This is a genomic window from Corynebacterium suranareeae, assembly GCF_002355155.1.
In the GTDB taxonomy this organism is placed as follows: domain Bacteria; phylum Actinomycetota; class Actinomycetes; order Mycobacteriales; family Mycobacteriaceae; genus Corynebacterium; species Corynebacterium suranareeae.
The window spans coordinates 3,169,324-3,284,666 of the sequence record NZ_AP017369.1; the positions used below are offsets into that span (position 1 = coordinate 3,169,324).

Annotated in this window: 94 protein-coding genes and 1 tRNA gene (2 of these 95 only partly in view); 39 read left to right on the forward strand and 56 right to left on the reverse strand. The window is 52.3% G+C overall.

Annotated elements, in window-relative coordinates; genetic code table 11:
- A protein-coding gene (locus N24_RS14570; protein ID WP_096458679.1) for an LLM class flavin-dependent oxidoreductase crosses the window boundary here: on the forward strand, nucleotides 1-305 show its 3' portion. 739 nt of this gene lie to the left of the window's left edge; the window shows 305 of its 1,044 coding nt (coding positions 740-1,044); its start codon lies beyond the left edge, outside the window; the stop codon is at nucleotides 303-305.
- On the opposite strand, the gene N24_RS14575 is transcribed toward N24_RS14570, so the two are convergent.
- Together N24_RS14575 and N24_RS14580 are read right to left on the reverse strand one after the other, a co-directional pair.
- Nucleotides 302-781: a PLP-dependent transferase gene (locus N24_RS14575; RefSeq protein WP_231911033.1), complete on the reverse strand. Its 480-nt coding sequence runs from the start codon at nucleotides 779-781 to the stop codon at nucleotides 302-304. The two genes, N24_RS14570 and N24_RS14575, sit on opposite strands and share 4 nt — an antisense overlap.
- A 59-nt stretch (nucleotides 782-840) precedes the next feature.
- Complete coding sequence (locus N24_RS14580; RefSeq protein WP_096458682.1) at nucleotides 841-1,410, reverse strand: helix-turn-helix domain-containing protein; 570 nt, start codon at nucleotides 1,408-1,410, stop codon at nucleotides 841-843.
- Nucleotides 1,411-1,574: 164 nt separating this feature from the next.
- Between N24_RS14580 and N24_RS14585 the strand changes: the two genes are divergently transcribed.
- Both N24_RS14585 and N24_RS14590 read left to right on the forward strand, forming a co-directional pair.
- Entirely contained in the window at nucleotides 1,575-2,021 is a 447-nt protein-coding gene (locus tag N24_RS14585; RefSeq protein ID WP_096458685.1) for an NAD(+)--rifampin ADP-ribosyltransferase, read from the forward strand.
- A 230-nt stretch (nucleotides 2,022-2,251) separates the two neighbouring features.
- The gene (locus N24_RS14590; protein ID WP_096458688.1) at nucleotides 2,252-3,409 is read left to right on the forward strand and encodes a 2-polyprenylphenol hydroxylase; all 1,158 of its coding nucleotides are present in this window, start codon (nucleotides 2,252-2,254) and stop codon (nucleotides 3,407-3,409) included.
- A gap of 32 nt (nucleotides 3,410-3,441) precedes the next feature.
- Here the strand turns inward: N24_RS14590 and N24_RS14595 are convergent, their stop codons facing one another.
- Together N24_RS14595 and N24_RS14600 are read right to left on the reverse strand one after the other, a co-directional pair.
- A complete protein-coding gene (locus N24_RS14595) occupies nucleotides 3,442-3,723 on the reverse strand; it encodes a hypothetical protein (protein WP_096458691.1) in 282 nt (93 codons plus the stop codon).
- Nucleotides 3,724-3,834: 111 nt separating this feature from the next.
- Nucleotides 3,835-4,635 (reverse strand): carbon-nitrogen hydrolase family protein, encoded by an 801-nt coding sequence (locus tag N24_RS14600; RefSeq protein ID WP_096458694.1) that lies wholly within the window; start codon nucleotides 4,633-4,635, stop codon nucleotides 3,835-3,837.
- Between the two features lie 92 nt (nucleotides 4,636-4,727).
- On the opposite strand from N24_RS14600, the gene N24_RS14605 reads away from it, so the two are divergent.
- Both N24_RS14605 and N24_RS14610 read left to right on the forward strand, forming a co-directional pair.
- Nucleotides 4,728-4,973, forward strand: a complete 246-nt coding sequence (locus N24_RS14605) for a hypothetical protein (RefSeq protein WP_096458697.1) — start codon at nucleotides 4,728-4,730, stop codon at nucleotides 4,971-4,973.
- Nucleotides 4,973-6,109: an alpha/beta hydrolase gene (locus N24_RS14610; RefSeq protein ID WP_096458700.1), complete on the forward strand. Its 1,137-nt coding sequence runs from the start codon at nucleotides 4,973-4,975 to the stop codon at nucleotides 6,107-6,109. The genes N24_RS14605 and N24_RS14610 overlap by 1 nt, the downstream gene beginning before the upstream one ends.
- A 58-nt stretch (nucleotides 6,110-6,167) precedes the next feature.
- Here N24_RS14610 and exaC read toward each other — a convergent pair whose 3' ends face one another.
- The 5 genes from exaC to dnaK form a co-directional block, all read right to left on the reverse strand.
- On the reverse strand, nucleotides 6,168-7,688 hold the full coding sequence (exaC, locus tag N24_RS14615) for an acetaldehyde dehydrogenase ExaC (RefSeq protein WP_096458703.1): 1,521 nt from the start codon (nucleotides 7,686-7,688) through the stop codon (nucleotides 6,168-6,170).
- Between the two features lie 321 nt (nucleotides 7,689-8,009).
- Entirely contained in the window at nucleotides 8,010-8,450 is a 441-nt protein-coding gene (locus N24_RS14620) for a heat shock protein transcriptional repressor HspR (protein ID WP_096458706.1), read from the reverse strand.
- A 31-nt stretch (nucleotides 8,451-8,481) separates the two neighbouring features.
- Entirely contained in the window at nucleotides 8,482-9,675 is a 1,194-nt protein-coding gene (gene dnaJ, locus N24_RS14625; RefSeq protein ID WP_096458709.1) for a molecular chaperone DnaJ, read from the reverse strand.
- A gap of 241 nt (nucleotides 9,676-9,916) precedes the next feature.
- Entirely contained in the window at nucleotides 9,917-10,573 is a 657-nt protein-coding gene (gene grpE / locus N24_RS14630; protein ID WP_096458712.1) for a nucleotide exchange factor GrpE, read from the reverse strand.
- Nucleotides 10,574-12,430 carry a molecular chaperone DnaK gene (dnaK, locus tag N24_RS14635; protein ID WP_096460291.1) on the reverse strand — a complete coding sequence of 619 codons (1,857 nt, stop codon included), beginning with the start codon at nucleotides 12,428-12,430 and terminating at the stop codon, nucleotides 10,574-10,576.
- Nucleotides 12,431-12,770: 340 nt separating this feature from the next.
- Here dnaK and N24_RS14640 point away from each other — a divergent pair, with 340 nt between their 5' ends.
- The gene (locus tag N24_RS14640) at nucleotides 12,771-14,201 is read left to right on the forward strand and encodes an AI-2E family transporter (protein WP_096458715.1); all 1,431 of its coding nucleotides are present in this window, start codon (nucleotides 12,771-12,773) and stop codon (nucleotides 14,199-14,201) included.
- Between the two features lie 38 nt (nucleotides 14,202-14,239).
- Here N24_RS14640 and N24_RS14645 read toward each other — a convergent pair whose 3' ends face one another.
- From N24_RS14645 to N24_RS14690, 10 genes are all read right to left on the reverse strand, one after another.
- The gene (locus N24_RS14645) at nucleotides 14,240-14,800 is read right to left on the reverse strand and encodes a nucleosidase (protein WP_096458718.1); all 561 of its coding nucleotides are present in this window, start codon (nucleotides 14,798-14,800) and stop codon (nucleotides 14,240-14,242) included.
- A gap of 46 nt (nucleotides 14,801-14,846) precedes the next feature.
- Nucleotides 14,847-16,577, reverse strand: a complete 1,731-nt coding sequence (locus tag N24_RS14650) for an ATP-binding protein (protein WP_096458721.1) — start codon at nucleotides 16,575-16,577, stop codon at nucleotides 14,847-14,849.
- A 1,053-nt stretch (nucleotides 16,578-17,630) separates the two neighbouring features.
- The gene (locus tag N24_RS14655; protein ID WP_096458724.1) at nucleotides 17,631-18,740 is read right to left on the reverse strand and encodes a Wadjet anti-phage system protein JetD domain-containing protein; all 1,110 of its coding nucleotides are present in this window, start codon (nucleotides 18,738-18,740) and stop codon (nucleotides 17,631-17,633) included.
- 1 nt (nucleotide 18,741) lies between these two features.
- Complete coding sequence (locus N24_RS14660) at nucleotides 18,742-22,065, reverse strand: ATP-binding protein (protein ID WP_096458727.1); 3,324 nt, start codon at nucleotides 22,063-22,065, stop codon at nucleotides 18,742-18,744.
- Nucleotides 22,062-22,703: a DUF4194 domain-containing protein gene (locus N24_RS14665; protein ID WP_096458731.1), complete on the reverse strand. Its 642-nt coding sequence runs from the start codon at nucleotides 22,701-22,703 to the stop codon at nucleotides 22,062-22,064. The genes N24_RS14660 and N24_RS14665 overlap by 4 nt, the downstream gene beginning before the upstream one ends.
- Before the next feature lie 3 nt (nucleotides 22,704-22,706).
- A complete protein-coding gene (locus tag N24_RS14670) occupies nucleotides 22,707-24,200 on the reverse strand; it encodes a DUF3375 domain-containing protein (RefSeq protein WP_096460295.1) in 1,494 nt (497 codons plus the stop codon).
- Nucleotides 24,201-24,324: 124 nt separating this feature from the next.
- Nucleotides 24,325-25,509, reverse strand: a complete 1,185-nt coding sequence (locus N24_RS14675) for an alpha/beta hydrolase (RefSeq protein ID WP_096458734.1) — start codon at nucleotides 25,507-25,509, stop codon at nucleotides 24,325-24,327.
- Nucleotides 25,510-25,530: 21 nt separating this feature from the next.
- Nucleotides 25,531-26,565, reverse strand: coding sequence for a Fe2+-enterobactin ABC transporter substrate-binding protein (fepB, locus tag N24_RS14680; protein ID WP_096458738.1), 1,035 nt, complete (start codon nucleotides 26,563-26,565; stop codon nucleotides 25,531-25,533).
- 329 nt (nucleotides 26,566-26,894) lie between these two features.
- On the reverse strand, nucleotides 26,895-28,007 hold the full coding sequence (locus tag N24_RS14685; protein ID WP_096458741.1) for an SDR family oxidoreductase: 1,113 nt from the start codon (nucleotides 28,005-28,007) through the stop codon (nucleotides 26,895-26,897).
- A 25-nt stretch (nucleotides 28,008-28,032) separates the two neighbouring features.
- Complete coding sequence (locus N24_RS14690; RefSeq protein WP_096458744.1) at nucleotides 28,033-28,962, reverse strand: aldo/keto reductase; 930 nt, start codon at nucleotides 28,960-28,962, stop codon at nucleotides 28,033-28,035.
- Between the two features lie 113 nt (nucleotides 28,963-29,075).
- Between N24_RS14690 and N24_RS14695 the strand changes: the two genes are divergently transcribed.
- Nucleotides 29,076-29,555: a MarR family winged helix-turn-helix transcriptional regulator gene (locus N24_RS14695; RefSeq protein ID WP_096460298.1), complete on the forward strand. Its 480-nt coding sequence runs from the start codon at nucleotides 29,076-29,078 to the stop codon at nucleotides 29,553-29,555.
- A gap of 562 nt (nucleotides 29,556-30,117) precedes the next feature.
- On the opposite strand, the gene adhP is transcribed toward N24_RS14695, so the two are convergent.
- The 8 genes from adhP to N24_RS14745 all read right to left on the reverse strand — a co-directional run bounded on the left by adhP (nucleotide 30,118) and on the right by N24_RS14745 (nucleotide 41,703).
- Nucleotides 30,118-31,155: an alcohol dehydrogenase AdhP gene (gene adhP / locus N24_RS14705; RefSeq protein ID WP_096458750.1), complete on the reverse strand. Its 1,038-nt coding sequence runs from the start codon at nucleotides 31,153-31,155 to the stop codon at nucleotides 30,118-30,120.
- Between the two features lie 444 nt (nucleotides 31,156-31,599).
- Complete coding sequence (locus tag N24_RS14710; protein WP_096458753.1) at nucleotides 31,600-34,443, reverse strand: choice-of-anchor G family protein; 2,844 nt, start codon at nucleotides 34,441-34,443, stop codon at nucleotides 31,600-31,602.
- Between the two features lie 637 nt (nucleotides 34,444-35,080).
- Nucleotides 35,081-36,010: a sulfite exporter TauE/SafE family protein gene (locus N24_RS14715; protein ID WP_096458756.1), complete on the reverse strand. Its 930-nt coding sequence runs from the start codon at nucleotides 36,008-36,010 to the stop codon at nucleotides 35,081-35,083.
- A 20-nt stretch (nucleotides 36,011-36,030) separates the two neighbouring features.
- Nucleotides 36,031-36,756, reverse strand: coding sequence for a sirohydrochlorin chelatase (locus tag N24_RS14720; protein ID WP_096458759.1), 726 nt, complete (start codon nucleotides 36,754-36,756; stop codon nucleotides 36,031-36,033).
- Nucleotides 36,757-36,778: 22 nt separating this feature from the next.
- On the reverse strand, nucleotides 36,779-38,080 hold the full coding sequence (locus N24_RS14725; RefSeq protein ID WP_096458762.1) for a GTP-binding protein: 1,302 nt from the start codon (nucleotides 38,078-38,080) through the stop codon (nucleotides 36,779-36,781).
- Complete coding sequence (gene cysD, locus N24_RS14730) at nucleotides 38,080-38,994, reverse strand: sulfate adenylyltransferase subunit CysD (protein WP_096458765.1); 915 nt, start codon at nucleotides 38,992-38,994, stop codon at nucleotides 38,080-38,082. Before cysD ends, N24_RS14725 begins: the two co-directional genes overlap by 1 nt.
- Nucleotides 38,991-39,776 (reverse strand): phosphoadenylyl-sulfate reductase, encoded by a 786-nt coding sequence (locus N24_RS14735; RefSeq protein WP_167382138.1) that lies wholly within the window; start codon nucleotides 39,774-39,776, stop codon nucleotides 38,991-38,993. Before N24_RS14735 ends, cysD begins: the two co-directional genes overlap by 4 nt.
- Before the next feature lie 241 nt (nucleotides 39,777-40,017).
- Nucleotides 40,018-41,703, reverse strand: coding sequence for a nitrite/sulfite reductase (locus N24_RS14745; RefSeq protein ID WP_096458771.1), 1,686 nt, complete (start codon nucleotides 41,701-41,703; stop codon nucleotides 40,018-40,020).
- Nucleotides 41,704-42,085: 382 nt separating this feature from the next.
- On the opposite strand from N24_RS14745, the gene N24_RS14750 reads away from it, so the two are divergent.
- Nucleotides 42,086-43,459 carry an FAD-dependent oxidoreductase gene (locus N24_RS14750; RefSeq protein WP_096458774.1) on the forward strand — a complete coding sequence of 458 codons (1,374 nt, stop codon included), beginning with the start codon at nucleotides 42,086-42,088 and terminating at the stop codon, nucleotides 43,457-43,459.
- Between the two features lie 35 nt (nucleotides 43,460-43,494).
- On the opposite strand, the gene N24_RS14755 is transcribed toward N24_RS14750, so the two are convergent.
- The 7 genes from N24_RS14755 to N24_RS14785 form a co-directional block, all read right to left on the reverse strand.
- Nucleotides 43,495-43,716 (reverse strand): hypothetical protein, encoded by a 222-nt coding sequence (locus N24_RS14755; protein ID WP_096458777.1) that lies wholly within the window; start codon nucleotides 43,714-43,716, stop codon nucleotides 43,495-43,497.
- 120 nt (nucleotides 43,717-43,836) lie between these two features.
- The gene (locus N24_RS14760; RefSeq protein ID WP_096458780.1) at nucleotides 43,837-44,253 is read right to left on the reverse strand and encodes a VOC family protein; all 417 of its coding nucleotides are present in this window, start codon (nucleotides 44,251-44,253) and stop codon (nucleotides 43,837-43,839) included.
- Between the two features lie 498 nt (nucleotides 44,254-44,751).
- Nucleotides 44,752-46,284 carry a tripartite tricarboxylate transporter permease TctA gene (gene tctA, locus N24_RS14765; protein WP_096458782.1) on the reverse strand — a complete coding sequence of 511 codons (1,533 nt, stop codon included), beginning with the start codon at nucleotides 46,282-46,284 and terminating at the stop codon, nucleotides 44,752-44,754.
- Complete coding sequence (gene tctB, locus N24_RS14770; RefSeq protein ID WP_096458785.1) at nucleotides 46,284-46,850, reverse strand: tripartite tricarboxylate transporter TctB; 567 nt, start codon at nucleotides 46,848-46,850, stop codon at nucleotides 46,284-46,286. The genes tctA and tctB overlap by 1 nt, the downstream gene beginning before the upstream one ends.
- Nucleotides 46,850-47,854: a tripartite tricarboxylate transporter substrate binding protein TctC gene (tctC, locus tag N24_RS14775; RefSeq protein WP_096458788.1), complete on the reverse strand. Its 1,005-nt coding sequence runs from the start codon at nucleotides 47,852-47,854 to the stop codon at nucleotides 46,850-46,852. The genes tctB and tctC overlap by 1 nt, the downstream gene beginning before the upstream one ends.
- 304 nt (nucleotides 47,855-48,158) lie before the next feature.
- Nucleotides 48,159-48,881, reverse strand: a complete 723-nt coding sequence (locus tag N24_RS14780; protein ID WP_096458791.1) for an AAA family ATPase — start codon at nucleotides 48,879-48,881, stop codon at nucleotides 48,159-48,161.
- 3 nt (nucleotides 48,882-48,884) lie between these two features.
- Nucleotides 48,885-49,598 carry an AAA family ATPase gene (locus N24_RS14785; protein ID WP_096460304.1) on the reverse strand — a complete coding sequence of 238 codons (714 nt, stop codon included), beginning with the start codon at nucleotides 49,596-49,598 and terminating at the stop codon, nucleotides 48,885-48,887.
- Nucleotides 49,599-49,636: 38 nt separating this feature from the next.
- Here N24_RS14785 and N24_RS14790 point away from each other — a divergent pair, with 38 nt between their 5' ends.
- Nucleotides 49,637-50,869, forward strand: a complete 1,233-nt coding sequence (locus N24_RS14790) for an MFS transporter (RefSeq protein ID WP_096458794.1) — start codon at nucleotides 49,637-49,639, stop codon at nucleotides 50,867-50,869.
- A gap of 15 nt (nucleotides 50,870-50,884) precedes the next feature.
- Nucleotides 50,885-51,892: a serine hydrolase domain-containing protein gene (locus tag N24_RS14795; protein WP_096458797.1), complete on the forward strand. Its 1,008-nt coding sequence runs from the start codon at nucleotides 50,885-50,887 to the stop codon at nucleotides 51,890-51,892.
- A 10-nt stretch (nucleotides 51,893-51,902) separates the two neighbouring features.
- Here N24_RS14795 and N24_RS14800 read toward each other — a convergent pair whose 3' ends face one another.
- A complete protein-coding gene (locus tag N24_RS14800) occupies nucleotides 51,903-53,228 on the reverse strand; it encodes a M20/M25/M40 family metallo-hydrolase (RefSeq protein ID WP_096458800.1) in 1,326 nt (441 codons plus the stop codon).
- 335 nt (nucleotides 53,229-53,563) lie between these two features.
- On the opposite strand from N24_RS14800, the gene N24_RS14805 reads away from it, so the two are divergent.
- Nucleotides 53,564-55,357, forward strand: coding sequence for a cytochrome b/b6 domain-containing protein (locus N24_RS14805; protein WP_096458802.1), 1,794 nt, complete (start codon nucleotides 53,564-53,566; stop codon nucleotides 55,355-55,357).
- A gap of 380 nt (nucleotides 55,358-55,737) precedes the next feature.
- Here N24_RS14805 and N24_RS14810 read toward each other — a convergent pair whose 3' ends face one another.
- The 6 genes from N24_RS14810 to N24_RS16680 all read right to left on the reverse strand — a co-directional run bounded on the left by N24_RS14810 (nucleotide 55,738) and on the right by N24_RS16680 (nucleotide 61,970).
- Nucleotides 55,738-56,766 (reverse strand): ATP-binding cassette domain-containing protein, encoded by a 1,029-nt coding sequence (locus N24_RS14810; RefSeq protein WP_096458805.1) that lies wholly within the window; start codon nucleotides 56,764-56,766, stop codon nucleotides 55,738-55,740.
- Nucleotides 56,757-57,401, reverse strand: a complete 645-nt coding sequence (locus N24_RS14815) for an energy-coupling factor transporter transmembrane component T family protein (protein WP_096458808.1) — start codon at nucleotides 57,399-57,401, stop codon at nucleotides 56,757-56,759. Before N24_RS14815 ends, N24_RS14810 begins: the two co-directional genes overlap by 10 nt.
- Nucleotides 57,402-57,404: 3 nt before the next feature.
- The gene (locus tag N24_RS14820) at nucleotides 57,405-58,157 is read right to left on the reverse strand and encodes a glycosyl transferase family 9 (protein ID WP_096458812.1); all 753 of its coding nucleotides are present in this window, start codon (nucleotides 58,155-58,157) and stop codon (nucleotides 57,405-57,407) included.
- 153 nt (nucleotides 58,158-58,310) lie between these two features.
- A complete protein-coding gene (locus tag N24_RS14825; RefSeq protein WP_096458818.1) occupies nucleotides 58,311-59,129 on the reverse strand; it encodes an NADPH-dependent oxidoreductase in 819 nt (272 codons plus the stop codon).
- Between the two features lie 402 nt (nucleotides 59,130-59,531).
- Nucleotides 59,532-60,440 (reverse strand): nucleoside hydrolase, encoded by a 909-nt coding sequence (locus N24_RS14830; RefSeq protein WP_096458821.1) that lies wholly within the window; start codon nucleotides 60,438-60,440, stop codon nucleotides 59,532-59,534.
- 1,398 nt (nucleotides 60,441-61,838) lie between these two features.
- Nucleotides 61,839-61,970, reverse strand: coding sequence for a hypothetical protein (locus N24_RS16680; protein WP_269457470.1), 132 nt, complete (start codon nucleotides 61,968-61,970; stop codon nucleotides 61,839-61,841).
- A gap of 396 nt (nucleotides 61,971-62,366) precedes the next feature.
- On the opposite strand from N24_RS16680, the gene N24_RS14840 reads away from it, so the two are divergent.
- The 3 genes from N24_RS14840 to N24_RS14850 are packed head-to-tail and all read left to right on the forward strand — an operon-like array spanning nucleotide 62,367 to nucleotide 64,130.
- Nucleotides 62,367-63,344: an SPFH domain-containing protein gene (locus N24_RS14840; protein ID WP_096458827.1), complete on the forward strand. Its 978-nt coding sequence runs from the start codon at nucleotides 62,367-62,369 to the stop codon at nucleotides 63,342-63,344.
- A 4-nt stretch (nucleotides 63,345-63,348) separates the two neighbouring features.
- Nucleotides 63,349-63,543 (forward strand): hypothetical protein, encoded by a 195-nt coding sequence (locus N24_RS14845; RefSeq protein ID WP_003853492.1) that lies wholly within the window; start codon nucleotides 63,349-63,351, stop codon nucleotides 63,541-63,543.
- Nucleotides 63,540-64,130, forward strand: a complete 591-nt coding sequence (locus N24_RS14850) for a DNA-3-methyladenine glycosylase I (protein ID WP_096458830.1) — start codon at nucleotides 63,540-63,542, stop codon at nucleotides 64,128-64,130. The genes N24_RS14845 and N24_RS14850 overlap by 4 nt, the downstream gene beginning before the upstream one ends.
- Here N24_RS14850 and N24_RS14855 read toward each other — a convergent pair.
- Entirely contained in the window at nucleotides 64,127-65,287 is a 1,161-nt protein-coding gene (locus N24_RS14855) for a globin domain-containing protein (RefSeq protein WP_096458833.1), read from the reverse strand. The genes N24_RS14850 and N24_RS14855 overlap by 4 nt on opposite strands.
- Nucleotides 65,288-65,593: 306 nt before the next feature.
- Here N24_RS14855 and N24_RS14860 point away from each other — a divergent pair, with 306 nt between their 5' ends.
- Together N24_RS14860 and N24_RS14865 are read left to right on the forward strand one after the other, a co-directional pair.
- Nucleotides 65,594-66,199, forward strand: coding sequence for a DUF1707 SHOCT-like domain-containing protein (locus tag N24_RS14860; protein WP_096458836.1), 606 nt, complete (start codon nucleotides 65,594-65,596; stop codon nucleotides 66,197-66,199).
- Between the two features lie 174 nt (nucleotides 66,200-66,373).
- Nucleotides 66,374-67,045: an NADPH-dependent F420 reductase gene (locus N24_RS14865; RefSeq protein WP_408607597.1), complete on the forward strand. Its 672-nt coding sequence runs from the start codon at nucleotides 66,374-66,376 to the stop codon at nucleotides 67,043-67,045.
- Here N24_RS14865 and N24_RS14870 read toward each other — a convergent pair.
- The 3 genes from N24_RS14870 to N24_RS14880 form a co-directional block, all read right to left on the reverse strand.
- Complete coding sequence (locus N24_RS14870; protein WP_096458842.1) at nucleotides 67,032-67,901, reverse strand: CAT RNA binding domain-containing protein; 870 nt, start codon at nucleotides 67,899-67,901, stop codon at nucleotides 67,032-67,034. The two genes, N24_RS14865 and N24_RS14870, sit on opposite strands and share 14 nt — an antisense overlap.
- 24 nt (nucleotides 67,902-67,925) lie before the next feature.
- Complete coding sequence (locus tag N24_RS14875) at nucleotides 67,926-69,335, reverse strand: glycoside hydrolase family 1 protein (protein WP_096458845.1); 1,410 nt, start codon at nucleotides 69,333-69,335, stop codon at nucleotides 67,926-67,928.
- A gap of 63 nt (nucleotides 69,336-69,398) precedes the next feature.
- Nucleotides 69,399-71,255: a beta-glucoside-specific PTS transporter subunit IIABC gene (locus tag N24_RS14880; protein ID WP_096458848.1), complete on the reverse strand. Its 1,857-nt coding sequence runs from the start codon at nucleotides 71,253-71,255 to the stop codon at nucleotides 69,399-69,401.
- A gap of 307 nt (nucleotides 71,256-71,562) precedes the next feature.
- Here N24_RS14880 and fepB (N24_RS14885) point away from each other — a divergent pair, with 307 nt between their 5' ends.
- The 6 genes from fepB (N24_RS14885) (at nucleotide 71,563) to N24_RS14910 (ending at nucleotide 78,593) form a co-directional block, all read left to right on the forward strand.
- Nucleotides 71,563-72,588 carry a Fe2+-enterobactin ABC transporter substrate-binding protein gene (fepB, locus tag N24_RS14885; RefSeq protein WP_096458851.1) on the forward strand — a complete coding sequence of 342 codons (1,026 nt, stop codon included), beginning with the start codon at nucleotides 71,563-71,565 and terminating at the stop codon, nucleotides 72,586-72,588.
- Nucleotide 72,589: 1 nt separating this feature from the next.
- On the forward strand, nucleotides 72,590-73,636 hold the full coding sequence (locus N24_RS14890) for a FecCD family ABC transporter permease (protein ID WP_096458854.1): 1,047 nt from the start codon (nucleotides 72,590-72,592) through the stop codon (nucleotides 73,634-73,636).
- Nucleotides 73,633-74,655, forward strand: coding sequence for a FecCD family ABC transporter permease (locus N24_RS14895; protein WP_096458857.1), 1,023 nt, complete (start codon nucleotides 73,633-73,635; stop codon nucleotides 74,653-74,655). Before N24_RS14890 ends, N24_RS14895 begins: the two co-directional genes overlap by 4 nt.
- 2 nt (nucleotides 74,656-74,657) lie before the next feature.
- Nucleotides 74,658-75,443, forward strand: a complete 786-nt coding sequence (locus N24_RS14900; protein WP_096458860.1) for an ABC transporter ATP-binding protein — start codon at nucleotides 74,658-74,660, stop codon at nucleotides 75,441-75,443.
- Nucleotides 75,444-75,545: 102 nt separating this feature from the next.
- Nucleotides 75,546-76,859, forward strand: a complete 1,314-nt coding sequence (locus N24_RS14905) for a pyridoxal phosphate-dependent aminotransferase (RefSeq protein ID WP_096458863.1) — start codon at nucleotides 75,546-75,548, stop codon at nucleotides 76,857-76,859.
- 477 nt (nucleotides 76,860-77,336) lie between these two features.
- Nucleotides 77,337-78,593, forward strand: a complete 1,257-nt coding sequence (locus tag N24_RS14910; protein WP_096458866.1) for a YibE/F family protein — start codon at nucleotides 77,337-77,339, stop codon at nucleotides 78,591-78,593.
- On the opposite strand, the gene N24_RS14915 is transcribed toward N24_RS14910, so the two are convergent.
- Nucleotides 78,590-79,909, reverse strand: a complete 1,320-nt coding sequence (locus N24_RS14915) for a UDP-glucose dehydrogenase family protein (RefSeq protein ID WP_096458869.1) — start codon at nucleotides 79,907-79,909, stop codon at nucleotides 78,590-78,592. The genes N24_RS14910 and N24_RS14915 overlap by 4 nt on opposite strands.
- 81 nt (nucleotides 79,910-79,990) lie before the next feature.
- Complete coding sequence (dcd, locus tag N24_RS14920) at nucleotides 79,991-80,560, reverse strand: dCTP deaminase (RefSeq protein ID WP_096458872.1); 570 nt, start codon at nucleotides 80,558-80,560, stop codon at nucleotides 79,991-79,993.
- 151 nt (nucleotides 80,561-80,711) lie between these two features.
- Between dcd and N24_RS14925 the strand changes: the two genes are divergently transcribed.
- A tRNA-Gly gene (locus tag N24_RS14925) sits at nucleotides 80,712-80,785 on the forward strand.
- A gap of 452 nt (nucleotides 80,786-81,237) precedes the next feature.
- Nucleotides 81,238-81,996, forward strand: a complete 759-nt coding sequence (locus tag N24_RS14930) for an HtaA domain-containing protein (RefSeq protein ID WP_096458875.1) — start codon at nucleotides 81,238-81,240, stop codon at nucleotides 81,994-81,996.
- Between the two features lie 51 nt (nucleotides 81,997-82,047).
- Here the strand turns inward: N24_RS14930 and N24_RS14935 are convergent, their stop codons facing one another.
- Both N24_RS14935 and N24_RS14940 read right to left on the reverse strand, forming a co-directional pair.
- Nucleotides 82,048-83,739 carry a VanW family protein gene (locus tag N24_RS14935; RefSeq protein ID WP_096458878.1) on the reverse strand — a complete coding sequence of 564 codons (1,692 nt, stop codon included), beginning with the start codon at nucleotides 83,737-83,739 and terminating at the stop codon, nucleotides 82,048-82,050.
- A gap of 63 nt (nucleotides 83,740-83,802) precedes the next feature.
- Entirely contained in the window at nucleotides 83,803-84,969 is a 1,167-nt protein-coding gene (locus N24_RS14940; RefSeq protein WP_096458881.1) for a glycoside hydrolase family 3 N-terminal domain-containing protein, read from the reverse strand.
- 91 nt (nucleotides 84,970-85,060) lie between these two features.
- Between N24_RS14940 and N24_RS14945 the strand changes: the two genes are divergently transcribed.
- From N24_RS14945 to N24_RS14965, 5 genes are all read left to right on the forward strand, one after another.
- Nucleotides 85,061-85,534 (forward strand): universal stress protein, encoded by a 474-nt coding sequence (locus N24_RS14945; protein WP_096458884.1) that lies wholly within the window; start codon nucleotides 85,061-85,063, stop codon nucleotides 85,532-85,534.
- Nucleotides 85,535-85,557: 23 nt separating this feature from the next.
- Entirely contained in the window at nucleotides 85,558-85,761 is a 204-nt protein-coding gene (locus N24_RS14950) for a DUF2613 domain-containing protein (RefSeq protein WP_096458887.1), read from the forward strand.
- The gene (locus N24_RS14955; protein ID WP_096458891.1) at nucleotides 85,739-88,864 is read left to right on the forward strand and encodes a DUF3367 domain-containing protein; all 3,126 of its coding nucleotides are present in this window, start codon (nucleotides 85,739-85,741) and stop codon (nucleotides 88,862-88,864) included. The genes N24_RS14950 and N24_RS14955 overlap by 23 nt, the downstream gene beginning before the upstream one ends.
- A gap of 360 nt (nucleotides 88,865-89,224) precedes the next feature.
- A complete protein-coding gene (locus N24_RS14960; RefSeq protein ID WP_096458894.1) occupies nucleotides 89,225-90,364 on the forward strand; it encodes an ImmA/IrrE family metallo-endopeptidase in 1,140 nt (379 codons plus the stop codon).
- A complete protein-coding gene (locus N24_RS14965) occupies nucleotides 90,364-90,858 on the forward strand; it encodes a DUF4411 family protein (protein WP_096458897.1) in 495 nt (164 codons plus the stop codon). The genes N24_RS14960 and N24_RS14965 overlap by 1 nt, the downstream gene beginning before the upstream one ends.
- A 255-nt stretch (nucleotides 90,859-91,113) precedes the next feature.
- Here N24_RS14965 and N24_RS14970 read toward each other — a convergent pair whose 3' ends face one another.
- Nucleotides 91,114-92,172: an acyltransferase family protein gene (locus N24_RS14970; protein WP_096458900.1), complete on the reverse strand. Its 1,059-nt coding sequence runs from the start codon at nucleotides 92,170-92,172 to the stop codon at nucleotides 91,114-91,116.
- Nucleotides 92,173-92,214: 42 nt separating this feature from the next.
- On the opposite strand from N24_RS14970, the gene N24_RS14975 reads away from it, so the two are divergent.
- Both N24_RS14975 and N24_RS14980 read left to right on the forward strand, forming a co-directional pair.
- Nucleotides 92,215-93,033, forward strand: coding sequence for a porin PorA family protein (locus N24_RS14975; protein WP_096458903.1), 819 nt, complete (start codon nucleotides 92,215-92,217; stop codon nucleotides 93,031-93,033).
- A gap of 5 nt (nucleotides 93,034-93,038) precedes the next feature.
- Complete coding sequence (locus N24_RS14980) at nucleotides 93,039-94,463, forward strand: hypothetical protein (RefSeq protein WP_096458906.1); 1,425 nt, start codon at nucleotides 93,039-93,041, stop codon at nucleotides 94,461-94,463.
- Nucleotides 94,464-94,851: 388 nt separating this feature from the next.
- Here the strand turns inward: N24_RS14980 and N24_RS14985 are convergent, their stop codons facing one another.
- Nucleotides 94,852-95,955, reverse strand: coding sequence for a glycosyltransferase family 4 protein (locus N24_RS14985; RefSeq protein WP_096458909.1), 1,104 nt, complete (start codon nucleotides 95,953-95,955; stop codon nucleotides 94,852-94,854).
- Between the two features lie 46 nt (nucleotides 95,956-96,001).
- On the opposite strand from N24_RS14985, the gene N24_RS14990 reads away from it, so the two are divergent.
- Nucleotides 96,002-96,571, forward strand: coding sequence for a hypothetical protein (locus N24_RS14990; RefSeq protein WP_167382140.1), 570 nt, complete (start codon nucleotides 96,002-96,004; stop codon nucleotides 96,569-96,571).
- Nucleotides 96,572-97,381, forward strand: coding sequence for a class I SAM-dependent methyltransferase (locus N24_RS14995; RefSeq protein ID WP_096458915.1), 810 nt, complete (start codon nucleotides 96,572-96,574; stop codon nucleotides 97,379-97,381).
- Between the two features lie 128 nt (nucleotides 97,382-97,509).
- On the opposite strand, the gene N24_RS15000 is transcribed toward N24_RS14995, so the two are convergent.
- Together N24_RS15000 and N24_RS16685 are read right to left on the reverse strand one after the other, a co-directional pair.
- The gene (locus tag N24_RS15000) at nucleotides 97,510-99,342 is read right to left on the reverse strand and encodes a phosphoenolpyruvate carboxykinase (GTP) (RefSeq protein ID WP_096458918.1); all 1,833 of its coding nucleotides are present in this window, start codon (nucleotides 99,340-99,342) and stop codon (nucleotides 97,510-97,512) included.
- Between the two features lie 416 nt (nucleotides 99,343-99,758).
- Entirely contained in the window at nucleotides 99,759-99,887 is a 129-nt protein-coding gene (locus tag N24_RS16685; protein WP_269457471.1) for a hypothetical protein, read from the reverse strand.
- A gap of 299 nt (nucleotides 99,888-100,186) precedes the next feature.
- Between N24_RS16685 and N24_RS15005 the strand changes: the two genes are divergently transcribed.
- Genes N24_RS15005 through N24_RS15030 form a run of 6 tightly spaced genes read left to right on the forward strand, consistent with a single transcriptional unit; the run spans nucleotide 100,187 to nucleotide 106,491 of the window.
- Nucleotides 100,187-101,260, forward strand: a complete 1,074-nt coding sequence (locus N24_RS15005) for a TDT family transporter (protein ID WP_096458921.1) — start codon at nucleotides 100,187-100,189, stop codon at nucleotides 101,258-101,260.
- Complete coding sequence (gene trmB, locus N24_RS15010; protein ID WP_096458924.1) at nucleotides 101,260-102,027, forward strand: tRNA (guanosine(46)-N7)-methyltransferase TrmB; 768 nt, start codon at nucleotides 101,260-101,262, stop codon at nucleotides 102,025-102,027. The genes N24_RS15005 and trmB overlap by 1 nt, the downstream gene beginning before the upstream one ends.
- Nucleotides 102,027-102,713: an NYN domain-containing protein gene (locus N24_RS15015; RefSeq protein ID WP_096458927.1), complete on the forward strand. Its 687-nt coding sequence runs from the start codon at nucleotides 102,027-102,029 to the stop codon at nucleotides 102,711-102,713. The genes trmB and N24_RS15015 overlap by 1 nt, the downstream gene beginning before the upstream one ends.
- 7 nt (nucleotides 102,714-102,720) lie before the next feature.
- A complete protein-coding gene (locus N24_RS15020) occupies nucleotides 102,721-105,039 on the forward strand; it encodes an MMPL family transporter (RefSeq protein WP_096458930.1) in 2,319 nt (772 codons plus the stop codon).
- A gap of 4 nt (nucleotides 105,040-105,043) precedes the next feature.
- Nucleotides 105,044-106,129, forward strand: coding sequence for a lysylphosphatidylglycerol synthase transmembrane domain-containing protein (locus N24_RS15025; RefSeq protein ID WP_096458933.1), 1,086 nt, complete (start codon nucleotides 105,044-105,046; stop codon nucleotides 106,127-106,129).
- Entirely contained in the window at nucleotides 106,126-106,491 is a 366-nt protein-coding gene (locus N24_RS15030; protein WP_096458936.1) for a DUF3054 domain-containing protein, read from the forward strand. The genes N24_RS15025 and N24_RS15030 overlap by 4 nt, the downstream gene beginning before the upstream one ends.
- A 741-nt stretch (nucleotides 106,492-107,232) precedes the next feature.
- Here N24_RS15030 and N24_RS15040 read toward each other — a convergent pair.
- From N24_RS15040 to N24_RS15050, 3 genes are all read right to left on the reverse strand, one after another.
- The gene (locus tag N24_RS15040) at nucleotides 107,233-108,783 is read right to left on the reverse strand and encodes an acyl-CoA carboxylase subunit beta (RefSeq protein ID WP_096458942.1); all 1,551 of its coding nucleotides are present in this window, start codon (nucleotides 108,781-108,783) and stop codon (nucleotides 107,233-107,235) included.
- Between the two features lie 20 nt (nucleotides 108,784-108,803).
- On the reverse strand, nucleotides 108,804-113,609 hold the full coding sequence (locus tag N24_RS15045; RefSeq protein WP_096458945.1) for a type I polyketide synthase: 4,806 nt from the start codon (nucleotides 113,607-113,609) through the stop codon (nucleotides 108,804-108,806).
- A 582-nt stretch (nucleotides 113,610-114,191) separates the two neighbouring features.
- Nucleotides 114,192-115,343, reverse strand: the 3' portion of a protein-coding gene (locus N24_RS15050) for a FadD32-like long-chain-fatty-acid--AMP ligase (protein WP_096458948.1). It continues 705 nt past the right edge of the window; only the last 1,152 of its 1,857 coding nucleotides appear in the window; its start codon lies beyond the right edge, outside the window — the gene reads right to left on this strand; it ends in the stop codon at nucleotides 114,192-114,194.

A 115,343-nucleotide genomic window follows, 5' to 3' on the forward strand; every position in this document is an offset into this window, starting at 1 on the left:
CCATCGTCACAGACCGCGACCGCGAGCTATTTGGACTTCAAGGACAAGGTGGCGATCAAATTGGCATCTTGGATGACGCTCGATCCACCTTTGGCCGAAGCTACGCCGGAAGCCCTGATGAGCTTATTGATCAGCTCAAGGAAGACAAGGCTGTGATGGAAGCCGACACGTTGATGCTGACGGTTCCCAACCAAATGGGTGTCGAGGTCAACCTATCTATTCTGAAGAACTTCGCCGAACATGTAGCTCCGGCACTCGGATGGCAACCAAACACAGAAGGCCTGGTCACCGGTTACGAGTTCTAACCCAGGACTTTGTCGATTGAGGCGTTGAGGTCTTCCCACAGATCTTCAACGTCTTCAATTCCTACCGAAACGCGGCAAAGGGTCATAGGTACTCCTGCCGCCACTTCAGCATCCCACCTGGTGCGTCGTTCAATTGCTGTTTCCACACCACCCAAACTGGTCGCGTGGGTTAACAGTGACAGGCCTTCGAGAATCTCATCAGTTCGTTCAGGTGTTGCATCAAGCTCAAATGACAACATGTTTCCGCATCCAGAGGGTAGAACTCGCACAGCTTTTTCATGTTGGGGATCATCTAAAAGCCCTGGATAATCAACGCGGGTAACCGAAGGATGCGCATTTAGTCGACGCGCAAGCTCCGCTGCGTTGGATTCTGCTCGATCAAGACGCACAGCTAAAGAATGCAATCCCCGGAGAGCAAGAAACGCTTCAAGTCCTCCCGGTACCGACCCATGATCGTGACGGTGAGTGGACGCCACGCAGGGTTGATAGGTACAGATGGTGGGTAAAAATTCATCAAGCTTCCTTACTTGTTATATCAAGTACGAGGTACACGCTTGTCCAAGGCAACTAAATACCTCGTGGTTACGGTGGTGGGATTAGCAAAGACGGTGTCTCGCGGAGGCCCAAACCGTAGACAATCCCCCGTTGAAAGTTCGTGGACCTCTTCACCTTCAGTAATACGAACGGATCCTTCGAGCACCCAGACCAACTGATCCATGAAACGGTAAGCATCCGCTGGGTAGCCAACTTCTGATCCTGGAGGCAGCATTACTTCCACTAGTTCTAGTGGCGATTCTGACGGCTGTGACACTGCACGCCGTGTGTAACCGGTAGCTGGATCTGTCCATACAGGCTGCTTTGACCGCCGAGTGAGCCGGTCATGACCGCCTTCAGCTTGTGCAATGAGCTCTGAAAGAGTCATACCCAACGCACCGGAAAGGCGTCCAAGTAATGCAGCGCTTGGTTGCGCCTCTGAGTTTTCTACGCGGGAAATCATTGCTCGTGACACACCGGAAGATTCAGCTAACGCCGAGATGGAGAGCCTGCGTTGGGTTCGTGCGTCGAAAAGCGCTTTGGCGAGAGCTTCACTTAGATCGTCTTCCATGCAGACAATAATGTCACTTTAAGAACAATTTTGTCTACTATGAGAACATTTTTAGAGAAAGTAGGCTGGTCCGCGAGAGTAGCATTGGGTTACACAAAGTGGGTCGAGTCACGGGGCTCGGAAGACTACGATGATTTACTCACCTACCGAAAGCGCTAACCGCAATGAATAATCAACTAGATCAGGGGCCCTTTTTCCACGGAACAATAGCGCAGCTTCAACCTGGCGACCTCCTTAAACCTGGCCATAAGTCTAATTACCGCCCTGAAATCATCATGAATCATGTTTATTTCACCGCTTTGGTTAATGGCGCTGGGCTTGCTGCCGAAATCGCTGCTGAATTAGACGCCGGCCTATCGGACGATGTCTCTATTCCCCGGAAAACTCCCCGGGTTTATGAAGTGAAACCTTTGGGAAGTTTTGACAACGATCCCAACGTGACCGACAAAAAGTTTCCAGGCAATCCAACGAGGTCTTATCGCAGTGACGAACCGTTACAGGTCATTCAAGAAATCACCGACTGGACACGATTAACCCCTGAGGCACTATCGCAGTGGAGGGAAAGATTACGCAAGATTACCTCCGATAAGGGCGGAGAAATCATTAACTAGCTGCACCGTTCAACATTAGTGAACGTTCAATATTGATGAACGCAGCTCTATAGTCATTTTGAGCTTCTGCCACTCGGCAAGGTTACGGCAATTTTGTCATTCTCGACGGTTTGAGGGCTTCTTGCGAGGAAGGAATGGGAGAGGAGGGAGGCGTCGAAAAGCAAAAAACGCCTGACACGCGTAGCCGTGGCTGCGCACCTTTTACCCTGATTAGGTGCACAATAGGGAGTGTGACACCTCGCCCTGTTTCTTCTGTTGCGCGACTCGTTGAGGATAACGCGCAAGATTTTCTTCGTGCCGTTCAGGCGAAACTTTTAACGCTCGCGCCGCAGGCTCGTGGGCATTTTCCCACTGCGGATGATGCGACTCATATCAGCATCGCTGAAATGGTGAGTGCGCTGTTGGAAGGCACTGGCGAGGAGGGGAAAGTCGATGACAAAACACTGGAGTTTTTTAAAGAAGCAGCCTTGGATGCGCGTCGATTTGGTCTAACCCCAGAAATACACAGCGCTTTGGGTGAGGCCGTGCGCAGCGAATTAGTGTCATTATGCGCGGACCTTCCCTTTGAAAATGTGCTGTTTGCCGAGCGTGCAATTGCTGCAACTACGGCTGTCTCTATCGAGGCGGTTCGTGAGGCTGATGAGGCGCACATTCCCGCGTCATATCAGGCAGAAATTGTAGAAGTGGAAAAGCGCAGCCGTAGGTTCACCGTCGTGCGCATGCAAGCTGAAACACAACTTCCCTACCTGCCGGGACAATATCTTGCAGCAACTGCGGATTTTCTCCCCAATACCTGGCGCTACCTGTGCCCTTCCATCCCGACCAACGAATGGGGGCAGGTGGAGTTTCACATCCAATCAGACGCAGATGATATCGCTGGACTTTTAGCCACCACACGCCCTGGCGATAAATGGCAGCTTGGCCCCGGTCGTGGTGATTTCGGACAAAGTAAAATTAGTTCCGGCAATGACTTGTTATTTATTGCCCATGGAACCGGCCTGGCACCTCTTCGCGCCTACATGTTTGAGCTGATGAACCAAGCAGCACCTCCACGTTTGCACTTTTTCGTCGGTGCCGACTACCCCGGTGAGCTCTACGAACTCACCGGCATGTGGAATTTTGCAGCAGCCAGCCCATGGCTTTCTGTCGTACCAGTGTCAACGCATGACAAGGATGCGTGGTGGGTTCAGGCCACCGAAGCATCGCAGCCACCTCGGGGTTTGCATTTGCACCAAACGGGTTCGATGGCAAAAATCGTCACCGAAGCAGGTGCTTGGGCGGACCGCAACGTGTTAATTGCTGGCCCTGAATCGTGGGCTCGGGATGTGCGGCGCGCGATGATTAGGCGTGGAACTCCGGCCCAACAGATTGAGATTTTGGGGTTCTAGGTTTCCTGGGGTGGTCTTTAGGTTTTCTGACCTTACCGTTCTCGCCGTTCTTGCTGTTCTTGCCCCTCTTGTCTAGCAGCAACGCCGTCTTCAATCATTCGACGAATTACAGATTCCGTCGACTCATTTCTTTCGGCTGCTCTGCTTCGAACCGATTCCAAGACGGAAATAGATAGTCGGACAGTAAAAGAGTCCATAGGTTCACTCGCACCGGATGGCTCTACAAGTGCGGTGGAAGTTTCTGCCTCACGTGCTTCTTCGGAAAAATCGCCGGAATCATAATATTCCGCTAGGTCCCTCAACTTGTCGCTCATCGCTTTCCTCCTTGCTACCAATCTTTAGCAGCTATAACGCCGTTGTGCCCGTCGAGTGACTCATTCTGGAGACTTTTTCAACAGACTGTTTCAGCAGCGCCGAAAATAGACCTAAAGAACAGGCAACGCCTCCCGAATTTTAGCCAAACCGCTGACATCAATATCCGCGATCAACATTTCTGGCTCATACCCCGCGCTAGCAATTACCTCACCGTGCGGGTTTGTCACCATGGAATGCCCGATCCCGGTTGGGCCTTTTCGTTCTTCACGTAATTCTTCTGGAAGTCGTGCTTGCCCACACGCTACGATCCAGGAGGTGGAATCCAGTGCACGCGCACGAGGTAGCACTTGCCATTGTTCCAATTTTCCGGGGCCATCTTGCCACGACGTTGGAACCACAATTATCTGCGCACCTTTGCGGGCAAGGTCTTTGAATTGTTCGGGGAATCGAATGTCATAGCATGTAGCCACGCCAAAACTGATCCCATCAATCTCAAATACCACCAGCTCATCGCCTGGTTTCACGGTATCCGATTCCCTATAACCAAACGCGTCATAGGTGTGAATTTTGTGGTATCCCTGATGCAATCCAGCGCCACTAATAAGCACAGTGTTGTGTACTCGCGAAATGGTTTTGTCATCGCGCTGCACGGTATCAGCCGGGGTAAACATGCCCGCAATAATGACAACGCCCAGCTCATCAGCTAATTTTCGTACCGCAGTGGAGAATTCTCCATCTAATTCCTCCGCCTGAGTATCAAGGCGCCCGGTGCCAAAACTTTGCGAAGTCGCCTCCGGAAACACCAGCACTCTGGCCCCTTGTTCCGCGGCTTTTACAGCGGCATCGCGCAGCAGGGCGAAATTGTCCATCTTATCGGAATTCGTTGAGATCTGAAGCAAAGCAATACGCATAATCCACAGCCTAGGCGCTTTGCCCAAAGTTATACACAGGTTTGCGCAACCACTTCTTGCCCAAAATTGCCCAAACCATTTGAATCGGCATTATGCACCTACGAACAGATCTTCCAGGCCACCTCGTCCACCACAACATCGACTACCCCAGCCCAGTGATTAAATGCAGGCCCAGCCACACGGCCGCCGCGCTCAGCAGCGCGGATCAGCACTGGCGTTTATTGCTTTTCGACGCCAACCTCCACCTTCACCATCACCTTTCCGATATGCGCACAGTCAGCGAAAAGATGCTCGATATCGATCAAGAACTTAGCCGATCACTAGAACGGATATTGTGATGCTTGCGCTTAAAAGCTCAGAATTAGAAAACATTGCCACATCCCTTGCCAGTGTGGCTGGTGTCCTCAAGGAGGCAAACACTGACCGGCTGGAGTCGTGGAGAAATTTAGAAACCATGACGTCGGCCAGTTCCTTACTGCAGGGCTTTACCCGGCTGGTTGACTACAACCGGCCAACTGTACACATTGTGGAACAAATGCAAAGAGCATCCTCCACACTTTTTGATACCGCAGATTTCCTGCGCACACTGGAAGCCTATGTAGATTTCCTAGAAAAACGAGCTGATAATTCCATAACGCTCACCGTCATACTGCGCTATATTGCCAGTTTAAGCGGTCTTTTGGATTTCATGTGCGCACGCGAGATGAACGCTTTGTGCACCTCAAGCACGCTTTCACCGTTGAAGAAGTTGAGTGATTTTGGCACTCTCCCAGCATCCTCAATCCATGAATTTCACCTTGTCAACGCTCCACCTGAGATCCGCGAACTAGCAGAAACCAATCCCGATATGCAGATCCTAGAAGCTGGTGATGGCTTACTTGTTGCATCGTTCGGAGATATCGATAGTTCCAGTGCCGTCACCACATTTGTCGCAGGAGTAGGATCCTCTAATCCAGATGGGTGGAACACGTATTTAAACCGTGCTCGAACCGTGGCAGCTTCAACTAATTCCGCATCAGTGTTGTGGCTGGGATACCAAGCACCAGACTCGATTCCTGCAGCTGTTTCTGGAGCAGCCGCCCGCAATGCAGCTTCTGATCTCCAAGGATTTCAAGCTGCTTTACACGCTAGAAATCCCCATCAACGAAAAGTAGTAATGGGCTATAGTTACGGCTCCACTGTCGTGGGAAAGGCCGCATCTTCCGAAGATTTCCATGCTGATGCTGTGGTCTTAGTGGGCAGTCCCGGCGCGGGAGTTTCCCATTCATCACAACTTAGTGCCCCGGTATATGCAGTGACTGGAAATGCTGATCCGATTGGTTTTGCTGGCACACAATATGGTGGCATCCATGGTGCTGATCCCACCTCAGCCCTCTTTGGGGCAACTGTTTGGGCATCTTCCTCAACACATTCTGGGTATTGGGACGACGAAGAATTCTTACAAAAAGTAGCGGAGGTGGTGCAGGAGAAATAAGGAAAGCCACCGAACACATGGTGTGCGCGGTGGCTTTCTAGGGGCTATGCCTGAATTATCAGAATAGTCCGGTTGGGTTTGGATCGTAGGAAACCAGCAAGTTCTTGGTCTGCTGGTAGTGGTTGAGCATCATGAGGTGGTTCTCACGGCCGATTCCGGACTCCTTGTATCCACCGAAAGCGGAGTGCGCTGGGTAGTTGTGATACTGGTTGACCCATACGCGACCAGCCTGGATTGCGCGTCCTGCACGGTAAATGGTGTTCTGGTCACGGCTCCAGACACCGGCACCAAGTCCGTAGTTGGTGTCGTTTGCAATGCGGATTGCCTCGTCGAAATCGCTGAAGGTCGCAACAGAGAGGACCGGTCCGAAGATTTCCTCACGGAAGATCTTCATATCGTTGGTTCCACGGAACACGGTTGGCTCAATGTAGTAACCGTTATCCAGACCATCAATCTTGTTGACCTTGCCACCGGTGAGGGTTTCAGCGCCTTCCTCTGGGCCGATCTTCAGGTAGGAGGAAATCTTATCCATCTGCTCCTGGGAAGCCTGAGCACCCATCATGGTTTCGGTATCAAGTGGGTTACCCAGCTTGATGTTTTGGACACGCTTCACGCCCAACTCGAGGAATTCATCTGCGATGGACTCATGGACAAGTGCGCGGGAAGGACAAGTACAAACCTCACCCTGGTTGAGTGCGAACATCGCGAAACCTTCAACCGCCTTTTCGGCAAACGCATCCTTTTGCGCCAGAACATCTGGGAAGAAGATAGATGGAGACTTACCGCCAAGCTCCAGGGTGACTGGAATGATCTTGTCGGATGCAGCGCGGTTAATCAGCTTACCGACCTCAGTGGAACCGGTGAAGGCGATCTTGCCAATGCGGTTAGAACCTGACAGCGCTGCTCCTGCTTCGCTACCGAGGCCGTTAACAATATTGACCACACCCTCTGGGATTAGATCGCCAATGATGTTGAACAGGTACAAAATTGACGCTGGGGTCTGCTCAGCTGGCTTCAGCACAATAGCGTTACCTGCAGCAAGTGCTGGCGCCAACTTCCAAGTAGCCATAAGAATTGGGAAGTTCCACGGAATGATCTGTCCGACAACACCAATTGGCTCATTGTAGTGGTAGGCAACAGTGTTGTGATCAATCTGTGAAGAGCGGTCCTCTTGTGCACGAATAGCACCAGCAAAGTAACGGAAGTGATCGATTGCTAGTGGGATATCAGCAGCAAGGGTCTCTCGGACTGCCTTTCCGTTTTCCCAGGTCTCCGCAACTGCGATTTCTTCCAGATGCTCTTCCATGCGATCAGCAATACGGTGCAAAATCAGTGCACGTTCTGCGACAGAAGTTTTACCCCATGCATCGGCGGCTGCATGTGCAGCATCCAGAGCAAGCTCCACGTCGGCTGCGGTACCACGGGCGACCTCACAGAAAACCTCACCAGTGACAGGTGAAATGTTTTCAAGGTACTGGCCCTCTACTGGTGGAACCCACTTACCACCGATGTAGTTTTCGTAGCGCTTTTCATAGTTAACGATCGAGCCTTCAGTTCCTGGATTTGCATAAACAGTCATTGGGTCTCCTTTGGGCCGCCAACATCTAGACACTTATGTGCGTTAGATGACACTAAATTAACGGATGTGACAGCGGGCACATTTGCACGCTTAGCAGCCACCATATTCACGAAACTCAATCCGCGCTAGAACTCATTTAGTTTCTACCCCCATTTCCTTAAAATTTTTGCAGTTCAAGACACCTTAAGGAATTAATTTATTACCCCCTTTTGGGATGGTTATATCTAATTTGAAGCAATTCAACACAAAAGCAGACACCTCCTTCGCTTAAATGGAGGTGCCTGCTGAATTTGTGAGAAAGTGGCGTCGAAAAGCGTGCTTTTATCTGGAACGCCCTTTGCGGCGTTCCCACATGACGACCGCCGTGGAGCGTGGCACATGGACCAGCTCACCGCGCGGACGACCGCTACGCAGCTGGTCTTTGAGCTGCTCATTTTCCGCTTTTGCCTTGCGCAGAGACTCTTTGAGGTTTCGGTTTTCTTCACCGAGCTCAATGATCGCCTTAATCCCGGCGAGGTTGACGCCTTCTTCCTGGCTGAGATGTTGGATTTTTCGCAATAATTCCACATCAGCGCGGGAGTAGCGGCGCCCGCCTCCGCGAGTTCGCATCGGAGTCACCAAACCCATGCGGTCATATGTCCGCAGGGTTTGGGCATGCATGCCAGCCAGCTCGGCTGCGACAGAGATAACGAAAACTTCCCCGTGAAAATCGGCGCGATCAAATTGACCATCAGCAGCAGAATCTTTCGGTGTGGATGCCATATTTCGTCACCTCCTTTCTCAAAGAGAACGTCTAGCGGTTTTTACCTGCCCAGTTGGCGCGTGGATCAAAACCAGACTGAGTTTCTGCTTCAGCATAAGCCTGAAGCGCTTCCGTGGCCTTTTCATCCAGATTCTTTGGAACAGAAACCTGGACAGTGACCAACAAATCACCTGTAGAATCACGAGCTTCAATACCGCGACCGCGTACACGCAAAGTGCGACCATCAGGAGTTCCAGCAGGTAGCTTCAGCTTTACTGGCTTATTAAGGGTTGGCACAGAGATAGCTGCTCCGAGTGCTAGTTCGGAAAAACTTACTGGAATGGTGATCAAAATGTTGTTGCCGTCGCGGGTAAACACATCGTCCTTTTTAACATGGACTTTCACAAAAAGATCGCCCGCTGGTTTTCCATTTGGCCCTGCTTCACCTTGCCCTGCGAGGCGAACCTTTTGACCATCTTCCACACCCGTTGGAATCCGCACGGTGATGGAACGAGACTTGCGCACAGTGCCTCGTCCATGACAGTTATCGCAAGGATCAGTGATCACTTCACCAGTTCCGCCACAGGTGGAACAAGGAGCGGAGAATCCGAAAGCGCCTTTGTTTTCTGAAGTAAATCCAGTGCCGTCACAGGTGCCACACTTTGCAGGGTGGCCCGACTTGGACCCGGATCCGTGGCAGGTATTGCACGGTGCATCGCCGGTGAGCTCCACTGGGATGGTTGTGCCCTTTGCCGCTTCAACAAACGAAAGGGTGATTTCAGTTTCTACATCCGCCCCCCGCGTCGGCCTAGCTGACTGGCGAGGACCAGCGCCGCGGTTGAAAAGGCCACCGAAGATATCGCCCAAACCGCCGTCCGCAGAAAATCCTCCACCTTGTCCTCCGGATCCACCGAAGATGTCCGAGGCGTCGAATCCTCCCGTCGACGTGCGAAACCCGCCGGGGAAGCCCGCACCTCCGCTTCCGAATCCTCCTCGGATTCCACCGGATGCTAGCAGTGCTTTAAGCTCGTCGTATTCTTTTCGCTTCTTTTCATCACCAAGTACGTCATATGCCTCGGCCGCCTTTTTGAATCGATCTTCAGCGGCCTTATCACCTGGATTTTTGTCTGGGTGATTTTCCCTGGCTAGTTTACGGTAGGCCTTTTTGATCTCATCTTCTGTAGCGGACGAGGAGACCCCCAGGTCTGCGTAATAGTTCTTATTTGCCCATTCGCTATTGTTCACTGGGCATCTCCTCCTTCCATGAGTCTTATATGCGGTGAGTTGTATGTAATTTTAAGTTATCTTAAGTTCTAAAACTTGTTGTCCGAGTCACCGGCGTCTCCGGCGGATATCTCCAATTGTTTCTTAAAAGATATCGCTTAAAGATATCCGCCGGTGTTGCAAGGAGTGCTCATTGTGGGCCGTGGACAACGGCGGGGCCACTGAGAAAACAACTGACACGTTGTTTTCTTAAGCTCTCCTTTTAGTTCTCTTCGGGGTCTCCGATGAGAACCATTGCGGTGCGGATGACTCGGTCGCCGAGACGGTATCCCTTGCGAAGTACCGTGCCCAAAACCTTGACATCGCCTTGGGAGAGATCCTGTACTGCTTCGTGGATCTCTGGATCAAACTCTTCGCCAACAGTTCCGAAGGACTCAACCTTCAAACCACCGAGGATGTTGATCAGCTTGTCAGACAGTGACTTCAATGGACCTTCTTTGAGGTCACCGTGCTGTTCAGCCAGGTCAAGATCATCAAGCAGGGGCAGAAGTTGGGTAACAACACCTGCGCGTGCGGTATCGATGATGCCCTGGCGTTCACGCTCGGTACGTCGACGGTAGTTGGCGTACTCAGCAGTGACTCGCTGGAGATCTTCAGTGCGTTCAGCAAGCTGTGTTTCTACAGCAGATACTTCACCATCGCCGTCCACGTCTGGATCAATATCTGAGAGAAGATCGTTGATCTCTGCTTCGAGCTCTGGGGAAATTTCTTCCTCTGCGGCCTGTCCTGATGGAGATTCCTCCGCTTGGCGGGCAGCTGCTTCTTCAGCTGCCTGCTCAGCACGATCAGCAGAGGTTGCCTCTGGATCGGTGTTTTCAGGATCCCCAGGGTTGTCGGGCATTCCGTTAGGGGTGGTCATTTACTTCTTGTCCTCACCATTGTCAGCTGCGTCGTCTTCGACAACTTCAGCGTCAACAACATTGTCATCTGCAGCACCTTCTGCACCTGCATCAGCCTGGGTTGCTCCTGCAGCTGCTTCAGCTTCGTAGATGGCCTTGCCCATTTCCTGGGACTCGGTGTTCAGCTTCTCAACTGCAGACTTGATGGCCTCGAGGTCTTCACCCTTGAGCGCTTCTTCCACACCCTTGGCTGCTTCCTCAACCTTTGCCTTGAGATCTTCGTTGACCTTCTCGGAGTTCTCTTCGACAAACTTGCGGGTCTGGTAAACCAGGGATTCAGCGTTGTTGCGGACTTCTTGCTCCTCGCGGCGCTTCTTGTCCTCATCAGCGTGAGCTTCCGCATCCTTGATCATGCGGTCGATTTCTTCCTGGGACAGGCCAGAGCCGTCCTGGATGGTGATGGTGTTTTCCTTGCCGGTGCCCTTGTCCTTTGCGGTGACGTGCACGATGCCGTTGGCGTCGATGTCGAAGGTGACCTCGATCTGTGGGACGCCACGTGGTGCAGGTGCGATGCCACCGAGTTCGAAGGAGCCGAGGAGCTTGTTCGCGGATGCGATTTCACGCTCGCCCTGGAAGACCTGGATCTGGACAGAAGGCTGGTTGTCTTCTGCAGTGGTGAAGGTCTCGGAACGCTTGGTTGGGATGGTGGTGTTACGCTCGATGAGCTTGGTCATCACGCCACCCTTGGTTTCGATACCGAGGGACAGTGGGGTGACGTCAAGAAGAAGAACGTCCTTGACCTCGCCGCGAAGAACACCAGCCTGAAGAGCTGCACCAACTGCAACGACCTCATCTGGGTTAACGCCCTTGTTTGGCTCGCGTCCACCGGTTAGTTCCTTAACCAGGTCGGTTACGGCTGGCATACGGGTGGATCCACCAACGAGAACAACGTGGTCGATTTCGGATACGGAAATTCCGGCGTCCTTAACAACCTGGTTGAAAGGAGTCTTGGTGCGGTCAAGCAGATCCTGGGTGATGCGCTGGAACTCTGCACGGGAGAGGGTCTCATCCAAGAACAGTGGGTTCTTGTCTGCATCGACGGTGATGTAAGGAAGGTTGATGTTTGCGCTCTGGGAAGAGGACAGCTCGATCTTTGCCTTCTCAGCTGCCTCACGCAGACGCTGCAGGGCCATCTTATCCTTGGTCAGGTCGATGCCGTTGGATGCCTGGAACTTCTCTACCAGCCAGTCAACAACACGCTGATCCCAGTCATCGCCACCAAGCTCGTTGTCACCAGAGGTTGCGCGAACCTCAACAACGCCGTCACCGATCTCTAGGAGGGAGACGTCGAAGGTACCGCCACCGAGGTCGAATACCAGGATGGTCTGCTCCTGCTCGCCCTTTTCAAGACCGTATGCAAGTGCAGCTGCGGTTGGCTCGTTAACGATACGGAGAACGTTTAGGCCTGCAATCTGGCCTGCTTCCTTGGTTGCCTGACGCTGTGCATCCTCGAAGTATGCAGGAACGGTAATAACAGCATCGGTGACATCCTCACCCAGGTAAGCCTCTGCGTCGCGCTTCAGCTTCATCAGGGTACGAGCGGAGATTTCCTGTGAGGTGTAGTTCTTATCATCAATACCAACGGTCCAGTCAGTGCCGATGTGGCGCTTGACGGAGCGGATGGTGCGGTCAACGTTGGTAACTGCCTGGTTCTTAGCGGACTGGCCAACTAGAACCTCGCCGTTCTTTGCGAATGCAACGACGGAAGGGGTGGTGCGTGAGCCTTCTGCGTTAGCGATAACTACTGGCTCGCCGCCTTCAAGTACTGAAACCACTGAGTTGGTGGTTCCAAGGTCAATTCCTACTGCACGTCCCATAATGGTGCCTCCTGTTTTAGGTGATTTTTGCATTGTCCACGGCTTGAGCTTTGACCAGTTTCCTACCAGCATCCGCTGATAAGAATTACTCCTCATTGAGCCTGCCTGACTCAAGCTTACATATATGACAACGGCGATTGCCACAAAGTTGTTCCAACTAGACTCAACTTTCTTTATTTCCGCAGGTAAAAAGCTTCCAACTAAGGGAAGAATCCGGGTTTACCCCTAGTTCCATAGCGCACAAAAAGGTGAAAATCTGACAACTTGCATGAACCAATAGCAACTTTCATCCACACCATTCCAAGAAAATCAAAGTAGACATACTTAATTACGACGCCCAATGTCCCACACCTATGGCATAGTGATTTTTGTGAGCACTAAACCTGGAAACCCATCCAATAGGGATGACACAAATAGCTCTATCCCTTCAAAAGATTTGCCCGAAACCGTCCTAGACGCGATCGAGGACAACTTCGAGCCACCACTAAATGCCCAAAAGCCAACGGCAGACGCCTCTGATGAGCCATCCGTGACACCGGCAGCTGATTCCGAGACCGTCACAGACCGTTCAGTGATTTTGGGACGCGACGGTCGTTGGCTATCCGGCTGGGCGTTGCGTTTCATCGTGCTTGTCATTGCTGGTGTCATCGCGCTGCGCATGTTGGGCTTCATCTGGGTCGGCCTTCTCCCGGTAGTCCTCGCGCTTTTAGTCTGCACAGTGCTGTGGCCACCTGTTAAATGGCTGCGTGACCATAAAGTTCCAGCCGCTTTGGCTGTGGTGATTACCATCCTGGGATTTTTCGCCATCATTGGTGGCGTTTTCGCAGCAATCGCACCGAGCGTGTCATCACAGACTAAGGAAGTGGTTGATCAAGCTACAGCGGGCGCCCAAGATCTCATGGATTGGGTCCAAGGACCACCATTTAATTTTGATGTTTCGCAATTTGAAGGTGCACTCAATGATTTAACATCCATGCTGCAATCACAGTCTTCGACTATTGCTTCTGGTGTTTTCTCCGGCCTATCCACTGCTTCATCAATCTTGGTCACTCTAGCCGTGATGCTGGTTTTGACTTTCTTCTTCCTCAAAGACGGGCCTCGCTTCCTTCCGTGGATGCGTGGTTTCACCGGCGAAAACGCTGGTTGGCACCTCACTGAGGTCATGACTCGCACATGGAATACCTTGGCTGGATTCATCCGCGCACAGGCATTGGTCTCCATGGTCGATGCAGTGTTCATCGGCATCGGTCTTTTAATCCTCGGCGTCCCAATGGCTCTTGCGCTTGCAGTGATCACGTTCTTCGCCGGCTTCATTCCTATCGTCGGTGCCGTGTCTGCAGGTGCTTTGGCAGTGATCATCGCACTTGTTACCAACGGAGTCACCAACGCGCTGTTAGTTCTCGTGTTGATCCTTGCTGTTCAGCAAATTGAGGGCAATGTTTTGTCCCCATTCCTGCAGTCCAAGGCCATGAACCTGCACGCAGCGGTTGTGTTGCTCTCCGTTACTGTTGGCTCCACTATGTTCGGCATCATCGGTGCATTCCTGGCCGTTCCGGTTGCCGCAACTTTGGCAGTGTGGATTCGCTACCACTCCGAAATGGTTGCGCTGCGCACGGGTGAAATCACCATCGATGATATCGAGATAGCCACAGCCAAAGGCTCCCCAACCAGTATCAGCAGCCAAGAAACACTCGCTGCTATCCGAAGTAGATTTGCCAAACTTGGTCGCAAAAAACCAGAGTCCGATGCAGAGAAAACTCCAAGTAAATAACAACGCTCAACCCGATGCCACCACGGCATCGGGTTTTGTTATTTAAATACCTGCGCCGCTTCTGCTAATTGCCGAGCCCCAGCATCAACCGCATCAAACCACGAGCCCGCAGCTTCCTCATCCGCGCTGTCACTAACCTGCTTCAGCAGCGTAATCGGAACACCAAAATGCTTTGCGACGCCCACCAGCGCCGCCCCCTCCATATCGCACAGGGAGGCCCGGGCAGCCAGTCGGCTGCGCGTTTCAGAATCTGAAATAAAAGAGTTTCCAGTGGCCAAACTCGCTACCGGAAAATTCCCACTGGTGGCCAATGACGAGCCGTTAGGGCAAGGTTTTCCTGTAATTTCAGCAATCAATTCACTGCTGAAATCATGCTGCAAAACATGCTCGATCTCATAAACACCCGCTAGTCCATCAACCAATGCTCCCGCCGTACCAATGTTAATGATGCGAGTTGGCAACACTTCCCGAATAGCCAACTCCTTGGTCAAGATCATGGTCGCTGCATTGGTACCAATTCCGGTCACCAACACTTCACAATCTTCAGGAAGGTGCGTAGCTTCTTCAACAGTGGCAGATACATAAAGAATTGAAGTCATGGTGAACCAGCTTAAACCTGACCACCCTGCAAGGTGCAGTTGTCACTCACCAAGCAACCCATCTGGTTGTCGGCCCTCGCTGTGGGCCCTCAGGATCAATTCTTGCTTTTTCTAATTGCCGAAGCATCCTGAGCGTTTCAGTAACTTCCATCCTTGGCACTCCGAGTTCATCCGCGACTTCTTTGGCCGTTATTTTCTTACCCGCTGACAATTTGTCTTCAATCCAACCTTGAATACCCTGAGGGACTTCCGCTGTTTTTTCTTCTTCACCAAAAGCCTGCAGAACCAGAGGGCCAGCGGTCCATTCCTTATTCGAATCTCCGACAGCAGCAACTAATCCAATCTCATCGAGCCAATCCATAAGCTCGCTTGCTCCTAGATCACTACTTTGAGTTTGAGTTCTCACTTCTTGGAGAGTTATTAATGGATGATCAAATAAATGACGTAACACCACAAGTGTCAGCACAGACTGAACTGCCTCAGGTGAATAATCTTGAGATAGCTGCAAAATCCCTTTAACAAAATTTGTATCCGGTCTGCCTGCGGAAATTATGACTTCCACCGATGTATCTGTTGTCCTTACAGCCGGTGGACGCCGTCCAGTTGACAACATTGATACCCACATGCGATCAAATCCTCTTGACGATTCTTCTGCAAGGCCCAAAATCCGCATCGCTGACATAAGTGTACGGTTTCGTGGCTGAGATACCGTCGTAAGCAGATTTTCTTGTGTTACTCCATGGGGCAATGGACCCGGTGACCAAACACTTAGTGTGCGCGGCGATTGATCAATAACCACTGGATCTGACATGTTCCAGTCGCGGTGTATAAGCGCATTAGCGATTACTTCATCAACAGCTTTGGCTGGAAACGCAGGGATTGGAATTTCTTGACCATTCTTAAGAAAAATTCGATCGATTTCTGCGGAAGAGGTCTCAGCGATTCGATTCAAAATCTCCTGAAAAGCCAAAACCAATGGCGTTGATATTTCCCGCACTCTCGGATCTCCGCCTGGGACAGCCCGATGCAAATGGCGAATGCTTACGCGTCCTGTTGACAGAGGGGCAAAAAGAATCTCGGCTGCGACTGTTAATTGCCCTGATCGGGTAAGCAGTCCCAATTCTTCTAGAAGGCCTCGCGTGGTTGGAGGTACAGTATCCACCTGCCCTGACACGGTACGACGGTCCACCAATAATGCCCGGGCTGCTGCAATTGCCACTGAATCTAGTTCATCAATCGACAATGCCGACTCCACCGCAGTGTGATCGGGGTTCGCGCGCTGTGCAATAAGCACCCGACGATCTTCAGTAGACATCGGGATGCAATCAGTGCCAATTCTCCTTGTAGCTTGCCCTTTTGTGCGTTCATAAAGGGTGTATGCTTTTGGAATTCGAATCCAGATCAATCGTTGATCATTTACGAAAATCTCTTCCGCCTCTACCCGCAAGTTTGGTCGTGTGTTGGCAAAAATTCTCTGCTCAATCCAGCTCGTCGCTTTTAGCGTCCCTGTGAACGCAGCTGTCCCTGGGGTTTTATCAGCAATCCCAAGAATTAGGTGTGCATCTCCACCAGGCCCATTAGCGAAACACACACTAGCGTCAGTTAATACTTCAACTAATTTGGCATCGTTACCTCGCCCTTTAAACGAAGGATCTTCTTTGAAGTCGAGCGTTTCGGATTCTTGAGAATCAGCAATTTCACCAGCCTCGATACTCTCGATTGCTCGCAAAATTTCGGGCGGGAGCTTTCTGCCCTGTGGCTCGACAATTGTTGACATAAAACACAGTATAGACAGAATAGTTGTTGCAAAGTTGTTTTAAACAACTTTGCAACAACTATTAAATTACTGCCCTCTAAAACCGCTAATAAAACCAACAAAGTACCAGATCAGAATAGTTTTTTAGAGCAATTAAAACAGCTCTCAGAACCTTGAATTACCTCCAAAATCCAAGAAATTTTCTGTCAATAGTTGTTTAAAACAACTCTACAACAACTACCAAACAACTAATTCATAGCTACCCAACCGAATCCGCATAAAACACCAGGTCAAAGTGGTTATTAGTAGTAAAACAACTCCAAAACAACTAAAACTCCAGCGCGAATACCCACACCGTCAGAAACTGGAATGGAGGCCAATAGCTGATTCGGATTAGTGGCATGTTCACACTCTTGCGAGCTGTTTAAACAACCGAATTTTCCACCCAACTTGGGTGAATCTCACTAGAGGAAGATCATCTTGGCTCTCTGACTAGTGAAGATTTTTGACGTGGGCGACACTTTCGGCACTATTGTGGCCCAACTCTGCCAACCCACCCCACCCGTTAGCGTTTATCGCTTGTTTAACGCCTCGAGTTTTTCAGATGAGCTTATGTATGCACTTCACCTTGAAAACCCCTTAAACGGGCTTCTGGGGAGGTATGACTTTTCAGGGTAAGGGCTTAAATTTGAGAGCGACCAAACCAGGAGACCCAGAATCTTCAAAAACTTAAATGTTGGGTCTCTGTGTTTGGTATTGAGCGCGATACACCAAACTAGGAGACCCACAAACGTCGAAAACGTGATTTCTGGGTCTCTGTGTTTGGTCTTATGCCGCCTAGTTGCCGCCAAGCACGCGAACACCTAAATCCGCATGGGCAAACAGCTATTTCAGCACTAATTTGGCTCAAGTCGGGTCATACCTTTGCGGGCTGTTTAACCAACCGAATTTCCCACATGCGCATTTGCACCACCTGGAACCTATAAGGCGCTTAGATAAGCGATACTGTGAGGTCACTTTTCTTTTGCCCCCTTTAGATTCGGTCAAATAGGATGGTTTTTGGAAACCCCACCATCACAAACCGGATGAGGCACCGATGGCTAACTCGATTTCTTCAACAGCCAGATCAAGTCGGATGCGTTCTTGTTCAATCCGCAGCGCGCCACCGGTGATGAGTTGATCAAGGGCTTCGGATTCGATGTCGTTGAGGTTTTCAAAGCTTTCGGCGGTAAAGCTGCGGTCGGGAACTCCAAGGTAGCGCCATCTGGAGACGGTTTCGGGGTTCATCAGTACGGACTTGGTGGAGGGGACTCGGCTGCGGACGGCGTCCAAAATTTTGAAACCGTCTAGGTCAAGATCTCCCCAGTACAGTAGCCGAACATTAGAAAAGTAGGGTGCTCGAACGATTTCCACTGCGCGATAGCCCGCTCCCCAGGCAATGACAACACCTGGCCAGGTGGGTAATGAGAGGAAAGTGTCGAGGTTTTCCACCATCACAATTTTCTTTGCTGGCACAAGCTGAGAGAGGTTGGAAAGTGGTACTTCTATATCGGTAAGTCCAGCTGGTCCATCCATCACATCAAAGCGGAGTCGAACGCGGACTTCTGGCACACTCAAACCTAAACCGGGTTCACCACGTTTATCCGCCACCAGAGTTTCAATGAGTGCACGGTGGTTTTCTAACCATTTGGTGTGCACTCCCTCCACCGCGACGGCACGTTTCAGCAGGCCAGAGTTGGGGTGTTCTAAAAACCAGTCGACAACCAGGGACGCTTTGGCAAGGTCTTCAAAAGAAAGCGAACGCCACAATGAAACATTGCCTGCCACCACCGAGCCCGTGAAATCCGACAACTGGGCAAAGCGCGCTACCAGGTCGAACCATTCGTCTTCTACCTGAGCAAACGAAACTAACTGTTCAATCGTGACCAGGTTCAAACGAACTGGGACTTCTGTTTTGCCTAAGCCCACAGGTGACCAGTTCCGCACAGCGTATTCCACATCATCGCGGCCCTCCCACTGGCGGATAAATTCCTTCGTCGCGTCAATGTCGGCAACTGCTTTGGCTGCTGTTGGTGGGTGCAGGGGCAGGTGTAGGCCTGCAAATTCGCCGAGGAGTAGCTCGCTTAGGTGCGCGTGGAAGTAGCGCGCGCTGCGGTGGCGGGCGGCGTCGATAAGCAATGTCATTTTATTTTTCTATCTTTGAAAAGCTGGAGTTTCCTTGGATCTGGCCTGTGGCGTTGGGTTTTTCGGCGTAGCTGACCACGATGGTGGAGCCGACGTATTCGCCGAGCGTTTGGATGAGTTTCAGCGGGGTGGCGAGCACCATGTGGAAGCCGAAACTGTGGAAAACGTTCATGGTTTGGCGGGTAAAGGCAGGGTCGGCGCGGTCGAAGGCTTCATCTAAAATGACGGTCGCGTAGGTGGGATAGTGAGCGCCGGGCTCAGCCAGTTGATAGCGAAGCGCAGCGGCGAGGCAGAAGAACACCAGCTTTTGGGCTTGACCACCGGAAAGCGACGCGGAATCAACGTAGGTGTTTACGGTTGCGCCAGATTGATCGCGTTCAATTCCGATGAAGCGGACGTGCCTGCGGGTATCTAACACGGTGTTGCGCCAGCGGGCATCGGCAGATTCTTGGGAGGCGAGCCTGGAGATAATATCGGCGATCAAAGCGTACTTGGAAAACGCCTGTTTTTCATCGCTTGTTCCCAGGTCACCGCTGGTTACGGCATCGAGTTTCTGCTGGAATTCTTTGACCAAAGGACCACTTTGATCACGGATATCGATGTGCAGATAGCGGCCTTCGTTGAACTCGGATTGCGCTAATGAGGCATTGATGGGCTCGATGCGTTCTTCGATTTCCCGGCGCGCATCACGTAGACGTCGAGAAATTTGGCCGAGGTTTCGCGTGGACATCTCATTCATGAGGCCTAGGAATTTGGTGGTAAATTCTGCGAGACGATCGCTGCGCAGTTCACCAAGCCGGTTGATTGCTTCACCAACAAAGTCAGGTTCTGCTTGCAAATCGGCACGGTTGGCAGGCCACGTTTCAATATAGCTGCGCAAAATTCCAACGATTTGGCTTTCGCAGCGCCGAAGTTCGGTCTCGTTGGCTTCGATTTGTTTGTCTAAATCTTCGCGCAACGCAATGGTTTGTTCATCCACATTGGCGGCGTGGACTCTGCGGGTGTTGGAAAGGAAAAGTTTTTCCACTTCGCGTTCAATATCTTCTGGAACCTCCGCTACGGGCATGCTGTTGAGACGTTGTAATTCAGCAGTTGCTTGTTCCAGATTAACCACGATGCGAGTTTCTTCATGCTCTGCACTTTTCAGTAATCGTGTCATGTGCTCGAGCGTCTGCTTCGTGGCCTCGTGGCGGGCGGCAAGTTCTGTGGCTTCAGGAGTGTTGTTGAGTTCTTCTAACAATCGATCAAGTTCCGCCACGGCCGCATCTGCAGACTCGGTATCAATCTGCGCCCACGACACCTTCAAAATTTCCAGCGAGACTTGGTAGTGTCGGTCAAGTTCCCGCAGCTCAGCACGGTTTGCCGCGATGCGGTTATCAGCTGCCTGCACTATTGCTCTAGACACTTTCACCGTTTCACGCAGCGTTTCCACTTTGGCATCGTTGGTGGATCCCAGACGGTAGGTGGACCGATCCCCCAGTTTGCGGCGGTCATCTTTTTCCCAACGCGTGGTCGGGTCACCGGTTTGTTGTGCAAATTTCCGCACGCCCAAAATGGTGACGCCCTGCTCACGAGGCCCCAGTGCAGATAATTCCTCTGGGGTGTGCACGCAGCGAATATTAAAGCGTTTGCCTAATTCTTGGTTCACCCAATCTTTAAACGGCGAATCCACAACATCAACTTTTCGGATCATGGAATCCGCTGGATACCGGGGCGTTTTGTACTCCCCCGTTGTCACCACACCGTTGAATTTCAGCAGCGCATTCAAATGCTCGCCATTAACCCAATCGCGCACACGCGGCAACAACCCATGTGGAACCAACATTTCCGCAGCAAAACCACCCAAAAGGCGCTGCACAACTGGTTCCCACTCTGCGTTATTTGGGTCAATAAGCTCACCGGCAAAAGGCACATCACGTGGGCTGATGCCTAAATCCTGACACATTCGTTCCCGCACCTGCAGCAAACGATATTCAATATTACTGCTGCCTTTACTCAAAGAAGACAGCTCTTGATCCGCTGCTTTGAACTCATCGTATGCACGCGTGCGTTCTTCTACATTCTTTTGACCTGCAGCTTCAAGCTCCTCCCGCGCGCCCGGGTATTCATCAACACTCAGTCGCGCAGCATTGTTGAGCTCTAATAACTCCTCCGCCGATTCCGGCGCCACACCACCTAGCCCCTTAACCAATGCGTCCAGGCCAGCGCGAGCAGCGCTTATTGTTTTTCGCTTTTCGACGGCCCCCTCCCTCTTCGCACTCAGCACACCATGCTGCGCTCCCACAATTTGTTTAACGTTGTCACGTGCGAGGGTTTCCATTTCGCGGGCTCGATCAGCTTCTATTTTTGCTGATTCCACCTTTGATTTCGCCTGCGCATGCTCCACAGTAAACTTACGGACGAGCGTTTCCTGTTCTTCTTTTTTAATGCGATTTCCCACCGCGGGAAGTGCTTTTTTCAATGCATTGGCATGGTCTTTGGACTGTGTGGCTTTGTCCCGCCGGTTTCTTAAATCCACCAGTGGGTCTAATGTTTGGATCTGTTTCTTGGTGTCTTCTACCTGCTCATAGGCAACTTCCAAATCATGGAATTGAGCCACGGCGGTTTTGGCAATTTCGAAGGTATCGGGTTCAACCAGCATGTAATCCCTGAACAGGTCATCAAGGCTTTGGAGGTCTTTTGCTGATTGTGCACGGTGTAGCAACAGCAATGCTTCTTCACTGGAGATCCCCAACCGACTTCTAAACCGGTTGGAAAATACGGAATGCTGATCACTAAACGTAGCGTTTTTAAACGTGGCTTTAATACGCCGCTTATCGATCCCATCTTTTAAAAATTCCAGCAACTCAGTGATATTTTGATCAGCTGAAAACACCCCATACAGCGATGAAATATCTGACCGTAAATTGTGCCCAGATTTTAGATAGAAAATAGCCACCAAGGTGTACTCTTGACCCTCACCATTTGAGTACGTCAACCCGATGATCGAATACGTTGCGCGTGGTCGAAGATAGGTGGACACAATTTGATCTTGCAGCGGATCTTCCGTTGCTCGCCACGCACCACGAATATAGGTAACTAAACTGCGGCCTTTGTTTCGGGGAGTATTAGCTTGGGCGGCGGAATTGAAACGTAGTTTTCCTTGTGGAAGAAGCACAGCGGTGATCGCGTCAATAATCGTGGATTTTCCAGATCCTGATCCACCTGTAACTAAAATTCCTTCCCTGGTGACAGGAATATCTACAGTTCCATGAAAAGTTCCCCAGTTGATCAGCTGAATTCTAGACAGCCGAAATTGGCCTGGGTGAATGGGATCGGTGCTCATGATTGTTCCTCTGTACCTGCCGATAGATCTGCCGCTATATTAAATTTCTCGTATTCAGCCCTCACACCAGCTACGGTGTCTGCATCGAAAATCTGGCGCAATGCTGGGGAGACTTCGAAGCGTTCTGGGGTTTCTGTCTTTTTGGCTAGGGAATACTGCTCGATGCGTTTGAAGGCTGCATCAAATCGTTTAGCTAGTTTCGCTTCATCGCGTTCATCTTCCACGCGGTACAGCAGAACTTGTTCGCGGATTTCTTCGCGGTCAACAATGACGCGTTCACCTGGTGGGGCCATGGTGAGTTCTTGGCGCAGAATCAAAATGATCAACGTATCAAAGTGGGACAGTGTTTCTGTGCGCAGCACTTTGGGCATGGGTTCAGTTTTGTTATTTCCAACAGCTACGTCTTGCCCACCATTTGCGGGACGAGTGAAGGCCACACCGGCGTCTTCATCTAACACCAGCTCTAGGAATAAGTTGTTGAGCACGGCATTCAAGGCTTCTTGGTCAGTCGTGATTGCTCGCCACACTTCAACGTGTTGCAGCGCATTGACCATTGGTCCTTTAAGTAATTGCACCAGCGCTTTTCTTGATCCAAAGGTCAAGGTGCCGGTATCGCCTTCCCACAGTTGATCATCCATTTCTTAGTCCTCGCCTTCTGCAATACCGTCAAAGCCACCAGAGCCACCCAGCCCTCGTATAAACTGCCAACCACTAATCCGGCGCCGGTGTGTTGTTCCTTCATGTTCCCACTCCACATTTTGTGGTTGACCAGTAGGGACACCTTCCCGCATCGCCATGTATAACAGCCCAACAATGCTGGCTAGGCCTTGCGTTGCTGGTGACTGCACCAATACTTCTGCAATTGTGGCGTGTGATTGTTTTTCTAAAATCACTGCTACGGCATCTTCTAATTCTTCGAAATCAATTTCGCTGGCCCGAATCTGCGCCATCAGCGTTTCGGTGTCTATTTCTTGTGATTCCACTGGTTCTGGAAGTTCTTCTACCCGCTCCTCACCTGGGTTTTTCAGTTTCAGACCCGCGATTGACCTCACATCCATACCGATGCGCACAAGTGGTGTGTCCATATGATTTAGGGAAGTTATTTCACCAGCTTCGGCAGCTTTGGCCGCAGCATTTCGAGTATCGCGCAGCAGTTGAATCATGCGGCGACTTTCTGCGAATTCTTCCGTGGTGACATAGTGACGCAAACTTCTGGCAAGTCCTGTCATTTCGCCGTTGACTTCAAAGCTGGCATCTTCCATATCCCTGAAAATCCGATACAACCTGGTGCGTAAAGCAGGATCTAGATCAATTGCTTCATCTCTGCCCAATACATCTCTAATCCAGCGATCAATAAGGCTTGAGCGTTCTCGATCTAGCAGGACATCAAAAAAGCTATTGAAGCTGCGCCCGGCATCTGAATCTCCAATCAGATCAACTCCTTTGAAGATTTCTTCTAATACGTCCCCGCGTGCATCTTCAGGATCTAAAAGTTGTCTACGCAGCTTTCGGTTCAGATCGCTTAATTCATGCCTTACCCTGGCAAAATCCGCAGGAATCGACGCAGCCAAATCCAAAATATCTGCCACGCGTTCACTAATTTGAGTGGTGGTAATCACCTCAAATTCGCCCGCGTTCACAGCCTCAATTTGGCGTTCAATGCGTTCGCGTTCTCGTTCTAACTCCGCTAAACGCTTTGCCATGCTTGGGTCTGATTCCAACGCCAATGTCTGCAACGCCTGGGTTAATGATTCAATCCGTGATGCCGAAATACTCCTATGTGGGTTATCCCAGCGCTGCACGGAATCTAAAACCGCCAACAATTCCTCGCTAGGTTCTACGGTTTCACCGGTTTGCGAGCTACCCGGCCGACGCACAAACCACCGCGATTTCACCCAATCATTAATGTAATCCGGTGGGCTTTTAGGCAGCTCAAACCCCTCATCACGCAGCACCCGGAAATCCTCACTGAGCAGCTGATATAAATCCGATGCCGGCTTAGCGATAGCCCCCTGCGGGAAATGCTGCGCCACCACAGCCAACACCACGGGAAAATTATCGCTGCGCAACAACGACAGCTCTAAGGACTCTTGTCTAAATCTTTTAAACCCCAGTGCGTGCGATATGACGGTCATAGCCATTGACTATTCCAGACAGGGTGGACACGTGCGTTAAAAGTTGTTCGAATAACAATGAAATTGCTTCTCGACGCCCTCCCCCACCAGCCCCGACGCTGCCCAGGGGAGGTTCAGGAGAGGCTTAGGCTGGCGAGCGATTAGCCGCTATCCACGCCAACCCATCAATGATTCCTGCACGCCAACACACATAATCATGCCCGCCACAGTATTCCCTGCTTAAATGCGTGATCTGTCGTTCTTGCAGAATCTGGGCGAATTCTCGGTTTTCGTGAAGGAGGTACGGTTCTAAAGATCCCACCTCATGAAAAATTGTGATTCCCAAATCAAAGTCTTGCGTTTCCCGATACTTCGCCAGAGTTTCAAACTCTCGATCCGGCCACCACAACGCAGCTGATTGCACAATGGCATTTTTCACCAGATCCGGTGCATCCAGAACGATATTAGCAGCGGCAAATCCTCCCAAAGAGGCACCAACGATGGTGGTGCTTTCCGCCGTGTGTGCAATCGATCGATCCCTCAAGATCTCCAAAACTTCAGTTCTTAGAAAACCGGCCAACTTGTCAGGATCACCAAGAACTCTTGAGCGATCTTTCGCTGCTGCTGGTGCAAAAAACACACACGTTGTTGGAGGTATCGTTCCATCTGTTTGGGCACTTTCAAGTGCAGGCAACAATGAAACATCGTTTAAACAAATCTGCCCATCGCTAATAAAAGCAATGTCTTCAGCCGGGCGCGGTGGGGTATATACCGCGACTTTCATGGGGATATCAAACGTGGTTGAGGTAAAAGATATCTCTTCTACGCTGCCCTGCAAAAGGTAGGTGGGATCAACCTCATCGGTGTGCGGGGATGGTGTTGCCCCTGGTAGAGCAAGCACACTCAACCCAAAGGAGGTTTCTTTGAGTGGTTGGAGAGGAATGGACTCACTCATTTTCTTCTTCCACGTGGCACGGTCTTGCCCAATGCTTGGATCCCACCCTTGCATGGGCAAAAACCCTGCTCCGCACCGTAGTTCACGGGGAAGCAGAAAACTTCCCACATGCCACGCTTCACCCCTCCAGGTGATTTTTTCTAATAAGAAAGGCTCAAGGTCTAGCCGAGAAACATGCGTGAGCGTATCTAGATTGAAAATCAAGCGCTCATCAGTGGTGCGGGCTTTTCTAGCCACAGTCAATGCGACAGTCTCAGCACCTGCATCATCACTAATCAGAGGCGACTTTTCAATCTCTGCTAAATCTAAAGCATCCCAGTCCGAGCGGATAAGACGTTTCACATGCTCAGTGGCTTGTTTCGGCAGGGTAGACATGGAACCTTCCTTAACAAATATTTAGGCGAAGGATTCTTCGATGGAATCAAGCATCATCATCGCGGAGTAGTAATCCAGTCGGAAGGTTTCACCTGGCATAAAGTGCACGTTTCCATCCTTGTTTTGCTGCGATTCCGACAAGATTGGGGTGTTTTCAAATGTTTCAACGTTGTCTGGGGTAGCGCCAACAATGATCCAAATATCGCCGGGCAGGCCTCGGGTGGCATTTTCAAAAGCAAGGCTGACAATGTCTGGACGGTTTGCTCCCATGGAAGTATCACCCTTGAGGTCTTCTGGAATGTCAGTGACATCAAATCCGATTTGTTCCAGGATCCTGGTGTGTGGTGCTTCATGGGTTAGCGCAGCGACACCACTTCCACCACCAAAGATAATGAATGGGGAAACTGTTTTATCAGCTGGAATGGTGATGGCTTCTTTGACTTCTTCGAGCCTGTTATCAAACTCTTGGATAACTTCTTCCGCTTCAGCTTCTTTACCGGTAGCTTCACCTAGTGTTTTGGTGATGTCTTGCCAATCCGCACCGGAGTAGTCCAGTACCAAAACTGGGGCGATGGTTTTTAGCTGGTCAACCATCTCAAAGCGTGAATCGCCACCGTTTTTGGATACGACGATCAGGTCAGGTTCCAGGGCTGCAGCGCGCTCAATTTGTGGTTCTGCATTTGACCACAGTGGTTCCACATCAGCTTCTTCCGCAGCTTGCGTCCATTGGCTGAAGTAACCGTACTGGTCAGTCAGTCCTGGATTGTTTGCTCCGGTGTAGGCGCTGGCAATTACTGGGGCGTCGATAGCCAACAAAGAACCAGTCAGTGTTGTAGACGTGGAAACAATACGCTGAGGCTGCGCATCGAGCGTGAGCTCACCATCATCGGTGTCAATGGTGCGCGGCCATTCTGTGGAGTCAGAACTACTTGCAGCAGTTTCCGCCTCAGACTCATTTTCGGCGGCATTCCCGCTGCACGCTGCCAAACCAAAAACGAGGATGCCGGCAGAAAAGAGGGAGAAGACTTTATTAAAACGCGACCTGACAATGGCCATTGGGGAATTAGCTCCTTCACGTATGACAATAGGCCCCTAATCCACACACGGATTAGGATAGCCTAAATAAACATGAAGAGATGTTAGTTAACCATATGTCATCGGACAATGACCCGCCTCACGTAGACGGCACTTCCTCAACAAAACACTGACAGGTTCTGCACACTGTCCCCCACCTGCGCACAATTAGTCATGCCAAAACAATCCTCACTCACCAGGCCATCCGTTTCGCTATCCATTTTCTGACAACTTTTCATCCGCCCTTAAAAGCTGCTTATCGACGCGCCACCCCAGCCAAACCAGGGCAGCGCAGTCGGGCGGGCTTCAGGTTATTTAAAAGGAGGGAGAACCTTGTTTTCAACCAGGCGATCAAAAAGCTGAAGCAGACGGGTCTCAGTATCTAGGACATCGGCAAATCCAGCTTGTCGAACTTTAACCGTAGAGGTGATGTTGTCTGCCTCGTGGTGGAAGAGGAAATCACCCACACCCCATCCAACGAGTTTTTCAAATGGGGTATCAACCAATCCGTGACGCTTAACCAAACGTTCCCACACGTGAGCAAGCTGCGGCATTGTCTCAGCAAGGCTCATTTGTTGTGATGGTGCGTATTCCATTCCAAAGTGTGCAGCGAACCGAGGCCACAATTGCGACCAGCGGAACTGGTCACCATTGTTGACGTTGAAAATTTCATTTCGTGCCGATTCCGCCGAACCAGCCCACATGGTTGCCCGAGCTAGTAGCTCTGCATCGGTGGTTTGGTACAACACTTCATAAGCTGCGCGTGTGCCAGGAAAACGCATCGGTAGACCAAGCTCTTTAGAGATCGCTGCATAAACACCAATGACCAACAAAAGGTTCATGGGATTTCCCGTGGCATAGCCAGTGACACCTTCTGGCCGTAGCGCAGTAAAGCTAAAGCCATCTTGCTGCGCACGTTCACGAAGAATATCTTCCTGAGTGGCGTAAAAGTGCGGCCCGATCAAACGAGGATCGCTTTCTTTAGCTGGGGTGTTAAAGAAACCTAAGTGATGCCCGTATGCCTTTCCACCTTGGTAGATGGTGACATGCTTCAATGGTGTACCGGCATCGCGCATACCGTTGAGCACGCTGATCAAAAGGGCATCGTTTGCCTCGATTAATTCAACATCCGTAGCCTTTTCCACATAGGCTGCAAACACCAAATGGGTGGTGCCTTTAAGACCTTCGGTTGAAGAAATTAGCTTGGTCAATGCCTGAGTATCAAGCAGGTCAGCGCTATGGTGAGTCCATTCAACGTCAGGAAGCGTGCGTCGACTAATTCCGTGAACTGGCCACCCAGCTTGGGCATATTGACGGGCTGCATAGCTACCGATCAAGCCGCCATCACCTACAACAAGTACTTGACCTGCTGGCTGAGGAAGTTCAGTTAGTCCTAGTCCAGGGGTATTTTCACTGATGTTCATTTTTCTTTTTCTCCGCCTAGTTGGTTTAAGCGAAAGACTTTGAAGCTTCGTCGAGCGCTGCTACCTCGGCGTCGCTAAGCTTCACGTCAGCGATAGCAAGCAGTGCTGGAAGCTGCGCAGGCGTAGATACGGAAGCGATCGGTGCGGTAACACCCTTGGCTAGCTGCCATGCCAGTGCGACGGTTGATGGTTCAACATTTCGTTTTTCTGCAAGCTCAACCAGAGCATCAACAACGGCAAAACCTTCTGGGGTTGCATAGCCTTCGACAAATCCCTGGCGGTTTCGACCTTCCAGATCCGCAGGAGTGCGGTAGGTACCACTGAGGAAACCGGATGCTAGTGCAAAGTATGGGAAGGTTGCAGCGCCATATTCGCGAGCAAGTGGCAGGTAGGATTTCTCAAAATCACTGCGGTGCACAAGGTTGTACTGTGGCTGGATTGCGGCTGGCAGAGTCAAGTTGTTGGCAGTAGCGTATTCAAACCATTCGCGGATGCGCTCTGGAGAGTAATTGGAAAGTGCAATGTGGCGCACCTTTCCGGACTCCACTAGCGAGTGGTAGGTCTTTGCCTGATCTGCGATGGCAACATTTTCATCATCGTAGTGGCTGTAGTAAATGTCGATGTAGTCAGTCTGCAGACGCTTGAGGGATTCTTCTAGCGCAGCAACAACGGTGTCATGCTGCTGGTTGTTGTAAGGAGCTAGGCCACCCATCTTGGTAGCAAGCACAACTTTGTCACGGTTTCCGCGAGCCTTAAACCACTCACCTAAAACCTTTTCTGAATCACCACCAGTTCCATCGCCCGCCCATGATGCGTAAAGGTCAGCAGTATCAATGTAAGTACCACCCGCTGCAACGAATGCATCGAGTACTGCAAAAGAGGTTTCTTGGTCGGAAGTCCAACCAAAGGTGTTGCCACCGAGAACGAGAGGAACGGAAAGTGCTGGAAGAGACATCGAAAACTCCTTAGGTTGATTAGAACACGTTGACTTGACGTGTAAAGTCAGGATAGGCCAACTTAGTTGACGCGTCAAGTTGACATGTAAAGTTTCACGATATGCTCAATGGCATGAATTCAAATGAATCCCCACAGTGGCTCAACCCAACCGAAATGGATGCATGGCTTTCCCTCTGGTCCATCCTCGAATGGCTCCCCGACCGCCTGGATAATCAAATACGAAAAGATTCAGGACTGTCACTGGCTGAATACAGCGCACTTTCGCAAATTTCCGCAACCCCCGACGCCACCATGCGTCTTAGCGAATTAGCCAAAGTTGCCAACATGAAACTCCCCCATTTATCCCGAGTTATGACCCGCATGGAAGACGCTGGTTGGGTGCGCAGGTTCCCCGACCCCAGCAATGGTCGGTTCACATTAGCGCAGCTCACCGATACCGGCATCGAGAAAGTCAAAGAGGCTGCCCCCGGACACGTTGCAGCCGTTCGACACTATGTTTTTGACAATCTCACCCCAGATCAAACAATTGCATTAGGTGAAGTAGCTCAACTAATTTCCACGGCAGTCAATGCCCCACACCTTCACCATTAACGCTCTACGCCAACCGCTCACGATATAAAACCCGACTTGGGCCAACTTAGAGCCGAAATAACTGCTTGCCTCGCGCACCCCATTGCGGCATAAGACCAAACCAGGAGACCCAGAAATCACGTTTTCTATGTTTGTGGGTCTCCTGGTTTGGTGGATCGCTCTCAATACCAAACACAGAGACCCAACATTTAAGTTTTCGAAGATTCTGGGTCTCCTGGTTTGGTCGCTCTCAAATCTAAGCCCTTACCCTAAAAAGTCATACCTCCCCAGAAGCGCTTCTAAGAGGTTTTCAGGGCTTTGCCCATACAAATACCCATTCGAAAAACCCAAGGCCTTAAACAAGCGATAAACGCTCACGCGTTAGTCGGGCTTGCCGAGTTCGGCCACATTAGTGCCGAAATTACCACCCAAGAATTACCACCCAAGCTCCCTCTAGGGAGAATGCCCAAAGTCGGGTCCACCCGCGACATAAAAAATCTCGAGTTCCACGAAAGTGAAACCCGAGATTTTTCAGGTGTTAACCAGACTTAAAGCTGAAACTAGCCACTCACCTCAACCACAGCTAGTAGCGAATCGCCACACGGCCATCAATCTTGCCGTTTCGCATGCGATCCAAAACATCGTTGACATCATCAAGTGAACATTCACTCACGGTTGGCTTCACCAGTCCACGAGCAAAGAAATCGAGCGCTTCCGCCATATCCTGACGAGTACCCACGAGGGAGCCACGGATGGTCAGCCCCTTGAACACAATGTTGAACACGGATGCTGGGAATTCTCCTGGTGGCAGACCGTTGAACACGATGGTTCCTGCTCGACGGGCCATATCCAACGCCTGGCCGAATGCAGCCTCGTGCACTGCAGTCACCAGCACACCATGAGCGCCACCATCAGTGAACTTCTGTACAGCTTCACCTGGATCTTCATTGCGCGCATTCACGGTAAATTCCGCTCCGTGCTTGCGCGCAAGCTCCAGTTTGTCATCGGCAATATCTACCGCAATGACACGCATGCCCATCGCCACCGCGTATTGGACGGCGATGTGGCCAAGTCCACCCACACCGGAAATCACCATGAATTGGCCGGGGCGAGTATCTGAGACTTTGAGTGCCTTATACACAGTGACACCTGCACACAGAATTGGCGCTGCTTCGAGGTAGTCCACGCCGTCTGGGATGCGAGCGGCGTACCTTGTATCCACCAGCATGTACTGGCCGAAGGATCCATTTTGGGTGTAGCCACCATACTCAGCTTCATTACACTGAGTTTCCCTGCCGGTGATGCAGTATTCACAGGTGCCACATGCTGACCAGAGCCATGCATTGCCGACAATATCGCCGACCTTCACATCATGTTCACCTGGTCCGAGCTCAACTACTTCACCCACACCTTCATGTCCTGGGACGAATGGTGGTTCTGGCTTGACTGGCCAATCTCCCTCCAGCGCATGGAGGTCGGTGTGGCAGATGCCAGAGGTGAGCACCTTCACCAATGCCTGGTTTGGTCCTGGCTTTGGCAGGTCAATATCCTTCACGGTCACTTCATGACCAAACTTTTCAACAACAGCAGCGGTAAATTCTTGGGGTGCAGCAGTGGTCATAAAACTCACTCCTATCTCGCTTGGATTACTTGGCAAACTGCGCTTTCGGCGACTGCAATTCCACACAGCTTCAACTGTGCTTGACGTTACAATCATTGCAATAATGTGATTTACAACATTTAATTGCTGCCATTGCCTACCCTAGTGAAATCCCAATTCCGTGAAAACAAAAATTTGAATTTTTACCCCCGACCACTCAAGAACCTCTCACTTTGCAGGAGTTATCAGAAAAGCAAACTACCCCCACACGAAAATTTCCCAGTATTTAGATTCACAAAAACGCATCGAATTACCCCCTAATGGGAATCTTTTTCATTTAAAATTTCGCAACGTCGAACGGCAATTTAGACTTCACACAATTCCCTTAAAAAGCATTAAACCGCTTATCGACGTCGCCCCGTGACTGCAGGGCGGCGTCGATAAGCGGTATTAAGGTGCTAAGAACTAGCTGGAGCTAGAGCTCGAGTTGTCCATTCCGCAAAGAACTGGAGTGGAGATCAGAGCAAGAGCTGCAGTTGCGAACAGCGCCTGGGAGACCATCTGGTGATCAACTGCGTTAGCAGCATCGTTCAGACCGCGGTTGATGTTGCGAACCCATTCAGGCTGGTTCGCTCCACCGGTAGCGTTGATCAGGCTGCGCAGCTGACGGTCAAGCTCTGCACCGATGGACTTCATCAGTGGCTCAAGAGCAGGACCAGCAATTGCACCAACAGTTCCCAGTGCGATCAGCAGACCAGCCACACCAGCAGCTGGGGAGTTGAGGCACTGCTGCAGGAAGTCAGAGGATCCGTTGGAGGTGCCATCGGAACTTCCAGTGGAACCATTGTCGCCACCGTCGCCGTTGTCATCGTCATCATCGCCAGCCTTGACCACGAAGATGAAGGTTTCAGTGGTGGTTCCACCATTATTGGTAGCGGTTACGGTAACGGTGTAGCTGCCCTCGGTGCCCTTTTCTGGGGTACCAGTGATTTCGCCGGTGGATGGATCGTAATCAACGCCATCTGGGAGGCCTTCGACATCAACATCAGCGTCGTCAGGAGTGACAACAACCTCGATTGGATCGATTGGCTCCTCTTCAGTTCCTTCAGCATCATCGATTGGATCGATGGTTGGTGCTGGGATTGGGTTGCTGGTATCACGAACTTCAATGGTGAAGCTTGTGTTGGCAGTTAGTCCATCGTTGGTGGCAGTAACGGTTACGTTGTAATTTCCAGCGGTGGTTGGTGTACCAGAAATAACACCGCCAACAATGGTTACACCGTTGGGGAGTCCCTCTGCAGTTACTACAGCAGTATCTGGAGTGACTTCAGTGTTAACAGTTGTAATTGGGTTACCAAGCTCGATGGACTGATCATCGATGTCTTCGATAGTTGGTGCAACTACAGGAGTGGAATTGTCAGTGACCGTGATAGTGAATTCGGTGGTAGCGGTACGACCAGTGTTGGTTGCAGTCACCGTAATTGGGAAGATTCCTGCTTCTTCTGGAGTGCCAGAAATAACACCGTTTTCAAACGTAACGCCCTTAGGAAGAGCGCTCGTTGAGATCACAGCAGAGTCCGGGGTTGCTTGTGGAGTGACATCTGCAATCGGGTTACCAAGATCAATGTTTTGATCAGCGATAGGAGCGATCGTTGGATCAACAATTCCAGTCCAGGATGCATCAGCATTCACGGTTGCTCGCGCTAGTGGCAGATCAACTAGACCATCAAGGACGTTGATGCGCAGTGCAGATACGGTGAACTGCTCATCTGGGTTGGTGATCGGGCCAGTCGCCTGGTTTGGACGTGCAGCATTGTCACGCACGAGGGATCCAGCAACCTGTGGGTTTGGCTGATCATTAAGCGTAATGCGCAGGATATCAGCGTCGGATAGCAGATCACCGAGTCCGCCAACTAGTGGAGCTACAGTTCCGCTAACTACATTGTCCAGAATGTTATTGAGGACTGGGTCAACAACGCCATCGATAGCACCCTCGAGAGTAGTGCCAACAGTTCCTAGGACACTATTCAATGCGTCGGTCAGCGAACCCAGGTTGATGGAGCCCAACAGGGTCACATCAATTTCTGCAGTTCCATCGAGGAATTCACCTAGTGTGCCTTCCAGCGTTACATCTGCCAATGGGAGAACAAGTGCAACAACGCTGAGATCAACCTTGACTGAAGTAGCCAGGATGCCTTCTTCAACAGCTGTGCGAACATTGTCGAGAAGCTGGTTCAGAAGAGTCTGGATCTCATTCTCAATCTGCTCAACAGCAGCTGCATTGAGAAGGTTGGTGTTCGGTTCAACTGCCGAGGTACCACCAAGTGCTTCAAGGTTGACGCGGATCTCGCCGGATGCCAAGTCAATGGAAACTGCGTTGGACTCCAAAGTTCCAGCAAGCAAAGGCCTCAGTGCACCCTGAATATTGGTGCTGAGCTCAACATCCACGCCGTTTGCGCTTCCTAGAAGCCCAAGAACCCCGTTTAGAAGGCCGGTAACGTCTGACAAGACACTGGCGTTGCCTGCAAGTTCATCCACCAGCGTATCGATCCGGATACCAAGGCCTGGGTTAGCAGCGTCCTCACCAACAAGAGTCTCCACTAGTTCCCCAACAAGTGGGCTATCTAGAGTCAGATCCACGTTGGAAAGCGCGTACTCAGAGGTAACCTCATCACCATTGCGCTCAGCGGAAGCACTGACTGCACCGATGCGGAGTGAAAGCTCATCAATAATGCCGTTGGTGATCGCGTCAACATCCCCGTTACCAAGAATGTCGGTGAGGTCTAGAACAGTGTCTACACCAGAGTTGCTGCCGTGTTGGCCTAGGTCAATGGAGCCATCGTCGTTAAGCACACCGGCAGATGCAGAAGCCTTATTTCCAGCAGGAGTTGCAGCGTTTGCACCCAGAGCGCCGAGGTTTCCTTCAACGTTAAGCAGGGTAAGTAGCGGAATGTTTAGGCCGCCGATTTGAAGATCAATGCCTTCCAGCAGGGTGAGATCAATATCAGCGGAGTCAGTGGGCTCATCTGGGAATTCCGCGTTTGCGCGAATAGCTTCCAAGGCGGAGAGGAACTGTGCCTTATCGGCTGGATCTACGCGATCTTCCAAAAGCGCAAGGTCAAGAACCTGACCACTTGCGGTAGCAATCGGAGCAGATGTTTCTTGAGCATTAGCGATTGCGGTAATTGGTAAAAGTGGGTGGGCAGGAACTGCCACGAGTACGCCACCAAGTAATGCGGTGCTGGTAATTGTTGCAATACCAATGCGCATGCTGCGACTTAGCGCAGATGTTGTCTTCTTGAGTTTCACTGGTCCTCCGTCGGGATTTTATTTAACCTGCTCCATCACCCCAGGGCGCGTCCACCGCAAGGATCTGGTGCACAAAACTGATGCATGCAATCCAAGGAATAGGCTAGTCAACTCCACGGAGATATCCATAGTAAACATGTTCGAATTATCGTGTTTTCTACATATAAAATTTGGATTGTTTTATTGATCCGTTACAAAAACGCCTGCTCAGAATATGGATTTCCCTTTATTTAGATTGTGTTGAAACTGTCAAAAGTATTAAAAAATCAGAGCATAAAATTAGCAATTCTACCCCCAAAACTTTACCCCCAAAATAAAATCTCGAAAGTTAAGGTCGGAATTACTGACTTAACGCACGGATAAACGTGGTGTACGCATCTAGTTTGCCAGCTCCTTACCGCAAAGAATCTTGTTGAACAATCCATTGTCGCCTTAATCACGTATAGACGAAGCTGTGCTCCCACAACTTTCCGCACAGCTTTTTCCTATATTGTGATTAGCCCCCAAAATCACCCGATGCTTTAGCGTTACCTTAACATCTGTCAAAACACAGCAAGTTTGTTCGATTTATTCTGCCTGCCCCAAATACCCAAAAACGCCCACCCGTATTGGTGCGGGTGGGCGTCGAAAAGCGCTTTTAAGAGCTTTTAATCTTTTGCCCTTCGGGTTCAGAGACGATATCGCTGGAAACTGATTCTTTGAGAAGGTTTTTGCGGTATCGACGGTAGCCGAGGTAGGTCAGTGGCAGACCAATGAGCAGGACTGTGACTTGGACCAGGCCAGTCGGGATGAAATCAAGGCCGACCACGCTCAAGACCTTGGGCAGGTTCAGCGTAACAATCAACGTGCCCACGAAACCGCCGAGGACTGTCGCGTTAATGCGGGAAATCATCCATGCACCAATTGGTGCTGCAATCGCACCACCAATAAGCAGCGCTACAACCGAGGCCAAGTTGGCTACGAGGTCTTCCCACAGCCCCACGACGAACCCTAAAGTTGCCGCCAGCGATACTAGAAACTCTGCGGTGTTAACAGTACCGACTACTTTGCGTGGCTCAGTGCGCCCCAAGGAAAGCAGCGTGGAGGTAGTCACTGGACCCCATCCGCCACCACCGGAAGCATCAACGAAACCACCAACAATTCCTAAGCCTCCGAGGAAGCTTCTGCTGTGCGGGCGATCGGAATAGTCACGGCGGATTCGGCCTTTGCTAAATCGCCACACCAAGTTCATACCGATCAGCGCAAGGATCAACGATGTGATCGGTGCTGCTGCTTCGGTGGAAATATTGGATAGGAATGTGGCACCAGCAAATGCACCGATGGCGCCGGGGATACCGAGACGGACAACTACTTTCCAGTCCACGTTGCCAAATTTCCAGTGGCTTAAACCAGAAACTAAGGTGGTTCCAACCTCTGCGGTGTGCACAACTGCGGATGCCTGCGCAGGGCCTAAACCTGCGAGCATGATGAGGATGGTGGTTGATGTGACGCCGAACCCCATGCCGAGGCCGCCATCAACAAGCTGCGCTGCAATGCCAGCAATGGCGATAAAGATCAATGTCTGCATAGCTGATTTCCTTAGCGGTTTTAGATTTGTGCCAGCAGTGCGCTCAATGCAGCGTGGTAACGGGCTGCAACAAGTGGTGCGAGGTCAGTGGTTAGGGGTTCGGAATAGGTGAAGTTTGTGCCGGTGGCAGCTGCAATGTTGGCGGATTGATCAATAACCCGATCGAGCAGCAAGCCTTCAGTGACAAACAGCGGCAGGATGTGGACGGCCTTATGTTTGGAGGCCACCTCTATTACTCCCGCGCCGCCTGCCCCTGGCCCGCCGGTAGCGGGCACCACCTCAATCGAGTAGCCGGTGAGGAGGGAAATGGTGTGGGCGAGATCGATAACCGATTCGTTGGCGGATACGTGTGAACTGCCAACCGAATACAAAATCACGTGGGCACCTGCGGGAGCGTCCGCACGCAACCGCGCGGCCAGCACGCCAGCCACATCAGAACCAGTACCCAAATGCGGACCAACCAGAAGCTCCACACCGTACTTTTCTGAAGCATCTTTTACTGCCTCAGGAACGTCAATCTTTGCGTGATACGCATTGCTGAACAGCAAAGGAACCAACGCTGCCCTGGTTACGCCTTCCGCGCTGAGCTTCGCTACAACCTGATCAAGGGAAGGTTCGGCGAGCTCTAGATGCGCTTCCACGGCTGGTGTATCCAGCATTCGTCCGGCTTCAAGTGTCAGCGCAGTGATACCTGCGGCTGCGGACTTTTTGCGGGAGCCGTGGGAAAGCGTAATCAGGGGAATCATTAAGGTGTCCTAAAATTAGGGTCTAGATTGACCAGTTGTTGCGCAGGCGGTGGCCAACCAAACCGGCAGCGAGGGTGTCGCCGGAGGATTGATCGATAAGAAGGAAGGAGCCAATTGCGCCGCGAGCAGCGTAATCTTCTACTTCCAATTCACCTGCAACATCGATGCGCACGTGCGCGATGTCGTTGAGGCCATAGGTTTCTGGTGCTTCGTTGTCGTTGACGCCGTCGATGTCCAAGACACGCTCAATGGCTGCAACGCGTCCGCGGACCAGCTGGGTGCCGTAGCGAACCTTGACTGCTGCACCTGGTTTGATGGTGCGATCTGCAAGACCAACAACGGTGGCGTTGAAGGAGCGAACGGATTCTGGGCGATCTTCGCCTGCAATCAGTTCACCGCGGATCAGATCGATTTCATGAGCTAGACGCAGTACGACAGCGTCTCCGACAGCTGCGGTTTGCAAAGGACCATCAGCAGAATCAATGTGGGTGACCTCGGTGGTGCGTCCTTCTGGAAGGTACACGGTGTCACCGACAGACACAGATCCAGCGTTGATGGTTCCAGCGTAACCACGGTAGTCAGAGGCGTGCTCGCGGATCACGTATTGGATTGGGAAACGGAAGCCAAGATCATGTGCACGGCCATGGGAAACCTCAACGTTTTCTAGGATTTCCAGCACTGTTGGGCCGGTGTACCAATCCATGTTGGTGGAGGTTTCTGCAACGTTGTCGCCTTTAAGTGCAGAGATTGGGACAACGTGGGTGTCGTTGACATCTAAAGCGGTTGCCAGGCCGACGAATTCCTTCTCGATGCCGCGGAAGACTTCTTCGCTGTAATCAACAAGGTCAATCTTGTTGACTGCCAAGATCACGGTGCGCACACCAAGAAGTGCCGCAACAGACAGGTGGCGGCGGGTTTGCTCGACAACGCCGTGGCGGGCGTCGACAAGCAAAACTACAACCTGCGAGGTGGACACACCGGTGACGGTGTTGCGGGTGTACTGCACGTGACCTGGGGTATCAGCCAGGATGAAGGTGCGCTTATCGGTGGCGAAGTAGCGGTAGGCAACGTCGATGGTGATGCCCTGTTCGCGCTCGGCGCGCAGGCCATCGACAAGTAAGGAAAGGTCTAGGCCTTCGAAGCCACGGTCAGCGGAGGTGCGCTCGACCGAAGCTAGCTGATCAGCAAGAACTGACTTGGTGTCGTGCAGCAAACGGCCAACGAAGGTGGACTTTCCGTCATCGACAGAGCCTGCGGTGCACAGACGTAGGGTTTCGCGTGCTGCGATCTTTTCAGATGCTTTGTTTAAAGTTGGAGCAGTCATCAGAAGTAGCCTTCCTTCTTGCGGTCTTCCATGGCGGATTCGCTGAGGCGGTCATCGGCGCGGGTTGCGCCACGTTCGGTCAGGGTGGAGGTAGCGATCTCTTCGATCACATCGTCAATGGTGCGGGCTTCTGAAAGCACAGCTCCGGTGCAGGACATATCGCCGACGGTGCGGTAGCGGACAGTCTTGGTGACGATCTCTTCGCCCTTGCGTGGTCCACCCCATTCACCTGCGGTCAGCCACATGCCGTCGCGCTCGAAAACTTCACGCTCGTGGGAGAAGTAAATCGGTGGAAGCTCAATGCCGCGGGCACCGATGTACTCCCAAATATCTGCTTCAGTCCAGTTGGAGATTGGGAAAACGCGGATGTTTTCACCAGGCAGGTGTCCACCGTTGTACAAAGTCCACAGCTCAGGGCGCTGACGGCGAGGATCCCAGCCGCCGAAAGAGTCACGCACAGAGAACACGCGCTCCTTGGCACGAGCACGCTCTTCATCGCGGCGAGCGCCACCAAGCACAGCGTCATAGCCCTGCTCAGCGATGGTTTCTACCAAAGGCACGGTCTGCAGTGGGTTACGGGTGCCGTCTGGGCGTTCCTGCAGGTCACCGCGATCAATCCAGTCCTGGACTTTAGCAACGCGCAGGCGAGCACCGGTGCGCTCGACCAAGTTGTCGCGGAATTCCAACACCTCTGGGAAGTTGTGGCCGGTATCCACGTGCAGCAATTCAAATGGCACGGTGGCTGGTGCGAACGCGCGACGAGCCAGCTCGTAAACAACGACGGAGTCCTTACCGCCGGAAAATAGCAGGCCGACCTTATCAAACTGGCCTGCTACCTCACGGAGGATGTGGATAGATTCATTTTCAAGATCTTTAAGGTGTGGGGAGAGTTCTGATGTAACTGTGGTGGTCATGAGTGAAGTCCGCATTCTGTCTTGGCGTTTCCAGCCCAACGGCCGGCCCTAGGGTCTTGTCCTTCAGCAACAGGAAGGGTGCAAGTTTCGCATCCAATGGATGGATATCCCTGGTGGGTAAGGGGGTGGTCAATGAGGTTGTTGTCCGCAATGAACTCGTTGGTTTCCTCCAAAGACCAGGTGATAATTGGAGAAATCTTGAGCCTGCCGGTGGCATCCAAACTCAGCGCAGGCGCTTGGGCGCGGGTTGGGCCGTCAGCGCGGCGCAAGCCCGTAATCCAACCTGCATAGGGGCTTAACGACGCCGCCAGCGGCTCAACTTTGCGCATTCGGCAGCACGCCGTTGGGTTGCTGCGGTACAAGTTGAGACCATAGATGGAATCTTGCTCGGCGCGGGAGAGGATTGGGAGTGCGGTGACAAGCTTTTGGGAGTAGCGCGCATCTACCTGGCGGGCCACCTCTAAGGTTTCCTTGAAGTGGTAACCGGTATCCAAAAACAGAAAATCTGCTTCCGGAAGGTGCCGCGCAGCAAGCTCCGCCAACACGGTGTTTTCCATGCTCAAGGTCACCGCGATGGCACCCGGCGCGTGCTCGGCTGTCCATTCCAGGATCTCTTGCGCGGTGGCGTCATACAACGCCGCAGCATGCTTTTCGACGAGTTCCTCGTTACGTTGCGCAACCTCAGGTGACAACGGCTCCGTGGTGCGCGGGCCTTCTGGTGAGACCTCAGGATCTTTTACCGAACCAGTATTTTTCAGGGCGTTAACTAGTTGAAAGCTCATTGTTGTGACTCACCTCTTTTGTGTTTCTCTAGTGATTCTTTAAGTGCTTGCGAAGTGGATTTCGCCGGTGCTGGCCTGTGCACCGGATCGTCTTGGCCGTGGTATTTCACTTCAAAAACTCGGGTGCAATCCGCACACAACCATGCAAATTCTGTCTGCTCATCGGGGAAAAGAACTTCTCCCGCACAGTATGGGCAGTACAAAGGGTGGTTGCGGTTAGGATTGGGGGCTCTTCTCAGACTCAAACCAAGTCTTCCTCTGCTGCCCTTTGCACCCATTCGCGGAACTGTTCACCTTCATGGCGCTGCTCCTTGAAGTGGGTAACCACGCGAGTGACGTACTCTCCTACTTCATCAGCGATCACCTTGTGGCCTTTAAGCTTGCGACCAAAGTTAGGGTCCAAGTTCATGGAGCCGCCCAGGTGTACCTGGAAACCTTCCACGCGGTTGCCATCAGCATCGGTCACGGTTTGGCCCTTGAATCCGATATCGGACACCTGGGTGCGTGCGCAGGAGTTTGGGCAACCGTTCAAAGCAATCTTGATGGGGACATCCAAGTCGCCGATTCGCTCTTCCAGTTCGTCGACAAGCTCAATTGCCCGTGACTTGGTGGTGGCGTGGGCGAGCTTGCAAAATTCCAGGCCGGTGCAAGAAATGATGCCGCGGCGGAATTCAGAAGGTGAAGAATACAGTCCGATTTCATCCAGGTCACGTGCAACGGTGGTGAGGTTTTCCCGCTCAATATCCAGGAAAAGCAGTTCCTTTTCCGCAGTGGTACGAATCCGGGTGATGCCGTGCTTTTCAGCGACATCAGCGATCTGGATCAGCTGTTCACCAGTGGTGTGTCCAACGGTTGGCTTAACACCCAGGTAGAACTTGCCGTCCTTTTGAGGGTGAATACCAATGTGATCACGGTAGCCAGGGTTGGTGGTGATCTCTGGACCATCGATGAGCTTGCGCTCAAGGTACTCGGTTTCAAGCACCTCTCGGAACTTCTCAATGCCCCACTGTGCAACAAGGAACTTCAAACGAGCACGGTTGCGCAGACGACGGAAACCGTAATCACGGAAGATACCGGCAACACCGGCCCATACTTCTGGAACCTCATCAAGAGGAATCCACGCACCAAGAGGCTGCGCAAGCATTGGGTTGGTTGAAAGTCCACCGCCCACAAAGCACTCAAAACCTACACCGTGTTCTGGGTGTACGGAAGGGACGAAAGAAATGTCCTGGATTTCGTGCGTGACATCCTGGCGCTGGTTACCAGTAATGGCGGTTTTAAACTTACGAGGCAGGTTATGGAACTCTTCCTTGTCCAGGTAGCGCTCACGAATCGCATCAATAGCCGGGGTGGCATCAATGAGCTCTTCAGCGGCAACACCAGCAACTGGGGAGCCCAAAATAACACGAGGAACGTCACCGCAACCAAGCATGGTGCTAAGTCCCACTGACTCTAATTTCTCCCAGATCGCAGGAACATCTTCGATGCGAATCCAGTGCAGCTGAATATTCTGACGATCCGTAAAGTCCGCAGTAGAACGAGCATAATCACGAGAAATCTCGCCCACAGCACGCAGGCGTTCCGGTGAAGCTAATCCTCCATCGAAGCGCACGCGCATCATGAAGTACTCATCCTGCAGCTCACTATCAGGAACCTGACCGGTTAATTCACCACCCAGGTCCTGCTTGCGCTGGGTATAAATACCCAACCACTTAAAGCGTGGGGCAATATCGTCCGGAGCGATAGAAGAAAAACCCTGCTTGGAGTAAATATCAATAACCCGCTGCTTTACAGCAAATGCGGGTTCATCTTGCTTAACTTCCTCTGCATGGTTCAGCGGCGCAGTGCCGTCGATTTTCCATTGGCCTTCGGGCTTAGGCTTTCTGGCTGGACGCGCTGGCCGAGCACTTCCGGTTGTTGTTGTCATGGGGAGTTAGTCCTTAAAAAGCTTGTGAGGTACATGTCACTCGATTTGATCTATCCGCAAACTTAGACGTACCGATCTGTCTAGACCAACCATTAGATTCATACCCCAATTTGGAATAGTGAAGTTTTGACTGGGATAAATGGCTTGAACTGGGGTTATTAGGATTGGTTCACCATGAATATAATAGACCGACCTGTCTAGAATTTTGTGGTGATTTGAATTTAATTACAGAAAAATCTTCGCAATGTCGTATTTCGCTGCTAGGTTTACAGACCAAGCGGTCTAGGAAAGTGAAACAGCCTGGACTTTAAGAACAGTAAAAAGACCCTTGCCTCCTTTTAATAAAGAGGCTTGAGGCTTACCGAAAGGCAACTTCCAAACAATGACAACTCCCCTGCGCGTAGCCGTCATCGGAGCTGGCCCAGCTGGCATTTACGCATCCGACCTTCTCATCCGCAATGAAGAGCGCGAAGTGTTCGTTGACCTTTTCGAGCAAATGCCCGCACCTTTCGGACTCATCCGCTACGGTGTTGCACCAGACCACCCACGCATCAAGGGAATCGTTAAATCCCTCCACAACGTTCTAGACAAGCCACGCCTGCGCCTTCTAGGCAACATCACCATCGGCCGCGACATCACCGTTGAAGAACTCCGCGACTACTACGACGCCATCGTCTTCTCCACCGGCGCCGTTGCAGACCGCGACCTTAATATCCCAGGCATCGACGCAGAAGGCTCCTTCGGTGCCGGCGAATTCGTTGGCTTCTACGACGGCAACCCACGCTTCGAGCGCTCCTGGGACCTATCTGCAAAGTCCGTAGCCGTCATCGGTGTCGGAAACGTTGGCCTCGACGTAGCCCGCATCCTGGCCAAGACCGGCGACGAACTCAAAGTCACCGAAATCTCCGACAACGTCTACGAGTCCCTCAAAGAAAACAAAGCCACCGAAGTGCACGTTTTCGGACGCCGTGGCCCAGCACAAGTTAAGTTCACCCCACAAGAACTCAAAGAACTCGACCACTCCCCAACCATCAACGTGGTTGTTGACCCAGAAGACATCGACTACGACGCGGCCTCCGAAGAAGCCCGCCGCGCATCCAAGTCCCAAGACCTGGTCTGCCAGATCCTGGAACAGTACGCCATCCGCGAGCCAAAGGATGCTCCACACACCCTGCAGATCCACCTCTTTGAAAACCCAGTCGAGGTTCTTCAAAAAGACGGCAAGGTTGTTGGACTTCGCACCGAACGCACCGCACTCGACGGCAACGGTGGCGTAAACGGAACCGGCGAATTCAAGGATTGGCCAGTTCAGGCTGTCTACCGCGCAGTCGGCTACAAGTCTGACCCAATCGACGGCGTGCCTTTCGACGACCAAAACCACGTTATCCCGAACGATGGCGGACACGTTCTTACCGCTCCAGGTGCAGAACCAGTCCCAGGACTCTACGCCACCGGCTGGATCAAGCGCGGACCAATCGGCCTGATCGGCAACACCAAGTCCGATGCCAAGGAAACCACCGACATCTTGATCAAGGATGCCATCGCCGGCGCACTGGAAGCTCCAAAACACCAAGGTGAAGAAGCCATCATCGAACTTCTTGATTCCCGCAACATCCCATTCACCACCTGGGAAGGCTGGTACAAGCTTGATGCCGCAGAGCGCGCACTCGGTGAAGCCGAAGGCCGCGAGCGCAAGAAGATTGTTGATTGGGAAGAAATGGTCCGCCAGGCCCGCGAAGCTCCAGCAATTGTCTAAAGCATTCTAGCTTTTGGATGAGTCCCCGCCTCGACTTAATCGAGGCGGGGATTTCTGCTTTCTGTGCTGCGGGTTTCTATCCTACGTGGCCGATTTACTACATACACCAACGCAGCAAGCGCAAGACCAGCAAAAATAAACCCAATTGCTGATAGGGCACTGGAGTGCATGATGCCGATATACATTCCGGTGAGAACTCCCATTAAGAAGACAATGAGAGCTTTAACAAAGGCCTTTCTTTGAATCTCTTCTTTCATGGCAACCACCCTGTTCGTTATATCTCTATCTCCAAAGTTACCGTCGCCTCACCCAAATTCAAGCAATTAACTTAAGTTTTCACATTTTAAGCCAGACACCTTGTGGTGCCCGGCTTGAGGTCAGCCACCAATATTGAACATCCAGTGGGTACCAAAACGATCTTCCAACGCACCGTAGATTGCACCCCACGGAACAGCTTCCAAAGGCATGGTCACTTTTCCGCCCTCAGACAGCTTGTCCCAGTAGCCACGAATTTCTTCCTCTAGCTCAACGCCACCAGTCAGCGACAACGGCGTATCCTCGCCTTTCATCCGCTGCATCATGTGTGGGATATCGCTTGCGAACAGGAGCTTCTTTCCATCCACGAGCAATTCAGCGTGCATGATCTTATCGGCATCATCACCGATTTCTCCCTCAGAATGCATGGCAGAAAACGGCATCATCTGAAGCTCACCACCAAAAACTGTTTGGTAGAACTCCATTGCTTCTTTGGCATTTCCATTGAACTGTCGGTATGGGGTGAGATCGGCTTTCATCGGATTCCTACCTTCCAAACGGGAGCAATATTTGTGACCCACACTACTCCAGGATGCCTGTGGCAAGTGGAAATACTGAAAAGAGTTGGTTCAAGTTTTAATTCATAACGTGATTAGAGATGCTTGGTCGCCAGGTGAAATAGGCCCTAACCGTCGACTTAATCATTAGATCGTCGGCTGGGTTTTAGCGATCTGTTTGGTGCAGTTTCCAAAACCGTCATATCCGACCAAACCCATAGGCGGTCTAAAGATCCTTGGTCGCTAGATCAAATTTGCAGGCATATATCCCGGCGTACGCGACCAAAACCTGCTTCGGGGTAAGCGTTTTTGGTCGCTAGGTGAAGTGAGCCCCAGTATGAGGAAAAAGGTCCAGAAAAGTGCCGCCACTTGAATCGCTTCTAACACCCTTTTAGACCTTCCAGGGATACAAATAATAAGTGCACAAAACAGACAACCCGTAGCTTTGGGCTACGGGTTGTCTGCTATATATACGAACTTTTAAGCGTCGATGGTTTCTAGTTGAGAAGTCAGGTGCTTACGACGACCACGGATAGCGGTCACGATGCTGATCGCGATGAAGATGGCAAGTACTCCGTACAAAGACCAGGTGATTGGGCTGGAGATAAGGATGGAGAAATCACCAACCGAGGACAGCAGTGCGTCGCGGAGGGACGTCTCGGCCAAAGGTCCAAGAACCATACCGATCATTAATGGTGCCAGTGGGTAACCATAACGGCGCATGATCAACGCCACGACACCAATACCGAGCAGCATGAGAAGGTCAAACACCGCACCAGAGGTGGCGTAGATGCCCAATCCACAGAACAAAGCAATACCGGAGTAGAGGTAATGGTTTGGGATGAGCAGGAGCTTTGCCCACAGCTGGGCGAAAGGAAGGTTGATAAACAGCAGCACGATCATTGCGATGAAGAAGCTGGCAAGCAGTGCCCAAACAAGTTCAGGGTTGCGATCGAAAAGCAGTGGTCCTGGCTGGATTCCGTACTGACGGAATGCCGCCAACATGATGGCTGCGGTTGCTGATACTGGCAACCCTAAGGCAAGAAGCGCACCCATCGCCATACCCGTTGTTGCGTTACCTGCAGCTTCTGGAGCTGCTAGTCCGCGGATCGCGCCCTTGTCACCGAACTGTGGATTTTTGCGCCTTTTATCCAACGCACGTTCTGTGGAGAACGCTAGGAAGGTGGGAACTTCAGAGCCACCAACAGGGATCACGCCAAAAGGCAGGCCAATGATAGTTCCGCGTGCCCACGCTGGTGCTGCTTCTTTAAACTCAGTGCCACTTAGCCATGGGCGACCTGCGGAACGAGTTTCCAGATTTGTCTTGTCACGACGGGAACGGGCTGCCACGTAGAAGACTTCTCCCAGTGCCAAAATCGCGACGGTGACAGTAACGAGGGAGATGCCGTCGAAAAGCTGTGGTGCCCCGAGCGTGAAACGCTCGATGCCGGTAACCGAATCGATGCCGATGGTTGCAATGCCGAGGCCGAAGATAAGGGACGCAAGTCCCTTAAACACCGAGTCGGAGACCACCGATGAGGTGGCGACGAACGCGAAAAGTGCCAGCGCAAAGTACTCGGCGGGGCCGAATACGGTGGACAGTTCCGCCAGGGTTGGTGCGAGGAAAACAACAATGAATGAGGAGACGATACCGCCGATGAACGCGCCGATAGCAGCGGTGGCGAGCGCTTGCGGTGCACGTCCATTAAGCGCCATGCGGTGGCCTTCGAACGTCGAGGCGATCGCCGATGCCTGGCCCGGAGTGTTCATCAAAATGGCCATGGTGGAGTCGCCAAAAAGACCACCGAAATACACGCCGGAGAACATGATAAACGCCGCGGTTGGATCAAGTGCGAACGTCATAGGCAGCAGCAATGCCACCGCCATTGAAGAACCCAGACCAGGCATAACGCCCACTGCGGTTCCGAGCAAACAGCCAACAATAACCCAGAGAAGGTTCATTGGCGATAATGCGCCGGCGAAACCTTCCATTAATAGGGACAAAACATCCATTAGAAGCCACCACCCAAAAGTCCGGAAGGAAGATTAAGTCCAAGTCCAACGTCGAATCCGAGGTAGACGATCGAACTCATCATGAAAGCAACCAGCACATCAAAAGCTGGGCGCTTGGAACCAAAAGCCCTCGTCATTGTCCAAAACAGCAATGTTCCAGCCAAAATCCAGCCAAGATATGGAAGCAGCACCGCGAACGCTAGGAAGCCACCGATGGCCCATGCGAGTGAGACGTAATCGGAATGGAATTTCCAACTGCGCCCCGAATGATTTTCAGGGTGCATGGGATATTTGATGGTCTGGATGGTCAAAGCCACCGCGACCAAGAGTCCCGCGATGCCAAGAATTGTTGGGAAGAATCGAGGTCCTGGGAACGATGCACTACCGACATCCATCTTGAGGACACCGATTAGTAGGTACAGGCTAAAAGCTGTGAGGATCACCGGCATGATGAGACCAGATCGGCCCTCCCACCTGGTGCCTTCACCTACTGGGCGTGGGCCAGGTAGTTGATGAGATTCCGGGATATCAATGTAAGATTCGCCGGATTGTTCCGTGACGTTCACTAGCCCATCTCCTTAAATAGCTGGTCAATGCGGTCAATTTCTTCTTCCACGAACTGATCTAGTTCTTCACCTTCAAGTGGCGCGCTCATCCAGTAGTTGCGCTCAACTGCGGATTTCCACTCAGCTGTCTCGACAGATTCAGCAACGATTGCTCGAAGTTCCGCGATCTGCTCATCGCTTAAACCAGGAGGGGCAAACATGGCTCGCCAGTTGGTCAAAGTCACGTCATAGCCTTGTTCCACCAGCGTTGGAATATCAGAGCCGGGGAGACGTTCTTGTGCAGCAATGCCCAAAACCTTGAGTCGACCGGCTTCTACCTGCGGATACATATCAGCAAAGCCACCGGTTGAGGCTTTTGCCGTTCCGTTGAGCAACGCCTGGATTGCCTCGCCACCACCATCAGAAGGAATAAATGTGGTCTGTTTTGGATCGATGCCTGCAGAAAGAGCAATCTCTGTCATGACCAACTGGTCAAAGGATCCACCACCGGTCCAAGACACTCCCGCTGGATCTGCTTTCCAACCTTCAATGAGCTCTTCAAGAGTGTTGTACGGAGAATTCGCTGGCACTGTGATGATGTCAAACTCTTCCACCACACGAGCAATCGGAGTGACATCCTGGATTTGCGCAGGAGTGCCGAACTGAATTTGGGCTGCAATATGTCCGGTTCCACCCACCATCAACGTGTTTGGCGCGGTCATGGTGGACAGTTTGCCCAAAGCGATGGTTCCACCAGCTCCAGGGATGTTGACCACCTGAATATTGTTCACGATCTTATTCACGCGCATGGCCTGCTGCTGCTCACGCTGGAAGGTATCCCAGCCACCACCTGCCGCTGCAGGAGCAACCAACGTCATGTTGGATCGAATGTCTTCACCACCCGATGCGGACTGGATGGAGAAAAACGCAGCGATTGCAGTAATAACAACTGCTGCGATGCCTACAACAATTTGTTTAACTCTAGATTGCGCAGAGCTTCCGGGCTCTGCTCCTACTTCGGCCATGTTGGGGGAATCCCTCTCGGTCGGAATACTGTTCGGATTATTGAAGTTCGGACTTTTGATCCGGCTTTTGGACAACAAACTTGTGACACTTAGGTGACTCACATCACCAGATCACTGTGGTGTGGAATACACTAAATGGCTTGCTGTGAATCCGAAAAGTGATTGCCAGGACTTTTTGAAATTCACCCCCGATCAGAGTGTTTAAACTCATTGACCTCGATATATGATTATTTACCTCACTTTAAATCATTTAGATCATGCCGGATTGTGCGGGATTGTGACCTACTCTAGCTAGGGGTGTGAGCTAGGACTCCCTCGTTACATCAACCATGTACTCAGCAATTCCTTCGGGATCTTCAAAAAAGTCACGTAACGCCCGAAAACCAGTTGTCGCTTCAAGCTCAAATCCTCGGTGCAGTTCGCCGGAGGTGTTGAACTCCCAAATTTCCGCCCCCGGAATGGCCATCAATACCGGTGAATGCGTCACGATGATAATCTGCGAACCGTTCTGAGCCAACAAACTCAACTCTGCCAAAATGGCCATCTGTCGGATAAACGACAGCCCCGCCTCCGGCTCATCCATCAAATACAATCCCTTACCCACAAAGGCATGTTGCACAATGTGCATCACGGATTCCCCATGTGACATGTGGTGTAGATTCACCCAACCTGGCGCTTCATTGCCCTGCCTACCGGCAACGTTGTAATAAGTTTCTGCACGCAAGAAGTAACCCTTCATGGGTTCTTTACCTGTGTGAGCTTTCGCCACAGTTTGCAGTGGGTTTTCATAAGGATTGAATTTTCCGGTATACGCCCCACCTGTTGCTTGGAAACCCGCATTCACAGCAATTGCTTCCAACAACGTTGATTTACCCACACCGTTTTCCCCGGTTATCACAGTAATCGGAGCCCGGAAATCCAGTACCCGTTTCTCCCTCAACACCTGGAATGCAGGAACATCCTGCGTCCATGAAGCAGCAACTCCCCCGTACTCAAGCGCTGCAATATCAGTGATAAACGGCAACATTGTCTAATCCTCCACATCAATTAAAAACGCTGCCGTTCCATGCGGGTCTGCAACAAATTCCCGAGCCGCACGCACAGCTTCTGCCTCATCAAAATCCACCCGAGCAATACCAAAAGATGTAATTTCTACAATGTCTGCACCAGGTATTGCCAACAAGACCGGCGAGTGCGTAGCCATAATTATCTGCGCGCCTTTTTCAGCCAAATTGGCTAGCTTTCCTAACAGTTCCAATTGCCGAAGCATGGAAAGCCCCGCTTCAGGCTCATCCAAAATGAATAAACCTTGATTATGAAACCGCCGCTCAATCACTGCAAAAACAGATTCACCGTGGCTCATCTTGTGAAGATCACCCATCTCGGGATCATTAATTTCTTCATAATAGGACGCAACGTTGTACATCGTTTCACCCCGAAAAAAGAACGCATCTCGAGGATTTTTTCTCCGCACCAATGCCAAAGATTGATGTAACGAGGACACAATGTCGCCTCCCCGATCAAAGAAAGCATTACGAGAACCACCAGCCGCATTAAGACGCATCCCCACCGCCAGCGCTTCAACCAACGTGGATTTCCCCACCCCGTTTTCCCCAGTTATTAACGTGACCGGAACCCGAAATTCCAAAGGCTGTTGAGCCAAATATTCCACGATGGCCAAGCCTGACAGGTACCCCGGCAAGACTTCCGGAGGGTCAATCAGCGATGCCTTAGTCAAGAACATAGTGCCCACCATAGACAAAATCACCTAACCTAAAGTCCATGCACGCCTCGTCGCCGAGTCCCCAGCAGGATCCCGAGCAGGATCCCCAACCTCACCCCCAGCGCACCCGTGTTCTCAGTGGCCTAATTTTCGCTCAAATCATGGTCGGTGCATCCAATGGCGTGACGCTGTCGATGGGAAGTTTGCTGGCAGCTCACCTAGCGGGTGCTTCGTGGGGCGGGTCCGCTGCCACATTGACCACGATCGGCGCAGCTATCTTCTCAATTCCCCTTGCCCGCATGGTCTCCAGATACGATCGCCGAACGTCACTCAGCACAGGCATGTTACTCGGTTGCGTGGGCGCATTTTTAGCCATCATCGGCGCACAATTCGGCCTGTTTCCAGTGGTACTTTTGGCATTTTTGTTCCTCGGATCCATGTCTGCGGTCAACCTTCAAGCACGTTTCGCCGCAACCGACGTGGCTAGCGAAGAAACCCGCGGCCGCGACCTCTCGATCGTTGTGTGGTCCACCACCATCGGTGCAATCGCCGGACCAAATTTATTTGAACCCAGCGCCCGATTCAGCGAAACCCTGGGCCTCGAACAACATGCCGGCGCATACCTGCTGTGTCTATTTGGCCAGCTCATCGCCATCACAGTCTGGCGATTCACCCTCCCCAAAGGCCTCAAACCCGAAGCCACCCCAAATGCACCAACAGAAAAGAAGCGCCTCACCCCGAAAGCCCTCCAAGCCATCACATCGGTTGCAACCGCGCACTTTTCCATGGTCGGGCTCATGTCCATGGCCGCCATCCACATGCAAGGCCACGGCGCCAGCCTCACCATCATCGGCTTCACCATCAGCTTGCACGTCGCAGGAATGTACGCCCTCTCACCCGTTTTCGGCCTGCTCACTGACAAACTCGGCCGCAATTTCACCATCTTTTCCGGCTTCACCATGCTCGCCGCCTCCGCCGCATTGCTTCTTATCTGGCCCGAACCGCAGTGGGCCATGATCACATCCATGATCCTGCTTGGACTGGGCTGGAACTCCGCCCTCGTCGGTTCTTCGACATTGCTTGTCGACGCCACCCCCATCCACCACCGCACCTACGCCCAGGGGCGCAGCGACCTAACGATGAACCTTGCTGGAGCTTCAGGCGGGTTGATCGCCGGACCTTTGATTGCCATGGGCGGAATGCCCCTGTTGGCAGGTGTCGTAGTTGCAGTTGTGGTACTTCAAACAGTGCTTAGTTTGCGATCTGTGCAACCCGCAAACAACATCAATTAAGTACGCTGGCCAGGCATGAGACGTCACCCTCTGACAATCACTACACCAACAGCAGGAGATAGTGAACTTGCACAGTTATTGCTGGAAAATCTTCCACTCAACCGCAAAGTGTATGCCGCCTGTCTTGCAGTAAGTGGTCCGGGTGGTACCCGTATCGCTACCGTTGGGTGCAACCTTCACGACACGTTTCATATCGGTTCAGTAAGCAAAGCTCTCAATGGCTTGATCTATACCGACTTGGTCCAGGAGGGACTGATCTCACCGGACGATCGACTTGAAGATTTCCTCCCGTTGAGTGGCACAGCTGCAGGTTCGGTAACACTGGAATCATGCCTGACACATACCTCAGGGCTGCCTCCAACAGGTGGAGGATTCCGCTCTACATTACGAGCACTTTCCTCCGTGTTCACCGGCGGAGATCCACAGCCCGAGGATATCGATGATCTAATAGGTCAACTACGCCGTTCAGAACTAGAAAATACAGGTCACTTTAGTTATTCCAACCTCGCTGCCTCCGCATTAGGCCACGTGTTGGCTATAGCTGACGGCACTAACTATCCCGACTTGGTCCACAATCGACTAGCTCAACCGTTGAGTTGTTCACGACTACGGGCGCAAAAGCCGAAGGAACAAAATCTCCCACATGACCTCGACGCACTCACGGTCTGGAACACCCGACAAAAACCTTGGACTGGGCAAGGTTACGCACCCGCTGGCGTTATCAGGGGAAGCGCACAAGACTTCGCGACGATCCTCACAACACTTCTTAATGAGAACAATATCTACGACGACGCGTTTCGGATTCGCTACACCGATGAAACCAATTCCGTCGCCGCTGGCTGGATCATTGACCACGACAATGGTCGACCCATAGCTTGGCACAATGGTTTCGCATCCGGATTCGGTGCACACATGGTATTGGATCGGCAACGTCGCCACGGAGCGTTCATCTCTGTAATGACCCCGTGGCCTGACCCCGACATCGAAACAATCGCAATGAAGATATTGGATGTTGCACCATAAGATTATTCGCTTAGCTTAAGAATTCACGCACTACAGCGTCGTAGCCCCGGACAGTCAGTTCAAGATCTTCCAGGTAGAGAGCTTCATCGTGGGAGTGGAGTTGCCCCATTGCTTCCGCCAAGGTTCGTTCACGTGCATGAACTGCAAAACCATAACCAACACCGCCTAGTCGACGGCCAAAGCGCAGGTCAGAACCACCAGAGGAAATAATTGGGACCACAGGTGCATCGGGGAAGAAATCACCGAGAACTTTTTCCAAGGTCTTATACAACGTGGAGTCAGTTGGGCTCACCGTTGCTTCCTCAGAGATGAGGTGTTCAATTTCTACTTCATCGGCGAGATCGCCCAAAGCAGCACGCAAAGTGTCATCTACATAGTCGTTGGTTTGGCCTGGAAGAGTGCGGATATCTAATTCCAGGTATGCGTGCGATGGCAATACATTGATGGCTTGACCTGCACGAACCACCGTTTGGGCGATCGTGAGGTGCGATACCGCGTGGGCGAACCTAGCTAAGTCGCCGAACTCGGCGTAGGCCTCGGGGGAGGTGCCGTCGAAAAGCGCTTTCTCGGTTTCTGGGTCGAAGCGGTGAGCTTGGACGAAGCCTTGCCAGATATCGTCTTTGGCCACCTTTAAATCAGCAGCCGCAATGCGGCGGGCGACTTCACCGATTTTGACAATGGCGCTATCGCGGTCAAAGGGAATGGAACCATGGCCAGCATCGCCATTGACGTGGATACGGCGCTGAGCTGCACCTTTTTCACCAACATTGATCACTACGGCGTCGCTGCCATCACGGACTGGAAGGTGCGATCCGCCGGATTCGGAGAGGCAGTTTTTCCAGCTGAAGAGGTTTTGGTGTTCTTCGGAAAGCCACTTCGCACCAAGCCCGCCGCGCGCCTCCTCATCGGCCACGCCAACAAATGTCAGCGTGCCACGCAGGCCACCTTCGCGGGCTACTTGGCGGGTGACGGCCGCTTGGGTTGCGGTAATAAAGAGCATATCGACGGACCCTCTACCCCAAATCTGTCCATCTGAAATCTCCGCACCAAATGGATCTTTAGTCCATTTAGGCAGATCAACAGGCACAACATCGGTATGTCCAAGCAGTGTTAAAGGTTCTGCATCTGGATCACTTCCTGGAACTGTCACGATAATTGAGGTCCGGCCTGGACGCGGTTCCAGCTTGGTGATTTTAACGTTGGGGGTTCCTTCAAAGAAACGTTCCAGGCTTTCCGCGTTTCTAATTTCCTGACCTGAATCTGGGGTCAGATCATTCACGCAGGCGTTGCGGATAAGTTCCTGAAGGAGGGTGAGGGTTTCGTCGTAAAGCGTCATCTTTTTTCTTTCTAGTTTCGCGTTCATCGCCACTGTATCGAAGTTCCGGCTAACCGACGCCGGGTTCTGTCCGTTTTCCCTGGAGTTTTAGACCGTATCGTTCAATGCGTATAGACTATGCAGTCTAGTAATGTTTCTTCGAACACGCTAACCATGCACCAGCCCACATGACCTTCCAGCGTTCCCGATTCGAAGGCACCGCCCACCCAACACAACGTCACAGTATGAAACAAACCAGCTCACGATATGGAATTTCACCAAATGCGAACTACCCTAAATACCAAAGACAGACAGTGACAGCCCCTTCGAGAATGCAGCAAGAGACGACACCTCCCATGGACGGCACTTCGCCACAAAACAAAAATTCCACCACTCCCCCAGCGCCAGGAAACGCCATTCCTGCACCTGGAGGCGCTATTCCTGCACCCAAACCAACTGAGCAGGAGGCTGTGATTCCTCCAGTGACGGCAAATCCCCCAGCGCCGGGTAACGCCATTCCTGCACCCGGTGGGTCGGTCCCTGCGCCGGGTAGTTCTGTTCCCGCGCCGGGAGGTTCCGTTCCTGTGCCGGGAGCTTCAACACCGTCGATTCCTACAGCTCCGGGTGGTGCCGTTCCGGTTCCTGGTGGAGTAGTTCCTGCAGCTTCTGCCGTTTCAGCACCAGGTGCGCCTGGTTCAGCTGTTCCTACTCCTGGTGCTCCCGGTAGTGCAATTCCTACGCCAGGCAGCGCAGTCCCAGCTCCTGGCACTAGTGCTCCAGGTGCAAGTGTCCCTAGTGTCAGCGCACCAGGTGCGAGCATTCCAAGTATTCCTGTTCCCGGTTCAGCAACCCCACCCGCTCCAGGCATTTCTGCACCGGGAAGTACTCTTCCAACTCCCGGATCAACGCCACCTGCACCCGGAATTCCAGCACCTGGTATTCCTGCTCCAGGGATCCCCACTCCAGGTTCTGCACTTCCTGTGCCGGGAGCACCGGGAGCACCCGGAGCGCCATCAGCCCCAGGCGCGCCTGGCATCCCAGCACCAGGACTACCGACACCAGGAGTTCCATCAGCCCCAGGCGCGCCTGGCATCCCAGCACCAGGACTACCGACACCAGGAGTTCCATCAGCCCCAGGTGCACCAACCCAAACCGCTGCGCCCGCAAAGCCGGTTTTCCAAGATGCAGAAAAACGTCCTCGCACTGATGAGGCTGGAAATGCGAAGAAGGAACTACCGCTGCGAGTGAGGTTGGCCCAGCCGATTACTCGCAAGCAGTGGGCAATGACCCTTGGTGTGGTGGCATTAGGTGTGATTGTTGTTGCGGCGATCGCAGTGGCATTAACCAAGTGGGCGTTTACTACTGAATGGCTGCAAGAGTTTGTTCAGAAGTATCCAGGCAAGTATGACCTCCCCGAGGGGGCACCGGTTGGTATTCCCGCATGGTTGAGTTGGCAGCATTTCTTCAACATGTTCTTTATGGTGTTGATCATTAAGACGGGCATCGAGATCAACAGAACCCGCAGGCCAAAGGGTTATTGGACACCTAAGAAGGGTGGCAAGAAGATCTCGTTGACGTTGTGGATTCACCTTGTTTTGGATTTGTTGTGGATCATCAACGGTGCGATCTTCATTATTTTGCTGTTTGCTACGGGGCAGTGGATGCGCATTGTTCCAACCAGTTGGGATGTTTTCCCGAACGCCCTTAGCGCTGGGTTGCAGTATGTTTCTTTGGATTGGCCCACTGAGAACGGTTGGGCAAATTACAACAGCTTGCAGGAGCTGACGTATTTCTTCACTGTGTTTATTGCAGCACCGTTGTCGATTGTGTCTGGTTTCCGGATGTCCAGCTACTGGCCCAAGAACAACGCAGCGATGAACAAGTTGATCCCCATTGGTTTTGCGCGCGCGTTGCATATGCCAGTGATGGTGTACTACATCGTGTTTATCTGCATTCACGTGTTCTTGGTTTTCGCGACTGGCGCTCTACGCAATTTCAACCACATGTATGCAGGTCAGGATACTGTCAACTGGGTTGGCTTTGGTTGGTTTGCGGCTTCACTGTTGGTCATCATCGCCGGACTCGTGGCGTTGCGCCCAACGATCATTGCTCCGGTGGCAAAGATTTTCGGCCAGGTCACGGCCCGTTAAACGAGATCCCCTAAGGCTCTTCAGATGTAATTCTGAAGGGCCTTTTTAGCCAGGATTGAATGCACGAACTCCACACTTCGAGCTAGAGAACTCGCCGCCATCACATGCACCAAGCAAGTGAAAGAATATGCAAAAATTCGTTCGATTCCTGCGGTATGACCACATGTTTGTGGTGGATTTTTGCGTCAAAGTGAGGGAATGGTGCAAAAATTCGTTCGATTTAGGGCTTCACTCATGCTAGGTGGTCTGATCCTTGATCAGCTAACTTCCAGGTTTCACATCTGTCCCACTAGCCTCAAAATGAACACCCTCTAGAAGCGCTTTTAAGAGCCTAAACAGCCCTCGCCCACACTCTGGTCCATCTGGGAAATCTCGACGCCTTAAATCCCCAATTCTCGAACCTTTGAATATTCAGCTACTTCTGTCACGAAGGTTTCGTCATGGCAGGTCAGGATCAGCGCTCCCCCATTACCTAAGAAATCAGCAAAGCGCTGGTGGATGGCGTTTCGGCCACCGATATCAAGGCCAACGTCGGGTTCATCGGCAAGCAACACCTCCGGGTTACTCCCCAGAGCTGCATCGCATTGGGCAAGGCGGAGTTCACGTTGCGATAAATCCAGCGGGTGTTCTTCACTTTCACTTCCCGGTACCCACTGCGCCACGGTTGCATCAATCACCTGGTCGGCCGCATTTTGCAACATCAATTCGGTGCCGGGTTCATTGGCTAGGCTTCGCAGAAGTGTGGATTTTCCAGAGCCGTTGGGGCCTTTCAGCCACAGCACTTGACCTGTACAGACAGTGATATCCAAGGGACCGATTTGAAATTGTGGTTGGGGTTCGTTGAATTGCCACCAGCGTCGGCGCTGTTGTCCGCGGGTTCCTGTGATTGCTGAAAACGTTCGCGAAGTGCCGGAAAATTCCACGCGCCCCGGCAAGGATAGCTCCTCCAAATCCCCTAAATACACAGTCGGCGCATCCAGCCATGGTTTGTGCGCAGCAACAATGACATCGCCCTCATATGATTCCAACATTGTGATGAGTTGGGCTCGCGAGGAGGTATCAAGACCGGAGAAGGGGTCGTCGAGAAGCATCGTTGGAGCCTCTAAAATGGCGACGGTGCCGATCGCCAGCCGCCGTGTTTGCCCGCCGGATAGTTGCGTGGGCGCGCGGTCGAGCAGGCGTTCCAGGCCGAGCCCGATTTTTCGGACCCGTTCCCACATCTGCGCAGGTGCGATGCCGCGTTGTTCCAGCCCGAAAGCCAGTTCTTCGGCGACGGTCGCGCGAAGGTAGGTGATGTGCGCGCGTGGATCGGCAGTCAGCATCACTGCGCCGGGCGTTTCCCGATAGCGTTTTTCCAGTTCGCGCGTGAGCCCGGAGCCGGATGGGCCGACGATTTGCGTTAGAGCCACCAGGCCACCCCAATCGCTAAAAGGGGCAGCAACCAGCGACAATGCTTTTCGACGCGCCCCTCCACCACCTCAACCAACACCGTCCGCGGCCCCGGCTTGTCCAGCCCTGCAACCTCCAAAGGAATCGCACGTGCGGCACCGGCACTAAGTAAATGTGTGATCAGTGGCAAACCCACATACTTTACCGCGCGCACGGGACCTTTGATGCTGCGCCCGCGCAAAGCGTTGGCATCGCGGACCATCGCCAAGGTCTGTTTGCCCTGCGGAATCATCTGCAATGCAGAGCCGACGATATAGGCAAGCTTGGGCCAGCGATACAGGGATTTCACCAGCTCAGGAATAGTAATCGCTGTTGCCGCAAGGAGGAAAATGGACATCAATGCACTAAAACGAGCCGTCAAGGTAAGAGCAATCAACCAGCCGTCGGAAGAATACGGCATGTGAATCAGCGCCATCGATGCCAGCACGGGAATAGACAACAATGCCGTTGAAGCCAACACAGATACATTGCGCACCCGAATCATCGCTATGACCTGTGCGATGATCACCACAGCCAGACTTAAGCCAAGCCGATTAACACCCAGCACCACAATCCACATGCTGAATGCGCCAATGATCCATGTCAACGGATTCATGTTTTAGGCCGTTGCCTCCGAAATCCCCTTTGGAGCCAATGCCCTGGTCGTGCGCTTAGGCAACGACTTCACCACCACAAAAACAATGACCATGACAATTGCCTTATCCAAAGGATCTGAAATAAACGACTGCCAGGTTACCGATGCGAGCAAAGAATTACCCATCTCACGGAAGAGACTGACCACCGCGCCAGTTCCCACACCTGCGGTTCCGCCATACACAAACGCCGCAACCGGAGCAGCCACCGCACCTGTGATCAAACCAATAACAGCACCGGAGATGATGGTGATAAAGATGTTTTTAAACGCACCCTTTTTAATCACCATGCCGGTCAACCAACCAGTCAGCGCGGAACCTGCAGCAAACGGCAACGCCAGCGGATTGAACAACGCCCACACCACAGAACTCAACGCACCTGTTGCCAAACCAGCACTAGGACCAGCCAAAGCTGCCACCAACACGGTACCCACCGCATCCAAGTACAACGGAATGACAAAAGAACCAGTGACCTGGCCCAACAAAATATTAAGCACCAAAGCCACCGGAATAATCGCAATGGTCCTGGCTGGAAGCGTAGGTAACACACCAACCAACAATGCGATTGTGCCGGCAACATAACCCACCAGCGTGATCAAAGCTTCAGTGGAACCACCCACTGATTCCCAATCAGTAGGCCTAACCAACACCAAATACAGCCAGGTTGCAGCAATAAGAACAGCACCTACTACAACCGATATTTGAGACAAGCGTGACATAGTAATCCCCAAGAAAATCGTGGAACGCGAAAATAAGCCCAGTACTATGTCACCTCGTACCGGCGGAAACGATTTGAAAGTATATCGGACTCACGGACAATTCTTTGCATGGAGAGAGCACTTGATTGGGGGTTTGCGTCGATAAGCGTGCTTTTACCTCAGCCCAAACCCGGCGCGCTCAAGCACGCGCCTAAGGAACTGCCTGTTGGTTTTTGTAATGCTTTTCGATGCCGCCCTATGCGCCGTCTGCTTCGACCAGAGCTGGTGCTGGCCGTAGCGAGAATAGTAGGTGTCGAGGGCGTGGTCGTAGGAATCGATAAGTTCGAGGCTTTTCTCGGTGTAGGTATCCCAGTGAACAATGGCTTCTTGTGGCAGTCGAGGTTTAATTCCGGCAGGTTCAGACGGGTCCGCGTGCCCAATTTCCAGGCCCACGACAGGCACGATCTCAGGTGGAAGGCCAAGCAATTTCTGCACGGCTTCCGCATCGTTGCGCACAGATCCTAAATATAAAGTTCCCAATCCAAGTGACTCCGCAGCAATTGCAGCGTTTTGAGCTGCGATTCCGGCATCAAGGAAACCCAACGCGGCCTCATCTAAATAATTAAGAGCACCTGTTGGGAGATCTTCTCTGGCTGCCACTGCACTGGTTCGGGAATAGTCAATCAGCCAAATCAGAATCGCTGGGACCTGCTCAACGTGGTCAAACATCTGTCGAGTGATCTTGGCAAGTGCTTTCTTAGACTCAGGATCTTTGACCACGATGACTGAAATAATCTGCTTATTGGAGGAGGTTCCAGCTGATTGTGCTGCGGAAATGATGGTGCGGATGGTGTCATCATCAACCGGTTTATCCAGCCACCTGCGCACCGAGCGGTGTTGGTGGATAACATCGAGGGTTTCATTCCACTGCGGCGGTGTCCATGTTGCGGGTTGTCCGTAGCGAGCTGCTAAAAGTTCTTCAGGTGTGGGCATGTGTTCTTTCTTTGGCTGTTGACTTTGGTTTTAGGTGGTTTTAGATGCGCCCTAAGGTCTTTCGCGCTGGTGTGAGTAGGGTTTTCGGATGCTATTGAGGGGTCGACTCCGCAATACCAAACATACGTGCCAAGATTTCGAGTTTTTGAGGATTCTTGGCACGCCAGTCCGGTTTTGAGATCCGCAAACCAAACATACATGCCAAAATTTTGGGTTTTCGGGATTTCTTGGCATGCCAGTTTGGTTTCGCTTGCGTCCCGTCAAAATTTGACCAGAGGTGCGAAAAAAGTATGCCCCTAAAATCGCTTCTAAGAGCCTATTTAACACCAAGTGATACAAATACCCATCTGAAAAATTCAGTCGCTTAAACGGCGCGTATGGGGCGATAGTTAAAACCCGGGCTCACAATCGAACAGCTCTAAGAAGTTCTGCATGCGCAGCCTCGATATCTACCGAATCTACAAGGAATGCATTTGCCGGCTTGCCCCAATGTCCACGAATATCCGCAACGGTTGTGCCACGCATCAAGGGCGAATCAGCTTCCACATCCACGGTCGCTTCCCGGCCTGAAAATGGGATCGTATCCAAGGCAATCATGCAGGTTAGAAGATCATGGATTTGAGCGAGGTAGCCTTCGCCCTGCGCTTCGTGGAATTCAAAGTAAAAGCGCAACATCTCAGGTAAATGCTCTGCGATAGGTTGGCCGCCAAGCGTGTTGATAAGTGCAGAAAGGCCATCCGGGTTGAGCGTAAACTGCTCGGTCACGCCCAAGGAACACACCGTAATGGGCTTTTGGGCTGCCGCGAATGCTTCTTTAGCCCCATGTGGATCAACCCAAGTATTCCATTCTGCCGTTGGAGTGGTGTTGCCCGGATAAAGGTAGGTGCCGCCCATCAGCGTGACGTTTTCCACTGGTCCAAATTCCGCGAGGTTGGTGGCAGGGCCGGTGACAATCAGCTTAGTTTCTGGGTTGCTGAGGTGTTCTTTCCACAGCTGCTTCCAGTCACCCTGGGGAATTTCGACGTGACCTGGGTTTATATAACCAAGGCCATGGTCGCCGTGTGTTTCGGGAGTAGTCACTAGCGGCACGCGCTTTGGTTCAGGTTCCCCTGCGAGGACCGGAATGTCAGTCAATCCACACTGATCCAACACCCACCTGGTATTGATGGCGGTTTGTTTCACATCAACATTTCCTGCGGTGGTCGTTGCTCCAAAAAGTTGGATTTCACCACGTTCATGCAAAGCAGCCAGGTAGATCAGGGCGAGGGCGTCGTCGATGCCGGTGTCGCAGTCGATGAGAACAGGAATCATGTCTCACGAGCTTAGCGTTTTCTGGTTTTGGGGTTGGGTTCTAGTTGGGGTCTAGTGCTGGATAGGCTCCTTGGTGGGCTAACTGCCATAGCAGCCCATAAGGGGGAAAGAATGTGCGAAAATCCGTCTCTAACAAGGGGGGAAACCAGGGACGAGAAGCTGATCAGCAACCTTTCAGGTTTCACTTCTGCCCCACTGACCGCAATATGGGCACCCCTTAGATTCGTCCCTAAGCGCCCGAACGAGCCCCTTTTATCTTAGAGCCATACTGGGAACCCAGCCCCTTAAATCGCCTTCCACCCCTGATATGTAAGCCTCAAAGCCCTAATTCAACGAGACTTCATCGATATCGCTTGAGCCGAATTACCAGAAAGGAGATGCAACTCTACCTGCTTTGCGACTCAAGAATTACCATTTAATACACTGCTATCCATCAAACCAAGCTCATCACAGCCTTGCTTCGCAAACTCAGGATTTCCGAAAATACGAGCAACGGGAACAACTCCAACTACTGATTAGCGTTCTCATCTGTATCCCCTGCGCAGGATTAATCTCAGCACCATGAGAACTATCGGTGTCTTTCACCGTCACATGTACCCTTGTACCGGTAAAAAGTACAGTAAAGAAACCCGACACATAACGCCAAAGGTTTTCTTTAGCCCCAACCCTGACTTTACAGCCCCAGAGACACCCACTACTTTCATGCGAAAACCACCCTGCACACAGCAAGGTGGTTTCAGCGAGAAGTGCACAAGGCACTTAACTTAAGGGTGTACTGCACTGGTGAAAATCCTCAATCGTCTGTAACGACGATGATCTTCCAACCACAACCCATCCCTCATCCAACTCACTCACATTACCAACAATTGTCGTCAGTTGATGAGCTTGAGCATCTTTTCCGCTCACCCAAGCACCGACAATGAGCTCAAATCATCGAATACTTCTTAATCAATCTTCTTGTCTTTTTATGGCGAAATGGAGAGCTAGTGTTCGTCTTAACGAATAGGAAAAACCTGACACAATCATCCCCAGACCTAAAAGAAGGAACAAATTGAGGAAAATATATGATCCATCAAGAAATGATCCGAAGTAGAAAAACACGAGCAGACCTGACCCTATGTAGCAAAAATCTACCCAGCGCACGCGAAGAGGAACAAATAATAGCGGGATACCGGCTATGAGACCGCTGAAACCAGCTATATTCAAGAATACTCCAAGTCGATGTAAATTGGAGAGAATTTCCGGATTGCTAAGCTCAAGAACTAGTCCCACAACAAAGCTGGCAAACTCCAACAGTGGTAAATTCCACCATTTCACTCGATAAAGCTTGCTGTTTATAGTGACTGGATTTGCGTCATTGTGTTTCTCATATGAGTTTAAGAACAAAGATCCCTCTTTTCATTTAGTGCTGAGCTGCTGCTCAGGTGTGACCACCTGAAGCGCTTGCCCCTGTGCCACAGGCGCTATACCACCTGTGACAAGAAGTGCTGCAGCAATGATGCCTGCAGCCTTGGAAAAAGTTTCATTCACATGACCCTTTCGTTACTAGTTGATGTGAACAAACTGACCCTAACCCGAAAAAATCATAAGTTCTGTGAATAAAACCGGTATTCATGTATTTCCACCCCCGTTATAGTCATGGCAAACATCACATAAAAAAGGTAACTTTTGGCCACTGACTTTTGTGCCTATTCAGGGTATTTAATCAACTCCGTGAGCCAGCTCCACAAAGCACCTGAAACATGAGGTAATCAAGGTTTTATTGTTCAAGCAGTTCACAAAAAGACCTCTCACGGTGGACGCGATTAGAACAAACTCACTCCAGCATCATCCGCAAAATCAGACCGCCCCTTTTAATGTGATATCACTTTCTGTTAAACTGATATCACATTCTTTTCAGCCCCCACACTTAAAAGGAGCACCACCATGAGCACCATAGAAGAGCGCACTCCTGGAGCTGTCGCCACAGAACCAGTTGGACACGAGGGCGCACGCGTCAGTATTAATGAGAAGAAAGTGTGGTCTTTGGGCGCAGGTCCAGCAGCTTTCGCACTGCTCGCAATGATTGTGCTCATGATTGCCAGTGGAGTTTTCTTCGCTCAATCCATCAACACTTTAGAAAACGATGGCGGTGGAGCACTTGCGGTTACGGGACTGATTGCCAGCATCGTCGTTTTCACTTTTGCATTGGTGGTCACCATAACGTCTGTGAAGGTCGTAAGCCCTGGACATACTCTGACTGTTCAATTCTTTGGACGATACATCGGAACCCTGCGCCGGACTGGATTGTCCTTTGTTCCTCCATTGTCTGTGTCAAAGAAAGTGTCCGTGAGGGTCCGCAACTTTGAAACCAACGAAGCCAAAGTTAATGACTACAACGGCAACCCCATCAACATTGCAGCGATTATCGTGTGGCAGGTAGCCGATACCGCGCAGGCCAGCTTCTCTGTGGAGGATTTCGAAGAGTTCCTACACCAGCAGGCCGAGTCCGCACTTCGTCACGTGGCAACTCAGCATCCTTATGATTCCCCAGTTGATGGCCGTGTTTCCTTGCGTGGCGCCACCGATGAGGTCAGTGAAGAACTCGCAGATGAGGTGGCACAACGTGCAGCTGTTGCAGGTCTTGAAATCGTCGAAGCCCGCATCTCTTCTTTGAGTTACGCACCGGAAATTGCCCAGGCGATGCTGCAGCGCCAGCAGGCTTCCGCGATTGTTGATGCCCGCGAAAAGATCGTCGAGGGCGCTGTCACCATGGTGGAAACCGCACTTGACCAGCTTGAACAACGTGAAATCGTGGATTTGGATCCAGAGCGACGCGCCGCGATGGTCTCTAACCTCCTCGTTGTGTTGTGCTCTGACACCAACGCCCAACCGATGGTCAACGCCGGTAGCCTCTACCAATAAGACAATGGCCCGAAAACAGGTGCCACTGCGCCTTGATCCAGCAGTTTACGACGCAATCGCGAAGTGGGCTGCCGATGAAGCTCGCAGCACTAATGCACAAATTGAAATGATGCTCCGGGAACAATTGCGTAAGGCAGGTCGATTGCCTAAAAATATTGGGGATATCCCCAAACCAGGACGCCCCAAGGAGAACCCATGAGCGCGTTAGTTGTCGGCGAGGACGGCCTCAGCCGCCCGAGTTGGGCTGCACAAGATCCCCTAATGCGCGATTATTACGACACCGAGTGGGGAATGCCGATTCGCGATGAACAGGGATTATTCGAAAGAATCAGCCTGGAAGCTTTTCAATCCGGACTGTCCTGGGCAACCATCTTGCGCAAGCGGGAGAATTTCCGCGCAGCGTTCTCTCAGTTCAATCCAGAATTAGTCGCAAAATTCACCGACGCTGACATCGAACGCCTGTTAAATGACGCCGGCATTGTGCGCAACAAACGTAAAATTTTGGCCACCATCAACAATGCCAAAGCCACCCTTCAATTGCGTGAGAAGGGTGGCTTGGTGGATTTCGTGTGGAGTTTCAAACCTGCCAAAACCCCACAACCGGAAACCCTGGAGGAAATTCCGACTCAATCGCCGGAATCAGTTGCGCTCTCAAAAGCGCTGAAGAAGGAAGGTTTTTCCTTCGTTGGTCCCACCACGATGTTTGCCCTCATGGAGGCGGTAGGGATCGTCGATACCCATTTGGTAGGCAGCCATCGCCGTGGAAGTTCTGGGGTGTGGCTTTAGGAAATCAGCCAGTCGTTTGGTGAGAACAGCTCGAAGTTCACATCGCGTGGCTGCTCTTCCAACGCTTCGATCTGGCCACGGACATTCTTCAAAAACTCCACGCCACCACACAGGTACACCGATGCACCTGATGGAATGCGCCCAGCGACCTCGAGCCACTGGTCATTATCGCGGTAGAAGATTTCAAATGCAGCCTTCGGCAGCTTTTCGACGAGCCCCTGCACTTCCTCCACCTGCGCGTAGGTGGACTCGGACTGGTCTGCGTGCAGCACCACAACGTCACGTTCTGGATTCATTCCAGCAAGCATGCCCACCATTGGGGTGGAGCCAATGCCCTGAGAAATCAACACAACTGGGTTAGTGTCCTTGTTAAGAACCAGGTCACCAGCAGCGATGGTGGCTTCAATCTTGTCACCAACGGATACGCGATCACGCAGGAAGCCGGACACCTCGCCGTTATCCTCAACCGCAATGCGGTATTCGGTCTCGGAGCCGCCGAGCAAGCTGTACTGGCGCAGCTGGCGGGCGCCGTCGTCAAGCTTAACTCCGATGGAGGTGTACTGGCCGGGCTCTGGGGAAACCAGCTCGCCCTGCAGGGTGTACTCCCACACGGTTGCGCTGATCTGCTTCTTTGCAGTGACAGTGACCTCGCGGAAGACGTCGCCTGGCTCGAGATCGTTGGAAGCGTAGAGGCTGTTTTCGAAACCGATCAGGACATTTGCCATAATCCAGTAGACAGCATCCCAGGCTTCTGCAACTGGTGGGGTGACAGTGTCCGCACCGAGGACCTCAACGATTGCTGCGAACAGGTGCTCGTGGACAATGTCGTACTGATCAGCGGTGATGCCAAGCGAAACGTGCTTGTGGCCAATGCGGGACAGCAACTGCACTGGGTCCGGAGCATCTGGATTGACCAACATGGTGGCAAAAGTTGCAATGGATGCTGCCAGAGCCTTTTGCTGATCGCCCTGCTTCTGGTTGCCACGGTTGAAAGTGTTAGCAATCAACTCTGGATGTGCAGCGAACATTTTCTTGTAGAAGATCGGGGTGATTTCATTAATCTTGCTGCCGACCAAAGGAAGTGTTGCTTTGATGACTTCTGCGTGCTCTGCAGAGAGTGCGCTGCGATCAGTAATGGGCTGAGTGGAAACGATCACGGGCGTTGGCCTTTCCGTGCTTCGGGTGATTTGTTTTTCTACGGATTTAATCTAACTAATTAAGGGGGCGGACGCCAACGCGATGCAACTTTAGTATGACTACAATTTTCCGAACCGAACATGATTAAAAACGGCTATTAAAAACGGAAATAACCGGGTTTAATACGGAAATGGGAGTATTTAATACAGTTTCCCCCGCTCCACCCCCGATTATGATGCCGATCACTGTGGATAGGCTATGTACGCTGGCACGATCAGGGAACTCCCGGATTTAAAACAATTTAAAACAATCTAGAATGGGCAATTATGGGCGAACAATTTCCAGGCGATAAAAACATCAGAGTCAGCGACACAGAAAGATCAGCAGCACTAGCAGCACTCGGTCAGTTCTACGCAGAAGGCCGACTCACCATGACAGAAACCGACGATCGCTGCGAAGCCGTCGCCGACGCCAAAACCCGCGGTGACCTCAATGCCATTTTCACTGATCTCCCCAACCAGGAAATCGTCGTCGTTGACCGCCCGGAACAAACCTACACAGCTACTGAAGTCTCCGAACTTCACCGAAAAGGCGCACGCCCACGCGCCGGCATCCTCGGTTTAACCACCGTTATCTCAATTACTGGAACCGCAGCCCTAGCCAGCTCAACAGCCCTGGCACCAATACTTTTAGCTCTAATCCCAATTGTGTTCATCCTGCTCTACGTCATGAAAGTAGGGCCAACCTCTTGGTATGCGCCCACACCGCGTCAACTCCAACGACGACGCATGGCGGAACTGCGTGAAAAAGAAAAACTCCGTGATATGGAACTAAAAGCGCAACGTAAAGAACGCACCCATGCGCTCACCACCAGAGCACTTGATGCTGCCGAAACAGCCTTCAACGCAAAACCCTGGAAGCGGGATAAATAGTGCGTTGGTTAGGATTCACCATTTTTCTCGGGTCGGGGCGAGAAAATGTTGAATTGGCACACTTTTAGGCCTTAAAAACGTGCGGATTCACCATTTTTCTGGACTTGGGGAGAAAAATGTTGAATCCGCACAAACAGCTACAGACTCTGAAATAGTTTCCGCTACAACTTGGTTGTGCAGGATAGGCTAAACAACAAACAATCAAAGGCGGAAAGTTTCATGTCACAGACCAAGCCATCCATTGCCATCCTCGGTGCTGGCCGAGTGGGATCATCACTTGCCAGGTCAGCTGTTGCTGCAGGTTATGACGTGAAGGTTGCTGGTTCAGGTGCTGTAGACAAAATTGCTCTTACCGCAGAAATCCTTATGCCCGGCGCGACTCCTTGCACTGCCGATCGGGCTGTTAAAGATGCAGATATCGTGTTCCTGGCTGTACCTTTACACAAATTCCGAAGTGTTGATCCCGCCACTTTGGAAGGCAAGGTCGTCATCGACACCATGAATCACTGGGTGCCGGTCAATGGCGAGTTGGAAGAAATCGACCAGGATCCGCGCAGTACTTCAGAGATCATCGCAGAGTTTTTCGCAGGGGCTAAAGTGGTGAAGTCCTTCAATCACATTGGTTACCACGAGATTGAACAAGATGCCGGTACTGGACGTGCGATTGCTTACGCCACTGATCATAAGGATGCCGGGGGCGCGGTGGCGGAAATCATCAAGGATTTGGGCTTTGTTCCGCTAAATATTGGTGCCCTGGAAAATGGTCGCATTTTAGAGCCAGGGCAGGCAGCTTTCGGCGCGCATCTTGATAAAGATTCACGCCTTGAGCTGGTTAATCAGAACTAGTTCCCCGATCTTCTGCCAACCTTGCTACGTGGAGTGCGAGGTAGGTTTGTTCGTCTGAGGACAGCTCTGCACCCAACCGGAGGCTCAGGATTTGGCTTAGCCGTTCAGCGCATGCGATGGAATCGGGATGTGAGATCTCCAAACTGTTGCGCAGCACGGACATGCCGTCGTTGAGTTGGCCGTCGTGGTGGACTCGAACAAAGAAGTACCGCATGTGCGTGATAAAGCGGGCGGCGTTGACTGATTGGCGGTCAAGGGTGATGCCAAAAGAGGAGTCGATCACTTCAAAAAGTTGCTCAAAAACACCGGTCATCACATAGGTTTCAGCTAAGTCTTCTGTCCTGAAACCTGCGTTAACCAGGTGCAATGAGATCGCTACAACTTCAGACGGAGGGAGTGGGCTAATCCCTTTTTCCGCCAGCCAGTCATTGGTGCGTTCTAAGATCTCTCCGGCAAGCCTGGTTTCTTCAGGGTAGAGGTGATGAACTTCAGCACTTAAGGGGTTGTGCTTTGAGGTAAGTTCCGGCTCTAATTCATTGCGTTTCACCGCCATTTGCAGGTGATCTGCCAAAGCTACAACCGTGGCACTTCCCACTGGGGAATCAAGTTCAGCTGATACCGACGCAATCAGTTCAGTGGACAGGTCTAGGTACTCCAACGGTACTTCCGCCAGCAGGCTGGCCATATGATCAGCGTCGCGGTTATTTTCTGGAACGAAAACCTGTGTGACCTTCCCCTGATCGACATCTTCACCAGGTTTTTTCTGGAAGCCCACACCCCATCCGGTCAGTACCACCTCGGCACCGTCTTTGATGGCGAGCACAACATTATTGTTGAGCACTCTCAACACTTTCACCGAGGTGACACCTCCCCTTATTTCTTAGGCTTCCAGACTTTCGCCATTGGTGGCGATGACTTCGCGGTACCAATCAAAGGACTTCTTCTTGTAGCGCTTCAAGGTACCTGAGCCATCATCGTTGCGGTCTACATAAATGAAACCATAACGCTTGGACATCTGTGCTGTGGATGCAGAGACCAAATCGATCGGACCCCAGGTGGTGTAACCCAGAAGTTCAACACCGTCTTCGATTGCTTCGCCAACCTGCACGAGGTGATCGTTGAGGTATTTGATGCGGTAGTCGTCGTTTACTGTTGGGCCGGAGGGTCCGTCGATAAGCACGTCCTTTGCTCCTAGTCCGTTTTCGACGATGAACAGTGGTTTCTGCCAGCGCTCCCAATAGTTGTTTAACACGATGCGCAGGCCGATTGGGTCAACTTGCCAACCCCATTCGGACGCCTCGAGGGTGGGGTTGACCACTCCGCCGATAATGTTGCCGCCACCGGTTGTGTAGTTTTCCGGATCGTGAGCTTCGCACACGGACATGTAATAGGAGAAGGAAACGAAATCGACGGTGTTTTTTAGGATCTCGCGGTCTTCATCCGTGATGTCGATGGTGATGCCCTTCTCGCGGAATTCACGCAGCAAATAACCTGGATATTCGCCGCGGACGTGGATATCACCGAATGCGTAATCTTCGTGGGATTTCTGCTGCGCGGTGAGCTGATCGCGTGGGTCCGGGGTAATTCCATAACGAGGAACCGCGATGATCATGCAGCCGATCTGGTTTTGTGGATCGATCTCATGCGCAATTTTGGTTGCCAAGGCACTCGCCACCAATTCGTGGTGAACGGCCTGGTAGAGCTCAGATTCACTCAGCTCAGAGCGAGGTACTTCAATTCCACCTGCGGTAAATGGCATGGCAAGAACCGCATTGATCTCATTGAAGGTTAGCCAGTAGCGGATGCGCCCCTTGTAGCGGTTAAATACTGTGCGCGCATAATGTGCGAAGAAATCAATGAGCTCGCGGCTGCGCCATCCACCGTATTGGCGAGCCAACCCCAGTGGAGTTTCATAATGGCTAAGCGTGACCAGTGGTTCAATGCCGTGTTTTTCTAGTTCATCGAGCACGCGGTCATAAAATGCCAGGCCTTCTTCATTTGGTTCCTGTTCATCACCGTTGGGGAAAATCCTGGACCATGCGATGGAGAAGCGGAAGGTTTTAAAGCCCATCTCTGCAAAAAGCGCGATGTCTTCAACGTAGTTGTTGTAGAAATCAATGGCCTTGAGCTTGAGATTATCGTCAGTTGGGCCTTGCGTTGATGGTTTAATTGCACCACCTGGCATGACATCTTGGATGGATAAGCCTTTGCCGCCTTCGTTGTATGCGCCTTCGATCTGGTTTGCGGCGGTCGCGCCACCCCAGAGGAATCCTTGTGGGAATGAGGTCATTGTGGTTCAAAACTCCTTAAAATGTGTATGGTGTGGTGGGTGCTTTTGGCGCTGAAAAACTTTTTAAGATTCCATACGCATCACCACATCTCCTGCGTCGATATGTCCTTCAACGTCAGTGAATGTCAGACCTTCAAGTTTCTTCGAGTTGGTCACGATCACCGCAGTGGTTGGATCAAAACCAGCTTGTGCAACCGCATCTAGATTGACCTTGGCCAACGGCTGCCCAACTTTCACGTGATCACCCCGCGCAACCATGACATCAAAGCCCTCACCTGCCATTTTGACGGTATCGATACCAACGTGCACTAGCACTTCAATCCCATTATCCCCACGAATGCCATATGCGTGACCAGATTTTTGCACGGCAATCAGCTGGCCTTCCACCGGCGAAACAATCTCACCGCTATCAGGCACGATGCCAAATCCATCGCCCATGGCTCCCGAAGAAAACACCTTGTCCGGAATCTCTGACAGCGGCACGTAGGTGCCACTAACTGCTGCAGCCACGTTTGGGGTTGGGTCGGTTTCTTGCTTATCGACGTTTTGTTCCTTTCGGAACATCACCACAGTGATGACAAATCCCAAGATGAGTGCTGTTGCCGAACCAATCAACTGCGCCACAAAGCTACCAATACTTAATGTTGCAGCAAACGCCATCGCCGAGGGGAAAACAAAGGCATCAAAAGCATTTCCACCAACTGCGATGATGACTCCGCCAATACCACCAGCGATAGCACCTGCATAGAAGGGGTATTTCAGCGGCAAGTTCACACCGTAAATAATTGGCTCGGTGACACCAGCGAAGAAACCAGACAGCACACCGGGGCCAGCAACCTTTTTCATCTCAGCGTCTTTGGATCTGATCCACACCGCTAGGGCCGCACCGACTTGACCGAAAATTGCAGCCATCAGTGGGGCCATCATGTAGCTAAATCCTTGAGTTGCGATGTCATTGATCATCACCGGAACCAATCCCCAGTGCAGACCGAACATAACGAATACCTGCCAGAATGCACCCATGAGACCACCGGCCAACCATGGCACTGTTTCAAAAAGGAACCCAATTCCTGCCGATAATGCGTTAGCTGCTCCGATGGTGACTGGGCCAATGGTAAACAGCACCAATGGAACCATCACCAACACCACAATCAGTGGCGTGAAGAAGTTACGGATTGCGCCAGGCAGCACCTTTTCCAACCAGCGCTGCAGATAACCTGCAACCCACACGGCAACAATGACCGGAATCACCGAAGAGGCATAAGACATCATGGTCAGTGGCAAACCGAGGAATGTTACGCCTTCAGCTCCAACAAGTTCTTCCATGGATGGGTAAAGCAGCGCTGCGACGATAGCGAGCGCAATAAACTGATTAACCTTGAATCGCTTTGCTGCAGTCACTGCGAGGAAGAACGGCAGGAAGTGGAACAGCCCATCAAACATCGCGTTGAAGATAACGTACGTGCTGGACTCGGTATCTAAAACCCCGACGGTAGTGGCCAGTGTGAGACCTGCTTTACCCAAACCAATACCAGCCAAGGCCCACACGATGGGGGAAAACAGCGCAGAAATCAGATCGATGAACTTGTTGAGTAAGTTCTTATCCTCTGATCCACCATCGTCTTCTACTTCTGTGTCACCATCTTTGACACCTTTAGCCCGCATTCCTGGAACATTCATCAGTGCCTGGTACGCCAGTGGAACATCATTGCCGATCACCACTTGGTGCTGTCCACCAGAATTAATGGCAGTGATCACACCACTAATCTTGCTGACTTGGGCGATATCAGCCTTGTCTGAATCTTTGATTTTGAAGCGCAGCCTGGTGGCGCAGTGAGTGACGCTGCGGACATTGTCTGCTCCTCCCAAAGCAGAAACAACATCAGCCACCAAGGGGCCAAAGTCTGTTTTCGTTGCCATCGTTATTGTCCTTGTTCGTGTGAGAAAACTCGTGTGCATCTACCCGAAAACGACAAAAGACCTGAAACGCGAGACGACGTACATCGTCTTGTGTTTCAGGTCTTGCCCCTTGCGGGTTACAATCCTTGGCTTTTCCGTTTACCAGAAAGCATTGCCCACATTATGTATGAGCAAATTAAAGAAAAGCAAGGAACGTGATGCAAGTCACTAAATACCATGCACTTGAATTTGAGGCTTGCCTAACCTTAGGCGTGGCTGGTATTCTACCTGCGTCATTAATTAGGCAAACCTAAACACGGGAGTACGTGTGCGTACATTAACCAAGAAGTTCCTTGCTGCCATCACTGCTGGATCACTCGCTTTAACAGCAGCTGCCTGCTCAAACGATGATTCTGCGACATCAGAATCATCCCCAGCCGCATCTTCCACAGACTCTGCCTCATCTGAAAATTCAGGTGAATGGCCACGCACCATCACTCACGAATTAGGCGAAACTGTGATCGAAGCAAAGCCTGAGCGCATTGCAAACACCGCACTGTCAGTAACCGGAACGTTGCTGGCAATCGATGCCCCCGTGATTGCATCAGCAGCAACCACCCCAAGTGATGTCACCGATGATCAGGGATTTTTCTCCCAGTGGTCTGATGAAGCTGAAGAAGCAGGAGTTGAAGTCCTCTACCCAGGCCTGCAGTTCGATATGGAATCCCTCATCGCTCAGGACCCGGATCTGGTGATTGTGTCTATTTCTGGTGCTGACTCTGTTGCAGATGAATACGAGCAGATCTCCGCACAGTTCCCCACCATCGCAGTGGACTACTCCAAGCAGTCCTGGCAGGATCTCGCAACTGAACTGGGCGAGGCTCTTGGTCTTGAAGAAGAAGCTGAAGCAGCCGTCGATGAGTTCAATTCATACGTTGCAGATGCAGCCACAAAGATCACCGCACCTGAAGGTGGAGTATCAATCATTTCCTACAACGGCCCTGGTGAATCACAAGGTGTTGCCAAGAAGGGTGGATCTCACGGTGAGATCTTCGCAAACTTAGGAATCGATGTTGTAGAAGCACCAGCTGATTTGGACACCTCTGCACAGGCTCGCCAAGACTTCGCGTTTGTTACCTACGAAAACCTCACCCAAGCAGCAACAGGTGATGCGATCTTCATCCTGACCGGCACTGATGAAGATGCAGAAGCTCTTAAGGCAGATGCCACCTTGGCCAACCTTCCTGCAGTTCAAAACGATGCAGTGTACGGCCTTGGTGAAACCTCATTCCGTGTAGATCCATACTCTGGCCGCTTGATCGTCGACACCGTGGTTGACGCTCTGGGCAACTAAAGTGACATTGACTAAAACTAAAACGCCACCTGTATCCGGCAAGGTATCTTTCAGGTGGCGTTTGCCATTGCTTATCGTTCTTGCTTTAGCCATCTTGCCCCTGATGGCTGCGAGTCTTTTTATTGGCTCTCGGATCATTGCGCCTTCAGTTGTCATCGATGGTTTAACTAGTTTTGATCCCACCAACAATGATCACTTGGTGCTCCGAGAGCTAAGAATTCCTCGCACAATCATCGCCGTCGTTGCCGGAGCAGCACTTGGTTTAGCCGGCGCTTTGATGCAATCACTGACCCGAAATGCACTTGCTGAACCTGGCACTTTAGGTGTTAATGCTGGTGCAGCTGCCGGTGTGGTGATTGGTTTGTCATTCTTTTCCACCAGTTCGATCAACATCTATATTTGGTTTGCGTTTATCGGCGCCGGTGTTGCCTCAGTGTTGGTTCATCGTCTGGGGCGATCTGGTGAAACTGGAGTCAATCCGGTGCGTCTTGTTCTTGCTGGTGCCGGATTGTCGATCATGGTTTCCTCCATCACCACGATGTTGGTTTTAAGCTCCACCGATAGAGTGTTTACTGCTCTTCGGGCCTGGGCAACAGGATCGCTCGATGGGCGCGGATGGGAATCACTCCCGGCAGTTAGTGTGTCTTTTCTTATTGGTGCGTTGATCTGCGCGTATCTTTCTGGACCACTTAACTCCGTTACTTTGGGCCAAGATCTGGCCACTTCTTTGGGAGTTAATATCCAGCGCACCTGGTTGCTTACCAATGTGGGAATCTTGATCCTTGCTGGCGGTGCCACCGCTGCGGTTGGCCCCATTGGTTTTGTGGGATTAGCAGCCCCACATATTGCCCGCACATTGGCAGGTCCTGACCATAAATGGCTGCTGCCTTATTCTGCGGTCATTGCCGGGGTGGTTCTTTTAAGCGCAGATATTATCGGCCGAATCATCATCTTCCCCGCTGAAATTGGTGCGGGCATTATGACGGCGTTTATTGGTGCGCCCTTTTTCATCTGGCTTGTTAGAAAAGGAAAGGTCTCGGGACTATGACCATGCGTGTGGCCTTGGGAAGGGTGCAGGTAGGCGTCGAAAAGCGAACTGCTTTTTTGGCACTTTCCCTGCTGCTGGCTGCGGCGGTGCTGGCCGCCTATTCCGTGGCCAGTGGCACCATCAATTACAGCCTTTCTGACGTGCTTTCAGCGCTGGCGCTGCGCGGCGAGGACAAAACTGAGCTGGTGATTTGGAGCATCCGCCTGCCCCGTGCGGTAGCAGCGATTGCCGTCGGAATGGCGCTCGGAGCTGCAGGTTCAGTGTTCCAATCAATATCTAGGAACGCACTTGGCTCGCCCGATGTCATCGGATTTACCACCGGCGCGGCGACCGGCGCGGTGTTGCAAATCGTGCTTTACAACAAAGGTGCCGCAGCAACCGCGCTGTCAGCTGTTATATTCGGCGTGATCACCGCGGTAATTGTTTATCTGCTTTCGCGGAATCGGGGTACCACCGGTGGCTACCGGCTCGTGCTCATCGGCATTGGCGTATCAGCCATGTTATCCGCGCTGAACACATTGCTGCTTGCGTGGGGCGATTTGGATCTAGCGGTGAAAGCTCGCATTTGGCTGTCCGGTTCACTCAACGCACGCGAATGGCAAGACGTATATCCAGCACTGATCGCGCTAATAATCTGCCTGCCGCTGTTGATCTATTACAGCAGGCCTCTCAACATTCTTGAAATGGGTGATGACCAGGCTAAACAATTAGGAATCAATACGGAACAGCTCCGCTTAATCGTCATGGTTCTAGGTGTATTGCTCACCTCTGTTGCCGTGGCTGCAGCCGGGCCCATCGCGTTTATTGCCTTAGCCGCGCCGCAAATTGTTTCCCGCATCACCGCCGCGGCCCGAGTCCAAGTAATATGCTCTGGACTTTTTGGCGCAGTGCTCTTGCTTGCCGCCGACATGATTTCCCGCAACCTGCCCACCAGCTACGCCGTCCCAGTAGGACTTACCACCGGAGTGATCGGCGGCTTCTACCTGCTGTGGATTCTCACCCGACAAAAGGCTGTATAGATATGATTGCACCACTTCAAGCTATTGATTCCACCCTCGGATACAACGGATACACCGTCAGCGAAAACCTCAATGTATCCATCCCAGACCGCTCCTTCACCGTCATTTTAGGGCCCAATGCCTGCGGAAAATCCACTCTCCTGCGCGCACTGTCCAGACTTTTGCAGCCAGAATCAGGACAAATCCTCCTCGACGGCCAAGCAATCTCCACCTTGCCATCACGCGATGTGGCCAAAAGGTTAGGGTTGCTGCCGCAATCATCCATCGCACCAGACGGCATCACCGTCCGAGACCTCGTCTCCCGAGGCCGCTTCCCCCACCAAAAAATGCTGCGCCAATGGTCCACCGAAGATGACCTCGCCATCGACCGCGCGCTTGCCGCCACCGGAGTCACCGACCTAGCAGACCGAAAAGTCGATAGCCTCTCCGGCGGTCAGCGCCAACGCGTCTGGGTCTCGCTTGTGCTCGCCCAAGAAACACCGCTTTTGCTTCTCGACGAACCCACCACCTTTCTTGACATCACCCACCAGCTAGAAATCCTCAACCTGTGCAAAAACCTCCACGCAACAGGTGACTACACCCTGGTCGCAGTCCTCCACGATCTAAACCTTGCCTTCCGCTACGCCTCCCACCTGATCATCATGAAAGACGGTGAAGTAATAGCAGCCGGAGATCCCACAGAAATCGTCACCGCCGGACTGATCGAAGAGGTCTACAACGTCAAATGCCTATGCATCCCAGACCCCGTGAACGGTAAACCAATGATCGTGCCACTAGAAGAGTCTTAAGGAGGCATGGGATTACACCCTTTTTGATCCTTTTTTCGCTAGAACAGCAAAAATTCCCCCAATAGCTTTCAACTACGCACACAAAGTGGCAACATTGAGCGAGTGACTACAGACAAGCGCAAAACCTCCAAGACCACCGACACCGCCAACAAGGCTGTGGGCGCGGATCAGGCGGCGCGTCCCACTCGGCGAACAACTCGCCGCATCTTCGATCAGTCGGAGAAGATGAAGGACGTGCTGTACGAGATCCGTGGCCCGGTGGCCGCGGAGGCGGAACGCATGGAGCTTGATGGACACAACATCTTAAAGCTCAACACCGGCAACCCAGCTGTATTCGGATTCGATGCACCCGACGTGATCATGCGCGACATGATCGCCAACCTTCCAACTTCCCAAGGGTACTCCACCTCAAAAGGCATTATCCCAGCCCGACGAGCAGTGGTAACCCGCTACGAAGTTGTGCCCGGATTCCCCCACTTCGATGTTGATGATGTGTTCTTAGGCAACGGTGTCTCAGAACTCATCACCATGACCACCCAAGCACTCCTCAACGACGGCGATGAAGTTCTCATTCCCGCACCGGACTATCCACTGTGGACTGCCGCAACATCACTTGCTGGTGGAAAACCCGTGCACTACCTCTGTGATGAGGAAGATGACTGGAACCCCTCCATCGAAGACATCAAATCCAAAGTCTCCGAAAAAACCAAAGCTATTGTGGTGATCAACCCCAACAACCCCACGGGAGCTGTCTACCCGCGCCGGGTGTTGGAACAAATCGTCGAGATTGCACGCGAGCACGACCTGCTAATTCTTGCCGATGAAATCTACGACCGCATTCTCTACGATGATGCCGAGCACATCAGCCTGGCAACTCTCGCACCAGACCTCCTAACCATCACCTACAACGGACTATCCAAGGCATACCGAGTCGCCGGATACCGAGCCGGATGGATGGTACTGACCGGACCAAAGCAGTACGCACGTGGATTCATTGAAGGCCTCGAACTGCTTGCCGGTACCCGCCTCTGCCCAAATGTCCCAGCTCAACACGCTATTCAGGTAGCCCTCGGTGGACGCCAATCCATCTACGACCTCACTGGCGAACACGGCCGTTTACTAGAACAGCGCAACATGGCGTGGACGAAACTCAATGAGATTCCAGGCGTGAGCTGCGTGAAACCAATGGGAGCTTTGTACGCATTCCCCAAGCTGGATCCCAATGTGTACGAAATCCACGACGACACCCAACTGATGCTCGATCTTCTTCGCGCAGAAAAGATCCTCATGGTTCAGGGCACTGGCTTCAACTGGCCACACCACGATCACTTCCGGGTGGTCACCCTGCCATGGGCATCCCAGTTGGAAAACGCAATCGAGCGTCTAGGTAACTTCCTGTCCACGTACAAGCAGTAGCGGTTGTTAGGATTCACCATTTTCTGGCCGGTGGGTTTTGGAAATGGTGAATTGGCACGCTTTTGGGGGTCGAAAAGCGTGAGGATTCACCATTTTTTAGCTAGTAGGGCCGGAAAATGGTGAATCGGCACCCAGACGCGGACAGAATGCAAAAATTCGTTCGATTCCTGTGGTACGGCCACAGGTTTGTGGTGGATTTTGAGGTCGGACCTCACGGATGTGGTGAAAATTTGATCAGCAAACATCCAGGTTTCACATCTATCCCATTAACCCCAAATGTAACACCCTCTAGGAGCCCCTCTAAGCGCCTAACTTCTCTGAAACAGGGCAATAGTCCATCCCGCAAACTCAACCCCTTAAAACGGCGATACCGAACACTTCTTAAATACCCACTGGCCCCTATTCTGGGTTAGGCTTCACTGGGTAAAAGTGCCTGTCCTGCGCATCGAAAGAGCATGGCAACAGCAAGGAGACACCGTGGGAAAACATGCAGTGGAATCGTCGGAAACAAAGAAGTCGCCGTGGCGCATTGGTTTGCTGACGTTTTTGATTTCTTCTGTTGTCGTGACACTTGTGGGCATGGTGATGCTGTGGCCGGATTCTGATGATGTGGTGTTGGCGGAGAACTTTTCGCAGACTTTCGCCGGGAACCATGATCAGGTGGATGGAACGATCACGCTTGTTGATAATTCTGCATGCAATTCTCCTGATACTGGGCGTGTTTTTGCGGATAGCCCCTCGATTTCTTCGGAACCTGCCGCTTTGGAATGTGTGCGTGCAATTGTCGATATCACCTCCGGCGTTAATGAAGGACAGAAAACTCAGCTGGTGAATTATTCGCAACCAGGAGATCCCGAGTTCTCTGCGGGTGACAAGATCCGCATGGTGGAAACACCAGATTCTGATGGTCAAGTCATTTACACCTTCGCTGATTATCAGCGCGGCACAGCATTGATTATTTGGGGTGTGATCCTTGTCGTGGCGATGGGTGCTTTCGCAGCGTGGCGAGGTGTGCGTGCGCTCGTTGGCCTGGTGGTGACCTTGGGAATCGTGGGTGTTTTCTTGCTGCCAGGTTTGGCTAGTGGTCATGATGCCATGTGGTTAGCGCTGGTGTGTGGTGCAATTATTTTGTTGATTGTGGTGCCGATGGTGCATGGCATTAACTGGAAATCAGCGGCGGCGTTGGCGGGAACGTTGGTGGCGTTGTTGTTGTCGGCGGTGTTGTCGTGGGCAACGATTGTGACTACTAATTTGCGCGGTTTGGGTGATGAGAACCATCTGAAAATCATCAATTATTTGCCGGAGGTGTCGATCTCTGGGTTGCTGTTGGCGTCGTTTATCATCGGCACCTTGGGTGTGCTCAATGATGTGACGATCTCGCAGGCATCGACTATCAATGAGCTTGCGGAAATCGATGATGATGCCACCCCGTGGAGGTTGTTTACCGGCGCGATGTCTGTTGGCCGCGACCACATTTCCTCGATGATTTACACCCTCGTGTTGGGGTACACCGGCGCAGCGTTGCCACTGTTGCTGTTGCTGTCGTTGGCGGAGCGCCCCTTGATTCAGACTCTGACCAGCGATGTTATGGCTGGTGAGCTGCTGCGTTCCGGCGTTGGTGCGCTCACATTGACGCTCGCTGTGCCGATCACCACGCTGATTGCCGCATGGACGGTGCCAGGCGATGAGCCAACCCCCGATGATGGCAAGCCCCGCCTGGTTCACCGCCACTAAAGGTTGCGGCCGAGCGCTTCCATTTCCCAGCCAGCGGACTTCCACTTGGCGACATCAAGGACGTTGCGGCCATCAATGATAGAACGCTTTTCGACGAGCCCTCCCGCCACTTCCGGGTCAAGGTCACGGAATTCTTGCCATTCGGTGGCAAGAACGACGAGGTGGGCGTCGATAAGCGCCTCTTTGGTGCTGGAGGCATAGCTGAGCGTCGGGAAGACGCGGCGCGCGTTGTCCATGGCTTCCGGGTCGTAGACCGAGACCGCTGCGCCCTGGAGCGACAGCGAGCCAGCGACCGACAGCGCCGGGGAATCGCGGACATCGTCCGAGTTGGGTTTGAATGCGGCGCCGAGCACCGTAACCCGCTTGCCCAGCAGCGAACCGCCACACATCTCTTTGGCCAGTTGCACCACGCGGTCGCGACGACGCATGTTGATGGAATCGACCTCGCGCAAGAACGTTAATGCCTGGTCAGCACCCAATTCGCCGGCGCGTGCCATGAAAGCGCGGATATCTTTAGGCAAACAACCGCCACCGAAACCTAAGCCCGCGCCCAAAAACTTCCGACCGATGCGATCATCGTGGCCGATGGCATCTGCAAGCGCAACCACATCCGCGCCGGTTTGCTCACAGATTTCTGCAACCGCATTGATGAAGGAAATCTTGGTGGCCAAAAACGCATTCGCTGAAACTTTCACCAGCTCAGCGGTGGCCAGGTCAGTGACCAAAAACGGCGTATCAGCAGCAATCGCGGTTGCGTAAATCTCCCGAGCGATCGCCTCTGCTGTCGATCCCTCACGCACACCCACCACGATGCGATCCGGCGTGATGGTATCTTTCACCGCATAACCCTCACGCAAAAACTCCGGATTCCACGCAATCTCCACGTGCGAGCCCGGCTGCGCCAAAGAATCCGCCAGCTCCTGCAACTGCGCCGCTGTGCCAACCGGAACCGTGGACTTACCCAAAATTAAGTGATCGCCCTCAAGCAACGGCACCAAATTTTCAATAACCGCGCGGACATACGTTAGATCAGCAGCAAAAGAACCCCTCTGCTGCGGAGTACCCACGCCCAAGAAATGCACCTGGGCAAAATTAGCTGCTCCTGCATAATCGGTAGTGAAATTCAGCCGACCATTATCCAGATTGCGTTCCAAAACCTCCGGCAAACCGGGCTCATAAAAAGGAACTTTGCCGTCCTTCAACGACGCAATTTTGGCCTCATCGACATCAACACCTAATACCTCATGGCCAAGCTCAGCCATACAAGCTGCGTGAGTAGCACCAAGGTATCCCGTACCAATTACTGTCATCCGCATGTAGGGAAAGTCCTTTCACAAAAGAGTGGATCCGGGGATTATCTCAACACGTTTTGTTGCAACCCGCGACCGGAGAGGAAATCACTCATTAGGAAAGTTCAAATATGCCTTCGACGGAGTAGGTCCGCGTTGCCCTTGGTACTTCGAACCAAGCTTGCCGGAACCATAAGGAGTTTCAGCTGGAGAGCTCATCTGGAACAACGCCAACTGGCCAACCTTCATCCCAGGCCACAACGTGATGGGCAGGTTTGCCACATTGGACAGCTCCAAGGTGATGTAGCCACTAAAACCAGGATCGATGAAACCAGCAGTGGAATGTGTCAGCAGACCCAGGCGCCCAAGGGAGGATTTACCTTCCAAACGGCCAGCCAAATGGGATGGCAATGTGAACTTTTCCAACGTCGATGCCAACACGAACTCGCCTGGGTGCAGCACAAACGCATCGCCATCTTCAACCTCGACGAGGCTGGTCAGCTCATCCTGGTTAAGCTTTGGGTCGATGTGGGTGTACTTGGAGTTATTGAAAACTCGGAAGTAGCGGTCCATGCGGACATCGACGCTCGACGGTTGAATGAGCTCAGGATCAAAAGGCTCAATTCCCAGGTCGCCTGCATTGATTGATTTACGGATGTCACGATCTGAAAGAAGCACGTCAACCAGTGTAGCGTCCGGTGCCTAGGGCTGGACCACTGGTTGCTGCTGGTTGCTGCGACCTGGATTTGACTGCGCAGTTTTGGAGGGTCAATGCGAGTCGCCATTTTTTATACTGATAGCCTTATCTCTAGCTTTTTTGAAAGGCCCTGCCGGTGTAGTTCAATGGTAGAACTCCTGCTTCCCAAGCAGGCGGCGCGGGTTCGATTCCCGTCACCGGCTCCACGTAAACAACTCTTTCCAACGCTAAATTGTGCGTTGAATATGCGCAGACTCTTGCGACTTGCGGTTTCATATCCGCCACGGGGACGTAAATTGCCAAAGCACTTAGAAGTGCAGACAACCTTCTGCATTTTCAGGCGACCCTAGTCAGACCCCTATATATCCGCACCCCCTTAAGTTATCTTCCATATCCTCAAAATAAGCCTCCTTTTATGAACACTGGAGCGCTAAGTGACACCACTTCCCTAAAACCCCATGACGTAAGGTGCCCTCAGTTTTATGTACGGCTAAATAATCCTGGGGTTGATGTCGACCAATTTTTACACCGCCCTTTGGTTAACCCCGGAAGACTTTTAAGGCAAGACTAAATTAGGTAAACCTTAAGTGTTCAATTTGAAGTTTCTTCAATTGTTTTTTCGACATCCGTCCCGTTCTCACATTCGGAGTTTTCTCACATGTCTCAAAAGTTTTCCCGCAGGGCTATTGCAGCACTGACCGCAGCTGCAATCTCCACCTCTGCGTTCACCGCTGTTGCTCCAGCTGCACTTGCAGCCCCAATTGCAGCTGTTGCTACCACCGATGATGTCGCCGTTGTTACCGCAGAGAACTCCCTCGACTGGGGCTTCAAGGCTTCTTGGCGCAACTATGTCACCGGCCCTTGGACCGCTGGCACCGTTGACGCAACCGAAGGCGCAACCGTTAACGAAGACGGCACCTACAACTTCACCCTCGGATCTGGTTCTACCTACGATGCTGATTCCGAGCAGGGACAGCTGAACTACGAAGGCACTGTTCGCTTCGCAAGCGCACTCCACGGCTTCGACATCACCTTGGCTAACCCACAGATCATTGTTGACGGCGCAACCGCCACTTTGACTGCCGAGCTTTCTGATAGCGCCGCCCCAGAAGACACCGCTACCTCCCGCGTAGAGGTTGCAGAGTTCTCCCTCGCAGCTCCTGAGGTTGTGGAAACTAAGACCGCTTTCTCCTACACCTGGACTGAAGCTACCGGTACTTTCCTCGAGACCCTGCAGCCAGCAGAGCTTAGCCGCTATGCAGGTCAAGAAACCGATGCTTTGAGCTTCTCCATCACCGTGGACAAAGAAAAAGAAGTCGTTACTGGTTCCTCCCCTAGCTTCCTTACCTCCATCTTGAACTTCCTTCAGCAGCTTGCTAGCCCACTGCTGAAGCTCTTCGGATCACTTTCTTCCTAAGAGCTATAAGTAATGCCCCGCCAGCTATCTGGCGGGGCATTCTTGTTTTCTTTAGGAACAGACCACGTTTGGTGAAGGATCGTACACGGTTGTGATGGTTTCCCTGGTGATCTCATTTCCGTAGAGATCGCTGATGATGCGGGTATCTGAGGTGGTAAACCCAGGCGCACCGGTTGATGGCACACAATCTGAACCTGATACTCGAACTGTATTGGGTTGGGTGGTTGCCCAGCGGCCGTTGTTGATGGATTCCACGGAGGTAGTATCAACGCCCATGATGCGCACGGTGACGTTTGAATCGTCGGCAAAGGTGCTGATCATGACTGGATATGGTGAGTTATTGCGGAACTGAAGATCGATGGCGCCGTCGAAAATGGTTGCTTCACGTCCTGCTGGGTAGCGGGAGATGTAATAGCTATGCGGGGTGTGAGTGATATCTTCCAAGCCTGCGAAGTAGTACGCGTTATACAAGGTGGTGGCGAATTGGCTAATGCCACCGCCGACCGCGGTGTCGGATCGGCCATTGAGAATAATGCCGGAATCCACAAAGCCTTGAGCACTGCCACGAGGGCCCGTGTAGTTGTTCAGAGAGAAAGTATCGCCCGGTGAAACTACAGCCCCGTTTACCATTTGTGCAGTGAGTCGGATGTTTATACCAGAGGCTGCAGAAAAACCTCCGGTGGTGAACTCACCCATAACTTCATTAAAAGTGGCGTTTTGAGCATCAGTAGCGGTGAATGTTGCTGGGGTGTCTTCATAGATGGCATCGATGGTGCGTGGACCATCACCAGTTAAGTTGTTGGGAAGATCAGCAAGGGTTTGTTCCCAATTGATTTCATGTCCGCTAACTTCTGGGGTGACCACTTTGGAACCAGAGGAGAAACTGATCTGGGCGTTGGTTGGCTCAGTTTCAGTTTCGGCAAGTCCTTCCGACAGGATGTCGGTTGCTACCTCGGCGTTGACATCTACTCGGATGGTGCCGTTTTCTTCGGGGAAGGTGACCACTTCACCCATTCGCTCGACGGGGATCACGCCTTCTACATCGTTATCGCCACGCACGGTGAAAGGCCCAGATACTGCCGTTTCACCAGCACCGTTAGCTAAATCATCGATGGTGTCCTGGCTAATTGCTGCGGGTACAACATCTGGCTCGACTTCTACGCCGTCGGGGTTGAGCCAGTTTTCGGTGATTGCTTGTTCTAAGACTGTGCGATCCACGGCTTGGCCGTCAATGGTGTCGTTGACAACAAGGTTGCCGGCGTCGATAAGCAAGCTTCCTGAGACTGGATCCCGGTAAAGCTCACCCACCATGCGGTCTAAGGTGGGGCCGAAGATTGCGGGGTCGACGGTGCTCACGATGGGTGCTTCTGATTCTTTAAACAGCGCGACAAAGCGGGTGATGGGATTCCACGATTGCTTGCCGGTGCCTTCGATGGTGGCATCCCAATCAATGCCAATTCCGGAGGCAATGGGATCAAAGCTTGTGTTTTGCTCACCCGCTGTCACGGTCACGGGTTGCACCACGTCATCGGCTAGTTCTGTTTCCAATTTTGTGCGGGCTTCTGTCGCACTGAGGTTAGAAATACTGACTCCGCCAACACTTGTACCACGCGGGATGTTGTCCTTGTTGAGGAAAACATCAACCGCATATACACCTGCAAAAATGGCAAACAGACCAACAAGAACCCCAATCAGGATCCCTTTGGTCCGTTTCTTTGCCGAATTTTTCCCAGAGTTCTTCACTATTAAAAGGCTAGTTGCACGAATGCAAAAATCCTACTCAAAAGGTGCTACCGGACGTGAACTTCACTTTTGTTCGAGGCGTGTGAGGTAGAGCAATTGAATCCTTAAAGCCGATTCCAGCATCTGTTCTTGTGGATATTCACCGCTGGTTACTGCTGCATCGACAAGATCAATGGCAGAGCTTAAGGAGGCGTAATCAATCCACAAGGCTTGGTCTGCCCCTGCTTTCAAGGCAGCAAGGACTGCTTCTGCTGGGGAATGTGTGGCAGAAATAGAGCTCATGCCGGAGAGATCATCGGTGTAGATGACTCCATCAAAAGGCACTCCACCTGGATAATCACCACTTCTAAGCAGTTGGTAAGTTGCCGGATCAAGGGAGGAAGGAACACCATCGGTGCCCAGACCTGGAACGATCATATGGCCAACCATGACAGCACCGTCAGTTTCAGAAAGTGCTTGGCCGTAAGGGATGAGGTCGTAGGTTTTCAGCTCATCAAGTGATGGCGTCACCACATCTTGAGTATGGGAATCGCCACTAGCACGACCGTGACCTGGGAAATGTTTAAATACTGGAGTTATCCCTACTTGGCTTAAGCCCTTGGCAAAGGCAGTGGCATAGGTAGCTGCAACTGCTGGGTCGTTGGAAAAGGAGCGATCGCCAACGACGGGGAGACCCCAGGCATCGACATCTACGACAGGTGCAAAGTTAACTGTCACTCCGTGTGCAGCTAAACCTGTACCTAGGATCTCTGCGAGATCTTCTACTTGTTCCGGAGTCATGGTTTGCGCCATCACTCGAGGTGAGGGGAAGTCACCCAAGATATTGGTAGCTCGTTGTACTCGGCCACCCTCAAAATCGATGCTTACGGAGAAATCCCGACCGACTACTTCACGCAGTGCTTCAATATTCCGACCAGGTTCTGTCAGGAGATTTTCATCCGTCCACGAACCAATGAAAATTCCACCCACTCCCTGGTTGAGAGCATCTAACGCTTGATCATAATTTGCCACACCAACCATCATCAGCGACGCGACTTGCTCGCGTTGCTGATCTGGGATCTGTGCGCGCGCTAAGTCCCGCGCACTAGGTGCAGGTGTAGCCGACTGCGAAGGTGCGGGAGGGGTGGAGGTAGGCGTCGACAAGCTGCTTGAATCTTTTTCTGAACAGCCTGTTAGGAGCACACCGGCCACTGCGACGGTTGCTGCTACAGATTTCAATCGCTTCCACACTGCTCTAACTATAGGAAAAGACGGTGGGAAAGCTTTAATCGTCGGTAGGCTTGAAGCCAAGTACTCACCGATTAATCGCAGGGAGCTTTCGATGACTGACAAAACTATGCTGGTTGCTTTTGATGGATCACCGGAATCCCGGCGCGCTTTGGAATACGCCGCGCAATTATTGCAACCTCGAAAAGTTGAGATTTTAACAGCGTGGGAGCCTTTGCACAGGCAGGCCGCTCGCGCGATGGAGCTCAGCACCTTGGGCGTGGATCCAGAAGACCCTGCACAATCCGCGGCTTTGGAAACCTGCCGGGAGGGAGTGGAATTAGCGCAGTCGTTGGGTTTGGAAGCACGCGCGCACATGGTGGAATCTGCCACTGCCATCTGGAGTGCGATTGTTGATGCCGCTGATGAGCTTCGCCCCGACGTCATTGTTACTGGTACGCGCGGTATTGCAGGATGGAAATCACTATGGCAATCCTCCACGGCTGACAGCGTGCTCCACCACGCTGATGTGCCAGTTTTTGTGGTTCCACCGCTGAATGAAACTGAAGAAGATGAAACCAAGGAGTAAAAACTGGTAGTCTCTTCCACGTCATGGCATACGAAACTGATTCCCTCAACCGACGCACCCTCGGACCAGCTATTGCAAGCGCAGTAGTCGGTATCGCTGTCGGCGCTGTTGCCGTTGCTGGGGTGTCAATGATCTCAGGGCAGGACACCGTTCCCACTGGCAATGCCGTAACTGCAGATAATGCCCTACTCGGCGGCCCTGAGTATGGTTCACGCGAAGCAGACTAAAACCCCACTGCCCCGTTTTCTTCACTCGGCGCATTTCTATGTGTGGATTGCGCTGGGTCTCCTGGTTTTTGCACAAGGTCCAGGCCTAGTTGCCGCAGATACCAAACTGGATTTACTGCTTAACCCCGCAGGTTTTTTATCCGGCGCTCTTCATGCCTGGACTGATACTTTTACTCTTGGCCAACTGCAGAATCAGGCTTATGGGTATTTGTTCCCCCAAGGGTTTTTCTTCCTCATCACAGATTTCCTTCCTGATTGGATAGCGCAACGGCTGTGGTGGTGGCTTGTTCTTGGAGTGGGATTTTCGGGTTTTTATACGATGCTGTCCAGGCTGGGGGTCTCTGGAATCACCGGAGTCTCCGGTGTCTCTGGTATTGGGACTCCTGCATTCCGCCTGATCGCCGCATTATTGTTTGCTTTATCCCCACGCACGCTTACCACCCTGACTGCTATTTCTTCGGAAACCTGGCCAATCATGCTGGCACCGTGGGTGTGCGTGCCGTTGTTATCAAAAAACATCAACGCTCGTGCCATTGCACTTTCCTTACTTCCGGCAGCATGCATGGGTGCTGTCAATGCCACCGCCACGATGGCTGCGTTGATTCCAGCGGCATTGATTTTGCTGTACCGGGGATTATTCGGGCGACTGATCGTTTGGGGCATTGGAGTTTTAGCTGTTAATGCCTGGTGGATTGGCCCGCTGTTGGTCCTTGGGAAGTACGCCCCGCCGTTTACAGAATTTATCGAAAGCGCATCTGTAACCACCTCATGGCTTAATCCCGTAGAAATCTTACGGGGCACAACCAGTTGGACTCCTTTTGTGGATACCGAACGCCAGGCTGGTTATCTGCTGGTCAATGATGCTCTTTTTGTGTTTCTCAGCGTGGTGGTGGCAGCCCTTGGGTTGATTGGTCTCTCGCTGATGAAACACCGCGGACTGTGGGCTTTCATGCTGGCGGTTGGGTTGCTCATTCTCGGCAGCGCGCATCTTCCACCGGTCCAAGAATTCCTCGACGGCCCCGGTGCTGCGCTACGCAATATTCATAAATTTGATCTGTTGGTGCGCATGCCGTTGATGGTGGGGATTGCGGCGTTGGGTTCGCATATCGCGCTACCCTCCGCGAATACCAAGGCAGCAAATACCAAGGCAGCAACAACCAAGGCAGGTCTTCCAAAACGCCAGGCTGCAGGCTTACTCGTTGTGTTGATTGCCGCGGGCGCGCTTGCCCCAGCATGGTCTGCCCGCTTATTGCCGCAAGGAACGTGGGAGGAAGTTCCTGACTATTGGTACGAGGCCACGGAATTTCTCAATGAGAACGCCGCTGGAACCCGCACACTTATTTGGCCAAGCGCTCCATTTGCCCGCCAAGATTGGGGATGGACAAGGGACGAACCAGCCCAACCACTTCTTGATGTCCCCTGGGCTGTCCGCGACGCCATCCCGCTTGTTCCTCCGGAAGCGATCCGTGGGCTGGATGGGGTAAGTGATCTAGGCTCGCGCTTGAATGACGAAGCCTTAAAACGCCTCGGCATCGGCGCAGTGCTGGTCAGGCATGATTTGGAGGCCGACCCAGATATCGAGGTGGATCTGCCCGGAGAAAAATACACTTTCGGCCCCCAAGGCGAGGTCGATGTTTACCTCATCGACCCCGACCGGGATATGTGGATCACCTCTGACACAGAAGGTCCCCTGCCTACTGTCGCCGGCGGTGGCGAAATCCTCTCCCTCCTCGACACCCTCAACGGCTATTCCCCGCGCACATTGGTGGATGGAAACGCTCAAATCGTCACCGATACCCCGCAGCTCGTGGGCACAAATTACGGCGATGGTACCAGTTCCGCCGCTCTTGCCAGCGTGGCTGAAACCGAGGTGAAAAACCGCATCGTGGATTACCCTTCCGCAGGACCGATGACGCAAGTGGTGCAGGAGGGTTCCATCACGGCATCTTCCTCGGGTTCCGATGCCACTTCCTTCGGCGGCGCCGATCCTGATCGTTCCCTTAATTCACTTCTGGATCACCGCTACAACACGGCCTGGTACCCCACCCCTGGCGACACTTCCCCCTGGCTAGAAATCTCCGGCACCGGCACCACATTATCGATCTCCCCACGCGAAACCGTCACCGCCACCATCACATCCGGCGATTCCGTGATGGTCCGTGAGTTCGAAAAAGGTCGCACCACCACAGTCACATTGGCACAGCCTCATGCCCGCATCGAATTTGATAGTTTCGTAGGCATTTCTGAGCTCTCCTTAGAAGGCCTCAGCCGCACCATCACAGTGCCAGAAACCTCCCCTGACGTGCAGCAATTCGTTTTCCAACGTCTCACAGTCCCCACCTCATTCCTTGACCGCACCTTCACCGTCCCACGCCCCATGTCCGTCAACGTAGACGCACAATCCTGTATCACGCTGGAACTCGACGGCGAACGCATCAACTGCGGCCCCCTAGAACTCACCCCCGGCACCCATGAACTGCGCACGCAATCCGAATGGGTCACCCTCACCGAATCAGTGCCGCACGCCAGCGTGCAGCCAGCAACAACAAACATCGAGGCAGCACCCACCGACCGCATTTTAATCACCACGCGCGCGTTCAATTCAGGTACAAGCATGCTTATCGACGCCACCCCCCTCTCCCCCATCCAACTAGACGCCTCCTCCCAAGGTTTCATCATCCCAGCTGGCGTATCCGGCCAATTGAGTTTTACTTTCGACGGTGAAAAACCCTACAAACTGTCCCTTTTCGGCGGCGCGACCATTGCAGTACTTGTGGTGTTGGGGTGTGTGGTTGTGGGGAGGCGTCGAGAAGCAATGGTTTCGTGGCAGGACACCCGCAACGCGCCTTGGGCGGTGGTGGCACTCATCCCGGTGCTGGGGTGGTGGTTCATCCCGGCGGTCGCGGCGTGGCTGATCGTGCGGTTCACCCTCATCCCGAAATGGGTGCTAGCAGGGCTTCCGTTGATGATCTGCGGACTGTGGCTCGCCCAAGCCCCTTGGCCAGCGGCCTCCTACCCGGGGGATTCCCCAGCATTGGTTTTGCTCGCGGGAGTTTCAGTGGCGGCGCTGTTTGCAGGGGATTTAAGGCCTCCAAAATCTTAAAATGGGTGTCAGTTCATTCTGGCGATTCTAGGCGCTTAGAGACGATTCTAGAGGGGGTTCATTTTGGGGCCAGTGTGACAGGTGTGAAACCTGCCAGTTCACTGATCAAGAACTCACCACAAACGTGAGGTCCGACCTCAAAACCGAAAGAATTTTTGCATTTCATCCCCGCCGTGCTCCAATCCACCAATTTCCAAACCCATTAGCTAAAAAATGGTGAATCCTCACGCTTTTCGACCCCCAAAAGCGTGCCTCTCTCGACAAAGCCGAATCCGGCCAAGCTGATATTTTCCATCGCACCGCAATGGACAATCTTGACTAAGCTCAATAATAAAGATAGTTGATGAAACGAGGTGAGCCATGAGCGTTAGAGTCCCCATCAAGCCAAATGTTTTGGAATGGGCAATTCGAAAAACTGGTGCCCCAGTCGAGGAACTCGCTCAATCCTCTGATTTCAAAAACATCATTGAATGGCTCACAGAAGATAAAGCACCCACTGTTCGTCAGGCTGAGAAACTGGCCGCCAAAGCTGGTATTCCATACCCATTTTTGCTGCTGAATGAGCCAGTGCAGGATGAAATCCTGCTCCCAGATTTTCGAACCCGTGGAAACATCAGCATTACCAATCCAAGTCCTGAGCTGGAACAAGTAATCAATGACTGCACCGCCAGACTGGATTGGTACGTTGAATTTGCTCGGGATGAAGATCTGCTTCCGGTTGCACTAATTGAATCTGCTCACATATCTCAAAGTCCAGAGCAAACAGCAATTGAAGTCCGAGACGCGCTGGGGTGGGTTCCGGGACGCTATTCACTCGGAGAAACAGCGGTATCTAAACTGTCCGCTGCTATCGAAAACACAGGGATCCTTGTCATGCGTAGCGCGATGGTGAAAAACAATACAAAGCGTCCCCTTGATCAGGGTGAGTTTAGCGGCTTTACCCTGATCAACAACGGATTTGCGCTGATCTTTGTCAACGCAAAAGATACCAAAAGTGCACAACTGTTCAGCCTGGCGCACGAGCTTGGCCATGTGGTCACAGGCCAACCGGGTATCTCTGCAGAGCATTCTCCAAAATCTGAACTAGAAGTGGAGCGTTGGTGCAACAAGTTTGCCGCAGAGTTCCTCATCCCAGCTACTTACTTTGGTGAAATCTGGAGTGAAGAACATTCACCAACAGATGCTGTTTCCCGTATAGCTCAAAGAGTCGGAGCAAGCCCAGAAGCAGTGGTTTGGAGGGGAGTTGAACTTGGTTTTATTCCATCAGGAAATGCTCAATCTTTGATCAAAGAATGCAGCTACGACGGCCCGCGGAAAACCCCTGACGGTGGAAATGGACTAAACAATATTCGACCGCGAATCGGCCAAAGATTTCTAGCAGCTGTATCAAGTGTCATCGGAACAGATCTGCTTTCAATTACGGATGCCATGTACTACCTGGGGACAAAGAACCGGGAGACTGTGCGTGATCTTATGTCCCCGAGGGAGAAATCTGCATAGTGTACTTGCTCGATGCCAACATTTTAATGACTGCAGCAGACTCTCATTATCCACACGATGTTGTACCGGGTTTTTGGACACAAATTTTGGATTCTTTAGCTACCGGAGAATCCAAAATTCCAGAGTCCGTCCACAAAGAATTGATTGCATATAGAGCAAAATGGGTCAGTACCTGGACAAAGACCAACGCAGCACCGGAGTTCATTCTTAACGAGGATTCAGCTCAAATCCAAGAACTAGCACTCATCACAAACTGGGTGATCAACATTAGGCAACCACCTTTTAAAATCTCAGATCGAAACCGATTCCTTAGCGGTGCTGACCCACGCATCATCGCAGTCGCTGCAGTGACAAAATCAACAATAGTTACTTATGAAAAACCTGCCGTCGACCCCACATCTCGAAAGGTAAAGATTCCTGATGTAGCTGCCCAATTTGGGGTTTCATGTGTTACTCCAATAGAGATGCTGCGCGGGTGTAATCGAGTAATCTAGAAAGTCCCGTGTTCCTTTTGGGGAATCAGACAGTCTGATTTTCGTTCCTCGGGACCTCACAAATATCTAGTAGAGGAGCTCCCAAGTGGTTTCCTCCCAATATTGTTCCGGGTCATACCTGGGTGCCGATTCAACATTTTTCGAACCCATTAGCTAAAAAATGGTGAATCCTCACGCTTTTCGACCCCCAAAAGCGTGCCAATTCAACATTTTTCCAAGCACCCTCCCCGAAAATGGTGAATCCTAACAAGCCCTTTAGCTACTGAAACGCCGAACCCACCGCATGATGGGCTCTTCAATAAATGTGTAGCTGATGGCTGCCACTGGAATGGTCAAAGCTACCGTCACAATGAATACCAACAGGAAGTGTCCACTAAATAAGGGAATTCCCAGCAGTGGAAACACAATGGTCAGCACGGGTAGATGCCACAGAAAAATAGAATATGACCAGGTGCCAAGAGTTTTCATCCACGCAGAATCAAGCAACCGTGAGGGCGCACCCAACGCGAAAGGCACTACTAAAAATCCTGCAAATAGTGTGCCCGCCAGAATCCTTAAGTTAAATTCCCAGGGACTGGGGTGCACCAAACCTAACGGCCCGTACCACTCTTGACCTGCAATCCAAGCCACCACTAATGCTAGAACCACCCACACAACGTTCGGCACACGGGGGAACCGAATGCCTTCAATTTCTGCCGCGATCATGCCAATTGCAAACCAACACATATACGCAGGTGGCCAGATCTGCATGTTCGCCCAACCCTCGTCCAACGCATGCTCGACAAGGGGGATCCACGGCCAGACCAAACTTAATGCTGCGCCACCGGTAATCAACGCAAGACGCACCGGCTTACCAAACCTGTCCAAAATCCAGGCCAATAGTGGAATCACCAGGTAAAAGGCCACTTCCACGCATAGGGACCACAGGTGGGTTAGTCCTGTCATGAGTCCTTCGGGCCAGTAGATTTGGGTCATCGTGAGGTTGGCAAGCCATGGACCTGAGGGGATAAATAGCAGTACTGCGATCACTGTGGCCCAATATGCAGGCATGATGCGGGCTAGGCGTTTGAGGTAGTAGAGTCCCACTGGTTGCCCGGCGCGGCGTCGCCACAGGACAAAGGCGGAAAGTGCGAAGAATACGGCGACGAAGAAGTCGAATCGTGCCAGTATTGCACCGATGTGTGTGGCCGGGTCTACTGAGGTTTGAAAAGCAACGTGGGTTGCCAATACACCCAGGGAGGCGATTGCGCGCAGTCCCTCGAGTGAGCTGATGAATCCGCGGTGGCGGATGGGTGCATATGATTGGGTAGACATTATTTCAACATGCGAGTTTAGCGGAAAGGTGTGGGCTCTTTGATGAAGCGATCTGCAGCGGTCCTCATTATTGTGGGTGTGCTGTTCCTCATTTTTGCCTTCACGGTACCGCCGTATGTTACAGGTCAGGCGCGCACCATTCCTAAGGATTTGGATCTGACGTTGGTAAGTGAAAGTCCGCAGGGTTTTACTCGTTCGGAGCATATTGTTACCTCGCCGACTGATAAGATCGATGAGATTGCAACGCATGTGGAATCCACTTTCACTGATGCGCAGGGGCGAACGGTTGCAAATATTACTGATGATGTGGTGTTGATCGGCCATTCGCGTTACCCGGTGATTAAACCAACTGCGTCTATTTCGGGGTCGCCTGCTGATAGCAGTAATGCGGTACGGACTGGTTTGCACTATTTCTTCCCCGCAAACACTTTGCGTAATTCTTATCCTTTCTATGACATTGTGTTGGGCGAGGATTATCCGCTGGATTTTGTTTCCCGCGAGGACAATACTTATACCTTCTACCAGCATCTTCGTTATCTTCCACTGGATGAGACTCATAAGTATTCGGTGGAGCGTACCCTTCAGGTGGATCGTTTTTCCGGCATTATTGTGTCCAAAGATGAGGCGCTCACGTTTCATGGCCCAGATGGCGATGACACCGTAGAGTTCACTTATACTGCGGAAACATCGGAGCTTCTGCAAAAAAATGCTCACGATATTGATCAGCGATTGTCGTGGGCTAAAGGTTTGGATTTCTTCTCTAAATTCTTTGGTTTGCTGTTGCTTGCCATTGGTGTGTTTAGCACCGGAATTTTCAGAAAAGGCCAATTGATGAGCGCCGTAAACAAGCTCAGGAGCTAAATGCGATGACTCCGACCCGGCAGATCGCGTTGTGGGCGTGGACGACTGTGCTTTTGGGGTCGTTGTTGTGGCCATTGGCGTCTGCCGGTGAGTTGTTGTTGCGTGACATGTCTGTGGTGGATCATCCGGCGTTGTCGCTGAATGCGCTGGGGTTTGGTGATTTGCCGTCGCGTAATGCTCCGCAGGATGGTGTGCTGGCGCTGTTGAATTTCCTGCCGGTGAGTTGGCTTGTGCGTGGCATGTTGCTTGGGGCTGGTTTTGCGGGCGCGTGGGGTGCGATGCAGCTGGGGCCGTCGAAATTTTTGGCCGTTACCGTGGCGATTTACAACCCGCTCGTGGTTGAGCGCCTGCTGCAGGGGCATTGGTCGTTGGTCATGGCAGTGTGGTTGTTGCCGCTGGTTGTGGCGTTGCGGAAGCATCCCCGCTGGCAGGTAGTTGCGATTTGGGCGGCGTCGCTCACGCCGACGGGTGCGGTGGTTGCGGGGGTCACTGGCGTAGCCAGTTCAAAAAGAAAATGCTTTACGACGCTTTTTTCCTTCCTTTCGTGGCTTCCTTGGTTAATTCCTGCGCTTCTTGCCACCCCAACCTCTGGTGGTGCGCTGACTTTTGCGATTCGTGCTGAAACATTTGCAGGAACGTTGGGAACTGCGCTGGGTCTGGGTGGCATTTGGAATGCAGGGGCTGTTCCAGCCTCCCGTGACGCTGGGTTCGCGGTTGTGGGAATCTTACTTTTTGTCATTTTGCTAGCGGGTTTTAAAAACTGTCCATGGGTCCTCGGACTCTTGGCAGTTGTTGGCATGGTTGGTGCGGTCGGCCCGTGGCTGTTGCCAAATTTGTTTACGTGGACCATCGCGTATGTGCCTGGCGCTGCGCTGTTTAGAGATTCCCAAAAGCTCCTCATGTTTGCAGTTCCCGCCTATGTGTGTTTGGCAGCCGGTGTGAAACACCCGTTGTCGTGGGTCGCTACCGGGTTGGCGTTGCTGCAAATTCCAGATGCACCCCGTGAAGTCGCAGTGATGCGCCCCAGTTCAGCGCATGTGGAATCAGTAAAAGCGCTAGCAGAGCTTGCCGACGACCGCGACACCCTCATCATCGGCTCTACCTCTCTTGCTACCAGGGAAGATGGCATACCAGTGGTGGATCCTCGAACCAAAGCATTATCAGTAGTTGAGTCCGGTGAATTACGTGTAGATGGCATCATCACCGACGCTCCCTCCCAGCGCTGGACTGATGCAATGCAGGCGTGGTCGGCAGGTGATCTTGAGCGTCTTGAACAGCTTGGCATTGGTGTTGTGATCAATGGCGACGACGTCATCGAAACCAATGCGCCCCCACAGCGTGGCTGGAAATTCTATCTTGGTGTTGGCTTAACAATCTTGTGGATGGCTCTGCCACTTGGACTACTTTTTCGACGCAAGGCCAAGCAGTAGTGGTACCCGCGGTGTCCCATTGCGGCATAAGACCAAACACAGAGACCCAGAAATCACATTTTCGACGTTTGTGGGTCTCCTAGTTTGGTGTATCGCTCTCAATACCAAACACAGAGACCCAGAATTTAAGTTTTTGAAGATTCTGGGTCTCCTGGTTTGGTCGCTCTCAAATTTAAGCCCTTACCCTGAAAAGTCATACCTCCCCAGCAGCGCTTTTAACGGGTTTTCAAGGTCAAGTGCATGCATAAGCTCATCTAAGAAAACTCGAGGCTTTAAACAAGGCGATAAACGCTAACGCGCTTTTTCAGAGAGCCAGTAGGAGATTGATCCAAGTCGGGTCTATCTTGGCGTTGGCTTAACGATCTTGTGGATGGCTCTGCCGCTTGGACTACTTTTTCGACGCAAGGCCAAGAAGTAGTTCCTCAAACTGGGTGCCCGCGGTGTCCCAACTGTAGTTTTCGGCGCGCTCTTTGGCGCGGGTGCCGAGGTGGGTGCGGAGGGGGGCGTCGAAAAGCAGCTTTTTGGTTGCTGAAATGAGTTCGGCCTTGGAGTCGACGAGCAGGCCGGTTTCGCCGTCGACGATGGAGTCGCGCAGACCGCCGGAATTGCGGTAGCCGATCGTGGGGACGCTGTGCTGCGCGGCTTCTGTTACCGCCAGGCCCCAACCTTCCTTGCGAGACGGCATGAGGTGGACCGTGGCGCGCTCCAACAGTGCGTGCTTATGATCCTCGGCGACCTGGCCGTGGAAAATCACGCGGTCACTGACTCCTAAAGTCTGGGCATAATCCACGAGTTCTTCCTGCCACCAGCCGCTACCCACGACATCCAAGACCACCCCATCAAGGGCTGCGACCACATCCATGGCATGTTCAATCTGCTTATGTGGCACCAAACGGGACAAGGTCACCACGTGTTGGCCGTCGCGGTCCAGGCGCGGAATGTGTGGCGGAACTGGATCCACACCATTGCGCACAATATGAATCTGCTGCGGATTCACACCCAGCGCAATTAACTCCTGCGCGCTGGGTTCAGACACCGTCACATACGGCGCTTTTTTGTAAGCACGTGGCGCAATTCGGCTTTCAATCAACCACCCCACCTGCGCTAAAACCGGGCCCACCACCGGCCACTGTTCCTTGTGACAATGGTGCGTGAGCAAAATGGTGGGCTTGCCGGAAAACAGCTTCCCAAAAAACGGAATGCCATTTTGCGTATCCACCACCACGTCAACCTTGGAAAACGTACCGATCCCCACACTCCCCAACATCATGGCAACCCACGCCTTCGGATACACACTAAATTTCCCACCGCTTCGGGAATACCTCACACCATCGCGAAAAGAACGCCTCGGCGCATCAGTGTGCCCAGCTGTACGAAACACCACCTCATGGCCTTGTTTCGCCAAAAACTCACCCACCCGTTCAAGGTAGCGTTCACTTCCGCCACCTTGAGGATGAGTGGTATCACGCCAGCACAACAAAAGGATCTTCATAGGGTTATTCAGTCTAGCGGCTTTTAAACAAGTCATAATGGAAGCCATGTCCACAACGATCACCGTTTTCTCCCCCACCCACTCACCCGCACAAATCCGCGAAATCATTCTCAGCGCAGCAAAAGAAGACGACGTTGACTTTTTAGGCGTTCCTTTTACCCACCCCAGAAACGTCACCATTGAGATCGACGACGATCTCATCAACGACTGCCTCGGCTGGCTCGACGATGTTGCACTCGCCTCTGGACTAGGCATTCAATACGATGACGAAATACTCCGTTACGGCGACGAAGACATCGCATTTACCACCCAAACCAAAGGTGACGACGACGCCCGCATTGGCGCCTCCCGCCTCGGTTTAGAACACCTCCTAAACTCCATTGCTGATGACGATGACTACCTCAAAATCGCACAGTTCGATATAGAAAACCCCGCCGATGAATCCACCTATATTTCCGCACGAAGCCTAAGCGAAGTAGACGGATGGACCTTAGAATTCGGTGTCGCTGGAGTACGAAACACCACCATTGTGGCCTCCACCGATGATGCGATCACCACCATGTTGCGCTGGATGAACGGCGAGGACATCCGGGATCTCAACTGGACTCGCGTCTAAATGGTGAGGCTCTCAAGGTTTCCCGGGTTTTTGGGGCTTCCCGGGTTTTTGGGGTTTCCTGCGCTGCGTCGTTTGGCCACTTTGCGTAGGTCGTGGGGGTTGCTCACTGATTTCAAATTTGAGCAAACCCGACCTGATATTTTCTACGGCAACCTAGCCAAAGACACCTCAAATTTGGTGGAGGCGTTGTGTGAAGACTGTGTTGGCAAGGGGCTGGATGGGCTCAAGGTGCTTGATGTTGGTGGCGGACCAGGATACTTTGCCACAGCCTTTGAACAACGAGGTAGCACTTACTTTTCCGTAGAGCCCGATGTTGGGGAAATGTCAGCTGCAGGCATCGATGTCCATGGTTCAGTGCGCGGTTCAGGCCTTGACTTACCTTTTCAATCAGAAACCTTTGACGTGGTGTATTCCTCTAACGTGGCTGAACACGTGGCACAGCCGTGGAGAATGGGCGAAGAAATGCTGCGGGTGACCAACAGTGGTGGTCTTGCCATTTTGAGTTACACCGTTTGGTTAGGCCCATTCGGTGGTCATGAAACCGGATTGTGGGAACACTACATTGGTGGGGCATTTGCCAGGGATCGCTATACAAAAAAGCATGGGCATCCTCCCAAGAACGTTTTCGGGGAATCACTGTTTAATGTTTCCTGCCGGGAGGGGCTTGAATGGGGAGCTTCAGTAGCAGATGCTCAGCTTGTGGCTGCATTTCCTCGCTATCACCCAAGTTGGGCGTGGTGGATGGTGAAAGTACCAGTTCTGCGGGAATTCGCCGTGAGTAATTTGGTGCTGGTGTTTAGAAAAGATTGAGTGCACTTGTGCGCTGCCGGGAAACTGCCGGAGGGCGTCGACAAGCAATTTTTGTGTCTAAAGTTTAAACATAAAAGTAGGGCTCCCACTGCAATCTTGTGCGGTGGGAGCCCTACTATTTTTAGTTCTTAAGCCTGAGCTGCGGTAATGCGAGCCTTCAGTGCGTCGAACTGGCTGTGAACCTCTGCAGGAACACGTGGTCCAAGGAAGGTGAGGTACTCTGCGTTGTCCTCAACATCGTTTGCCCACAGCTCAGCTGGAGCGGAAAGTGCTTCCTTGACATCCTCGATTGGGGTGTCGAGGCCTTCAAGATCAAGGTCTTCAGCCTTAGCAGTGTGGCCCACAACGGTCTCTTCTGCGCCAACACGGCCTTCGATGCGATCAATAACCCACTTCAGAACGCGGGAGTTGTCGCCGAAGCCAGGCCACAGGAAGCGACCATCTTCGCCACGGCGGAACCAGTTGACCAGGAAGATGGATGGCAGCTTGTCGCCACCCTTGTTGCCCATATCGATCCAGTTCTGCAGGTACTCACCGGCGTTGTAGCCAATGAATGGGAGCATTGCCATTGGGTCGTGGCGCAGTGCACCAACCTTTGCCTCTGCAGAAGCTGCGGTCTGACCGGATGCGAGCAGTGCACCAACCATGGTGCCGTGCTCCCAGTCGAAGGTCTGGGTAACCAGTGGGACAGTGTCTGCACGACGTCCACCGAAGAGAATTGCGTCGATCTTAACGCCCTTCCAATCGTTGAACTCAGGTGCAGCTGCTGGGGACTGATCAATTGCTACGCAGTAACGGGAGTTAGGGTGAGCTGCTGCTTCATCAGACTCAGGGGTCCAATCATTGCCCTTCCAGTCGATGAGGTGAGCTGGCGCGTCCCCATCCATGCCTTCCCACCAAATGTCGCCATCATCAGTTAGTGCAACGTTCGTGAACAAGGTGTTGCCTGGTTCCATGGTCTTCATCGCAATTGGGTTGGATGCGTAGTTGGTGCCTGGAGCAACACCGAAGAAACCATTTTCTGGGTTTACTGCGTAAAGGCCGTCTTCGCGGAGCTTCAGCCACGCAATGTCATCACCAACAACCTGAGCGGTCCAACCTGGGATGGTTGGGGTGATCATAGCGAGGTTGGTTTTACCACATGCGGATGGGAATGCCGCTGCGATGTGGTACGCCTTGCCCTCTGGGTTGATCAGCTTCAGGATGAGCATGTGCTCAGCCATCCAGCCCTCTTCACGTGCCATAACAGAAGCAATACGCAGTGCGTAGCACTTCTTAGCCAGGATGGCGTTTCCGCCGTAACCGGAACCGTAGGACCAAATTTCCTTGGTCTCTGGGAACTGGGTGATGTATTTGGTGTCGTTGCAAGGCCATGCAACGTCTTCTTGACCTGGCTCCAAAGGTGCACCAACGGAGTGCAGGCACTTAACGAAGCTGCCGTTTTCACCAATCTTGTCCAGTGCTTCTGCACCCATGCGGGTCATGATGCGCATGGACATAACAACATATGCGGAGTCAGTAAGCTGCACACCAAGCTTTGGATCTGGATCGCTAATAGGGCCCATACAGAAAGGCACAACATACATGGTGCGACCCTTCATGGATCCGGCGTAATGCTTGGACATTTCGTCCTTCATTGCCTGTGGTGGAGCCCAGTTATTAGTTGGGCCTGCATCTTCTTCCTTCTCAGAGCAAATGAAGGTGCGGGACTCAACACGAGCAACGTCGGAAGGATTGGAACGCGCTAAGTAGCTATTTGGACGCTTTTCCTCGTTGAGCTTGATCAGGGTTCCGGCTTGAACAAGATCCTCCGCCATGCGGTCCCACTCAGCTTGGGATCCATCAACGAACACAACGGACTCAGGCTGGAAGAGCTCGACGGCGTCTGCGATCCAGTTCAGCAGTTCCTTGTTCTTGGTAGGAGCCTCACCCTGAAGGCCCTTGATTGCAGCAGTAGTCATAACTTCTCCAGATTTGTGTCATTCGACAGAGTTCTCGTCCCCTAGCGTAGCTTTCTAATACCGAACTAGTTAAAAAGTCGAGTGAGACAACGGCCACATTTGTCATTACCAGTGCGCCTACCCCCTGCCCACGCGCATCTACACGCCTTCTCTAATGCAAGAGTCGTCATATGGGTAACCTAATTTGGGGGTGATTTTCCACTTGAGGATTCAACGTTTTCCGTTAGTTCATTTCCCATCAATGGCGATATGAAACAAATTTCCATACTGCTGACACATTCGATCGCGCATTTCCTTAAAACTGTGGCAGTAAAACTCTTAACATTCGGACAAAGTATGTCAAAACGCCGAGAACAGCGCCAATGGTAATCCCTTTCCCTAATTATTAGGGGAGAAATTTTGGCAAAGTTGGCCAATTACAGCACCCGAAAACCTAAAACCACATTCACTTCCACATTTTTGCCCGCACCGCCATACCCCACCCCTGCCCAGGCAAAGAAATCAGTGAATTCTTGGTCAGATTTTCCAACCAGAATCCTCTTCATTCCTTGATCCAATACGCTAAACGTACACCACTAAACCCATACTGGTTATATCCAGTTGGTCCAGTTTTAAGCCTCCAATGAAGCTTCACTTTGACTCGCATAAGCACACCTCCCTAAATCTCCCGCCAGCAAGAAGAGTGTGCAGAAGCGGCAAAGTATAAAATTAACAAACATTGCAAAAATGAATCCACACATTCGCGAAACTGCAAGTTTCAGACAGCCAGGTCGAGACCAGTACCCTGACGTCCCAAACCTCCTCATTAGCGCTTCCACTTCCCCCAAGGCTTAAAGTATTGGACATGCCCAAAACCCCTTCGACGAAGAACTATGCAGCAGTCTTACCGCTACCGGGCCCAGCGTGGGCAGGTTCTCTCATGGGCATCTCACTCTTGTCATCACTACTTAAAACTCATGGTTTCCCTTTCGCCGCGGATGCCTTTTTCACCCTCGCGTGCATCGTCGCCGTTGTCATCATCGGCGGCTGGCTCATCTACCGCTCACCACGTTTTAAAACAGAGGTCATGCCGGCATGGGCAATGCTCTCTATGGGACTGATCGCTTTGGGCAGTGCCAGCACGAGCGTTTTAGGGGATAACTATTGGGAATTTATGTTCTTTTGTTGGGCCAGTGGAACAATAATCGGACTTGTCGCTTATTCCTTATATACAAGTGCGCTTTTGCGCGGCACCGCTGGCACTCCCTCATTTACATGGGGCTTGCCTTTGGTTACTCCCATGGTGGCTTCAACCTCAGCAGCGCAACTTCATGATCACTATGGTTCCACCCCATTGTTGTGGATTTCTTTTGCTCTTTTCCTTTCCACGTTGGCCGTGGCACCGCTTGTTTTCGCTCGAGTGTATTTTTATTACTTCAGCCCACATGGGCCGCGCATCCCACTCATGGCCACGCCAACGTCATGGATCCCTTTGGGAATGGTTGGTCAATCAACTGCAGCAGCGCAACTAATCGGGGACGCATTCACTTCCACAACCACAACACGTATCGCGATTATTTACGGCTTTGTCATGGGGATTATCAGCATCCCACTGGGAGCAATTGCACACTTTTTGTTTTATAAAGCCGTTGTGAAAGGCGCAACCTACAGCCCTACCTGGTGGGCAAGTACATTCCCTGTAGGTACCTTGAGTTTGGGCGCTCACTTTTTGGCCCAAAGCACTGAGCTGGCATTGTTTGATTACTTCAGCCTGTACTTATTGGCCTTGATGCTCTTTCATGTCATCGTGTCCACCATCGCCGGTACGATTGCTGTAACGAAACGAATCGTCGAAAAGCTTAATCTTCAAAGCTCAAATGATTCATCAAAGTTCATGCATATTGAAGTTTCACAGTTGAACAGGAAAAATAACAAATAATGTCTATTTCTGATAATTCCCGTGATCAATTAGGAGAACTGCCAGCCGGCCGACCTCTCCAATCCGATTTTGATAATGACCTCGACTACCCGCGCTTGGGAAGTGTCACGTTTAGGCGTGGCACCCTGACCGAAAATCAGCAAACCATGTGGGATGAAAAGTGGCCTGAGCTGGGTCGCATCCTCGAAGATGAGTTGATTGATCTTGATTCATGGTTTGGCCGCACAGGGGCTAAAACCATCGTTGAGATCGGCTCGGGCACCGGTACATCTACTGCTGCGATGGCACCTTTGGAAGCTGATACCAATATCGTTGCTGTCGAGCTGTACAAACCAGGCCTCGCTAAACTGATGGGCTCGGTTGTGCGCGGAGACATCAACAACGTGCGCATGGTGCGCGGAGACGGCATCGAAGTACTCAACCGAATGTTCGCGGATGAATCCCTCGATGGCATCCGCGTCTACTTCCCTGATCCTTGGCCAAAAGCGCGCCACAACAAACGTCGCATCATCCAATCTGGCCCATTGAACCTTTTTGCCAAGAAGCTTAAACCCGGTGGCGTGCTCCATGTTGCTACCGACCACGCTGATTACGCCGAGTGGATCAATGAGCTAGTTGAAGTCGAGCCTTTGTTGGAATACAAAGGCTGGCCATGGGCGGAATGCCCACAGCTGACTGATCGTCAGGTGATCACCAAGTTTGAAGGCAAAGGCTTGGAAAAAGATCACGTGATCAATGAGTACCTATGGCAGAAGGTGCAAAACTAATGTCTGATGTTCATGAGGTCATTCACAGCTACAACCCCACTGATAAAGAAGGACCAGAAAGTGTCCTTCTAGTGTGGGATGCACCGAACCTCGATATGGGTTTGGGTGCAATTCTTGGAGGCCGACCAACAGCTGCCTACCGTCCTCGTTTTGATGCCATTGGCCGGTGGCTACTTGCCCGCGCAGGCCGCCGAGCGCATGAACTTGGTCGACACATCGAACCAGAAGCCACGGTGTTTGCCAACATCACCCCAGGTGGTTCTGATGTCGTTCGGCCGTGGGTGGAAGCTCTCCGAAACGTTGGTTTTGCGGTCTTTGCTAAACCAAAGGTTGGCGAAGACTCTGATGTCGACCCAGACATGATTAACCACATCCAGAGGCGCTATGAAGAAGGAGTTCTTCGTGGCGTCATCGTGGCTAGTGCGGATGGTCAAAACTTCAGGGAAACCCTGGAAAAGCTCGTTGCAGAAGGCATTCCAGCCACGGTCATTGGATTCCACGAGCACGCATCTTGGGCGGTTGCCCATGAGACAATCGAGTTTGTTGATCTAGAGGAAATCCCCGGCGTATTCCGCGAACCACTTCCACGTGTCAGCCTGGATAATCTGCCAGAAGGCGGAGCATGGCTACAGCCATTCCGCCCGTTGACTGCCTTGTTGTCCAACCGCCACAATTCACAGGAGTAAACCACCCGTGTTCTCTAAATGGGGCCACTTTGCTTACAGGTATAGGCGCATTGTTCCGCTAGTTGTCATCGTTGCCATTTTGGCGCTGTTCGTTCTTTTCGGCTCCAAGTTGGGCGAACGCATGAGCCAAGAAGGTTGGGATGACCCTGGTTCATCCTCCACAGCTGCAGCAAGCATCGAGTTGGAGACCTTTGGGCGCGACAACGATGGCGACGTGGTGTTGTTATTTACTGCACCTGAAGGGACCTCGTTTGATGATCCAGAGGTTTTTGACAGCGTGTCTAGCTTTCTTGACGGGCTGGTAAGCAACAATCCTGATGAGATCAGCCAAGTAAATAGTTATTTTGATACCCGTAATCAAAATCTTCTCAGTGCGGATAAAACCCAAACCTTTGCAGCTCTTGGGCTTAAAGGTGACGGTGAGCAAACACTGAAAGATTTCCGCGCGATTGAAGATCAACTAACACCAGATAACCTTGCTGGCGGCGTGACAACAGAGGTCGCCGGAGCAACTGCCGTGGCCGATGCACTAGATGAAGGCATGGCTAGCGATATTGCACGAGCTGAAGTATTTGCCCTGCCGTTTGTGGCTGTCTTGTTGCTCATTGTTTTTGGATCCGTCGTAGCTGCAGCAATGCCACTGATCGTGGGCATTTTATCCATCCTGGGTTCTTTGGGAATCTTGGCTATTTTGGCTGGGTTCTTCCAAGTCAACGTCTTTGCCCAATCGGTGGTTACCTTGCTGGGCTTGGGTCTGGCCATTGATTATGGATTGTTCATGGTGTCTAGATTCCGTGAGGAAATGGACAAGGGCACCCCGATTGAACAGGCCGTTGCCACTACCACTGCCACTGCGGGCAAAACTGTGGTGTTTTCTGCCGCGATGGTAGCTGTGGCACTATCTGGGCTTTTCGTTTTCCCACAGGCATTTTTGAAATCGGTAGCGTTCGGCGCCATTTCTGCAGTCGGGCTTGCAGCGCTAATGTCCGTGACGGTCCTGCCGTCGCTGTTTGGCATGCTGGGTAAAAACATCGATAAGTGGAGCTTGCGTCGCACGGCACGCACGGCACGCCGTTTAGAAGACACCATTTGGTTCCGCGTCCCAGCATGGGCGATGCGCCATGCAAAGGCAGTGACTGTCGGTGTGGTGCTGCTATTGCTTGCCCTGACTGTGCCTTTAACAGGCGTGAAATTCGGTGGCATCAACGAAACCTATCTGCCACCGGCCAACGACACGCGCGTAGCCCAAGAGCGTTTCGACGAAGCCTTCCCCTCCTTCCGCACCGAGCCCATCAAGCTCGTTGTCACCGGGGCGGACAACAATCAGTTGATTGACATTTATGTCCAGGCCAACGAAGTAGAAGGACTTACTGACCGTTTCACCGCCGGTGCAACCACCGATGATGGCACCACCGTGCTTTCAGCTGGCATTCAAGACCGTTCCTTAAATGAGCAGGTGGTGCAGCAGCTTCGAGACATTTCTGTTCCTGAAGGCGTCGAAGTACACATCGGTGGCACCCCAGCCATGGAGATCGAGTCCATTGAAGCGCTCTTTGAGAAGCTTCCATGGATGGCCATCTACATTGTGTTGGCCACTTTCATCCTCATGTCTTTGGTTTTCGGTTCCATAATTTTGCCAGCCAAGGCGATCATCATGACCATTTTGGGTATGGGCGCAACGCTGGGTATTTTGACCCTGATGTTTGTGGACGGTGTGGGAGCCAGCGCCTTGAACTTCTCCCCTGGCCCACTGATGAGTCCCGTATTGGTCTTGATCATGGCAATTATTTACGGACTGTCCACAGACTACGAGGTTTTCCTGGTCTCACGCATGGTGGAAGCCCGCGACAAAGGTGAATCCACCGACGATGCCATCCGCTATGGCACTGCGCACACCGGATCAATCATTACCGCAGCGGCATTGATCATGATTGTTGTATGTGGTGCTTTCGGATTCTCAGAGATCGTGATGATGAAATACATTGCATTCGGCATGATCGCAGCGCTCATCTTGGACGCCACCATCATCCGCATGTTGCTGGTACCTGCAGTGATGCACCTGCTTCGCGACGACAACTGGTGGGCACCCGGCTTCGTGAAAAAGGCCTACACCGTGATGGGACACGGATCTGACGTAGAAGAACCAGCACGCCCAACCACCCGCAGGCTTAACGATGACGAGGAAGTCACCGTACATGAAGCCGTCGTCGCAGGCGATAGCATTGCATCCCGTGGCGGTATGAGCACACAAGAAAACCGCGATTTAGTCTCCTTCGTGGAGCTTAAAGCACGACTAGAAAAGCGCAGGCTTGAGGATCTAGATTAAATAAATGCGCGCAATTTTCAGCAACCCCTGGATTCGCTGGGCTTTGTCCCTTGCGATTCTAGGGGTGATCCTATTTTTCCTGCGCGATCAGCTGGAATTTTTAAAAATGGGCATCAAACAAATCCGCCACATTAGCCCCCTTGGACTCGCGCTCACAATGGTGGCACTTGTGCTTTCCTTCGTGGCGATGGCCAAAGTGATGCAAATTATGCTCAAAGCAGGTGGCACAACAACCACGCTGAAATCCACCACCGCGCTGACGTTTGCCTCTAATTCCTGGTCCGCGACACTTCCCGGCGGCCCCGCGTTCTCTGCGATTCTAACGTACAAAGTGCAGCGCAGCTGGGGTGCAAGTGCTGTGCTGTGCTCATGGTTTTTCTTACTCTCCAGTGCACTTTCCACCGTCTGGTTGGTGGCACTCGGTGTGATCGCGGTGTTTTTTATGGGGGCATCGCTTAATTTATGGTCACTGATCGCTACGCTTCTGGCCATGGTTGCACTCTCCGGTGCTGTTTATTGGGCAGCGAACAACCCTGATACCTTGGCGCGGTGGGTGCGAAAAATTGCAAAAAACAGGGAGGGGGGAATCGTCGAAAAGCTTCTTGGAAGCATTGAGCAGCTACGGTCCGTCGCACTCACGGGGCCGCAATTCGCCGCCAGCGCCGCCTGGTCTTTAGGCAATAGGCTTTTCGACGCCTTCTCCCTATGGATTTGCATCTGGGCCGTCACCGGAACCGCCCCCATGTTTGACGCAGAACCCAACAACACCACCATCGCCGGCGTACTCCTGGCCTACACCACCGCAAAAATCGCAGGCTCCATCCAAGCCACCCCAGGCGGAATCGGCCCTATCGAAGCCGCCTACATCGCAGCCCTGGTAGCAACCGGAATGACCGCCATCGAAGCCGCCGGAGCTGTCATAATCTACCGACTATGCTCTTTTATCATCATGGCGATTGTCGGATGGGTCATCTATTTTATCTACTTCACCCCCAAAGGCCTCAAGGCTAATGAAACCTCCGAAGTAGAACAGGATACGATTAACACAGACTCAAACCCACAGTCCGCAATTGAAAGGCCAGAAACGTGAACCGCTGGATGTCCTTACTGTGTGATTCCATCGCCATCGGTCTCTTCGCACTTTTTGCCCGGATCGCTCACCAAAGCCCCGACATGCCCCTAAACGTGCAAGGCTGGTTTTTCACATGGCTGCCCTTCCTCGCAGGAGTGTTCATCGCATACCTGGCCGTGATCCTTCCCGCCAAACTACCCAGTGAAATGATTCGCCCGGCAGGACTCATGGTGTGGATTCTAGCCGTCGTGGTGGGACTTGTAATTTGGGGATTCAACAACGGAGAAGTTCCGCACTGGTCATTCATGATCGTTGCCACCACCGCATCCGCCATTTTGGTCCTGGGATGGCGAGCACTGTTTAAAGTAACGATGCGCTAGTTTTGCTGGTTTGGTTCTTGCGTTAAGTTCGAGACCTCAACTGCGATTTCACCCTTTCGATTTCGCGTTTCCAATTTCTTATCCTCAATTTCGCATATTCGATACCAGTCGGTTTGGGGTGGAAATCCGACTGAAATCGGTGTTAAGAAATTGAGCTTGAGGTATCGGAGTCGCGGTATCGAACTTAAGAAATCGCCCTTTAGTGGCCGGCACACTGAGAGGCTTTTTAAGGCGTCGAAAATCCGCCATGAGCATTGGTATGGCTACACCTACTAAAGGCCCTTAGAAGCGATTCTGGAGTCTTAAGATTTTTTGGATCAGCCACCAAAATTTCGACCACCGACGCCAGACCAAACATACGTGACAAGAAATCCCGAAATCCCGAAACTTTGGCACGTATGTTTGGTGTGAGTCAGACCACGGTGCTCAAGACCCTCAAAAGCCGCATGCTGGGCATCTGCGTCCGGTCCTAACGCGTAAATACCAAACCAGGTCCAGAAAAACCGAAAGTAAGTTCCCGTGGTTTTGGTGCTGCCACCGGCTTTTGCCGAAATACAAAAATGGGAGCCCCCGAACATTTCGGCGGCTCCCACTTTTGGGGACTTAGTAGCTTAAAAAGCCCTGGATATACGGCAGAGTCGTGCTGAAAATATCAATACCTAGCAATAGAGCGATGATTGCCATTTCGGTCTCCTCTAGCAAATTGGTTACAGGGTTTCTATCTAAAAAATCCTTCAGGTGTTACATCGGCATGATGGTGTGCTTCTTATCGAGGTCGCGCACTGCTTTGTTTTCTAGCTGTCGCACGGCACGACGGAGCACCAGGCGGGTTTCTGCGGGTTCGATCATTGCGTCGATGTAGCCTCGTTCGGCGGCGACATAAGGGCTGGTCATGTTTTCGTCATAGAAGTCCATGAACAGTTTCTTCATGTATTCGCGCTGCTCTGGTGGGGCTGCTTCGAGTTGTTTGCCTTGGATCATCACGACGGCGGCGGCTGCACCCATCACTGCGATTTGCGCGGTTGGCCATGCGAAGTTGAGATCGCCGGTAAGGTTCTTGGATCCCATGACTGCGTATGCTCCGCCGTATGCTTTGCGCACGATGAGGGAGATTTTTGGCACGGTTGCTTCTACCACTGCGAATGCGAGTTTTGCACCGCGGTGAATCAGGCCAACTTTTTCCTGGTCGACGCCTGGTAGGTAGCCGGGGGTGTCAACGACGAAGATGATGGGGATGTTGTAGGCGTCGCAGATGCGGATGAAGCGGGCACCTTTGTCTGCTGCGTCGGCGTCGATGCAGCCTGCTTTGTCCATCGGTTGGTTGGCTACTACACCTACGGCTTTGCCATCGATGCGGGCGAAGGTGGTGATGAGGTTGGGGGCGTATTCCTCTTGGATTTCGAGGAGGTTGGAATCGTCGAAAAGCTTGGACAGCAGGTCGTGCATGTCGTAGCCCTGGTTGGTGTCGTCGGGCATGAAGGTGTTGAGCGATTCGTCGTAGGCGATTTCTTCATCGCTTGGCGCAGCAAAGACTGGTGCGGGATCGTTGCAGGTCAGTGGTAGGAAATCGAGAAGATCTTTGACCACATTGAGCGCTTCTTCTTCAGAAGATGCCAAGTAGGAGATGTTTCCGTTTTGCATTTGCTGCGCACCGCCACCGAGGTCGGCGGAGGTGATCTGTTCACCAGTGACCTCTTTGATGACGGCGGGGCCGGTGACATACATTTCGGTTTCGCCGTCGACACCAATGACAAAGTCGGTGGTCACTGGGGCATACACCGCACCTCCAGCGGATTTGCCCAGCATGATGGAGATCTGCGGGCTACGACCAGAGAGTGGAAGCTGACGGCGCGCGATTTCGGAGTACATTGCTAGAGAGGTGACGGCGTCCTGGATGCGGGCTCCGCCGGAATCCTGAATACCAATGACAGGGCAACCAATGCGGATCGCCATGTCCATGACTTCACTGACTTTACGTCCGAAAGTCTGTCCCACAGATCCGCCGTACACAGTTTTGTCGTGGGCGTAAATGGCAACGGGGCGGCCGTCGATGCGTCCGTAGCCAGTGACCACACCATCAGAGTAAGGCGCATCCGGCTCCCCCGGAGTGCGACCTAGTGCGCCGATCTCCACGAAGGATCCGGCATCAAGCAGCGCATCGATGCGTTGACGAGGGGTACTTCGACCTTCCTCATCGCGTTTGGTGCGTGCGCGTTCACTGCCTGGGTCTTTGGCGATTTCCAGGCGGGCGCGCAGATCCGCTAGCTTCTCTGCAGTAGTGGTTTTACTCAACTTCCGTCAGCTCTCCGTTACTAATTCTTCCGAGAAATCTCATCAATGCGGCGGCTCAGGTGAGCGCCGACTGTGCCGATTTCTGGTTCATCGACAACTGCAAGGTGGTCGCCATGTAGCTGAATAATTTCCAGATCATCGACGATTCCGGACCATCCACCATCTTGATCAATCTTGGCATAGCTTGGTTCAAGTTCGATAGCTCCATCATGCATCCGTTCTGCACGGAACAGCATGACTGGTGCTTTCACGTTGGCCCAATCTGTAAAATTAAGTTTAGCCAGGATGCGGTTGTCCACAAAAGATGCACGCTGGTGTTCCAGCACTCCGGCGGACAGTCCATGTTCGGAGGCGTCGGTGTTGGTCAAGAACTCAGTCAGCATGGATAACATGCCGTCTTCACCAATGGTGTCGAGGATGTCAAAAGGAACTTCGAAATCTAGACCATACGTCTTCTTGGCAAACTCAGCGTACCGAGTCCAGCGAGCTCGAGTTTCCTCTGGCGTATCTGGAGCTGGTTCAGATGGTTGGGTTGTATCCAGCAGCGCCACGGTGGCGACCTCTACGTCTGTGCCAACCAGCTGGTGAGCGACCTCGAAAGCCACTGCTCCGCCGAAGCTCCAGCCACCCAACACTACTGGGAGACCGTCAGAGTACTGCTTGATGTCCTCTACATAGGCTGCGGCACGATCTTTCAGATCACCTTCCAAACGCTCCACACCGTAGACAGGAACATCTTCTGGAAGACGACGCATTAGCGGTTGGTAGACCACGGATGAGCCACCTGCTGGGTGGAACATGAACACTGCTGGTTTGGTGGAGCCTTCTTTGCGTTCACGCAGCACACGGATATTGCCTTGGACTTCAGTTTCCAAGCCTTCGCGCACCAGGTCAGACAAAGGTTCCAGGGTTTCGGCAGCCAGCACTTGTTCGGTTGTGATCTCAATGCCGGAACGTTCGGTAAGTCGTTCCGCGATTGCAGTTGCGGTGTCTACATCGATGCTTGGCAAGGTGCTGGTCACACCCGCTGCAGCAGCACCAGTGAGGCCTGCCCAGGTGCCAAAGACCATGCGTTCCGACGCGTCTCGCGGCGCAACCCCAACGCCCTGCCCGTCTGCAGCCTTCTCTGGTTGCTTGGCTGGTGACTGCGGGGTGGCGTCGACAAGCGTCTCGGTGGAGCGCTCAGCGACAAGGTTTTCAACCATGATCACCACGTCGGCAACCGAAGCGTCGCGGAGAGCCTGGACCTGCAGCGGTGGGATCTGGAAGTCATTTTCGATGCGATTTTTAATGCGCATGCCCATGAGAGAATCCAGGCCGAGGTCAATCAAAGGGAGCTCGCGAGGCAGGTCATCAACGTCATAGCCCATTGCTTCGGAGACAATCGCGCGCATGCGCTCTTCCACGGTTTCGGTGGCGGGATCCCAGCGGACTGCCTCAACATCTAACGGCAGATCGGAACGAGGATCAGGCTGGTCAGAGAAATCGTCGCCGAATTCTTTGTAGCCTTGTCCATCAAAAGCTGGAGCTGCAGCAAAACCGGGGTTGGCGGCAAAACCTTCGGCCACAAGCGTGCTGGTGTTGCCCACAATCTTGTACACCGCAAGGCTCAATCCGCCCAGGCTGCGGGTAACAATCGTGGTGATCTCGCCACTTGGTGGGAGCATATCGCGCTCATCAACGGCGTCCACTGAAGCGCCTGGGGTCACGGCCATGGCGGCAGCTTCCATGATGGCAACCGCAGATGGTGCGAGTTCAGCAGCGGTGGAAAACGCCACGGAATTATTAGGCAAGTTCACGCGGAAACCAGGCAGGTCCAACGACGCACCAGATGATGGGCGCGCAGAAGTCCAGAAACGCTGGTGCTTCCAGGTGATATGTGGTGGATCGATAACTTCGCCGTCGCCGTAGAGGCCGGAGAAGTCAACGTTTTCACCATTGACATAAAGTTTTGCCATCAGATCACGAAGCGACTCAGCCTCTGGGACCTTACGCTTCAAGCTAAACAGCAACTGCGCATCAGGCTTACCCACGCTAAACGCGGTGTTCATCATGCCCATGAGAGCAACCGGGTTCGGGGAAATTTCCACCAAAGTGTTGTGTCCGGCAGCAAACGCCGCTTCGGTGGCGTCTTGGAAATACACTGACTGACGAGTACAACGCAGCATGTAATCCGCATCGTGCACCACGGAACCGACCGGGTAAGTAACGCCCTTATCCACAGAGCTAAACAGCGGGATCTGCAGCGGAAGTGGCTCAATGCCAGCGATTTCACCAGCAAGTTCACCCAAGAGCGGCTCCACAGCAGAGGTATGTCCAGCGCCCTTCACGTTGAGCAAACGAGCAAACTTGGACTCAGCTTCCAGCTTCTCTACAAACTGAACCACCGCATCACGAGGCCCACCCACGGTAGTCATGCCCGGACCTGCGTAAACAGCTGGCTCAATGCCCTTGTACTCAGGGTTTTCCTCAATGAACTTATCCAGGTCCGCAGCAGCGAATTCCACCACGGCCATGGCACCAAGCTGATCCTCTGGGAGGGATTTCTCGCCCTCACCCATCAGTCGGGAGCGGTGGCTTGCGATCAGCATCGTGTCACGATCACTCAGGCCACCCGCTGCATAAGCCGCAGCGATCTCACCCATGGACATACCCATGACAGCAGCCGGCTTGATGCCGAAACTTGCCAGCAAATCAGTCAAAGCGATCTGAATTGCGGTGATAGCAACCTGCGCGGTCTCGGTGTCATAAGTCTGCTCATCATCCAAAACCAGTTCCATGATGGACCAGCCGGACTCAAATTTGACCATTTCATCGAGCTCTTCGATGCGCTCACGGAACTGCGAAGAAATGGAGCACAGTTCTTTAATCATGAGGCGGTGCTGTGAACCAAAGCCCGAGTACACAAATACAGGGCCGTTGGTGGCTGGTGAATCAGCGGCGGAAATACCAACGCTGACCTTGCCTTCTGCCACCTGGCGCAAACGCTTGACGGCTTCCTCAACGGTGCTGGCAAGCACCACCGCACGGGAGCGGCCATGGTTGCGCCCGGTCAGCGCGCGGGCCACTGGAGTCAGGTCTTCATCTTTGCGGCCCTCCAAGAAGTCCGCCAAATCAGCAGCTGCTTGTCGACGCCTGGAAGGCAGGTGCCCCGACACCGGCAAAGCTACCTGCGGGTCAGGAAGCTGCGCAGCCTTTTGCCCACGAGTTTCATAGTCTTCTGCGTTGAACTCAGAGATCACCACGTGCGCGTTAGTTCCACCGAAACCAAACGCAGACACACCCGCAACAGCATGACCGTTGTATTCAGGCCATTCGCGTGGATCCTCCACGACTTCCAAACGCTCAGCATCAAAATCGATATAGCGATTCGGTCCCGCAAAATTCACGGTAGGAGGAAGCGTCTTGTGCTGCAAGGACAGCAACACCTTGATCACACCAGCAATACCGGCTGCAGACTCGGTGTGTCCAAAGTTAGATTTCGCAGATCCTAAAAGAGTTGGGGTTGAGGCATCGCGACCATAGCCAAGCACTGCACCAAGAGCAGTTGCTTCAATTGGGTCACCCAAAATGGTTCCGGTGCCATGGGCCTCAACATAATCCACAGTGGTCGGATCAACCTGGGCATCAACATATGCACGCTGCAGCACATCAACCTGCGCATCGGGGTTTGGTGCAGTCAAGCCATTGGAGTGACCATCGGAGTTCACTGCAGAACCCTTGATCACGCCGATGATGTTGTCGCCATCGCGGATCGCATCATCCACGCGCTTAAGCACAATGACACCCGCACCATCAGAACGCACAAAACCATCAGCATCATCAGAAAAAGCGTGGATCTTGCCAGTTGGGCTAATCACACCAAGCTCAGCAAAAGCAGTGGTGACAAAAGGAGATGCCAAAATATTGACGCCACCAGCAATAGCATGATCCGCTTCACCATTACGCAGCGCACGCACAGCCTGGTGCACTGCAACGAGAGAAGAAGAACACGCAGTATCCACATTGACCGAAGGGCCACGGAAATCGAAAGCGTAGTTGATGCGGTTTGCCACAATCGCGCTCGAGGTACCAGTCAAAGCATAAGGGTGTGCTTCTGCTGGATCAGCAGCGATCATCATTCCGTAGTCATTGTTGGACGAACCCATGAACACACCCACTGATTCACCGCGAAGAGTATTCGGTGCAATGCGAGCATTTTCCAAGGCTTCCCAAGTCAGCTCCAGCAAAATGCGCTGCTGCGGATCCATGTTGGCTGCCTCCAAAGGTGACAAACCAAAGAACTCAGCATCGAAGCTGGCAATATCCGACAAGTAGCCACCGATGGTAGAAAACTCTTCCATCTTCCGCGACATAACCTCATCGCCGGAATACTCAGACCAACGACCAATCGGCAGATCCGAAATGCCATCACGGCCCTCAATGAGCAGCTTCCACATTTCATCCAAGTTCTCTGCACCTGGGTAACGAGCCGACATACCCACCACAGCAATATCGTGAGAGCCCGGCGAATCGCTCACCGCAGAGAAATTAAGCTCACGCTGGGCATGCGCACGACGTGGCTCGCCATCCACAAGACGCTGCGCCAAACCGCGAATCGTTGGATACTCATACGCGATTGTGGCATCCAACGTGGTGTCCAGCAGGTTTTCTAACTCACCAGAAAGCACAACAACATCACGAGAGGAGAGGCCAAAGGTCTCCATTGCTTTGTCATCCGTTACCTCTTCCACCGGAAGACCAGTGGTACGGACAACCCAATCACGGAGCCAGGTGCGAACCTGTTCAACGGTCATCTTCTGATCCGACGATTGGCTCTGTTCCATATTTGGCCTCAGCCTTTCAGCTCGATTACTAATTAAACTTAAAAAAATCTTTGCTATTCAACCTAAAAAGATAAGAAGAATAGACATCCAGACGTTTATCGCTCAATCGCAGAAGAGTGTTTCATCCCCAGCTCAGGAGCCATATTTCCTAGAATTTTGAGCACTTTAATTGCACTCACTGTTAACTGCAATAGTTTACAAGGCTAAAGGCCACGATGGAATTTACCTAAGTGCGCGACAGGCACTAAGGGAATAAATGTGCGAATATCCACCACAAACCAACGGATTTTTGTGTTTTGTGGTGAGGATTCTCGCTGGGCAACCTTCAAAGTGCAAATTTTTGACCGATTTGAAAGACCGGGGGCCCGTTTGTGGTGAGTACTTGATCAGCAAACTTTCAGGTTTCACTTCCACCCCATCAGCCCCAAAATTAACAACGCTCAGAATCGCCCTCAAGCGACCAAACCAGCCCCACCCAAGCAAAGACCCATCCGGGAAACTTCGACCTCTTAAATCGCCTTCTACGGACTCCCGAAATTTAAAACCCCCGATGGATTCCATCGGGGGTTTTAAATCCAAGATCTAGTTAGCTTGTTCTTGGATGTAGTTGCGCTGGTTAACGCGTCGTGCGATCTTTCCGGAAGAAGAACGCGCGATCTCATCTGGCGCAACGATGCGGATTTCTTCTGGAACCACACCGTGTGCAGAACCTACTGCAGAACGGATTGCTTCTTCAGCTGCTGCATCGTCGGCTTCGTTTGCGGTGTTGTCACGTTCAGCCAGGATGATGAGCTTTTCGATGTCATCGCCAGGAACTGCGAATGCTGCGACAGAATCTGCACGGATGTGAGAGGACGCCGCTTGGACGGTGTATTCGATGTCCTGTGGGTAGTGGTTACGACCTGCAACAACAATGAGGTCCTTCAGGCGTCCGGTGATGTAGAGCTCGTTATCTACAATCACGCCGAGGTCGCCGGTGGCCATCCAGTAGTTGTCGTCGGCTGCACCTTCTGCGCGGGAGTTTTCAGCAAGGCGGCTCTTTAGACGGTTGCGGAAAGTTTCTGCGGTGTCTTCTTCTCGGTCAAGGTAGCCGGCTGCGGTGTTTTCACCGTGGGTCCAGATTTCACCGATTTGGCCGTCTTCCAGCTCGGATCCGGTGTCTGGATCGACAATGACCAGCTGCTGTGGCACAACGACCTGGCCGTTAGACACGAATGCCACGGCCTTTTCACTTCCCTTTTCTACCAGTTCAACGCGGTTTTCAGCCAGCGCTTCACGGTCGAAGTAGGAAATCAGTGGGCGGTTTTCGGTCTGTGGGGTAGAGACCAGCAGGGATGCTTCTGCAAGACCATAGGAAGGACGCAGAGTTTGTACCGGGAGACCATATGGTTCAAAAGCTTCACGGAAGGTGGTCAGTGCCTTTTCGGTCACTGGCTCTGAACCAATGATGATGGCATCCAGTGCGGAGAGATCCAGGGTCTCGCCTTCTGCTGGTTTTGCGTAACGTGCTGCAAGCTCAAGGGCGAAGTTGGGGACAACGGTGTAGACGTTGACGTCACCTTCACGGCGGTTAAGCTGCTTGATCCAGCGGGATGGCTGCTGCACGAAGTCACGTGGGTTCATGAACTCGTTGTCCAAACCAAGCATGGTGACAAACGCTGCCAGGATAATGCCCATATCGTGGTGCAGTGGAAGCCAAGACACCAAGCGCAGAGGTGTCTTAAGCTGTGCACC

What these genes read in the sequence shown, in the direction of transcription:
- tctA (WP_096458782.1), bottom strand. Translation starts at nt 46,284, where the DNA reads ATGGATGTTTTGTCCCTATTAATGGAAGGTTTCGCCGGCGCATTATCG.
- N24_RS14980 (WP_096458906.1), top strand. Translation starts at nt 93,039, where the DNA reads ATGACTCCGACCCGGCAGATCGCGTTGTGGGCGTGGACGACTGTGCTT.
- N24_RS14950 (WP_096458887.1), top strand. Translation starts at nt 85,558, where the DNA reads ATGGCATACGAAACTGATTCCCTCAACCGACGCACCCTCGGACCAGCT.
- N24_RS14875 (WP_096458845.1), bottom strand. Translation starts at nt 69,335, where the DNA reads ATGACCTCATTCCCACAAGGATTCCTCTGGGGTGGCGCGACCGCCGCA.
- N24_RS14605 (WP_096458697.1), top strand. Translation starts at nt 4,728, where the DNA reads ATGCACCTACGAACAGATCTTCCAGGCCACCTCGTCCACCACAACATC.
- N24_RS14650 (WP_096458721.1), bottom strand. Translation starts at nt 16,577, where the DNA reads ATGTCAACAATTGTCGAGCCACAGGGCAGAAAGCTCCCGCCCGAAATT.
- N24_RS15005 (WP_096458921.1), top strand. Translation starts at nt 100,187, where the DNA reads ATGCCCAAAACCCCTTCGACGAAGAACTATGCAGCAGTCTTACCGCTA.
- N24_RS14595 (WP_096458691.1), bottom strand. Translation starts at nt 3,723, where the DNA reads ATGAGCGACAAGTTGAGGGACCTAGCGGAATATTATGATTCCGGCGAT.
- N24_RS14825 (WP_096458818.1), bottom strand. Translation starts at nt 59,129, where the DNA reads ATGCCCACACCTGAAGAACTTTTAGCAGCTCGCTACGGACAACCCGCA.
- N24_RS14715 (WP_096458756.1), bottom strand. Translation starts at nt 36,010, where the DNA reads ATGCAGACATTGATCTTTATCGCCATTGCTGGCATTGCAGCGCAGCTT.
- N24_RS14900 (WP_096458860.1), top strand. Translation starts at nt 74,658, where the DNA reads ATGATTGCACCACTTCAAGCTATTGATTCCACCCTCGGATACAACGGA.
- N24_RS14915 (WP_096458869.1), bottom strand. Translation starts at nt 79,909, where the DNA reads ATGCGGATGACAGTAATTGGTACGGGATACCTTGGTGCTACTCACGCA.
- N24_RS14660 (WP_096458727.1), bottom strand. Translation starts at nt 22,065, where the DNA reads ATGAGCACCGATCCCATTCACCCAGGCCAATTTCGGCTGTCTAGAATT.
- N24_RS14975 (WP_096458903.1), top strand. Translation starts at nt 92,215, where the DNA reads ATGAAGCGATCTGCAGCGGTCCTCATTATTGTGGGTGTGCTGTTCCTC.
- N24_RS14695 (WP_096460298.1), top strand. Translation starts at nt 29,076, where the DNA reads ATGAATTCAAATGAATCCCCACAGTGGCTCAACCCAACCGAAATGGAT.
- N24_RS14760 (WP_096458780.1), bottom strand. Translation starts at nt 44,253, where the DNA reads ATGAAAGCCGATCTCACCCCATACCGACAGTTCAATGGAAATGCCAAA.
- N24_RS14820 (WP_096458812.1), bottom strand. Translation starts at nt 58,157, where the DNA reads ATGTCACGCTTGTCTCAAATATCGGTTGTAGTAGGTGCTGTTCTTATT.
- N24_RS14780 (WP_096458791.1), bottom strand. Translation starts at nt 48,881, where the DNA reads ATGTTGCCGTTTATCACTGATATTGCAGCGCTTGAGTACGGGGGAGTT.
- N24_RS14640 (WP_096458715.1), top strand. Translation starts at nt 12,771, where the DNA reads ATGTCCCACACCTATGGCATAGTGATTTTTGTGAGCACTAAACCTGGA.
- N24_RS14860 (WP_096458836.1), top strand. Translation starts at nt 65,594, where the DNA reads ATGGGCGAACAATTTCCAGGCGATAAAAACATCAGAGTCAGCGACACA.
- N24_RS15015 (WP_096458927.1), top strand. Translation starts at nt 102,027, where the DNA reads ATGTCTGATGTTCATGAGGTCATTCACAGCTACAACCCCACTGATAAA.
- N24_RS16685 (WP_269457471.1), bottom strand. Translation starts at nt 99,887, where the DNA reads ATGAAGAGGATTCTGGTTGGAAAATCTGACCAAGAATTCACTGATTTC.
- N24_RS14815 (WP_096458808.1), bottom strand. Translation starts at nt 57,401, where the DNA reads ATGAATCCGTTGACATGGATCATTGGCGCATTCAGCATGTGGATTGTG.
- N24_RS14620 (WP_096458706.1), bottom strand. Translation starts at nt 8,450, where the DNA reads ATGGCATCCACACCGAAAGATTCTGCTGCTGATGGTCAATTTGATCGC.
- dnaK (WP_096460291.1), bottom strand. Translation starts at nt 12,430, where the DNA reads ATGGGACGTGCAGTAGGAATTGACCTTGGAACCACCAACTCAGTGGTT.
- N24_RS14655 (WP_096458724.1), bottom strand. Translation starts at nt 18,740, where the DNA reads ATGACATTGCTTATCGACGCCGCCCGCCACCGCAGCGCGCGCTACTTC.
- N24_RS14990 (WP_167382140.1), top strand. Translation starts at nt 96,002, where the DNA reads ATGTCCACAACGATCACCGTTTTCTCCCCCACCCACTCACCCGCACAA.
- N24_RS14840 (WP_096458827.1), top strand. Translation starts at nt 62,367, where the DNA reads ATGAGCACCATAGAAGAGCGCACTCCTGGAGCTGTCGCCACAGAACCA.
- N24_RS14985 (WP_096458909.1), bottom strand. Translation starts at nt 95,955, where the DNA reads ATGAAGATCCTTTTGTTGTGCTGGCGTGATACCACTCATCCTCAAGGT.
- N24_RS14610 (WP_096458700.1), top strand. Translation starts at nt 4,973, where the DNA reads ATGCTTGCGCTTAAAAGCTCAGAATTAGAAAACATTGCCACATCCCTT.
- exaC (WP_096458703.1), bottom strand. Translation starts at nt 7,688, where the DNA reads ATGACTGTTTATGCAAATCCAGGAACTGAAGGCTCGATCGTTAACTAT.
- N24_RS14580 (WP_096458682.1), bottom strand. Translation starts at nt 1,410, where the DNA reads ATGGAAGACGATCTAAGTGAAGCTCTCGCCAAAGCGCTTTTCGACGCA.
- N24_RS14720 (WP_096458759.1), bottom strand. Translation starts at nt 36,756, where the DNA reads ATGATTCCCCTGATTACGCTTTCCCACGGCTCCCGCAAAAAGTCCGCA.
- N24_RS14800 (WP_096458800.1), bottom strand. Translation starts at nt 53,228, where the DNA reads ATGACGCTTTACGACGAAACCCTCACCCTCCTTCAGGAACTTATCCGC.
- N24_RS14600 (WP_096458694.1), bottom strand. Translation starts at nt 4,635, where the DNA reads ATGCGTATTGCTTTGCTTCAGATCTCAACGAATTCCGATAAGATGGAC.
- N24_RS14690 (WP_096458744.1), bottom strand. Translation starts at nt 28,962, where the DNA reads ATGTCTCTTCCAGCACTTTCCGTTCCTCTCGTTCTCGGTGGCAACACC.
- N24_RS14960 (WP_096458894.1), top strand. Translation starts at nt 89,225, where the DNA reads ATGAGCGTTAGAGTCCCCATCAAGCCAAATGTTTTGGAATGGGCAATT.
- cysD (WP_096458765.1), bottom strand. Translation starts at nt 38,994, where the DNA reads ATGACCACCACAGTTACATCAGAACTCTCCCCACACCTTAAAGATCTT.
- N24_RS14785 (WP_096460304.1), bottom strand. Translation starts at nt 49,598, where the DNA reads ATGTTCTTGACTAAGGCATCGCTGATTGACCCTCCGGAAGTCTTGCCG.
- N24_RS15000 (WP_096458918.1), bottom strand. Translation starts at nt 99,342, where the DNA reads ATGACTACTGCTGCAATCAAGGGCCTTCAGGGTGAGGCTCCTACCAAG.
- N24_RS15045 (WP_096458945.1), bottom strand. Translation starts at nt 113,609, where the DNA reads ATGGAACAGAGCCAATCGTCGGATCAGAAGATGACCGTTGAACAGGTT.
- N24_RS14685 (WP_096458741.1), bottom strand. Translation starts at nt 28,007, where the DNA reads ATGAACATCAGTGAAAATACCCCTGGACTAGGACTAACTGAACTTCCT.
- N24_RS15025 (WP_096458933.1), top strand. Translation starts at nt 105,044, where the DNA reads ATGCGCGCAATTTTCAGCAACCCCTGGATTCGCTGGGCTTTGTCCCTT.
- adhP (WP_096458750.1), bottom strand. Translation starts at nt 31,155, where the DNA reads ATGACCACTGCTGCACCCCAAGAATTTACCGCTGCTGTTGTTGAAAAG.
- N24_RS14750 (WP_096458774.1), top strand. Translation starts at nt 42,086, where the DNA reads ATGACAACTCCCCTGCGCGTAGCCGTCATCGGAGCTGGCCCAGCTGGC.
- N24_RS14725 (WP_096458762.1), bottom strand. Translation starts at nt 38,080, where the DNA reads ATGACTGCTCCAACTTTAAACAAAGCATCTGAAAAGATCGCAGCACGC.
- N24_RS14850 (WP_096458830.1), top strand. Translation starts at nt 63,540, where the DNA reads ATGAGCGCGTTAGTTGTCGGCGAGGACGGCCTCAGCCGCCCGAGTTGG.
- trmB (WP_096458924.1), top strand. Translation starts at nt 101,260, where the DNA reads ATGTCTATTTCTGATAATTCCCGTGATCAATTAGGAGAACTGCCAGCC.
- N24_RS14735 (WP_167382138.1), bottom strand. Translation starts at nt 39,776, where the DNA reads ATGAGCTTTCAACTAGTTAACGCCCTGAAAAATACTGGTTCGGTAAAA.
- N24_RS14670 (WP_096460295.1), bottom strand. Translation starts at nt 24,200, where the DNA reads ATGACCGTCATATCGCACGCACTGGGGTTTAAAAGATTTAGACAAGAG.
- grpE (WP_096458712.1), bottom strand. Translation starts at nt 10,573, where the DNA reads ATGACCACCCCTAACGGAATGCCCGACAACCCTGGGGATCCTGAAAAC.
- N24_RS14970 (WP_096458900.1), bottom strand. Translation starts at nt 92,172, where the DNA reads ATGTCTACCCAATCATATGCACCCATCCGCCACCGCGGATTCATCAGC.
- N24_RS14790 (WP_096458794.1), top strand. Translation starts at nt 49,637, where the DNA reads ATGCACGCCTCGTCGCCGAGTCCCCAGCAGGATCCCGAGCAGGATCCC.
- N24_RS14645 (WP_096458718.1), bottom strand. Translation starts at nt 14,800, where the DNA reads ATGACTTCAATTCTTTATGTATCTGCCACTGTTGAAGAAGCTACGCAC.
- N24_RS14845 (WP_003853492.1), top strand. Translation starts at nt 63,349, where the DNA reads ATGGCCCGAAAACAGGTGCCACTGCGCCTTGATCCAGCAGTTTACGAC.
- N24_RS14955 (WP_096458891.1), top strand. Translation starts at nt 85,739, where the DNA reads ATGGTTCACGCGAAGCAGACTAAAACCCCACTGCCCCGTTTTCTTCAC.
- tctC (WP_096458788.1), bottom strand. Translation starts at nt 47,854, where the DNA reads ATGGCCGAAGTAGGAGCAGAGCCCGGAAGCTCTGCGCAATCTAGAGTT.
- N24_RS14930 (WP_096458875.1), top strand. Translation starts at nt 81,238, where the DNA reads ATGTCTCAAAAGTTTTCCCGCAGGGCTATTGCAGCACTGACCGCAGCT.
- N24_RS14675 (WP_096458734.1), bottom strand. Translation starts at nt 25,509, where the DNA reads ATGTCTACCCTGCCGAAACAAGCCACTGAGCATGTGAAACGTCTTATC.
- N24_RS14945 (WP_096458884.1), top strand. Translation starts at nt 85,061, where the DNA reads ATGACTGACAAAACTATGCTGGTTGCTTTTGATGGATCACCGGAATCC.
- N24_RS14665 (WP_096458731.1), bottom strand. Translation starts at nt 22,703, where the DNA reads ATGGATGATCAACTGTGGGAAGGCGATACCGGCACCTTGACCTTTGGA.
- fepB (WP_096458738.1), bottom strand. Translation starts at nt 26,565, where the DNA reads ATGGCCATTGTCAGGTCGCGTTTTAATAAAGTCTTCTCCCTCTTTTCT.
- N24_RS14805 (WP_096458802.1), top strand. Translation starts at nt 53,564, where the DNA reads ATGGACGGCACTTCGCCACAAAACAAAAATTCCACCACTCCCCCAGCG.
- N24_RS14880 (WP_096458848.1), bottom strand. Translation starts at nt 71,255, where the DNA reads ATGGCAACGAAAACAGACTTTGGCCCCTTGGTGGCTGATGTTGTTTCT.
- N24_RS14795 (WP_096458797.1), top strand. Translation starts at nt 50,885, where the DNA reads ATGAGACGTCACCCTCTGACAATCACTACACCAACAGCAGGAGATAGT.
- N24_RS14745 (WP_096458771.1), bottom strand. Translation starts at nt 41,703, where the DNA reads ATGACAACAACAACCGGAAGTGCTCGGCCAGCGCGTCCAGCCAGAAAG.
- N24_RS14755 (WP_096458777.1), bottom strand. Translation starts at nt 43,716, where the DNA reads ATGAAAGAAGAGATTCAAAGAAAGGCCTTTGTTAAAGCTCTCATTGTC.
- N24_RS14895 (WP_096458857.1), top strand. Translation starts at nt 73,633, where the DNA reads ATGACCATGCGTGTGGCCTTGGGAAGGGTGCAGGTAGGCGTCGAAAAG.
- N24_RS14830 (WP_096458821.1), bottom strand. Translation starts at nt 60,440, where the DNA reads ATGATTCCTGTTCTCATCGACTGCGACACCGGCATCGACGACGCCCTC.
- N24_RS14585 (WP_096458685.1), top strand. Translation starts at nt 1,575, where the DNA reads ATGAATAATCAACTAGATCAGGGGCCCTTTTTCCACGGAACAATAGCG.
- N24_RS14995 (WP_096458915.1), top strand. Translation starts at nt 96,572, where the DNA reads ATGGTGAGGCTCTCAAGGTTTCCCGGGTTTTTGGGGCTTCCCGGGTTT.